At 50.3% G+C, this 114,783-nt stretch carries 112 protein-coding genes, 2 tRNA genes, 1 other RNA gene, 1 pseudogene and 1 other annotated feature (2 of these 117 cut by a window edge); of the genes and pseudogenes, 51 read left to right on the top strand and 65 right to left on the bottom strand.

Annotated elements, in window-relative coordinates; translation table 11 throughout:
- Window positions 1-479, top strand: partial view of a glutathione transferase GstA gene (gene gstA / locus HEN21_RS01180; RefSeq protein WP_000765735.1) — the 3' portion only. It extends 127 nt beyond the left edge of the window; the window shows 479 of its 606 coding nt (coding positions 128-606); its start codon lies off the left edge, out of view; the stop codon is at window positions 477-479.
- A 38-nt stretch (window positions 480-517) separates the two neighbouring features.
- Here gstA and pdxY read toward each other — a convergent pair whose 3' ends face one another.
- From pdxY to anmK, 5 genes are all read right to left on the bottom strand, one after another.
- The gene (pdxY, locus tag HEN21_RS01175) at window positions 518-1,378 is read right to left on the bottom strand and encodes a pyridoxal kinase PdxY (RefSeq protein ID WP_016158208.1); all 861 of its coding nucleotides are present in this window, start codon (window positions 1,376-1,378) and stop codon (window positions 518-520) included.
- Window positions 1,379-1,438: 60 nt separating this feature from the next.
- Window positions 1,439-2,713 carry a tyrosine--tRNA ligase gene (gene tyrS, locus HEN21_RS01170; RefSeq protein ID WP_001516333.1) on the bottom strand — a complete coding sequence of 425 codons (1,275 nt, stop codon included), beginning with the start codon at window positions 2,711-2,713 and terminating at the stop codon, window positions 1,439-1,441.
- Window positions 2,714-2,841: 128 nt separating this feature from the next.
- Window positions 2,842-3,498, bottom strand: a complete 657-nt coding sequence (gene pdxH / locus HEN21_RS01165; protein ID WP_001282324.1) for a pyridoxamine 5'-phosphate oxidase — start codon at window positions 3,496-3,498, stop codon at window positions 2,842-2,844.
- 58 nt (window positions 3,499-3,556) lie between these two features.
- A complete protein-coding gene (mliC, locus tag HEN21_RS01160; RefSeq protein ID WP_176252584.1) occupies window positions 3,557-3,880 on the bottom strand; it encodes a C-type lysozyme inhibitor in 324 nt (107 codons plus the stop codon).
- A gap of 90 nt (window positions 3,881-3,970) precedes the next feature.
- Window positions 3,971-5,092: an anhydro-N-acetylmuramic acid kinase gene (anmK, locus tag HEN21_RS01155; RefSeq protein WP_176252583.1), complete on the bottom strand. Its 1,122-nt coding sequence runs from the start codon at window positions 5,090-5,092 to the stop codon at window positions 3,971-3,973.
- A 274-nt stretch (window positions 5,093-5,366) separates the two neighbouring features.
- Here anmK and slyB point away from each other — a divergent pair, with 274 nt between their 5' ends.
- Window positions 5,367-5,834: an outer membrane lipoprotein SlyB gene (gene slyB / locus HEN21_RS01150; RefSeq protein WP_000597203.1), complete on the top strand. Its 468-nt coding sequence runs from the start codon at window positions 5,367-5,369 to the stop codon at window positions 5,832-5,834.
- A gap of 46 nt (window positions 5,835-5,880) precedes the next feature.
- On the opposite strand, the gene slyA is transcribed toward slyB, so the two are convergent.
- Window positions 5,881-6,315 carry a transcriptional regulator SlyA gene (gene slyA, locus HEN21_RS01145; RefSeq protein WP_016158207.1) on the bottom strand — a complete coding sequence of 145 codons (435 nt, stop codon included), beginning with the start codon at window positions 6,313-6,315 and terminating at the stop codon, window positions 5,881-5,883.
- A gap of 200 nt (window positions 6,316-6,515) precedes the next feature.
- Here slyA and HEN21_RS01140 point away from each other — a divergent pair, with 200 nt between their 5' ends.
- Genes HEN21_RS01140 through HEN21_RS01130 form a run of 3 tightly spaced genes read left to right on the top strand, consistent with a single transcriptional unit; the run spans window position 6,516 to window position 9,624 of the window.
- Window positions 6,516-6,752, top strand: coding sequence for a DUF1656 domain-containing protein (locus HEN21_RS01140; protein ID WP_021550723.1), 237 nt, complete (start codon window positions 6,516-6,518; stop codon window positions 6,750-6,752).
- 2 nt (window positions 6,753-6,754) lie between these two features.
- Window positions 6,755-7,612, top strand: a complete 858-nt coding sequence (locus tag HEN21_RS01135) for an efflux RND transporter periplasmic adaptor subunit (protein ID WP_010350818.1) — start codon at window positions 6,755-6,757, stop codon at window positions 7,610-7,612.
- The gene (locus HEN21_RS01130) at window positions 7,612-9,624 is read left to right on the top strand and encodes an FUSC family protein (protein WP_176252582.1); all 2,013 of its coding nucleotides are present in this window, start codon (window positions 7,612-7,614) and stop codon (window positions 9,622-9,624) included. The genes HEN21_RS01135 and HEN21_RS01130 overlap by 1 nt, the downstream gene beginning before the upstream one ends.
- Here the strand turns inward: HEN21_RS01130 and sodC are convergent, their stop codons facing one another.
- The 3 genes from sodC to HEN21_RS01115 form a co-directional block, all read right to left on the bottom strand.
- Window positions 9,625-10,146 (bottom strand): superoxide dismutase [Cu-Zn] SodC, encoded by a 522-nt coding sequence (gene sodC, locus HEN21_RS01125; RefSeq protein WP_000819797.1) that lies wholly within the window; start codon window positions 10,144-10,146, stop codon window positions 9,625-9,627. It lies immediately after the preceding gene.
- A gap of 79 nt (window positions 10,147-10,225) precedes the next feature.
- Window positions 10,226-11,122, bottom strand: coding sequence for an aldo/keto reductase (locus HEN21_RS01120; RefSeq protein WP_000250648.1), 897 nt, complete (start codon window positions 11,120-11,122; stop codon window positions 10,226-10,228).
- Between the two features lie 48 nt (window positions 11,123-11,170).
- Complete coding sequence (locus tag HEN21_RS01115) at window positions 11,171-11,410, bottom strand: DUF1289 domain-containing protein (RefSeq protein WP_000840481.1); 240 nt, start codon at window positions 11,408-11,410, stop codon at window positions 11,171-11,173.
- Between the two features lie 102 nt (window positions 11,411-11,512).
- On the opposite strand from HEN21_RS01115, the gene HEN21_RS01110 reads away from it, so the two are divergent.
- The 5 genes from HEN21_RS01110 to HEN21_RS01090 all read left to right on the top strand — a co-directional run bounded on the left by HEN21_RS01110 (window position 11,513) and on the right by HEN21_RS01090 (window position 19,191).
- Window positions 11,513-12,112, top strand: coding sequence for a TetR/AcrR family transcriptional regulator (locus tag HEN21_RS01110; protein WP_176252581.1), 600 nt, complete (start codon window positions 11,513-11,515; stop codon window positions 12,110-12,112).
- 37 nt (window positions 12,113-12,149) lie between these two features.
- Window positions 12,150-13,247, top strand: coding sequence for an N-ethylmaleimide reductase (gene nemA, locus HEN21_RS01105; RefSeq protein WP_176252580.1), 1,098 nt, complete (start codon window positions 12,150-12,152; stop codon window positions 13,245-13,247).
- Between the two features lie 80 nt (window positions 13,248-13,327).
- A complete protein-coding gene (gloA, locus tag HEN21_RS01100; protein WP_001237802.1) occupies window positions 13,328-13,735 on the top strand; it encodes a lactoylglutathione lyase in 408 nt (135 codons plus the stop codon).
- Window positions 13,736-13,837: 102 nt separating this feature from the next.
- A complete protein-coding gene (rnt, locus tag HEN21_RS01095) occupies window positions 13,838-14,485 on the top strand; it encodes a ribonuclease T (protein WP_001282285.1) in 648 nt (215 codons plus the stop codon).
- A 92-nt stretch (window positions 14,486-14,577) separates the two neighbouring features.
- Window positions 14,578-19,191, top strand: coding sequence for an ATP-dependent helicase (locus HEN21_RS01090; RefSeq protein ID WP_176252579.1), 4,614 nt, complete (start codon window positions 14,578-14,580; stop codon window positions 19,189-19,191).
- A gap of 49 nt (window positions 19,192-19,240) precedes the next feature.
- Here HEN21_RS01090 and grxD read toward each other — a convergent pair whose 3' ends face one another.
- Entirely contained in the window at window positions 19,241-19,588 is a 348-nt protein-coding gene (gene grxD, locus HEN21_RS01085; protein ID WP_000108172.1) for a monothiol glutaredoxin 4, read from the bottom strand.
- 334 nt (window positions 19,589-19,922) lie between these two features.
- On the opposite strand from grxD, the gene mepH reads away from it, so the two are divergent.
- A complete protein-coding gene (gene mepH / locus HEN21_RS01080) occupies window positions 19,923-20,750 on the top strand; it encodes a peptidoglycan DD-endopeptidase MepH (RefSeq protein WP_000101159.1) in 828 nt (275 codons plus the stop codon).
- A 127-nt stretch (window positions 20,751-20,877) separates the two neighbouring features.
- Window positions 20,878-21,459 carry a superoxide dismutase [Fe] gene (gene sodB, locus HEN21_RS01075; RefSeq protein WP_000007278.1) on the top strand — a complete coding sequence of 194 codons (582 nt, stop codon included), beginning with the start codon at window positions 20,878-20,880 and terminating at the stop codon, window positions 21,457-21,459.
- 237 nt (window positions 21,460-21,696) lie between these two features.
- Here sodB and HEN21_RS01070 read toward each other — a convergent pair whose 3' ends face one another.
- Together HEN21_RS01070 and cydH are read right to left on the bottom strand one after the other, a co-directional pair.
- Window positions 21,697-22,866 (bottom strand): MFS transporter, encoded by a 1,170-nt coding sequence (locus HEN21_RS01070; protein WP_000701067.1) that lies wholly within the window; start codon window positions 22,864-22,866, stop codon window positions 21,697-21,699.
- A gap of 165 nt (window positions 22,867-23,031) precedes the next feature.
- Window positions 23,032-23,121, bottom strand: a complete 90-nt coding sequence (gene cydH, locus HEN21_RS01065; protein ID WP_000102278.1) for a cytochrome bd-I accessory subunit CydH — start codon at window positions 23,119-23,121, stop codon at window positions 23,032-23,034.
- 297 nt (window positions 23,122-23,418) lie between these two features.
- Between cydH and purR the strand changes: the two genes are divergently transcribed.
- Window positions 23,419-24,444 (top strand): HTH-type transcriptional repressor PurR, encoded by a 1,026-nt coding sequence (gene purR / locus HEN21_RS01060; RefSeq protein WP_176252578.1) that lies wholly within the window; start codon window positions 23,419-23,421, stop codon window positions 24,442-24,444.
- Here purR and punR read toward each other — a convergent pair.
- Complete coding sequence (gene punR / locus HEN21_RS01055; protein ID WP_000269487.1) at window positions 24,441-25,373, bottom strand: DNA-binding transcriptional activator PunR; 933 nt, start codon at window positions 25,371-25,373, stop codon at window positions 24,441-24,443. The two genes, purR and punR, sit on opposite strands and share 4 nt — an antisense overlap.
- A 112-nt stretch (window positions 25,374-25,485) precedes the next feature.
- Here punR and punC point away from each other — a divergent pair, with 112 nt between their 5' ends.
- Both punC and cfa read left to right on the top strand, forming a co-directional pair.
- Window positions 25,486-26,697 carry a purine nucleoside transporter PunC gene (gene punC / locus HEN21_RS01050; RefSeq protein WP_001182342.1) on the top strand — a complete coding sequence of 404 codons (1,212 nt, stop codon included), beginning with the start codon at window positions 25,486-25,488 and terminating at the stop codon, window positions 26,695-26,697.
- A gap of 289 nt (window positions 26,698-26,986) precedes the next feature.
- Window positions 26,987-28,135 (top strand): cyclopropane fatty acyl phospholipid synthase, encoded by a 1,149-nt coding sequence (gene cfa, locus HEN21_RS01045; protein WP_000098915.1) that lies wholly within the window; start codon window positions 26,987-26,989, stop codon window positions 28,133-28,135.
- A 48-nt stretch (window positions 28,136-28,183) separates the two neighbouring features.
- Here cfa and HEN21_RS01040 read toward each other — a convergent pair whose 3' ends face one another.
- A complete protein-coding gene (locus tag HEN21_RS01040; RefSeq protein WP_000493960.1) occupies window positions 28,184-28,810 on the bottom strand; it encodes a riboflavin synthase in 627 nt (208 codons plus the stop codon).
- Window positions 28,811-29,025: 215 nt separating this feature from the next.
- Between HEN21_RS01040 and mdtK the strand changes: the two genes are divergently transcribed.
- The gene (gene mdtK / locus HEN21_RS01035; protein WP_001174971.1) at window positions 29,026-30,399 is read left to right on the top strand and encodes a multidrug efflux MATE transporter MdtK; all 1,374 of its coding nucleotides are present in this window, start codon (window positions 29,026-29,028) and stop codon (window positions 30,397-30,399) included.
- Between the two features lie 38 nt (window positions 30,400-30,437).
- Here the strand turns inward: mdtK and HEN21_RS01030 are convergent, their stop codons facing one another.
- On the bottom strand, window positions 30,438-31,694 hold the full coding sequence (locus tag HEN21_RS01030) for an AIDA repeat-containing protein (RefSeq protein ID WP_176252577.1): 1,257 nt from the start codon (window positions 31,692-31,694) through the stop codon (window positions 30,438-30,440).
- Between the two features lie 307 nt (window positions 31,695-32,001).
- On the opposite strand from HEN21_RS01030, the gene HEN21_RS01025 reads away from it, so the two are divergent.
- The 4 genes from HEN21_RS01025 (at window position 32,002) to HEN21_RS01010 (ending at window position 34,305) form a co-directional block, all read left to right on the top strand.
- Window positions 32,002-32,078 (top strand) — tRNA-Val (locus tag HEN21_RS01025).
- Between the two features lie 4 nt (window positions 32,079-32,082).
- A tRNA-Val gene (locus HEN21_RS01020) sits at window positions 32,083-32,159 on the top strand.
- Window positions 32,160-32,269: 110 nt separating this feature from the next.
- Window positions 32,270-32,575 (top strand): monooxygenase, encoded by a 306-nt coding sequence (locus HEN21_RS01015; protein WP_176252576.1) that lies wholly within the window; start codon window positions 32,270-32,272, stop codon window positions 32,573-32,575.
- Between the two features lie 125 nt (window positions 32,576-32,700).
- Window positions 32,701-34,305: an FAD-NAD(P)-binding protein gene (locus HEN21_RS01010; protein WP_176252603.1), complete on the top strand. Its 1,605-nt coding sequence runs from the start codon at window positions 32,701-32,703 to the stop codon at window positions 34,303-34,305.
- 11 nt (window positions 34,306-34,316) lie between these two features.
- Here HEN21_RS01010 and ydhT read toward each other — a convergent pair whose 3' ends face one another.
- The 7 genes from ydhT to fumD form a co-directional block, all read right to left on the bottom strand.
- Window positions 34,317-35,129, bottom strand: coding sequence for a protein YdhT (gene ydhT / locus HEN21_RS01005; protein ID WP_176252575.1), 813 nt, complete (start codon window positions 35,127-35,129; stop codon window positions 34,317-34,319).
- Window positions 35,130-35,132: 3 nt separating this feature from the next.
- Window positions 35,133-35,918 carry a thiosulfate reductase cytochrome B subunit gene (gene phsC, locus HEN21_RS01000; protein WP_021550708.1) on the bottom strand — a complete coding sequence of 262 codons (786 nt, stop codon included), beginning with the start codon at window positions 35,916-35,918 and terminating at the stop codon, window positions 35,133-35,135.
- Entirely contained in the window at window positions 35,915-36,583 is a 669-nt protein-coding gene (locus HEN21_RS00995) for a 4Fe-4S dicluster domain-containing protein (protein WP_001602609.1), read from the bottom strand. The genes phsC and HEN21_RS00995 overlap by 4 nt, the downstream gene beginning before the upstream one ends.
- A gap of 63 nt (window positions 36,584-36,646) precedes the next feature.
- Entirely contained in the window at window positions 36,647-37,297 is a 651-nt protein-coding gene (locus tag HEN21_RS00990) for a YdhW family putative oxidoreductase system protein (protein ID WP_010355674.1), read from the bottom strand.
- Between the two features lie 12 nt (window positions 37,298-37,309).
- Entirely contained in the window at window positions 37,310-39,412 is a 2,103-nt protein-coding gene (locus tag HEN21_RS00985; RefSeq protein WP_001273565.1) for an aldehyde ferredoxin oxidoreductase, read from the bottom strand.
- A 20-nt stretch (window positions 39,413-39,432) separates the two neighbouring features.
- The gene (locus tag HEN21_RS00980; RefSeq protein ID WP_176252574.1) at window positions 39,433-40,059 is read right to left on the bottom strand and encodes a ferredoxin-like protein; all 627 of its coding nucleotides are present in this window, start codon (window positions 40,057-40,059) and stop codon (window positions 39,433-39,435) included.
- Window positions 40,060-40,515: 456 nt separating this feature from the next.
- Window positions 40,516-40,725, bottom strand: a complete 210-nt coding sequence (gene fumD / locus HEN21_RS00975) for a fumarate hydratase FumD (RefSeq protein WP_000528337.1) — start codon at window positions 40,723-40,725, stop codon at window positions 40,516-40,518.
- 354 nt (window positions 40,726-41,079) lie between these two features.
- On the opposite strand from fumD, the gene ynhH reads away from it, so the two are divergent.
- The 3 genes from ynhH (at window position 41,080) to lpp (ending at window position 43,241) form a co-directional block, all read left to right on the top strand.
- Window positions 41,080-41,274: a protein YnhH gene (gene ynhH, locus HEN21_RS22935; RefSeq protein ID WP_242664678.1), complete on the top strand. Its 195-nt coding sequence runs from the start codon at window positions 41,080-41,082 to the stop codon at window positions 41,272-41,274.
- 7 nt (window positions 41,275-41,281) lie between these two features.
- The gene (gene pykF / locus HEN21_RS00970; RefSeq protein ID WP_010346010.1) at window positions 41,282-42,694 is read left to right on the top strand and encodes a pyruvate kinase PykF; all 1,413 of its coding nucleotides are present in this window, start codon (window positions 41,282-41,284) and stop codon (window positions 42,692-42,694) included.
- Window positions 42,695-43,004: 310 nt separating this feature from the next.
- Window positions 43,005-43,241, top strand: coding sequence for a murein lipoprotein Lpp (gene lpp / locus HEN21_RS00965; RefSeq protein WP_000648420.1), 237 nt, complete (start codon window positions 43,005-43,007; stop codon window positions 43,239-43,241).
- A gap of 63 nt (window positions 43,242-43,304) precedes the next feature.
- On the opposite strand, the gene ldtE is transcribed toward lpp, so the two are convergent.
- From ldtE to ydiJ, 10 genes are all read right to left on the bottom strand, one after another.
- Entirely contained in the window at window positions 43,305-44,306 is a 1,002-nt protein-coding gene (gene ldtE, locus HEN21_RS00960) for a L,D-transpeptidase LdtE (protein WP_176252686.1), read from the bottom strand.
- Window positions 44,307-44,454: 148 nt separating this feature from the next.
- Complete coding sequence (gene sufE / locus HEN21_RS00955) at window positions 44,455-44,871, bottom strand: cysteine desulfuration protein SufE (RefSeq protein WP_000279732.1); 417 nt, start codon at window positions 44,869-44,871, stop codon at window positions 44,455-44,457.
- 12 nt (window positions 44,872-44,883) lie between these two features.
- The gene (gene sufS, locus HEN21_RS00950) at window positions 44,884-46,104 is read right to left on the bottom strand and encodes a cysteine desulfurase SufS (protein ID WP_016158184.1); all 1,221 of its coding nucleotides are present in this window, start codon (window positions 46,102-46,104) and stop codon (window positions 44,884-44,886) included.
- Window positions 46,101-47,372 carry a Fe-S cluster assembly protein SufD gene (gene sufD, locus HEN21_RS00945; RefSeq protein ID WP_000908090.1) on the bottom strand — a complete coding sequence of 424 codons (1,272 nt, stop codon included), beginning with the start codon at window positions 47,370-47,372 and terminating at the stop codon, window positions 46,101-46,103. The genes sufS and sufD overlap by 4 nt, the downstream gene beginning before the upstream one ends.
- Complete coding sequence (gene sufC, locus HEN21_RS00940) at window positions 47,347-48,093, bottom strand: Fe-S cluster assembly ATPase SufC (protein WP_000948879.1); 747 nt, start codon at window positions 48,091-48,093, stop codon at window positions 47,347-47,349. Before sufC ends, sufD begins: the two co-directional genes overlap by 26 nt.
- A 9-nt stretch (window positions 48,094-48,102) precedes the next feature.
- Window positions 48,103-49,590 (bottom strand): Fe-S cluster assembly protein SufB, encoded by a 1,488-nt coding sequence (sufB, locus tag HEN21_RS00935; RefSeq protein WP_010354068.1) that lies wholly within the window; start codon window positions 49,588-49,590, stop codon window positions 48,103-48,105.
- An 8-nt stretch (window positions 49,591-49,598) separates the two neighbouring features.
- The gene (sufA, locus tag HEN21_RS00930) at window positions 49,599-49,967 is read right to left on the bottom strand and encodes a Fe-S cluster assembly scaffold SufA (protein WP_000367151.1); all 369 of its coding nucleotides are present in this window, start codon (window positions 49,965-49,967) and stop codon (window positions 49,599-49,601) included.
- A 552-nt stretch (window positions 49,968-50,519) separates the two neighbouring features.
- The gene (locus HEN21_RS00925; RefSeq protein ID WP_001296104.1) at window positions 50,520-50,708 is read right to left on the bottom strand and encodes a YdiH family protein; all 189 of its coding nucleotides are present in this window, start codon (window positions 50,706-50,708) and stop codon (window positions 50,520-50,522) included.
- A gap of 99 nt (window positions 50,709-50,807) precedes the next feature.
- Entirely contained in the window at window positions 50,808-51,218 is a 411-nt protein-coding gene (gene menI / locus HEN21_RS00920; protein WP_176252687.1) for a 1,4-dihydroxy-2-naphthoyl-CoA hydrolase, read from the bottom strand.
- A complete protein-coding gene (gene ydiJ, locus HEN21_RS00915; RefSeq protein ID WP_176252688.1) occupies window positions 51,215-54,271 on the bottom strand; it encodes a D-2-hydroxyglutarate dehydrogenase YdiJ in 3,057 nt (1,018 codons plus the stop codon). The genes menI and ydiJ overlap by 4 nt, the downstream gene beginning before the upstream one ends.
- A gap of 388 nt (window positions 54,272-54,659) precedes the next feature.
- Between ydiJ and ydiK the strand changes: the two genes are divergently transcribed.
- From ydiK to HEN21_RS00870, 9 genes and pseudogenes are all read left to right on the top strand, one after another.
- Window positions 54,660-55,772 (top strand): AI-2E family transporter YdiK, encoded by a 1,113-nt coding sequence (gene ydiK, locus HEN21_RS00910; protein WP_000248654.1) that lies wholly within the window; start codon window positions 54,660-54,662, stop codon window positions 55,770-55,772.
- 186 nt (window positions 55,773-55,958) lie between these two features.
- Window positions 55,959-56,066, top strand: an RNA gene (rprA, locus tag HEN21_RS00905) — antisense sRNA RprA.
- Window positions 56,067-56,200: 134 nt separating this feature from the next.
- Window positions 56,201-56,557, top strand: coding sequence for a YdiL family protein (locus HEN21_RS00900; protein ID WP_000995295.1), 357 nt, complete (start codon window positions 56,201-56,203; stop codon window positions 56,555-56,557).
- Window positions 56,558-56,656: 99 nt separating this feature from the next.
- Window positions 56,657-57,871, top strand: coding sequence for an MFS transporter (locus tag HEN21_RS00895; RefSeq protein WP_176252689.1), 1,215 nt, complete (start codon window positions 56,657-56,659; stop codon window positions 57,869-57,871).
- 225 nt (window positions 57,872-58,096) lie between these two features.
- Window positions 58,097-59,351 (top strand): annotated as a pseudogene (locus HEN21_RS00890) (MFS transporter).
- A gap of 11 nt (window positions 59,352-59,362) precedes the next feature.
- Window positions 59,363-60,229, top strand: a complete 867-nt coding sequence (gene ydiB / locus HEN21_RS00885) for a quinate/shikimate dehydrogenase (protein ID WP_000383454.1) — start codon at window positions 59,363-59,365, stop codon at window positions 60,227-60,229.
- 30 nt (window positions 60,230-60,259) lie between these two features.
- Complete coding sequence (gene aroD / locus HEN21_RS00880) at window positions 60,260-61,018, top strand: type I 3-dehydroquinate dehydratase (protein WP_000860205.1); 759 nt, start codon at window positions 60,260-60,262, stop codon at window positions 61,016-61,018.
- A gap of 144 nt (window positions 61,019-61,162) precedes the next feature.
- Window positions 61,163-62,758 carry an acyl CoA:acetate/3-ketoacid CoA transferase gene (locus HEN21_RS00875; RefSeq protein WP_176252691.1) on the top strand — a complete coding sequence of 532 codons (1,596 nt, stop codon included), beginning with the start codon at window positions 61,163-61,165 and terminating at the stop codon, window positions 62,756-62,758.
- Between the two features lie 13 nt (window positions 62,759-62,771).
- Entirely contained in the window at window positions 62,772-63,923 is a 1,152-nt protein-coding gene (locus tag HEN21_RS00870) for an acyl-CoA dehydrogenase (protein ID WP_176252692.1), read from the top strand.
- Between the two features lie 42 nt (window positions 63,924-63,965).
- Here HEN21_RS00870 and HEN21_RS00865 read toward each other — a convergent pair whose 3' ends face one another.
- Complete coding sequence (locus HEN21_RS00865) at window positions 63,966-64,877, bottom strand: AraC family transcriptional regulator (protein ID WP_000284822.1); 912 nt, start codon at window positions 64,875-64,877, stop codon at window positions 63,966-63,968.
- A 314-nt stretch (window positions 64,878-65,191) separates the two neighbouring features.
- Here HEN21_RS00865 and HEN21_RS00860 point away from each other — a divergent pair, with 314 nt between their 5' ends.
- From HEN21_RS00860 to fadK, 5 genes are read left to right on the top strand one after another with little or no spacing between them, the layout of a single operon-like run.
- On the top strand, window positions 65,192-65,956 hold the full coding sequence (locus tag HEN21_RS00860) for an electron transfer flavoprotein (protein WP_105284813.1): 765 nt from the start codon (window positions 65,192-65,194) through the stop codon (window positions 65,954-65,956).
- A 19-nt stretch (window positions 65,957-65,975) separates the two neighbouring features.
- The gene (locus HEN21_RS00855) at window positions 65,976-66,914 is read left to right on the top strand and encodes an electron transfer flavoprotein subunit alpha (protein WP_176252693.1); all 939 of its coding nucleotides are present in this window, start codon (window positions 65,976-65,978) and stop codon (window positions 66,912-66,914) included.
- 54 nt (window positions 66,915-66,968) lie between these two features.
- Window positions 66,969-68,258: an FAD-dependent oxidoreductase gene (locus tag HEN21_RS00850; protein ID WP_001278488.1), complete on the top strand. Its 1,290-nt coding sequence runs from the start codon at window positions 66,969-66,971 to the stop codon at window positions 68,256-68,258.
- Window positions 68,255-68,548, top strand: coding sequence for a ferredoxin family protein (locus HEN21_RS00845; RefSeq protein WP_000081089.1), 294 nt, complete (start codon window positions 68,255-68,257; stop codon window positions 68,546-68,548). The genes HEN21_RS00850 and HEN21_RS00845 overlap by 4 nt, the downstream gene beginning before the upstream one ends.
- A gap of 56 nt (window positions 68,549-68,604) precedes the next feature.
- A complete protein-coding gene (gene fadK / locus HEN21_RS00840; protein WP_176252694.1) occupies window positions 68,605-70,251 on the top strand; it encodes a medium-chain fatty-acid--CoA ligase in 1,647 nt (548 codons plus the stop codon).
- 55 nt (window positions 70,252-70,306) lie between these two features.
- Here the strand turns inward: fadK and ppsA are convergent, their stop codons facing one another.
- Window positions 70,307-72,685: a phosphoenolpyruvate synthase gene (gene ppsA / locus HEN21_RS00835; RefSeq protein ID WP_000069365.1), complete on the bottom strand. Its 2,379-nt coding sequence runs from the start codon at window positions 72,683-72,685 to the stop codon at window positions 70,307-70,309.
- A 331-nt stretch (window positions 72,686-73,016) separates the two neighbouring features.
- Between ppsA and ppsR the strand changes: the two genes are divergently transcribed.
- The 3 genes from ppsR (at window position 73,017) to hemP (ending at window position 75,376) form a co-directional block, all read left to right on the top strand.
- On the top strand, window positions 73,017-73,850 hold the full coding sequence (ppsR, locus tag HEN21_RS00830; protein ID WP_000368056.1) for a posphoenolpyruvate synthetase regulatory kinase/phosphorylase PpsR: 834 nt from the start codon (window positions 73,017-73,019) through the stop codon (window positions 73,848-73,850).
- 156 nt (window positions 73,851-74,006) lie between these two features.
- Entirely contained in the window at window positions 74,007-75,053 is a 1,047-nt protein-coding gene (gene aroH, locus HEN21_RS00825) for a 3-deoxy-7-phosphoheptulonate synthase AroH (protein WP_001082211.1), read from the top strand.
- Between the two features lie 131 nt (window positions 75,054-75,184).
- On the top strand, window positions 75,185-75,376 hold the full coding sequence (gene hemP, locus HEN21_RS00820; protein ID WP_010349995.1) for a hemin uptake protein HemP: 192 nt from the start codon (window positions 75,185-75,187) through the stop codon (window positions 75,374-75,376).
- A gap of 3 nt (window positions 75,377-75,379) precedes the next feature.
- On the opposite strand, the gene selO is transcribed toward hemP, so the two are convergent.
- The 14 genes from selO to thrS form a co-directional block, all read right to left on the bottom strand.
- Window positions 75,380-76,816, bottom strand: coding sequence for a protein adenylyltransferase SelO (gene selO / locus HEN21_RS00815; protein WP_000175584.1), 1,437 nt, complete (start codon window positions 76,814-76,816; stop codon window positions 75,380-75,382).
- Window positions 76,817-76,878: 62 nt separating this feature from the next.
- The gene (locus HEN21_RS00810; protein ID WP_016158169.1) at window positions 76,879-77,592 is read right to left on the bottom strand and encodes an EAL domain-containing protein; all 714 of its coding nucleotides are present in this window, start codon (window positions 77,590-77,592) and stop codon (window positions 76,879-76,881) included.
- A gap of 240 nt (window positions 77,593-77,832) precedes the next feature.
- Window positions 77,833-78,297, bottom strand: coding sequence for a C40 family peptidase (locus HEN21_RS00805; RefSeq protein ID WP_001209771.1), 465 nt, complete (start codon window positions 78,295-78,297; stop codon window positions 77,833-77,835).
- 77 nt (window positions 78,298-78,374) lie between these two features.
- On the bottom strand, window positions 78,375-79,124 hold the full coding sequence (gene btuD, locus HEN21_RS00800) for a vitamin B12 ABC transporter ATP-binding protein BtuD (RefSeq protein WP_105284809.1): 750 nt from the start codon (window positions 79,122-79,124) through the stop codon (window positions 78,375-78,377).
- Complete coding sequence (gene btuE, locus HEN21_RS00795) at window positions 79,124-79,675, bottom strand: bifunctional thioredoxin/glutathione peroxidase (RefSeq protein ID WP_001154179.1); 552 nt, start codon at window positions 79,673-79,675, stop codon at window positions 79,124-79,126. Before btuE ends, btuD begins: the two co-directional genes overlap by 1 nt.
- 62 nt (window positions 79,676-79,737) lie before the next feature.
- Window positions 79,738-80,718, bottom strand: coding sequence for a vitamin B12 ABC transporter permease BtuC (gene btuC / locus HEN21_RS00790; RefSeq protein WP_105284808.1), 981 nt, complete (start codon window positions 80,716-80,718; stop codon window positions 79,738-79,740).
- Window positions 80,719-80,818: 100 nt separating this feature from the next.
- Complete coding sequence (gene ihfA / locus HEN21_RS00785) at window positions 80,819-81,118, bottom strand: integration host factor subunit alpha (protein ID WP_001229265.1); 300 nt, start codon at window positions 81,116-81,118, stop codon at window positions 80,819-80,821.
- 4 nt (window positions 81,119-81,122) lie between these two features.
- Complete coding sequence (gene pheT / locus HEN21_RS00780) at window positions 81,123-83,510, bottom strand: phenylalanine--tRNA ligase subunit beta (protein ID WP_105282746.1); 2,388 nt, start codon at window positions 83,508-83,510, stop codon at window positions 81,123-81,125.
- 14 nt (window positions 83,511-83,524) lie between these two features.
- A complete protein-coding gene (gene pheS, locus HEN21_RS00775; protein ID WP_176252695.1) occupies window positions 83,525-84,508 on the bottom strand; it encodes a phenylalanine--tRNA ligase subunit alpha in 984 nt (327 codons plus the stop codon).
- A gap of 208 nt (window positions 84,509-84,716) precedes the next feature.
- Window positions 84,717-84,841, bottom strand: a sequence feature (Phe leader region).
- Complete coding sequence (gene pheM / locus HEN21_RS00770) at window positions 84,791-84,835, bottom strand: pheST operon leader peptide PheM (protein WP_001386830.1); 45 nt, start codon at window positions 84,833-84,835, stop codon at window positions 84,791-84,793. Its footprint overlaps the feature before it by 45 nt.
- A 116-nt stretch (window positions 84,842-84,957) precedes the next feature.
- Window positions 84,958-85,314: a 50S ribosomal protein L20 gene (gene rplT / locus HEN21_RS00765; RefSeq protein WP_000124850.1), complete on the bottom strand. Its 357-nt coding sequence runs from the start codon at window positions 85,312-85,314 to the stop codon at window positions 84,958-84,960.
- Window positions 85,315-85,366: 52 nt separating this feature from the next.
- Window positions 85,367-85,564, bottom strand: a complete 198-nt coding sequence (gene rpmI, locus HEN21_RS00760) for a 50S ribosomal protein L35 (protein WP_001124225.1) — start codon at window positions 85,562-85,564, stop codon at window positions 85,367-85,369.
- Between the two features lie 92 nt (window positions 85,565-85,656).
- Window positions 85,657-86,199, bottom strand: a complete 543-nt coding sequence (gene infC, locus HEN21_RS00755; RefSeq protein ID WP_001700733.1) for a translation initiation factor IF-3 — start codon at window positions 86,197-86,199, stop codon at window positions 85,657-85,659.
- Between the two features lie 3 nt (window positions 86,200-86,202).
- A complete protein-coding gene (gene thrS, locus HEN21_RS00750; RefSeq protein WP_001144184.1) occupies window positions 86,203-88,131 on the bottom strand; it encodes a threonine--tRNA ligase in 1,929 nt (642 codons plus the stop codon).
- A 300-nt stretch (window positions 88,132-88,431) separates the two neighbouring features.
- On the opposite strand from thrS, the gene yniD reads away from it, so the two are divergent.
- The gene (gene yniD, locus HEN21_RS00745; protein ID WP_001142445.1) at window positions 88,432-88,539 is read left to right on the top strand and encodes a small membrane protein YniD; all 108 of its coding nucleotides are present in this window, start codon (window positions 88,432-88,434) and stop codon (window positions 88,537-88,539) included.
- 59 nt (window positions 88,540-88,598) lie between these two features.
- On the opposite strand, the gene HEN21_RS00740 is transcribed toward yniD, so the two are convergent.
- Window positions 88,599-89,357: a DUF481 domain-containing protein gene (locus HEN21_RS00740; protein WP_176252696.1), complete on the bottom strand. Its 759-nt coding sequence runs from the start codon at window positions 89,355-89,357 to the stop codon at window positions 88,599-88,601.
- Between the two features lie 284 nt (window positions 89,358-89,641).
- On the opposite strand from HEN21_RS00740, the gene pfkB reads away from it, so the two are divergent.
- From pfkB to HEN21_RS00725, 3 genes are all read left to right on the top strand, one after another.
- Window positions 89,642-90,574: a 6-phosphofructokinase II gene (gene pfkB / locus HEN21_RS00735; RefSeq protein ID WP_000251750.1), complete on the top strand. Its 933-nt coding sequence runs from the start codon at window positions 89,642-89,644 to the stop codon at window positions 90,572-90,574.
- Between the two features lie 97 nt (window positions 90,575-90,671).
- Entirely contained in the window at window positions 90,672-90,962 is a 291-nt protein-coding gene (gene ghoS / locus HEN21_RS00730) for a type V toxin-antitoxin system endoribonuclease antitoxin GhoS (RefSeq protein WP_000896962.1), read from the top strand.
- Between the two features lie 105 nt (window positions 90,963-91,067).
- Window positions 91,068-91,928 carry a fructosamine kinase family protein gene (locus tag HEN21_RS00725; RefSeq protein WP_000267675.1) on the top strand — a complete coding sequence of 287 codons (861 nt, stop codon included), beginning with the start codon at window positions 91,068-91,070 and terminating at the stop codon, window positions 91,926-91,928.
- Between the two features lie 40 nt (window positions 91,929-91,968).
- Here HEN21_RS00725 and HEN21_RS00720 read toward each other — a convergent pair whose 3' ends face one another.
- Window positions 91,969-92,505, bottom strand: a complete 537-nt coding sequence (locus HEN21_RS00720; RefSeq protein ID WP_000222184.1) for a YniB family protein — start codon at window positions 92,503-92,505, stop codon at window positions 91,969-91,971.
- Between the two features lie 146 nt (window positions 92,506-92,651).
- Between HEN21_RS00720 and hxpB the strand changes: the two genes are divergently transcribed.
- The 3 genes from hxpB to tcyP all read left to right on the top strand — a co-directional run bounded on the left by hxpB (window position 92,652) and on the right by tcyP (window position 95,597).
- Window positions 92,652-93,320 (top strand): hexitol phosphatase HxpB, encoded by a 669-nt coding sequence (gene hxpB / locus HEN21_RS00715; protein WP_000106839.1) that lies wholly within the window; start codon window positions 92,652-92,654, stop codon window positions 93,318-93,320.
- 162 nt (window positions 93,321-93,482) lie between these two features.
- Window positions 93,483-94,073, top strand: a complete 591-nt coding sequence (locus tag HEN21_RS00710) for a metal-dependent hydrolase (RefSeq protein ID WP_010349983.1) — start codon at window positions 93,483-93,485, stop codon at window positions 94,071-94,073.
- 132 nt (window positions 94,074-94,205) lie between these two features.
- On the top strand, window positions 94,206-95,597 hold the full coding sequence (gene tcyP / locus HEN21_RS00705) for a cystine/sulfocysteine:cation symporter (RefSeq protein ID WP_001010734.1): 1,392 nt from the start codon (window positions 94,206-94,208) through the stop codon (window positions 95,595-95,597).
- Between the two features lie 45 nt (window positions 95,598-95,642).
- Here tcyP and cedA read toward each other — a convergent pair whose 3' ends face one another.
- Complete coding sequence (gene cedA, locus HEN21_RS00700) at window positions 95,643-95,906, bottom strand: cell division activator CedA (protein ID WP_001241546.1); 264 nt, start codon at window positions 95,904-95,906, stop codon at window positions 95,643-95,645.
- A gap of 182 nt (window positions 95,907-96,088) precedes the next feature.
- Between cedA and katE the strand changes: the two genes are divergently transcribed.
- Window positions 96,089-98,350: a catalase HPII gene (katE, locus tag HEN21_RS00695; RefSeq protein ID WP_176252697.1), complete on the top strand. Its 2,262-nt coding sequence runs from the start codon at window positions 96,089-96,091 to the stop codon at window positions 98,348-98,350.
- Window positions 98,351-98,396: 46 nt separating this feature from the next.
- Here the strand turns inward: katE and chbG are convergent, their stop codons facing one another.
- The 7 genes from chbG to osmE form a co-directional block, all read right to left on the bottom strand.
- Window positions 98,397-99,155 carry a chitin disaccharide deacetylase gene (gene chbG, locus HEN21_RS00690; RefSeq protein ID WP_176252698.1) on the bottom strand — a complete coding sequence of 253 codons (759 nt, stop codon included), beginning with the start codon at window positions 99,153-99,155 and terminating at the stop codon, window positions 98,397-98,399.
- Between the two features lie 12 nt (window positions 99,156-99,167).
- Entirely contained in the window at window positions 99,168-100,520 is a 1,353-nt protein-coding gene (gene celF / locus HEN21_RS00685) for a 6-phospho-beta-glucosidase (protein WP_105286862.1), read from the bottom strand.
- Between the two features lie 119 nt (window positions 100,521-100,639).
- Window positions 100,640-101,482, bottom strand: coding sequence for a transcriptional regulator ChbR (gene chbR, locus HEN21_RS00680; protein ID WP_000983663.1), 843 nt, complete (start codon window positions 101,480-101,482; stop codon window positions 100,640-100,642).
- Between the two features lie 7 nt (window positions 101,483-101,489).
- On the bottom strand, window positions 101,490-101,840 hold the full coding sequence (gene chbA, locus HEN21_RS00675; protein ID WP_000968919.1) for a PTS N,N'-diacetylchitobiose transporter subunit IIA: 351 nt from the start codon (window positions 101,838-101,840) through the stop codon (window positions 101,490-101,492).
- Between the two features lie 51 nt (window positions 101,841-101,891).
- Window positions 101,892-103,250, bottom strand: a complete 1,359-nt coding sequence (chbC, locus tag HEN21_RS00670; protein WP_000073031.1) for a PTS N,N'-diacetylchitobiose transporter subunit IIC — start codon at window positions 103,248-103,250, stop codon at window positions 101,892-101,894.
- 81 nt (window positions 103,251-103,331) lie between these two features.
- Entirely contained in the window at window positions 103,332-103,652 is a 321-nt protein-coding gene (gene chbB / locus HEN21_RS00665; RefSeq protein ID WP_000412169.1) for a PTS N,N'-diacetylchitobiose transporter subunit IIB, read from the bottom strand.
- Window positions 103,653-103,952: 300 nt separating this feature from the next.
- The gene (gene osmE / locus HEN21_RS00660; RefSeq protein WP_001039044.1) at window positions 103,953-104,291 is read right to left on the bottom strand and encodes an osmotically-inducible lipoprotein OsmE; all 339 of its coding nucleotides are present in this window, start codon (window positions 104,289-104,291) and stop codon (window positions 103,953-103,955) included.
- A gap of 200 nt (window positions 104,292-104,491) precedes the next feature.
- On the opposite strand from osmE, the gene nadE reads away from it, so the two are divergent.
- Window positions 104,492-105,319: an ammonia-dependent NAD(+) synthetase gene (nadE, locus tag HEN21_RS00655; protein ID WP_176241148.1), complete on the top strand. Its 828-nt coding sequence runs from the start codon at window positions 104,492-104,494 to the stop codon at window positions 105,317-105,319.
- Window positions 105,320-105,548: 229 nt separating this feature from the next.
- Window positions 105,549-106,436, top strand: coding sequence for an excinuclease Cho (gene cho / locus HEN21_RS00650; RefSeq protein WP_000252348.1), 888 nt, complete (start codon window positions 105,549-105,551; stop codon window positions 106,434-106,436).
- Here cho and ves read toward each other — a convergent pair.
- The 7 genes from ves to astC all read right to left on the bottom strand — a co-directional run bounded on the left by ves (window position 106,396) and on the right by astC (window position 114,016).
- On the bottom strand, window positions 106,396-106,971 hold the full coding sequence (ves, locus tag HEN21_RS00645; protein WP_010345878.1) for an environmental stress-induced protein Ves: 576 nt from the start codon (window positions 106,969-106,971) through the stop codon (window positions 106,396-106,398). The two genes, cho and ves, sit on opposite strands and share 41 nt — an antisense overlap.
- A 202-nt stretch (window positions 106,972-107,173) precedes the next feature.
- Window positions 107,174-107,659: an ATP-independent periplasmic protein-refolding chaperone Spy gene (gene spy, locus HEN21_RS00640; protein ID WP_001228965.1), complete on the bottom strand. Its 486-nt coding sequence runs from the start codon at window positions 107,657-107,659 to the stop codon at window positions 107,174-107,176.
- 329 nt (window positions 107,660-107,988) lie between these two features.
- Window positions 107,989-108,957 (bottom strand): succinylglutamate desuccinylase, encoded by a 969-nt coding sequence (gene astE / locus HEN21_RS00635; RefSeq protein WP_176252699.1) that lies wholly within the window; start codon window positions 108,955-108,957, stop codon window positions 107,989-107,991.
- On the bottom strand, window positions 108,950-110,293 hold the full coding sequence (gene astB / locus HEN21_RS00630; protein WP_105286864.1) for an N-succinylarginine dihydrolase: 1,344 nt from the start codon (window positions 110,291-110,293) through the stop codon (window positions 108,950-108,952). The genes astE and astB overlap by 8 nt, the downstream gene beginning before the upstream one ends.
- On the bottom strand, window positions 110,290-111,768 hold the full coding sequence (astD, locus tag HEN21_RS00625; RefSeq protein WP_176252700.1) for a succinylglutamate-semialdehyde dehydrogenase: 1,479 nt from the start codon (window positions 111,766-111,768) through the stop codon (window positions 110,290-110,292). Before astD ends, astB begins: the two co-directional genes overlap by 4 nt.
- Window positions 111,765-112,799 carry an arginine N-succinyltransferase gene (gene astA, locus HEN21_RS00620; RefSeq protein WP_176252701.1) on the bottom strand — a complete coding sequence of 345 codons (1,035 nt, stop codon included), beginning with the start codon at window positions 112,797-112,799 and terminating at the stop codon, window positions 111,765-111,767. Before astA ends, astD begins: the two co-directional genes overlap by 4 nt.
- Window positions 112,796-114,016 (bottom strand): succinylornithine/acetylornithine transaminase, encoded by a 1,221-nt coding sequence (astC, locus tag HEN21_RS00615; protein ID WP_176252702.1) that lies wholly within the window; start codon window positions 114,014-114,016, stop codon window positions 112,796-112,798. Before astC ends, astA begins: the two co-directional genes overlap by 4 nt.
- Before the next feature lie 444 nt (window positions 114,017-114,460).
- On the opposite strand from astC, the gene xthA reads away from it, so the two are divergent.
- A protein-coding gene (gene xthA, locus HEN21_RS00610; protein ID WP_000673948.1) for an exodeoxyribonuclease III crosses the window boundary here: on the top strand, window positions 114,461-114,783 show its beginning. It continues 484 nt past the right edge of the window; only the first 323 of its 807 coding nucleotides appear in the window; the start codon lies at window positions 114,461-114,463; the stop codon falls past the right edge of the window.

Below are 114,783 nucleotides of genomic sequence, written 5' to 3'. Positions count from 1 at the left end.
ACTTTGCCATTAACCCTAAGGGACAGGTTCCTGCGTTGCTGCTGGACGATGGTACTTTGCTGACGGAAGGCGTAGCAATTATGCAGTATCTTGCCGACAGTGTTCCCGACCGCCAGTTGCTGGCATCGGTAAACAGTATTTCTCGCTATAAAACCATCGAATGGCTGAACTATATCGCCACCGAATTGCATAAAGGGTTCACACCACTGTTCCGCCCGGATACCCCGGAAGAGTATAAACAGGCTGCCCGTGCACAACTGGAGAAAAAGCTACAGTATGTTAACGACGCGCTGAAAGATGAACACTGGATCTGCGGGCAACGTTTCACCATCGCTGATGCCTATCTGTTTACGGTTCTGCGCTGGGCATATGCGGTGAAACTGAATCTGGAGGGTTTAGAGCACATTGCAGCCTTTATGCAGCGTATGGCTGAAAGACCTGCGGTGAAAGCTGCGTTAACGGCGGAAGGATTGCAGTAATCGTCATCGGCCCACAGGAAGCTGTGGGCCGAGGTATTTCAGAGCTTCGTTGCGCTGAAATAGTGTTCCGGTTTGGCTATACGATCTTGCGCGGCAACCACCTGCAGCTCATATTCCTGCATTGCTTTGGTGGTCACCATAATTTCGTATACTGCGGCCGTCACGTGTTCCAGCGCCTCTTGCAGCGTTGCCCCCTGCAACAATTTCACCAGCAGTAAACCGCTCGTCACATCACCAACGCCTACCGGCTGGCGCGTACCGAAATCGACCAGCGGACGGCTGATATGCCAGGCTTCATCGGCAGTAACCAGCAGCATTTCAAAACGATCTGTGCTGTAGCCCGCACGCGCCAGGTGTTTAACCAACACGATTTGTGGCCCTTGCGTAATAAGCTCACGCGCAGCTTTAACGGCCTCTTCGACGTTATGTACTGGATGTTCACAAAGAATTTCCAGCTCGACCAGATTCGGCGCGATGATATCGCTGGCTGGCATACCGTGACGGACATGAAACTCCGCCACGCCCGGCGCAACGATACAGCCTTTTTCCGGGTGCCCCATTACTGGATCGCAAAAATATTTCGCTTGTGGATTCGCCGCTTTTACCTGACGGACAATACCGAGGATATGTTCACCCTGCTCCGCCGATCCCAGATAACCACTGAGTACGGCATCACAGGTGTGTAATTTATCAATGGCGGCAATGCCCTGAACAATTTCGGTTAAATGGCTGGGCGGCATCACACAGCCAGTCCATTTGCCGTATTGAGTGTGATTAGAAAATTGAACGGTATTCAGCGGCCAGACATTCGCGCCCAGGCGGCGCATCGGAAACTCTGCCGCACTGTTACCCGCATGACCATAAACAACGTGAGACTGGATAGCGAGAATATTTTTCATTGTGTTCCCTGTATAAAAATCAGGGGAGTGATTTCTCACTCCCCCTTTCCACTTAGTGCATTATTTCCAGCAAATCAGACAGTAATTCTTTTTGCCGCGACGCAGTAAGGTATAACGGCCAAACAGGCGATCTTCTTCTTTAAAGAAGTATTCAGGATCGGACTGTTTTTCACCGTTAATGGTGATGGCATTGGATGCGATAGTTTTACGCGCCTGACCACGGGATGGTTGCAGTTCAGAATCGACCAGCGCCTGCATCAGATCAGCGCCTTTTTCCATCTCAACCATCGGTACGCCGTCCTGCGCCAGCTGTTCAAAGTCCGCTTCGCTAAGCGCACTCAAGGAACCGCTGAACAGACATTCGGTAATACGTTTCGCGGCTTGCAAACCTTCTTCACCGTGAACCAGACGCGTCACCTGCTCCGCCAGCACATACTGGGCGCGCGGTGCTTTACCGCTGTTTTTATCTTCTTCTTCGAGGGCATTGATCTCTTCAATGCTCATGAAGGTGAAGAACTTCAGGAAGCGGTAAACGTCGGCATCAGCGGTGTTGATCCAGAACTGGTAGAACTTGTACGGACTGGTCTTCTTCGGATCCAGCCATACTGCGCCGCCTTCAGTTTTACCAAATTTGGTGCCGTCAGCCTTGGTGATCAGCGGAACGGTCAGGCCAAACACCTGATTCTGATGCAGGCGACGGGTCAGATCGATACCAGAGGTGATGTTACCCCACTGGTCAGAACCGCCAATCTGCAACGTAACACCATACTGTTTATTCAGACAGGCAAAGTCATAGCCCTGCAACAGGTTGTAAGAAAACTCGGTGAACGAAATACCCTGATCTTCACGGTTGAGACGCTGCTTAACCGCTTCTTTGTTGATCATCTGGTTAACGGAGAAGTGCTTACCGATATCGCGCAGGAAGGTCAGCACATTCATATTGCCGAACCAGTCATAGTTGTTCGCGGCGATAGCAGAATTTTCTCCACAGTCGAAATCGAGGAACGGGGCAACCTGCTTGCGGATTTTGTCCACCCACTCCTGAACAGTTTCTTCGGTGTTCAGCTTACGCTCGGCAGCTTTGAAGCTCGGGTCGCCAATCAGACCTGTCGCGCCGCCTACCAGCGCAACCGGCTTGTGGCCCGCCTGCTGGAAGCGTTTCAGGCATAACAATGGAACAAGATGCCCCAAATGCAAGCTGTCAGCGGTAGGATCGAAGCCGCAATAGAGCGCGATCGGGCCTTGCGCCAGTCGCTCTGCTAACGCTTCTTCGTCCGTCACCTGGGCCACCAGCCCCCGCTCTTGCAATTGTTTAATCAAGTTACTGCTTGCCATCAAAATCTCCATGTATATAACGACTGCACCTTTGCCGGTACACGACTTTTCGCCAGATGCGAAAGAGACATAGAATAAAGTGCCGGAATCAGGAGTGCCAGCGATTAAAGCAAGATTTTTGCATCTTTTCAGGGTGCGAGACGATCGATTTTCCACGCCTCATTTTCACGCTGGTACAAAAAGCGGTCATGCAGACGATGCTCACCGCCCTGCCAGAACTCAACCTGCTCAAGACTTACGCGGAAACCGCCCCAGAAACTCGGTAACGGGACGTCGCCCTGCTGAAACTTCTGCTTCAGCTCAAGGAATTTGCTCTCAAGGATCCCTCGCGCGGAAATACGGCTGGACTGCTTAGATACCCACGCGCCAATCTGGCTATCGCGCGGACGACTATGAAAATATTTCATCACTTCGAGAGTCGAAAGACGCTCCGCTTTACCGGTCACCATCACCTGGCGTTCAAGAGTATGCCACGGGAAAAGCAGGCTAACGCGCGGGTTATTTTCGATTTGATGCGCTTTGCGACTGCCGAGATTGGTGTAAAACACCATCCCTTTTTCGTCGTAATGTTTGAGTAACACGATGCGCTGATAAGGCTGACCATGTTCATCAACGGTTGCGACGACCATCGCAGTGGGGTCAACCAGTTTGGCTTCACAGGCCTGGGAGAGCCAGCGTTCAAAAAGGGTTAAAGGATCGGCGGGAAGATCGCGGCGGCGTAAACCGCCTTTGGTGTATTCACGGCGCAGATGCGCGATTTGCTGCAATTCGTCGTTATCAGACATGGTTTTCTTTACGGATTGTCAGTGGGTGACGCTATTGTGCGCCGCCCCTGGAAAAATCTCAACGCTGCGGATTTTGTAACTGACAGTTATTCAAGACGATGCGGTCACACTTATAGACCGTTGCCTCATCACCTTTTGACCAGAAAACATAAATGCCATCGGTATAACGTGCGCCAGAGGCTGAAATGCCCTGTTTAAGGTGAATTAATTGATTGTCGTAGACAAAACTGACTTCCTGACGCGGATTATTCAGTTTTACCGTCAACGGTTTTTCATCACACTGGTATTCCAGCGTATCAGTTTGCATACGTTCAACCAGTTGATTAAACGCGCCACAGCCAGTGAGAAGCACCGGCAAACAGATCAGTAACAGTTTTTTCATAAACACATCCCGAAGACTTTCCTGGTCCGGAGAGCAAAACGCTCTCCTCAACTTCCAAGTGTAACGGCAGACGCAGTAGGAAAAATTCAGTTAACTCTGATATCGCGGGTTTGCAGGGAAAATTGCGCCCAGCACCGTCGCCTTGCTTGCGCCGGTGACCGAAGGCAGGTTGCCTGGCAGCCCCGCCAGCGTCCGCCAGGCAAGCCACGCGAAGGCCAATGCTTCCATGTCATCACCACTAATGCCAACGGCGTCAGTGGTGGTCACTTCGGTTCCTGGCAGCAAAGCAGCAAGTCGCGTCATCACCAATGGATTACGGCTTCCGCCACCACAGACCATCAAACGATCGCAGCCGCCACTCAATAATACCTGTTCAGAAATGGTCACGGCGGTAAGTTCCGCCAGCGTTGCCTGGACATCGCGCGCATCAACACCCGGGAATTGACGCAGATGGCGCTCCAGCCAGCCATAGTTAAAGTATTCGCGCCCGGTGCTTTTTGGCGCGGATTGGGAAAAATACGCATCACTAAGCATATTCTGCAACAGCGGCAAAATGACTTTACCCGCCCGCGCCCACTCAGCATCTTTATCGTAAGGTTTACCGGCCTGACGCCAGATCCACGCATCCATCAACATGTTACCCGGCCCGGTATCGTACCCCCCCACCGGCTGCCCTGGAATCAACAACGACAAATTGGCGATACCACCAATGTTGAGAACCATTCGCCGCTCCGTCGGATGAGCCAATAATGCGTGATGAAACGCTGGCACCAGCGGTGCCCCCTGCCCACCTAAGGCAATATCGCGACGGCGAAAATCACCAACGACAGTAATTCCAGTGCGCGCCACAATTTGATTGTTATCACCAATCTGTAGAGTATGCGGTGCAACGCCAGTAGGTTCGTGCCAGACAGTCTGTCCGTGACACCCGATGGCGACGATATCTTTTGGCTGCAAATTTTCTTGCTTGAGCAGTGCGTTAACGGCATCGGCAAACAAGCGACCAAGTTGAGTATCCAGTTGACCGAACTGAGAAAGCGTAAGCTGCTGCCCCTGACAAATATCCAGTACTGCTTGTTTAAGTGATGGGGGAATCGGCCAGCTCAAACTTGCCAACTGCGCCACCCTGTGTTCATCGATAGTCGCCAGTACAACATCGACACCATCCAGACTAGTGCCTGACATTACGCCAATAAAGCGGCCTGATTTCATAGTTCATCCTTTTTCAACCTGTCGTTTGCGCTCCACTCAAACACAAACCTCTCACGAATTCCATGCATGAGCGCCGATTTTTACCATTACCAGGAAAACATTATATTCATATCAATAATTACTATGAATGTTTTGTTTATACTTGGTTAACCGTATTCTAATTATGATTCCATCATGTTTTAGTGGAACATGTAATCATAGTTATACCAATGCCATTTACTTTGGCCATGAGGGATGCTTGTGAGGCGTTTCATGGTAATCAGGAGATTTTTCAATGATTAAGCGCGTACTGGTTGTATCAATGGTAGGTCTGTCTCTTGTCGGTTGTGTTAATAACGATACCCTTTCTGGCGATGTCTATACCGCCTCTGAAGCGAAGCAAGTGCAGAATGTCAGCTATGGCACAATCGTTAATGTACGACAGGTACAAATTCAGGGCGGTGATGATTCCAACGTTATCGGCGCAATTGGCGGTGCGGTTCTCGGTGGCTTCCTTGGGAATACCGTTGGTGGCGGAACAGGGCGTTCTCTGGCAACTGCGGCAGGCGCTATCGCAGGTGGCGTAGCTGGTCAGGGCGTGCAGAGCGCAATGAACAAAACTCAGGGTGTGGAGTTGGAAATTCGTAAAGATGATGGCAACACCATTATGGTGGTACAGAAACAGGGCAATACCCACTTCTCTCCGGGACAACGTGTTATTCTGGCCAGCAACGGTAGCCAGGTGACGGTTTCCCCGCGCTAAACAAGTTGACGTGTGGTCAGGTCACTGACCACACGCCCCTTTCATTTCACCCTTTGGCCTGTAACTCAGTGATATTATGCTCAAGTTTTGCAATGAGTTTAATCAACTGTTCTACTTCCTCTGCGGAAATTCCATGCAATATTTCCGCCCGGGTTTTGTTAATAACCGCTTCCATTTCGCTAATCAGCGGCTCCGCTTTTTCCGTCAGTTTAATACGTTTAGCCCGACGATCGCTGGCGCAAGTTTGACGCGAAATTAACCCTTTTTCTTCCAGTTGGTCCAGCGTACGAACCAGTGAAGGCTGCTCAATGCCGATCGCTTTTGCCAGTTGAATTTGCGACTGGTCTGGAGGTAACTGATGAATATTGTGCAACGTTACCCAATGGGTTTGCGTTAACTCCAGCGGTTTCAGGCGATGGTCTATCAGAGCACGCCATATGCGCACCAACCGTGCCAGATCAGAACCTAGTGGCGATTCCAATTTCATCTCCTTATAATTAGCTTGCTAAGATATTATACAGCTTTTAGAATAGTGTGCAGCAATTGTATTGCTAAAACAAATGTATTGCTGCATTTGCTTACCGTCAGACATGCTTTTCAGAAATTGCGCGTAACTTTTTCGCACTTAAAGAATATTTATTAATCTAACGCAATATATTCGGTCGTAAAGGAATCTATTTTGTGAAGTTTATGCTCAATACAACGGGATTGCCCTTACAAGATCTGGTGTTCGGTGCGTCCGTCTATTTTCCTCCGTTTTTCAAAGCGTTCTCGCTTGGATTTGTCCTCTGGCTTGTCATACACCGCCTGCTTCGCGGCTGGATCTACGCCGGTGACATCTGGCATCCCTTGTTAATGGATTTATCGCTGTTTGCGATTTGCGTTTGCCTTGCTCTGGCAATACTGATTGCGTGGTAACTATGTCAATTAAAACAATTAAGTATTTCTCAACAATTATTGTAGCGGTTGTTGCGATTCTTGCCGGATGGTGGCTATGGAACTATTACATGCAGTCACCGTGGACACGCGATGGAAAAATACGTGCAGAACAGGTTTCTATCACGCCACAGGTGTCTGGACGTATTGTTGCGATGAATATAAAAGACAACCAGTTGGTTAATGCTGGTGATATTTTGCTCACCATCGATAAAACGCCCTTTCAGATAGCCGAACTGAACGCCCAGGCACAGTTAACGAAAGCGCAATCTGACCTCGCCAAAGCCAATAACGAAGCTAACCGTCGCCGTCACCTCTCACAAAACTTTATCTCTGCCGAAGAGCTGGATACCGCTAACCTCAATGTTAAAGCGATGCAGGCCAGTGTTGATGCCGCACAGGCGACGCTTAAACAGGCACAATGGCAACTGGCGCAAACGGAAATTCGCGCTCCGGTGAGTGGATGGGTAACTAATCTCACTACCCGCATCGGCGACTACGCCGACACCGGAAAACCCCTGTTTGCCCTGGTGGATAGCCATTCGTTTTACGTCATTGGTTATTTTGAAGAAACCAAATTGCGCCATATCCACGACGGTGCACCAGCACAAATTACGCTCTATAGCGACAACAAAACGTTACAGGGTCACGTTTCCAGTATCGGTCGGGCGATTTATGATCAGAGCGTTGAAAGTGATTCCAGCCTGATTCCTGATGTGAAACCTAACGTCCCCTGGGTACGTCTCGCCCAACGCGTTCCCGTCCGCTTTGCTCTGGATAAAGTCCCCAGCGATGTCACGCTGGTGTCGGGCACCACCTGTAGCATCGCCGTAGGTCAATAATGAGCGCATCGCCATGGTTCTTGCGCAATTTGCCCTGGTTCAGGGCCACGCTGGCGCAATGGCGTTATGCGTTACGCAATACCATTGCCATGTGCCTGGCGCTGACGGTTGCCTATTATTTAAATCTCGATGAACCCTACTGGGCGATGACCTCGGCTGCGGTGGTAAGCTTCCCCACCGTTGGTGGTGTCATCAGCAAAAGCCTCGGACGCATCGCTGGCAGTTTGCTGGGAGCCATTGCGGCACTGATTCTTGCCGGGCATACGCTTAACGAGCCGTGGTTTTTTCTATTGAGCATGTCGGCGTGGCTTGGTTTTTGTACCTGGGCTTGCGCGCACTTCACGAATAACGTGGCGTATGCCTTCCAACTGGCGGGCTACACTGCGGCCATTATCGCCTTTCCGATGGTCAATATCACGGAAGCAAGCCAGTTATGGGATATCGCTCAGGCGCGCGTTTGCGAAGTCATCGTCGGTATTCTTTGCGGCGGCATGATGATGATGATCCTGCCGAGTAGTTCCGACGCCACCGCGCTTTTAACCGCGTTAAAAAACATGCATGCCCGTTTACTGGAACATGCCAGCTCGCTCTGGCAGCCTGAAACAACCGATGCCATTCGCACAGCACACGAAGGAATTATTGGTCAAATATTAACCATGAATTTGCTGCGCATTCAGGCGTTCTGGAGTCACTATCGTTTCCGCCAGCAAAATGCACGCCTGAATGCGCTACTCCACCAGCAATTACGCATGACCAGCGTCATCTCCAGCCTGCGACGTATGTTGCTCAACTGGTCATCAACGCCCGCCGCCACTCGTGAAATTCTCGAACAGTTGCTGACGGCGCTTGCCAGTTCGCAAACTGATTTTTACACCGTCGCACGTATCATTGCCCCACTGCGCCCAACCAACGCCGCCGACTATCGGCACGTCGCCTTCTGGCAGCGACTACGCTATTTTTGCCGCCTTTATCTGCAAAGTAGTCAGGAACTACATCGTCTGGAAAGCGGTACAGATGATCGAGCCAGACTCCCACGAACAGCCGGCCTGGCACGTCATACCGATAACGCCGAAGCAATGTGGAGTGGACTGCGCACATTTTGTACGTTGATGATAATTGGCGCATGGAGTATTGCCTCGCAATGGGATGCCGGTGCCAATGCATTAACACTGGCAGCAATTAGCTGCGTACTCTACTCCGCCGTCGCGGCACCGTTTAAGTCACTGTCGCTACTTATGCGCACGCTGGTATTACTTTCGCTATTTAGCTTTGTGGTTAAGTTTGGTCTGATGGTTCAGATTAGCGATCTGTGGCAATTTTTGCTGTTTCTCTTCCCGCTACTGGCAACGATGCAACTTCTCAAATTACAGATGCCCAAATTTGCCGCGCTGTGGGGACAACTGATTGTATTTATGGGTTCGTTCATCGCTGTCACTAATCCACCGGTGTATGATTTTGCTGACTTTCTTAACGATAATCTGGCGAAAATTGTTGGCGTGGCGTTGGCGTGGTTAGCGTTCGCCATTCTGCGTCCAGGATCGGATGCCCGTAAAAGCCGTCGTCATATTCGCGCACTGCGCCGGGATTTTGTCGACCAACTAAGCCGCCATCCAATCCTGAGTGAAAGCGAATTTGAATCGCTTACTTATCACCACGTTAGTCAGTTGAGCAACAGCCAGGATGCACTGGCTCGCCGTTGGTTATTACGGTGGGGCGTGGTGCTGCTGAACTGTTCACATGTTGTCTGGCAATTGCGGGACTGGGAGTCGCGTTCCGATCCGTTATCGCGAGTGCGGGATAACTGTATTTTGCTGTTGCGGGGAGTAATGAGTGAGCGTGGCGTTCAGCAAAAATCACTGGCGGCCACACTAGAAGAATTACAGCGGATATGCGATAGCCTTGCCCACCATCATCAACCCGCTGCCCGTGAGCTGGCGGCGATTGTCTGGCGTCTGTACTGTTCGCTTTCGCAACTTGAGCAAGCGCCGCCACAAGGTACGCTGACCTCTTAATTACTTAATAACACCACAGGCATAGCGTTCACCGCCACCGCCCAGCGGTTTTGGTTGATCGGACATATTATCGCCGCCAACGTGGATCATCAGCGCCTTGTCTTTGATTTCATCAAGTGATTTCAGACGAGGCGCAATGACGGCATCGGTTGCTTTGCCGTCATTGTTAACCACTAATGCAGGCAGATCGCCTAAGTGTCCTGCACCTTCTGGCCCTTCATGCTTACCAGTATTTTGTGGATCAAGATGTCCGCCTGCGGATTCTGCGGCGCTGGCTTTACCATCTTTCGTTGCTGGCTGGCAGCTTCCTTTGGCATGAATATGGAAGCCATGCTCACCGGGTGGTAATGCTTTCAGATCGGGCGAAAACTCCAGACCTTTATCGGTTTCAGTAATCGTTACACTACCGATTGACTGCCCAACCCCTTGCGACGTGACGAGGTTCATCTCGACTTTTTCACTGGCAGCTTGTGCGCCGGTTGCAACAACCAGCGCCAGAATGGCCAGACTAAAACGTTTCATAGGACCTCCGTTCAATGTGCATACCCGTTAAGTGTAAACCAGTGACACATATTTGAACGGCGGCTATTCCTAAAAGTGTTTACGGTACGTCGTAACCCAGTGCCGCTTTACGGATACGGAACCATTGTTGGCGGGTCATTTTCAATGCTTCCGCTTCGACAGCAGCCCGCACACGCTCAATTTTACCGGAGCCGATAATCGGCAGCGGCTGCGATGGCAGACGCAATATCCAGGCATAAACCACCTGCTCGATAGAGCCCGCGTTTAATTCTTCCGCCACCACAGCAAGTTCATCACGTAGCGGCCTGAAATAATCATCATTAAACAGACGACCACCGCCAAGACAAGACCAGGCCATCGGGCGAATACGCAGTTGTTGCAGTTGATCAAGCGTGCCATCCAGCAATAACGGCTGATGCACCGGGGATATTTCCACCTGATTAGTGGCAAGGGTAAACGGCAGACGCGATTGCAACAGCGCAAATTGCGCAGGCGTGAAGTTGGATACGCCAAAATGGCGTACTTTTCCGCTCTGATGCAGATGTTTAAACGCATCTGCCACTTCATCGGCATCCATGAGCGGGTCGGGGCGATGGATCAGCAGCAGATCCAGATGATCGGTCGCAAGATTAATCAGCGACTGTTCGGCGCTCTTAATGATGTGATCGCGGTCAGTGATGTAATGACCAATGACGTTTTCTTCACGCGCGGTCGTCGCGATACCGCATTTGCTGACAATTTCCATTCGTTCACGCAAATGAGGTGCCAGTTTCAACGCCTCGCCAAACGCCGCTTCGCACTGATAACCGCCATAAATATCAGCGTGGTCCACGGTAGTCACGCCGAGATCCAGATGCTCTTCAATAAAACTGACTAACTGACGAGCGGACATATTCCAGTCCATCAGTCGCCAGTAGCCCATCACGAAACGTGAAAACTCCGGGCCTTGCGGCGCAATAGTAATACGCTGAACCATAATCGCTTCCTCTTATCAGATATGAGAGGAGTATACGCAAGATTATGCTCAAAAGAGTGATGGTTGCTCCGGTTCGTCTGATGACGCTGGCTTATTTGCACGTAATTTACGCATAAGTCGTTGCCGACAAAGGCGCAGCACCTCTTGTTTTTCGCCATCACTCATTTTATTCCAGTTAAAACGCTCATCCCGGCTACGAAAACAGCCGCGACAAAATCCGCGTTCATCAGACTGGCAAATTCCCCGGCACGGGCTCTGGACGGGAAAGAACTCTAATTGCTCCGCCATTTCGCCCTCCTGAGATGAGATTATTACCACTATTGAAGCTGTTAATGCCCAAAGTAGCAACTTTGCTTGCACTAGACCGACTGGTCTACTACACTCGAACGCATGAACAAACACACCGAACATGATACTCGCGAACACCTCCTGGCTACGGGTGAGCAACTTTGCCTGCAACGTGGATTCACCGGGATGGGGCTAAGCGAATTACTAAAAACCGCTGAAGTGCCGAAAGGGTCGTTCTATCACTACTTTCGCTCTAAAGAAGCGTTTGGCGTTGCCATGCTTGAGCGTCATTACGCGGCATATCACCTGCGACTGACGGAGTTACTGCATTCCGGTGAAGGTAACTACCGCGACCGCATTCTGGCTTATTACCAGCAGACGCTTAATCAGTTTTGCCAGCATGGAACCATCAGCGGATGCCTGACAGTAAAGCTCTCTGCCGAAGTGTGTGACCTGTCAGAAGATATGCGTAACGCAATGGATAAAGGTGCACGCCAGGTAATCGTCCTGCTCGCCCAGGCACTGGAAAATGGCCGTGCCAGCCACTGTTTAACCTTTTGTGGCGAACCGCTGCAACAGGCGCAAGTACTTTACGCGCTGTGGCTGGGCGCAAATCTGCAGGCCAAAATTTCGCGCAGTTCCGGGCCACTGGAAAACGCGCTGACACATGTAAAAACCATTATTGTGACGCCTGCCGTTTAGCAGGCATTTTTTCATCATCAGACGACCGGGAGCCTTTATGTCATCTGAAAAACTGTATTCTCCACTAAAAGTGGGCGCGATCACGGTGGCAAACCGTATTTTTATGGCCCCTCTGACGCGTCTGCGCAGCATTGAACCGGGTGATATCCCTACTCCGTTGATGGCGGAATACTATCGCCAACGTGCCAGTGCCGGTTTGATTATTAGCGAAGCCACTCAAGTTTCCGCTCAGGCAAAAGGGTATGCGGGCGCACCTGGCATTCATAGCCCAGAGCAAATCGCAGCATGGAAAAAAATCACCGCTGGTGTTCATGCTAAAAATGGTCATATCGCCGTACAGCTTTGGCATACGGGGCGCATTTCTCACGCCAGCCTGCAACCTGGCGGCCAGGCTCCGGTAGCACCTTCGGCACTTAGTGCGGGAACCCGTACTTCTCTGCGCGATGAAAATGGTCAGGCGATCCGCGTCGAGACATCTATGCCGCGTGCACTGGAACTGGAAGAGATTCCGGGTATCGTCAATGATTTCCGCCAGGCCATCGCTAACGCCCGTGAAGCCGGTTTTGATCTGGTGGAGCTTCACTCCGCTCACGGGTATTTACTGCATCAGTTCCTGTCGCCTTCTTCAAACCATCGTACCGATCAGTACGGCGGTAGCGTGGAAAATCGCGCACGCCTGGTACTGGAAGTCGTTGATGCCGGAATAAAAGAATGGGGTGCCGATCGCATTGGCATTCGCGTTTCGCCAATCGGTACTTTCCAGAATACCGATAACGGCCCGAATGAAGAAGCCGATGCGCTGTATCTGATTGAACAACTGGGCAAACGCGGCATTGCTTATCTGCATATGTCAGAACCAGACTGGGCAGGCGGCAAACCATATACCGAGGCTTTCCGCGAAAAAGTACGCGCCCGTTTCCACGGTCCAATTATCGGGGCTGGTGCATATACGGTAGAAAAAGCAGAAACGCTGATCGGCAAAGGGTTAATTGATGCGGTGGCATTTGGTCGTGACTGGATTGCAAACCCGGATCTGGTCGCCCGCTTGCAGCGCAAAGCTGAGCTTAACCCACAGCGTGCCGAAAGTTTCTACGGTGGCGGCGCGGAAGGCTATACCGATTACCCTACGCTGTAATCCAACATTGCGAGCGGCGCAAAGCCGCCGCTATACTAAAACAACATTTTGAATCTGTTAGCCATTTTGAGGATATAAAAATGCGTCTTCTTCACACCATGCTGCGCGTTGGCGATCTGCAACGCTCCATCGATTTTTATACCAACGTGCTGGGCATGAAACTGCTGCGTACCAGCGAAAACCCGGAATACAAATACTCACTGGCGTTTGTTGGCTACGGCCCGGAAACCGAAGAAGCGGTGATTGAACTGACCTACAACTGGGGCGTGGATAAATACGAACTCGGCACCGCTTATGGTCATATCGCCCTTAGCGTTGATAACGCCGCTGAAGCGTGCGAAAAAATCCGTCAGAACGGCGGTAACGTGACCCGTGAAGCCGGCCCGGTAAAAGGCGGCACTACGGTTATCGCATTTGTGGAAGATCCGGACGGTTATAAAATTGAATTGATCGAAGAGAAAGACGCCGGTCGCGGTCTGGGCAACTAATCTCCTGCCGGGCGTGCACTCATCACGCCCGCATCTTTACTGCATCAGCGGGTAATATTTGTCATAATGCGCGCTGCAATTTTTCCGTATTAAGAGAATCAGATGTCCGATAACGCTCAACTTACCGGTCTGTGCGACCGTTTTCGTGGTTTTTATCCTGTTGTGATCGATGTTGAAACAGCCGGATTTAACGCCAAAACCGATGCGCTGCTTGAGATTGCCGCCATCACCCTGAAAATGGATGAACAAGGCTGGCTGATGCCGGACACCACATTACATTTCCACGTCGAGCCGTTTGTCGGCGCTAATTTGCAACCAGAAGCCCTCGCCTTCAACGGCATTGACCCGAACGATCCCGATCGTGGCGCGGTCAGTGAATACGAGGCGCTGCATGAGATTTTCAAAGTTGTACGTAAAGGCATTAAAGCGAGCGGCTGTAACCGCGCCATTATGGTGGCGCACAACGCCAATTTTGATCATAGCTTTATGATGGCCGCCGCAGAACGCGCCTCGCTGAAACGTAACCCGTTCCACCCTTTCGCCACTTTTGACACTGCTGCACTGGCCGGGCTGGCGCTCGGACAAACCGTATTATCAAAAGCCTGCCAGACCGCTGGCATGGAGTTTGATAGCACTCAGGCTCATTCCGCGCTGTACGATACCGAGCGCACCGCCGTGCTGTTTTGTGAAATCGTCAACCGCTGGAAACGTCTGGGAGGCTGGCCGCTGCCTGCCGCCGAAGAGGTGTAATCGAGTCGATGCCTGATGACATGCAATGATTCAGGCATCTATAGTGAGGCTATTCCACGCATCATGCATGATATTCACGGGGAATAGCGTTAATGGCAGATAATCCAAACCTTTCATCGCCCCTGCCGGACGTGTTTTCACCAGCGACCCGCGACTGGTTTCTTCGCGCCTTTAAACAGCCGACCGCTGTCCAGTCGCAAACCTGGCATGTGGCGGCGCGAGGCAAACATGCGCTGGTGATTGCACCGACTGGCTCCGGGAAAACGCTGGCAGCATTTCTCTACGCCCTCGATCGGCTCTTCCGCGAAGGCGGATACAACGCCAGCGAGGCGCATAAGCGTAAAACCTCGCGCATCCTCTATATTTCACCGATTAAAGCCTTAGGCACCGACGTTCAGCGCAATTTACAGATCCCGTTACAGGGCATTGCGGATGAGCGGCGGCGGCGTGGCGAAACGGAAGTCAACATTCGTGTGGGTATCCGCACTGGCGATACGCCCGCACAGGAACGCAGCAAACTGACCCGTAATCCGCCGGATATTCTGATCACCACGCCCGAATCACTCTATCTGATGCTGACCTCCCGCGCGCGCGAAACACTACGCGGCGTCGAAACGGTAATTATTGATGAAGTTCACGCGGTAGCGGGCAGTAAACGTGGTGCGCATCTGGCGTTAAGTCTGGAGCGGCTCGATGCGCTGCTCCACACCTCAGCACAGCGAATTGGCCTTTCTGCCACTGTGCGCTCAGCCAGCGATGTGGCAGCATTTCTTGGTGGCGATCGCCCGGTTACGGTAGTCAACCCGCCCGCAATGCGCCATCCGCAGATACGGATTGTCGTACCGGTCGCCAATATGGATGATGTCTCATCGGTCGCCAGCGGCACCGGCGAAAACAGCCATGCCGGCCGGGAAGGCTCCATCTGGCCATATATTGAAACGGGTATCCTTGATGAAGTGTTGCGCCATCGTTCGACCATTGTCTTTACTAATTCACGCGGGCTGGCGGAAAAACTGACGGCACGATTAAATGAGCTTTACGCCGCACGCATACAGCGTTCCCCTTCTCTCGCCGTTGATGTGGCCCATTTCGAGTCGACCTCCGGCGCAACCTCTAACCGTGTACAAAGTAGCGACGTTTATATTGCCCGCTCACACCACGGCTCCGTCTCTAAAGAACAACGAGCAATCACCGAACAGGCGCTGAAATCGGGTGAATTACGCTGCGTGGTCGCAACCTCCAGTCTCGAACTGGGGATTGATATGGGCGCGGTGGATCTGGTGATTCAGGTGGCGACGCCGCTCTCTGTCGCCAGCGGGTTACAACGCATTGGGCGCGCCGGACACCAGGTTGGAGGCATCTCCAAAGGGCTTTTTTTCCCCCGTACCCGGCGTGACTTAGTCGATTCCGCAGTTATTGTGGAGTGTATGTTCGCTGGCAAGCTGGAAAGCCTGACACCACCGCATAATCCACTCGACGTTCTGGCGCAGCAAACTGTTGCCGCTGCGGCGATGGACGCCTTACAGGTTGATGAGTGGTACGCCCGCGTGCGCCGTGCCGCACCGTGGAAAGATCTGCCGAGGCGCGTTTTTGACGCCACGCTGGATATGCTTTCCGGGCGCTATCCTTCTGGTGATTTTTCCACTTTTCGCCCAAAACTTATCTGGAATCGAGAAAGTGGAATATTAACTGCGCGTCCTGGCGCCCAACTTTTGGCGGTGACCAGCGGTGGCACCATTCCGGATCGTGGCATGTACAGCGTGTTATTGCCGGCAGGTGAAGAACAGGCAGGATCTCGTCGGGTAGGAGAACTGGATGAAGAGATGGTGTATGAATCGCGGGTGAATGACATTATCACCCTCGGGGCTACCTCCTGGCGGATCCAGCAAATCACCCGCGATCAGGTGATTGTGACGCCTGCGCCCGGACGCTCCGCCAGACTTCCCTTCTGGCGCGGTGAAGGTAGCGGACGTCCCGCTGAATTAGGCGAGATGATCGGCGATTTTCTCCATTTGCTGGCGGATGGCGCGTTCTTTTCCGCGAATATCCCTCCGTGGCTGGCGGAAGAAAATACGCTCGCCAATATTAAGGGGCTGATTGACGAGCAGCGAAACGCAACGGGCGTTGTCCCCGGAAGCCGTCACCTGGTTCTCGAACGCTGCCGTGATGAAATTGGCGACTGGCGTATTATTTTGCACTCTCCCTATGGGAGACGCGTGCATGAACCCTGGGCGCTGGCGATTGCCGGGCGAATACATGCGCTATGGGGCGCAGACGCCTCAGTCGTTGCCAGTGATGACGGCATTGTTGCGCGCATTCCTGACACCGATGGCAAATTGCCTGATGCTGCCATTTTCTTGTTTGAGCCGGAAAAGTTGCTGCAAATTGTCCGTGAAGCGGTGGGCAGCTCGGCGCTTTTTGCTGCCCGTTTTCGTGAATGCGCCGCGCGGGCATTGCTGATGCCTGGTCGCACGCCGGGGCATCGCACGCCACTGTGGCAACAACGACTACGGGCCAGCCAGTTGCTGGAAATCGCCCAGGGTTATCCTGATTTTCCAGTCATTCTCGAAACCCTGCGCGAATGCCTGCAAGATGTTTATGATCTTCCCGCGCTGGAACGTTTGATGCGTCGCCTGAACGGTGGCGAAATACAAATCTCCGATGTAACGACCGCTACGCCCTCGCCTTTCGCCGCCAGTTTATTGTTCGGCTATGTCGCGGAGTTTATGTACCAGAGCGACGCCCCGCTGGCAGAGCGCCGGGCGTCCGTAATGTCGCTGGACAGCGAGCTGTTGCGCAATCTACTCGGTCAGGTCGATCCGGGTGAATTACTCGACCCGCAGGTCATTCGCCAGGTGGAAGAAGAGTTACAGCGACTAGCGGCTGGCAGAAAAGCGAAAGGTGAAGAAGGTTTGTTTGACCTGCTACGCGAACTGGGGCCAATGACGTTTGAAGATCTGGTACAACGGCATACAGGCAGCGGTGAAGAGATTGAGACGTATGTGGAAAATCTTCTCGCGGAAAAACGAATCTTCCTGGCAATGATTGCAGGTCAGAAGCACCTGGCCTGCATGGATGACGCCGCCAGGCTACGGGACGCCCTCGGTGTACAGCTGCCACACTCACTACCGGAAATCTACCTGCACCGCGTAAATTCCCCGCTTCGCGATCTCTTTCTACGCTATCTGCGGACTCATGCCCTGGTCACGGCTGAACAACTTGCCCGTGATTTTGGCCTCGGTATTGCCATTGTCGAAGAGCAACTTCAGCAACTGCGCGAGCAAGGGTTGATGATGAATCTGCAACAAGACGTCTGGGTGAGTGACGAAGTTTTCCGTCGTCTGCGCTTACGCTCGCTGCAGGCTGCCAGAGAAGCGACGCGTCCAGTTCCGTCTACAGTCTATGCGCGATTGCTGCTGGAACGTCAGGGCGTGTTACCCGCCACCGATGGCAGCCCGGCGCTCTTTGCCACAACGTCTACAGGCGTTTATGAGGGTGTGGATGGCGTTATGCGGGTTATCGAACAACTTGCCGGTGTTGGTTTACCCGCCTCACTCTGGGAAAGCCAGATCCTGCCAGCCCGCGTGCGCGACTATTCGCCAGAAATGCTTGATGAACTGCTGGCAACCGGCGCAGTTATCTGGTCGGGGCAAAAAAAACTGGGGGATGATGACGGTCTGGTGGCTCTGCATTTGCAGGAATATGCCGCAGAATCGTTAACACCAGTAGAAAATGATCACGCGAAACGTTCAGCGATTCAGCAAGCAATTATCGCGGTTCTGGCTGATGGCGGTGCCTGGTTTGCGCAACAAATCGGTCAACGGGTAGGCGAGAAAATCGGTCAACCGGTAGATGCGTCGCCCCTGCAAGAAGCGTTATGGGAGCTGGTCTGGCAAGGCGTCATTACCAGCGATATTTGGGCACCGTTACGCGCCCTCACCCGCAGCAGTACCAACGCGCGCGCCTCAGCTCGCCGCAGTCACCGGGCTCGCCGTGGACGTCCTGCCTATACGTTGCCCATCTCGCCGCTGGTATCTTACAACACGCCGAAGCTGGCTGGACGCTGGTCGTTATTACAGGTGGAGCCACTGAACGATACCGAAAGGATGCTGGCGCTGGCGGAAAATATGCTCGACCGCTACGGCATCGTCAGTCGTCAGGCGGTGATAGCCGAAAATATCCCTGGCGGGTTTCCATCAATGCAAACGCTTTGTCGCAGCATGGAAGATTCGGGGCGAATTATGCGTGGTCGTTTTGTTGAAGGTCTGGGCGGCGCGCAATTTGCTGATCGCCTGACTATTGACCGATTGCGCGATCTCGCCGCCGCCAGCCAACCGCAGCAATTCACGCCAGTGGCGCTCTCTGCCAACGATCCGGCTAATGTGTGGGGAAATATCCTGCCCTGGCCTGCACATCCGGCAACGCTGGTGCCAACGCGTCGGGCAGGTGCGCTGGTGGTCATTTCCGGCGGCAAATTGTTGCTCTATCTGGCGCAAGGTGGCAAAAAAATGCTGGTCTGGCAGGAAAAAGAGGAATTACTCGCGTCAGAGGTTTTACAGGCGCTGACCACCGCGCTGCGTCGCGAACCACGGCTGCGCTTTACGCTGACAGAAGTAAATGATCAACCCGTCCGGCAAACGCCGATGTTTACGCTGCTGCGTGATGCGGGATTTTCAAGTTCACCACAAGGGCTGGATTGGGGATAGAAAAGGACTGACGGATGCTTGTTTGCATCCGTCAGTATTGCAGGACGGATTACTCCGCGTCCGGCTCTTCAGACTTGTATTTAGCGGCAGTTTCTTTGATCAGCTGCTGCAGTTCGCCACGCTGATACATTTCGATCACGATATCACAGCCGCCTACCAGTTCGCCGTCAACCCACAGTTGCGGGAAAGTCGGCCAGTTAGCGTATTTCGGCAGTTCCGCACGAATGTCCGGATTCTGCAGGATATCAACATAGGCAAAACGTTCGCCACATGCGGCAAGCGCCTGGACTGCCTGGGCAGAGAAACCGCAGCTCGGCAGTTTCGGTGAACCTTTCATGTACAGCAGGATCGGGTTTTCAGCAATCTGGCGTTGGATTTTTTCGATAGTGGTGCTCATTGTCTTGCTTCCTCAAACTTCTTTACGGCAGTAATCTGACATTGTAGCGGGTCAGTGCGGCAACGGAAAATAACATTTTCATCACGCTTTTGCTATTTTATCCCTTTGCTCTAAATGTTGCATTTCAAATATTCTTTTCTTCTCTGGCACGCAACAACGTGGTGTTTTTATAACCATTTTTAGCTTTGCCTGCTGCATTTTTTTGCGTTCGCCGACGAAACGTATTTTTTAACAATAAAAGCTATTAACTTTCTCTTCTTCTATGCATTAGAATCATCAAGTTTTGTAAATCAGACGCAGGCATGATAGACCTGCCTTAACAGAGGGACGCTCAGTGGCGCGGATAAACCGTATTTCGATCACGCTCTGTGCTTTACTTTTTACTACCCTGCCTTTTACGCCTATGGCACATGCTTCAAAGCAAGCCAGGGAGAGTTCTGCTACCACTCACATCACCAAAAAAGCAGATAAAAAGAAAAGCACGGCAACCACCAAAAAGGCCAATAAAGCCAGCCAGAAAACAGCGAAAAAAGCCGCCAGTAAAAGTACTACTAAAAATAAAACTGCTTCTTCCGTTAAAAAATCCTCCATTACTGCTTCTAAAAACGCCAAAACTCGCAGCAAACAAGCCGTCAATAAAACGGCGTCAGCCAGCTTTACGGAAAAGTGCACCAAACGTAAAGGCTATAAGTCACGTTGCGTGAAAGTCAAAAATGCCACACAGGGAACCATCGCCGACGCGCATAAAGCCAAAGTACAGAAAGCCACAAAAGTGGCTATGAATAAGCTGATGCAGCAAATTGGCAAACCATATCGCTGGGGCGGCAGCTCACCGCGTACCGGTTTTGATTGCAGCGGGCTGGTTTATTATGCGTATAAAGATCTGGTGAAGATCCGTATTCCACGTACGGCTAACGAAATGTATCACTTACGTGATGCCGCGCCGATCGATCGCAGCGAACTGAAAAACGGCGACCTGGTTTTCTTCCGCACTCAGGGGCGCGGAACCGCCGATCACGTTGGCGTGTATGTCGGCAACGGCAAATTTATTCAGTCACCACGCAGTGGTCAGGAAATTAAAATCACTTCGTTAAGTGAAGATTACTGGCAACGCCACTATGTTGGTGCTCGTCGGGTGATGACCCCAAAAACACTTCGCTAAAACTTTACCCTGTTGTTACGGCAACAGGGTAAGTTCATCTTTTGTATCACCTTTTAATTTGCTACCCTATCCATACGCACAATAAGGCTATTGTACGTATGCCAATTAATAATAAAGGAGAGTAGCAATGTCATTTGAATTACCTGCACTACCATATGCTAAAGATGCTCTGGCACCGCACATTTCTGCGGAAACTATCGAGTATCACTACGGCAAACATCATCAGACTTATGTCACTAACCTGAACAACCTGATCAAAGGTACTGCGTTTGAAGGTAAATCACTGGAAGAGATTATTCGCAGCTCTGAAGGTGGTGTATTCAATAACGCCGCTCAGGTCTGGAACCACACTTTCTACTGGAACTGCCTGGCGCCGAACGCGGGTGGCGAACCTACTGGTGAACTGGCTGAAGCTATCGCCGCTTCTTTTGGCAGCTTTGCTGATTTCAAAGCTCAGTTTACTGATGCTGCGATCAAAAACTTTGGTTCTGGCTGGACCTGGCTGGTGAAAAACAGCGATGGCAAACTGGCTATCGTTTCCACCTCTAACGCGGGTACTCCGCTGACCACCGATGCAACTCCACTGCTGACCGTTGATGTCTGGGAACACGCTTATTACATCGACTATCGCAATGCACGTCCGGGTTATCTGGAGCACTTCTGGGCGCTGGTAAACTGGGAATTCGTAGCGAAAAATCTCGCCGCATAATCACTGATGGCAAATGCAGCATTGCCTGATGCGCTACGCTTATCAGGCCTACGTGGTTCATCAATCCAGGTCGGATAAGGTGCTTGCGCCGCATCCGATAAGCGATGCCTGATGCGACGCTTAACGCGTCTTTTCATGCAAACGCGGATGAGGCGTTAACACCACATCCGGCAAGATAAATCGCACTTTGCCTGCAAACTGTAACGCAGAAGGTTAGCCTTCTGCGTTTTTGTTTTATTAGCTGTTGGCAACGCAAACTGCTTCAGGTTGTTTTCTGGCTGACATAAACACCAGCAACAATGCCAGTCCCGCGACAATCGCCCCCATCACCGGCACAAAACTGTATCCCAGACCACCGGAAATCACTGCACCACCGGCTGCGGCACCCAGCGCATTTCCAAGGTTAAAGGCACCAATATTTACTGATGAAGACAAACCCGGAGCTTCGCTGGCGACACGCATCACACGCATCTGCAACGGCGGTACGACCGCAAAGGTTGCCGCGCCCCACACCACCATGCTGATTGCCGCGCCAAACTCATTTCGTGCCAGGAACGGGATCGCCAGCATAATCACCATCAACAGCAGCAAAAAGCCTTTCAGCGTACCATTGACCGAACGATCTGCCAGTTTACCGCCGAGATAGTTACCGATAGAGAACCCAACGCCAATCAGCACCAGCATTGCCGTCACGAACACCGGCGTTGCGTGAGTGATACTTTGCAGTACCGGAGAAATATAGGTGTAGAGGGTGAACATTGCACCAGCGCCCAGCACCGTCGTCAGCAATGCAGACAGCACCTGCGGACGCATCAGTACCGCCAGCTCTTTTTTCACTTCAGGCCGCGCTCCTGCGCCACCTTTTGGTAACGAGAAGAACAGGCTCACCATTGAAATCACGCCGAGTCCCGCCGTTGCCAGAAATGACATACGCCAGCCAATAGTTTCCCCAAGCCAGGTTGCCGCCGGAACGCCACCGATATTCGCCAGGGTTAAGCCCATAAACATAGTGGCAACTGCGCTGGCCTGTTTATGTTTTGGCACCACGCTTGCTGCCACGACAGACCCCAGGCCAAAAAACGCCCCGTGATTCAGACTGGTTAAAATGCGTGAAAGCATCAGCGTCATATAATCCGGTGCGATGGCAGAAAGTACGTTACCGAGGGTGAAAATCGCCATCAGGAAAATCAGCGCACTGCGGCGGGCACGATGAGAAAGCAGAAGCGTCATCAATGGCGCGCCAACCATCACGCCAACCGCATAGGCGCTGATTAACATTCCGGCAACTGGAATCGAGACATCCACACCACGCGCAATAACGGGCAACAAGCCCATTGGCGAGAATTCCGTTGTCCCGATACCAAACGCGCCAATTGCCAGCGCCAGCAACGGATAGTTAATTTTCATGCCTAATCTCCACCTCTTCGCGTCATCACGCGATGTTCATCAAAGTGGCGAAAGCATGACATCAATCACAAAAGAATGAAAATAACAAAAAGAGAAAACACTTTTGCCAATTTGCTAACAAAGAGGAAGGAGATGTGAGGGAGAACGCGCTCCCTCGAGGGGAAATCAGTGCAGCGCGGCAGTCAAACCCACGGCCACGATCAAACCAAGAACGATAATGGTTGTTACCAGTGAAAATTTAAGGTCGGTGCTCATCAAGTTTTCTCCTTTTTATTACCCCACAAAAAGTGATATTACGCATTTTTACATACTGTGATGAAAAAATCTCCCGCCATTTATAATGATAAGTGTTTTTACTACTTCCCCTTTTCATCAAGATCGGCCAAAATTCCACGCTTACATTATTTGCGTACTGGCCATTGACCCCTTCCTGACGCTCTGTGTCATTTTCCCGGCGTACCGCAACACTTTTGTTGTGCGTAAGGTGTGTAAAGGCAAACGTTTACCTTGCGATTTTGCAGGAGCTGAAGTTAGGGTCTGGAGTGAAATGGAATGGCAACAATAAAAGATGTAGCGAAGCGAGCAAACGTTTCCACTACAACTGTGTCACACGTAATCAACAAAACACGTTTTGTCGCTGAAGAAACGCGCAATGCCGTGTGGGCAGCGATCAAAGAATTACACTACTCCCCTAGCGCGGTGGCGCGTAGCCTGAAGGTCAACCACACCAAGTCTATCGGTTTGCTGGCGACCAGCAGCGAAGCGGCCTATTTCGCCGAGATCATTGAAGCGGTAGAAAAAAATTGCTTCCAGAAAGGCTACACGCTGATTCTGGGCAATGCGTGGAACAATCTTGAGAAACAGCGGGCTTATCTGTCGATGATGGCGCAAAAACGCGTCGATGGCCTGCTGGTGATGTGTTCTGAGTATCCGGAACCGTTGCTGGCGATGCTGGAAGAGTATCGCCATATCCCGATGGTGGTGATGGACTGGGGTGAAGCAAAAGCAGACTTTACCGATGCGGTTATCGATAACGCTTTTGAAGGCGGTTACATGGCCGGGCGCTATTTGATTGAACGCGGTCACCGCGAAATCGGCGTTATTCCTGGTTCTCTGGAGCGTAACACCGGTGCTGGCCGTCTGGCGGGCTTTATGAAAGCGATGGAAGAAGCCATGATCAAGGTGCCGGAAAACTGGATTGTGCAAGGTGACTTTGAGCCTGAATCAGGTTATCGCGCCATGCAGCAAATCCTGTCGCAACCGCACAGACCTACCGCAGTCTTCTGTGGCGGCGATATTATGGCGATGGGCGCGCTCTGTGCCGCTGATGAAATGGGTCTGCGCGTCCCGCAGGATGTTTCTCTGATCGGTTATGATAACGTGCGCAATGCTCGCTACTTTACCCCGGCACTGACCACTATCCATCAGCCAAAAGATTCGCTGGGTGAAACGGCGTTCAATATGCTGCTGGATCGTATCGTCAACAAACGCGAAGAACCGCAGTCAATTGAAGTTCATCCACGGTTGATTGAACGTCGCTCCGTGGCCGATGGCCCGTTCCGCGACTATCGTCGTTAATCATCCGTTGCGGGAGTCTCTTCAGGCTCCCGCAGCCACTCCTTATTCAGCGTCTCACTATCGCCAAGATACTCAAGCAACCAGGTTAAAGCAGGCGACATATCATTCTGCTGCCAGGTCAGACAACATGCTGAATCAGGGAATGGATTTTCCAGTTCTAGTGCTACCCACTTCCCCTCATTAAGCCACGGTTTGGCGAAATGTGTCGGCACCATACCGATGCATAACCCAGCCGAAATACACGTTGCCGATGATTCCCAGTCCGGTACAACCAGGCGCTTTTGATTATCCAGCAGCCAGGTAATACGTTTGGGTAGCGTCCGCGAGGTGTCTTCGCGCACCAGTGACGGCCAGTTGCGCAACGTATCATCGCTGAATGGTCCATTCATTGACGCAAGCGGATGATGACGGGCAACAACACAGCTCCAGCTCAGCATCCCCATATCACGGAAGGCATAACGACCGCCCACCGGAATCGCTCGTGTCGCGCCAATCGCCAGTTCCACGCGCCCATCAGAAAGCGCATCCCAGACACCGTTGAATACTTCCTGAAATACCAGAAGTTCAACGTCATCAAAATGGCGATAGAAATCAACGATCATCTGCCGTGTACGTTCTGGCCTGACGATATTATCCACCGCAATGGCTAACTGACCGCGCCAGCCGTTCGCAATCTGCTGACATTGCTGGCGCGTGATCTGCATTTTTTTGACAACAGAGCGCCCTTCTTTGAGAAACCACGCCCCGGCAGCGGTCAGTTCCACATCACGATGACGCCGTTCAAAAAGCGGCACCGCCAGCCACTCTTCCAGCTGACGCACGGTATAGCTGACCGCTGAAGGAACGCGATGCAACTCCTGAGCCGCAGCACTAAAACTGCCATTACGCGCCACCGCATCAACCACTTCGAGAGAATACTCAGACCACATAGTTTGCCTGCAAAATTTTTGAAACCAGTCATCAAATATTACCGTTTCACAACAGGAATTTCACTCCCTACACTTTGCGACGGTGTTTAATTGAGAAATTTAGAGAATATACATGCAACCTGGGAAAAGATTTTTAGTCTGGCTGGCGGGTTTGAGCGTACTCGGTTTTCTGGCAACCGATATGTATCTGCCCGCTTTCGCCGCCATTCAGGCCGATTTGCAAACGCCTGCGTCTGCTGTCAGTGCCAGCCTTAGTCTGTTCCTTGCCGGTTTTGCCGCAGCCCAACTTCTGTGGGGGCCGCTCTCCGACCGTTATGGTCGTAAACCGGTGTTATTAATCGGCCTGACAATTTTTGCGTTAGGTAGTCTGGGGATGTTATGGGTGGATAACGCCATCACTCTGCTGGTATTACGGTTTGTGCAAGCGGTTGGTGTCTGTGCCGCCGCAGTTATCTGGCAGGCGTTGGTGACGGATTACTATCCTTCACAAAAAGTGAATCGTATTTTCGCCACTATCATGCCATTAGTGGGACTCTCTCCTGCCCTTGCTCCTCTTTTAGGTAGCTGGCTGCTGGTTCATTTTTCCTGGCAGGCGATTTTCGCGACCTTGTTTGCCATTACCGTGGTGCTGATTCTGCCCATTTTCTGGCTTAAACCCACGACTAAAGCACGTAACGACAGTCAGGATGGACTGACCTTTACCGATCTGCTGCGTTCAAAAACCTATCGCGGCAACGTGCTGATTTATGCGGCCTGTTCAGCCAGTTTCTTTGCCTGGCTGACCGGTTCACCGTTCATCCTTAGCGAGATGGGCTACAGCCCGGCAGTCATTGGTTTAAGTTATGTACCACAAACCATCGCGTTTCTGATTGGTGGTTATGGCTGTCGCGCAGCATTGCAGAAATGGCAAGGCAAACAATTATTACCGTGGCTGCTGGCGCTGTTTGCTGTCAGCGTCGTGGCGACCTGGGCTGCTGGCTTCATTAGCCATGTTTCGCTGGTCGAAATTCTGATCCCATTCTGTGTGATGGCTATTGCCAACGGCGCAATCTACCCGATTGTTGTCGCCCAGGCGCTGCGCCCCTTCCCACATGCGACCGGCCGCGCCGCAGCATTGCAGAACACACTGCAACTGGGACTGTGCTTCCTCGCAAGCCTTGTGGTTTCCTGGCTCATCAGCGTTAGCACACCACTGCTCACCACCACCTGCGTGATGTTATCGACCGTGGTACTGGCTTCTCTGGGTTACATGATGCAACGTTGTGAGGAACCTGGTTGCCAGAATCATGGCAATGCCGAAGTCGCTCATAGCGAATCACATTGATCTATATCGACATCTTTATACTTAGGCTGCTAACAAAATTTTGTTGTATGATTGAAATTAGCGGCCTATACTAATTTCCAGTTGTTAAGATTACGATAAATATTATGTTTTTACGGGGACAGGAGCGTTCCCGGATTGCTATGGATGGTCATTTCGGCAAGGGTTCCTCCTTTCCCTCTGTTCTACGTCGGATTATAGACTCGCGGATTTTCTGCGAGATTTCTCACAAAGCCCAAAAAGCGTCTACGCTGTTTTAAGGTTCTGATCACCGACCAGTGATGGAGAAACTATGAGTTCATCGTGTATAGAAGAAGTCAGCGTACCGGATGACAACTGGTACAGAATCGCCAACGAATTACTTAGCCGCGCCGGTATAGCCATCAACGGTTCTGCCCCGGCGGATATTCGTGTTAAAAACCCCGATTTTTTTAAACGCGTTCTACAGGAAGGTTCGTTGGGGTTAGGCGAAAGTTATATGGATGGCTGGTGGGAATGTGAACGACTGGATATGTTTTTTAGCAAAGTCTTACGCGCAGGTCTCGAAAACCAACTCCCCCATCATTTCAAAGACACTCTGCGCATCGCAGGCGCTCGTCTCTTCAATCTGCAGAGTAAAAAACGTGCCTGGATAGTTGGCAAAGAGCATTACGATCTGGGTAATGACCTGTTCAGCCGTATGCTTGATCCCTTCATGCAATATTCCTGCGCTTACTGGAAAGATGCCGATAATCTGGAGTCTGCCCAACAAGCGAAGCTTAAAATGATCTGCGAAAAATTGCAGTTGAAGCCAGGGATGCGTGTACTGGATATTGGCTGCGGCTGGGGCGGACTGGCGCACTACATGGCGTCTAACTATGACGTAAGCGTGGTAGGTGTCACCATTTCTGCTGAACAGCAGAAAATGGCTCAGGATCGCTGTGAAGGTCTGGATGTCACCATTTTGCTGCAAGATTACCGTGACCTGAACGATCAATTTGACCGCATTGTTTCAGTGGGAATGTTCGAACACGTCGGGCCGAAAAATTACAACACCTATTTTGAGGTGGTGGATCGCAATCTGAAACCGGAAGGTATTTTCCTGTTACATACTATCGGCTCGAAAAAAACCGATCTGAATGTTGATCCATGGATTAATAAATATATTTTCCCGAACGGTTGTCTGCCCTCTGTACGCCAGATCGCTCAATCCAGCGAACCACACTTTGTGATGGAAGACTGGCATAACTTTGGCGCCGATTACGATACCACGCTGATGGCCTGGTATGAGCGATTCCTCGCCGCATGGCCGGAAATTGCGGATAATTACAGTGAACGCTTTAAACGGATGTTTACCTATTATCTGAATGCTTGCGCTGGTGCTTTCCGCGCCCGTGATATTCAGCTCTGGCAAGTGGTGTTCTCTCGAGGAGTCGAAAACGGCCTTCGGGTTGCACGCTAAATGTTATTCTATCGCCCCCGTTTGGGGGCGATATCATATTTCAGTCCGTTATTGATTCTGCGCCTTTTCCCGCATCGCCAGCACACGTTCTACCGTATCTACCACTGCCTGAGTTTGTGGATCGATTTCAATATTGACGCGAGCTCCGAGTTTTTTCTTACCGAGAGTGGTACGTTCCAGCGTTTCTGGAATTAAATGTACGCAGAAACGTGTTGACGTTACTTCGCCCACGGTCAGGCTAATACCGTCGATTCCGATAAATCCTTTGTACAGGATATATTTCATCAACTGACTATCCTGCACTTTAAACCAGATCTGGCGATTATTTTCAGAGGTTAATATTTTCGCTACTTCAGCGGTGGTCATAATATGACCCGACATTAAATGTCCGCCAATTTCATCACTGAATTTAGCCGCACGCTCTACGTTTACCCAATCCCCAACCTGTAAATCACCAAGATTAGTAATGCGTAACGTCTCTTTCATCAGATCAAAACTGATATGGTTACCGTTGATTTCCGTCACGGTCAGGCAACAACCGTTGTGTGCCACAGACGCACCGGTCTCCAGACCATCCAGCATATAGTCAGGTAACTCAACCACATGAGTACGAAAATTTGGTTTCTCGTCAATCGACACCAGTTTTGCAGTGCCCTGCACTATCCCCGTAAACATACTTACAACTCCTGAAATCAGTTAAGGCATTCTGTTCAGCACAATAGCAGGTGGGAAACACCCTTACCAGTAAAGGGGGCTGAATGGTTATTTTTTCACTGGAGAATTAATAAATCCTCGCTACAATAGACTGAATTTCCCCTGCTTCTTCTTTTTGCTGCCCATTCAGGCGGCTTTTTAGTCTCTCATATAACAACAATATAAAAGGTGTTCACGTGCAGAAGTATATCAGTGAAGCGCGTCTGTTATTAGCATTAGCAATCCCGGTGATTCTCGCGCAAATCGCCCAAACAGCGATGGGTTTTGTCGATACTGTCATGGCGGGCGGCTATAGCGCCACCGACATGGCGGCGGTCGCCATTGGTACATCTATCTGGCTCCCGGCTATTCTTTTCGGTCACGGACTGCTGCTTGCGTTGACGCCAGTGATTGCGCAATTGAATGGTTCTGGTCGCCGTGAACGCATAGCGCATCAGGTACGACAAGGTTTCTGGCTAGCCGGCTTTGTCTCAGTGCTCATTATGGTGGTTCTGTGGAATGCGGGTTATATCATCCGCTCCATGCAAAATATCGATCCGGCACTCGCCGATAAAGCGGTAGGTTACCTGCGTGCACTGCTGTGGGGTGCTCCGGGCTATCTGTTCTTCCAGGTCGCGCGTAACCAGTGTGAAGGTCTGGCAAAAACCAAACCTGGGATGGTGATGGGTTTTATTGGCCTGCTGGTGAACATTCCGGTTAACTATATCTTTATTTATGGTCATTTCGGAATGCCTGAACTCGGTGGCGTCGGTTGTGGTGTAGCGACGGCGGCTGTGTATTGGGTGATGTTCCTCGCCATGGTTTCTTATATTAAACATGCCCGTTCCATGCGCGATATCCGCAACGAAAAAGGCACCGCTAAACCCGATCCTGCCGCATTGAAACGGCTGGTGCAGCTTGGTCTACCTATCGCGCTGGCGTTGTTCTTTGAAGTGACACTGTTTGCTGTAGTGGCGCTGTTGGTATCTCCACTCGGTATTATCGATGTGGCAGGCCACCAGATTGCACTGAACTTCAGTTCGTTGATGTTCGTTCTTCCAATGTCGCTGGCCGCAGCGGTAACCATCCGTGTTGGTTATCGTCTGGGTCAGGGCTCAACGCTGGATGCACAAACAGCCGCGCGAACAGGGCTTATGGTTGGCGTTTGTATGGCGACTCTGACCGCAATTTTCACGGTTTCACTACGGGAGCAGATTGCCCTGCTGTATAACGATAATCCTGAGGTCGTAACGCTGGCGGCACATTTGATGTTGCTGGCGGCGGTGTATCAGATTTCTGACTCCATACAGGTTATCGGCAGTGGGATTTTGCGTGGTTATAAAGATACGCGGTCGATTTTTTATATTACCTTTACGGCGTACTGGGTATTAGGCTTGCCGAGCGGCTACATTCTGGCGCTGACCGATCTGGTGGTTGAGCCAATGGGGCCAGCAGGTTTCTGGATCGGCTTTATTATTGGCCTGACTTCTGCCGCTATTATGATGATGCTGCGTATGCGTTTCCTGCAACGTCTGCCATCAGCCATCATTCTGCAACGAGCAGCTCGCTAAAAAACAAGGCGCAACCTTCACAGATTGCGCCTTAGTTTTTATTCGGGCTGGAGCGTTGCGCCAATCCTGTCTTCGTCAGGTTGCAGTTTAAGCACACTGCAAATTGGTAGCCGACTGGCATCCGTTATCTCAACGAGAATACTGCCACTAACTTCCCCTTTCACACTGATGAAGTCAGGCGAAATTTCTTTCGCGCTGGTTTGCAGGCAAATCGTTCCCTCTCCGCGCAGTCGTTTCACTTTCAGTTGCACATGTGTGGCTGCTGCCGTGATCAGCCAAACTTTTCCGCCATCAAGGTTTAATTCACCAACACGAAAAGTGACATTGTCACCTTTTACCGTACTGCCATCGAGGATCATCACGCCTCCCGGCTGTACCGTAACCGTTGACTGTTGTAAATCAGCACCGTAACCAATAATCAAAGAGCTACCTTCTTGTACGGCAACGTTCCCCATCAGTTCAACTGGCGCACAATCCTCTTCCACGACAAATTTATCGTCCGCGCTGGTGGGAGACATGACAATCATCGTGCCACCTTTCAGCAGTGCATTTTCCAGCGTACCAGCATGAATTTCAGCACGGCCTCCGGCATTAACCGCCAAATCCTTTGTCTTACCGGAGCTATAGAGCTGTAGACCGTCTGTCCCAAGGCGATAAACGGCTTCGTTCTCAACGAGGGTATGAATATCTTCTCCGCCTATGTTATTCATGGCCCCGCCCGCAAGCGTCGTATCACTGGCTTTCCCCGCCAGCATAAAAACGCCGCCCTGATTAATCTCACAATTGCTGGCTTCCCCACCCGGATACACCAACAATTCACCGCCATCATCCACTATTGCAGATGAAGTCGTCCCGTTGACCAATAAACCACCAGCCTGATCGAGAATAATTTTTTCTGCCCGATGGCCTTCCAGTACGCGCAGGTTACCGCCATTCTCCAGTAACAAACCGCAGGCGTAGCCCTGATCAACGCTAAATTCTCCTTCTGGATGGCGGCCATTAACAGTAGCGAGCGTTGAGAGGCTAATTGCTCCACCGTCGGACTGAATGATGTCTGTGGCAATTGCACCGTCACCGACTGATAACGTGCCATTGTTGCCGTACTGTGTGCCTCTGACGATCCCACCAGTTTCCACTTTCAGCCAGCCCGCATCTGTCACTACGGTGTTTTCAGCTCTTCCGCCTGTCTCAACGAGCAACTCACCGTCAGTGAGTTGAGTCGCGCTAATGACCTCGCCGGTCTTAACAATTTGCACTTTCCCGTCGCTCATCAAGTTTTTTGCATCAGATCCCATGATTTATTCCTTTGCTGCATCTGTGTGCCCTTATCGCTACCTAAGTGTAAAGGCTACGGAGGATTTATCCACGATAGAATTGATTTGCTGGGAAACGACTGGGTTTATATCCTGATGCGCGAGATAGTGGGTTGTGTCAGATGTGAAAATGACTCTGACCAAAAATCACCCTTGCAAATCAACAAAATATAGCCAATTTGCTTAAAAGCTCTGCAAACGGTCGAAATACCGCAGAAAATTACGCTTTGCCTCTTGCCACCTTCCCACTCTGCCGCTAATATTCGTCCCCGTTGTCACCTACAACGTTGCGTTCATAGCTCAGTTGGTTAGAGCACCACCTTGACATGGTGGGGGTCGTTGGTTCGAGTCCAATTGAACGCACCATCCTGCGTCCGTAGCTCAGTTGGTTAGAGCACCACCTTGACATGGTGGGGGTCGGTGGTTCGAGTCCACTCGGACGCACCAGATTTTTTAGTCTGGTCTCCTCTCTCCTTGTATTCCCTTGTTTCTTCTCTGTATCCAACACATTAAAAAATTTATACTATTTTGTATGTGTTATCAGAAGGAGAATCGCTATGGCGACTTTGTTACAGCTTCACTTTGCATTTAATGGCCCCTTTGGCGATGAAATGGCCGAACAGCTTAAACCGCTTGCCGAGTCGATTAATCAGGAACCTGGTTTTCTGTGGAAAGTGTGGACAGAAAGTGAAAAGAACCGCGAAGCTGGTGGCATCTATCTTTTTACTGATGAAAAAAGTGCCCTTGCCTATCTGGATAAACATACTGCCCGTTTGAAGAACCTCGGCGTTGCAGAAGTTATCGCCAAAGTTTTCGATGTCAATGAACCATTAAGTAAAATCAATCAGGCAAAACTCGCCTGACAAGTCTCCATGAAGGGCGGTTGGCGCCCTTTTCATCCCTGTCTGAAATTTCTCATTTTCTAAAGATTTCAACCAAACTTATCTGATAACACTAAATTCAAAAGAATACATACAGGTAAGTAATGATGAAAAAAATCGCCATTGTGGGTGCCGGGCCAACAGGGATCTACACTCTCTTCTCGCTTTTACAGCAACCAACGCCGCTTTCTATTTCCATCTTCGAACAGGCTGACGAGGCCGGTGTCGGGATGCCGTACAACGACGAAGAAAACTCTAAATTAATGCTGGCAAATATTGCCAGCATTGAAATACCAACGATTTATTGTACTTATCTGGAATGGTTACAAAAACAAGATGCTAGCCATCTACAACGTTACGGCGTTAAAAAGGAAACACTGCACGATCGTCAGTTTTTACCGCGAATTCTGTTGGGAGAATATTTCCGCGATCGATTTTTACGATTAGTAGATCAGGCGCGACAGCAAAAATTTGAAGTGGCTGTTTATGAATCATGCCAGGTTACCGATCTGCAAATTACAAATGCTGGCGTGATGCTTGCTACAAATCAGGATTTACCCACAGAGACGTTTGATTTAGCGGTAATAGCCACCGGTCACGTCTGGCCTGATGAAGAAGAAGCAACCCGAACGTATTTTCCCAGCCCGTGGTCGGGTCTGATGGAAGCAAAGGTCGATGCCTGTAACGTGGGCATTATGGGAACATCCTTGAGCGGACTGGATGCGGCAATGGCAGTGGCCATTCAGCATGGTTCGTTTATTGAAGAAGATAAACAACGAGTTAGCTTTCAACGTGATAGCAACAGTGAAAATCTGCACATTACGTTGATGTCGCGCACGGGCATTTTACCGGAAGCCGATTTCTATTGCCCCATCCCCTACGAACCGTTACGCATCGTCACAGAACAGGCCTTAAATACAGAAATAGAAAAAGGTGCGGAAGGCCTGTTGGATCGGGTATTCAAATTGATACAGCAAGAAATTAATTCTGTCGATCCAGGCTGGAGCCAACGCATAGCGTTAGAACGCCTCAATGTCGATACCTTTGCGCAAACCTGGTTTGCCGAGCGTAAACAGCATGACCCTTTTGGCTGGGCGGAAGAAAACTTAGCCGAAGTCGAGCAAAATAAACGGCAAAAACATACCGTCCCCTGGCGTTATGTCATTCTGCGTTTGCATGAAGCTGTACAGGAAATTGTGCCGCATCTGAATGAACACGACCATAAGCGATTCAGTAAAGGTCTTGCCAGAGTCTTTATCGATAATTATGCGGCAATCCCTTCAGAATCTATAAGACGATTACTGGCCTTACGCGAAGCGGGGATCATTCATATTCTCGCCCTCGGTGAGGACTACGAGATGGAAAACAACGAAACACGCACAATTCTGAAAACAGCGGATAACAGCTACTCGTTTGATGTTTTTATTGATGCCCGAGGTCAACGTCCACTCAAAGTGAAAGATATTCCTTTCCCTGGGCTACGCGAACAATTGCAGAAAACAGGCGAGGAAATCCCTGATGTTGGTGAAGATTATACGCTACAGCAACCTGAAGAAGTTCGTGGTCGCGTGGCGTTCGGTGCTTTACCCTGGCTGATGCACAACCGGCCTTTCGTCCAGGGACTTACGGCTTGTGCAGAAATTGGCGAGGCTATGGCGCAGGCCATAGTAAAACCTGCATCCCGTGCACGTCGGCGTCTTTCGGTTGATTAAAGATAAAGCTATCAGCACTCAACAAACTGATGCTGTTCATTGAGACGATAGCGGACTCCGGCACGGATATTGTTTTCACCTTCAATGGCGACGGCGAAGCGCACTCTTTCGCCGTCATGATATGCCAGTGCGGCGCTGCCACCAGGCCCGAGGACAATCGAGTCAACCACGCCCGTACTGACTACTGTTGAGTTAGCACCGCTGGCAATGATGTGAACATTATCACCACTGTTAGCAATTTTCGCGTGCGCGCCAAAGCTGGCAATTTGTACCAGATCGCCATTACTGGCAACATGACACCTTTCACCTGGAGTACAGACGCGTACTCGCATCCCGGCATTCGCAATACGGCTACCCTCTCCGGCACTGCTGATTCGAGTCGAGTTACCCGCCACTGCCACGCGGGCACGCTCGCCTGAGCTGCCAATATGGCTGTTAAAACCCACACTAGCCATCCGTACGCTGTAGCCCGTGCTGGCAATTTGCGCCGCATAACCTGCTGTAACTATTCTGGCGTTATCGTCGCAACATCCGACGCGTGCGTTATCCTCGGCACTGGAGAGCTGGCGGCAAAATGTTGGTTCCACCGGTTCTGTGACCAGCTTTTGCATAGAGGAAACTTCCTGGCGGGCAAAGTTTTCGTCTGTCAGCCATTTGTTCCATGCATACTCAACCAGACTATCTGCCCAGTCCGTATACCCTTCGTCGATCAGCGCATGGTGAACATCGACATAGCTGCCGTCCTGCGGAAAATGGCGCAAAAACCAGCGGTACATTACCGCTCCTACACGCCACTCTCGCAGGTTCTCTCGCGTAATGATCATACGTTAATGTCGGTGATAGCCATCGATCATACATTTAAAGGTTTCGTGCGGAGTACGCCCCGTAGTGCAAAGATAGAGATGACCGAAGATGAAAAAGAGGCTAATAAATGCCAGAGCAAAATGCGCCTGTAATAACCAGTATCTTACGCCAGGAAACACAGTTCCCACGACTTGCGGATAGAGACACAGCAGCCCCGTCACCAGTAACAACGGCAGTAATCCATACATCACCCCGACATAGGCTACCTGCTGTAAGGGATTAAATTTAGACTGCATTGTCGCCGGAAAAGGATGCGCTTCCCCCTGCATAATGCCAGACAGATAAAATCGCGTTTGTTTCGCCGCTCGCCCCAGCCACCCTTGACGACGAATGCGATAGTGGTGACCATTACCCCCAACGGCATTAATCAGAACAAAGCCAAGCCAGCATACCAGTAACAAGAATCCACAAACTTCATGCACAGCAACCAGACTTTTGACCGCAGCTGCGCCCACCAGCGCAAAGTGATTAATTAGCCCACTTGCCAGCAACAATACGAAGAGTAATGCGTTCGACCAGTGCCATAATCTGACCGCCTTGCTGTAAAGATAAACCTTCTCGCCATGATCGGTGGCTGATTTCTTCACACCACGAGCACGAAGCAAAGCATGCAGCCCCAGGACTAACCACATTCCAACCAGCAATAGCCCGGCAATGACCAGCCACACCGGCCAAAATTCAGGGGTGAACTGTGGTACATAGTTCGCCAACTGGCTCTGAAACTGTTCAGCATTTTGCGACGGGTTCATACATTTTCCTTCTTAATCAAATGTTGACCGAACCGGCGATACAAATGCGGTTTCCCGGCACCAGGTAGCTGATATTGATAGTATTTATTTTCCTGTAACCACGCCTGAATTTCTGGGCTATCTTCGCGACCAAAGATCAATGCGTGTTCCGGGCAGGCGCTGACGCAAATGGGCGGAAAACCTTTTGCCAGCCGGGACTCGGCGCAGAAATCACATTTATCCGCCACTTTAGTCACAGGGTTAAGGTAACGAACCTGATACGGGCAAGCGCCAATGCAATAACTGCAGCCGATACACTGCGATTTTTCTACCCGTACGATCCCCTGCTCATCACGCCACGACGCCCCTGTTGGGCAAACGTCGATGCAAGGAGCATCTTCACAGTGCTGGCATGACTGGCGAAAAAAGTGATATTGCGTTTCGTTGTCGTTATCGGTAACTGGAATGTGTGCTATCGATAAACGGCTTCCCTGGGCCGGAACGTGATTGGTCTTGCGACATGCTCGGGCGCAAATATTACAACCATTGCACCGTGACTCATCGTGAATCATGGCATACCGAACTTCCTTTTCTTGCCTGGTGTTCGCTAACAGAGAAGACGCAGAGCCAGTAAAAAAGATTACTGTTCCCATCCCCAGAACAAATTTGCGTCGAGTGAAGGACATCTGATTATCCCCTAATGCAGTGGCTGCAACTGTCCACCCTGTCCATGACATTTCCCTGAAATTTCAGGGATTCTGAAACTGCTCAACCTCAAACCATTCGCATAAACCATAAGCCTTGCCATAGCTCATATACCGCTCGCTAAACAGGTACAGCACCGCCGTCGATGACTCCACCTGGCGTATATCGGCATATTCAGGGGCAACATCCATCGCGGCGATCGCGGCTTCAATCTGCGCTTCCTGGAAGTAATATGGCGCTTGCCTCAGCATGGCGACTTTGTAGGGTCGCGGGTACGTCTGGCACTCAAAGCGAACGACGTGAGCAATGGCGCGACAAATGTCCTGCTCCACAACTTGCAAAGACATCGCCGCGTAGTTTTCGCTCATGGCCTGCGTTGAGTAATAGTAATCATCGTGAGTTCCCGTGATACAGGCGATATCCGCGTAGTCTCCGTTCTGTTTTATGCCTTCCAGCAAAAAAGACAGATCCTCTTCAGCAACCGAATATGGCGGCGAGAGAAACACGGCACGCGCCACCAGTTGACCCGCAGCCGAATGCTGGCGGATAAACTCTGCCAGAACTTCCGTCGGTTCTGGTTCTGCGACGTCTTCACTGACCGTATCTCCGGTGTGACGCATACCCTGCAACCATTGACGCTTCGCCTCGTCAACGTCGCTGACTCCGGATAGCGGCAACTCATCCTGATGGTTCATCTCACCCATTCCTTATGCTGGAAGCAGATTGTGTGCAGCCAGATCGGTGGCAATATCTTCCAGCCCCAGACGTTGCAACGTTTCACGTGTCGGGCAACCGAGCTGTGGATCCCAGCCCATTTCCTTGTAGAACATCGTGAGAGACGCGTACATATCGTCGCGATCCATTTTGTCAGTTCCTTCAGTAAAGACCGGGATCTGCGGATCTTTGTCGAATACCCAGGAGCAAATAAGATCGTGCTCGTTACGCATATCTTTGGTTTGCATCAGTTTTACCGTGTAAGCGCGATGCAGTGTAAATATACGTTCAGCGGCTAAATCTAATTTTTCCTGGGTCATCTCTTCACCGGTGATCGCTTTGAAGAATTTGGCTTCTAAAGCAAGGTCACCACGGTAATTACGGCTCTTCAGCGGCGAAACGGTCATTGGCCAGACCCAGTTGCACAGGGTGACGGCGTTATGCAAACAGACCCGCAACAGCGACCATTTGGCATATTTAATTTTTGCGTCATTGATCGGCGTGTAGTTTTTGGTTTCGTCGTAAGCATCTTCAGAGCCAAAAAGCTCTTTCGCCACTTCACGCTGCAATTTCAACGGCAGACCGGAGCCAATAAAGTTAATGTGGGTGTGCGTCATGCAATCGCGGTTGAACATGCAGTTAACAATGGAACCAACTTGCGCCGAGGCTTCATTAGCATGATGAACCGGATAGCCAAACGGCGACCAGAGTTTATTTTTCGCGTAGCCCCAATACTCTTCGCCCAAATTCCAGCGTTCCGCAATGGCATATGAGCCATCAGCCAGGTGGCTCAACTCACCCACGCGATGCGCCAGACGGTAGTAAAAATCTTTAATGAAGTTAACGTCGCCCGCTTCCAGCTGATCCCAGCGAATTTCCGCATACTCATCAGCAGGCAGAACGCGTTTGAACACGCCTTTGCTGTAGCAATACGTAAAATCTCGATGTAGCTGTCCGTAGTTACACCACAGACCGTAGTCATCGAACAGATTCAGACCAACCAGATTGCCAATGACGCGACCATCGTCTTTATCTTCAAAATCTTTCGGCCCGTTCGGGAAGATGGTGGTATGGACAAAGTTTGCTACACAAGTATTACCGCCGGTGCTGGGCACGCCGAACTCTTTGACCCGAGGAATGTTCATCTGGGTCATACAACGAATCGGGCAAGAGTGGCAGCCGCTCATTTTTACCGTGTATTTCTCTGCTGCCGGACCTAAGTCAAAAACGGATTTATAGGTGCGAAAACCCACGGTATTTTGATTGCCTGGCGGGATCTCGCCCGTTTCAATCGGGCCACCTTCCGCCGCTCCCCAGAACAGACCTTTACGCGCCGTCCAGCGAGACTTGGGATCGGAGTACTCCGCCCACGATTGCGGCGTACTTGGCACCACATGGTTGTTATTCGCACCGATAAGTTCGGTCATCATGTAGTCATTGAGACGTTTCATCTCCTGACGATCGGCAATGTTGACCCCTTTAGTCCCTTCAACTGCAATCGCTTTGAGGTTTTTCGAACCCATTATTGCGCCAGTTCCCGCGCCGCCGCTGTGATTACGGCTATTCAACATGCCAGAGAGCGGCACAAGGTTTTCACCTGCCTGACCAATAGCTGCCACACAGGTTTCCGGGCTGGTCAAGCGACAAATCTCTTCCGTCGTGGCTCGCGTCCCTTTACCCCATAGGAAATCTGCTTTTTCGAGGGTAACTTTGTCATCTTTAATATTCAGCCAAACCGGTGATTTCGCTTTCCCTTCGATAATAATAACGTCGTATCCAGCGAATTTCATTTGCGCGGCAAAAAAGCCTCCCATATGGGCATCAACAACTAAATTCCCTTTGGTAAAGGTGGAAAGCGAAGTGATATTTACGCGAGAACTACAGGGAGCACCAGAGCCAGTTAATGGCCCGGTGGCAAAGACTAATTTATTTGCTTCATCGAAAGGTTTAGTGCCTGGCGGTACTTCGTCATACATAATTTTGTAGCCGAATCCCATGCCACCAACAAAACTTTTAAACTTACTGGAATCTTCGAGGGTAATATTTCCTGTCGTGAGATTAACTCTTAATATATTACCTGTCCAACCGTTAGCCATGATTTTTTCCTTTGCAAGATTCACACAGTAATATCTTTCCACTCGATAATTTTTAACGCCCCTGTTGGGCAGGCGTTTGCACATTCACCACATAACACACATTTCGAGGATTTTTTACTTTCGGTATTTACGGTAGCCATCATCCACGGACATGCAGTGGTACAGGCGCTACAACCAATACAACGTTTATGATCGACGACAACACAGCCTTCTTCCTGCTGCCAGGCAATCGCGCCAATCGGGCAAACGTTCATGCATTGCGGATCTTTGCATTGACGACAGGTGTCAGCGGTATAGTTCAGATCGCCATACAGACCACCGCCTGATCCTATCCCATTGTCGCCAAAGAAATAATTACGATGGATTTTGATGCGGGAGAAAAAAGTGCCCACTGAGCCATCATTGAAGTTAGTACAAGAGATTTCACAGCGATGGCAGCCTGTGCATCGCGCTCGCTGGGTAACCAGCACGCCTTTGGGCGTATTTATCAACCCTACCGTACCGCTATCAATATCTTCCTGCTTGCAACCCAAAAGTGACAGTAACGCAGGGGCTATCGTTAAACCAGCAAGACCCTTTCCTGATATACGCAAGAATTCTAATCGCGTTAAGCCAATATCTAATAGTGGACGACCAACCGGGTTCATTTATTTCGCATCCTCTTCGCAAACACAGTGCTGACAATTCAACAGCCTGATATTAAGCATTCAACTAATACGCTGCTGACTCTGTCCCCAACACCAGATATTTTCCCTAACCTGATAGTGCATGAGAAAAGAATTAACGCCAATAAACTAATCCTTTATGGTTAGGAGAAAAAATAATGTGATTATTCTGAGGGCTTAACATTGATCATTATCAATTAAATTCACAAAGTGAGAAATTAAAAGTGAACTGATATTTATTATCATCTGAAATTAATTTCATTTAAGTGACAATTATTTGTGATATTCATTCCAGAAAATAAAAATAACATTCCCGTTATGCACTTTAATACATATCGAAACTCATATAATTTCATCAGTTGCTATTTATGAAAATTAGCTGTGGCTGCGATTGAAATAAACATATCAGGATGAAGTGTTGCACTTCATCCTGAATGGTCATTTTACCAGCGCGTTAATGACGGTTTCCATCGCCTGTTTTTCCAGTTCGCTGCGTTGAATACGTTTATTGGCTAAAGCCGTGCGTAATACGCCAGCGATGACAATATGTTTTGGTTCCTGCCCCAAATCGCGCATTTCCAGCACAACTTTACCGACTACCCTGCACATCTCGCGGTACAGTTCGTCATCTTTTGTCCGATTTCCCATTCTTTGTACCTATTTATCATGCCAACTATCAGCATATATCAATCTAATCAATTAAACAAAAATCAAACAAAATCATATAAATAACGTTATAAACTATTTTGACTGTAGTGATTGAGCGATGGTGTATTTATACACCTGATGAACATTCACTACTCCCCAGGCTGGCGACCTTACCTCGTGACGTTGCGCAAACACCGAAGTTTTTGCGTAATCTTTTCCCTGTAACATTAAATCTTTGATAACAATTTATTGTCTGGAGACTTGTATATTTTTTGAAACGCTGTTTTTGTTTTCCTTTTGGATTAATTTCAGCGTATAATGCGCGCCAATTGACTCTTGAATGGTTTCAGCACTTTGGACTGTAGAACTCAACGACTCAAAAACAGGCACTCACGTTGGGCTGAGACACAAGCACACATTCCTCTGCACGCTTTTTCGATGTCACCTATCCTTAGAGCGAGGCACCATCACTTTCGTAATACCGGATTCGCTTTCCGGCAGTGCGCCCAGAAAGCAAGTTTCTCCTATCCTTCTCAACTTAAAGACTAAGACTGTCATGAAAAAGACCAAAATTGTTTGCACCATCGGACCAAAAACCGAATCTGAAGAGATGTTAGCTAAAATGCTGGACGCGGGCATGAACGTCATGCGTCTGAACTTCTCTCATGGTGACTATGCAGAACACGGTCAGCGCATTCAGAATCTGCGCAACGTGATGAGCAAAACCGGCAAAACTGCCGCTATCCTGCTCGATACCAAAGGTCCGGAAATCCGCACCATGAAACTGGAAGGCGGTAATGACGTTTCTCTGAAAGCAGGCCAGACCTTTACTTTCACCACTGACAAATCTGTTATCGGCAACAGCGAAATGGTTGCGGTAACTTATGAAGGTTTCACTTCTGACCTGTCCGTCGGCAACACCGTACTGGTTGACGATGGTCTGATCGGTATGGAAGTTACCGCCATTGAAGGTAACAAAGTTATCTGTAAGGTACTGAACAACGGTGACCTGGGCGAAAACAAAGGTGTGAACCTGCCTGGCGTTTCTATTGCCCTGCCGGCACTGGCTGAAAAAGACAAACAGGATCTCATCTTTGGTTGCGAACAAGGCGTAGACTTTGTTGCTGCTTCCTTTATCCGTAAGCGTTCTGACGTTATCGAAATCCGTGAACACCTGAAAGCGCACGGCGGCGAAAACATCCAAATCATCTCCAAAATCGAAAACCAGGAAGGCCTCAACAACTTCGACGAAATCCTCGAAGCCTCTGACGGCATCATGGTTGCTCGTGGCGACCTGGGTGTAGAAATCCCGGTTGAAGAAGTTATCTTCGCCCAGAAGATGATGATCGAAAAATGTATCCGCGCACGAAAAGTCGTTATCACTGCGACCCAGATGCTGGATTCCATGATCAAAAACCCACGTCCGACCCGCGCAGAAGCCGGTGACGTCGCGAACGCCATCCTCGACGGTACTGACGCAGTAATGCTGTCTGGTGAATCCGCAAAAGGTAAATACCCACTGGAAGCTGTTTCTATCATGGCAACCATTTGCGAACGTACCGACCGCGTGATGAACAGCCGTCTCGAGTTCAACAACGACAACCGTAAACTGCGCATTACCGAAGCAGTTTGCCGTGGTGCGGTTGAAACTGCTGAAAAACTGGATGCTCCGCTGATCGTTGTAGCAACCCAGGGCGGTAAATCTGCTCGTGCAGTGCGTAAATACTTCCCGGATGCAACCATCCTGGCACTGACCACGAACGAAAAAACTGCACATCAGCTGGTACTGAGCAAAGGCGTTGTGCCGCAGCTGGTAAAAGAGATCACTTCTACTGATGATTTCTACCGTCTGGGTAAAGAACTGGCTCTGCAGAGCGGTCTGGCGCACAAAGGTGACGTAGTAGTAATGGTTTCCGGTGCACTTGTACCGAGCGGCACTACCAACACCGCATCTGTTCACGTCCTGTAATATTGCTTTTGTGAATTAATTTGTATATCCAAGCGCCCTGATGGGCGCTTTTTTTATTTAATCGATAACCAGAAGCAATAAAAAATCAAATCGGATTTCACTATATAATCTCACTTTATCTAAGATGAATCCGATGGAAGCATCCTGTTTTCTCTCAATTTTTTTATCTAAAACCCAGCGTTCGATGTTTCTTTGAGCGAACGATCAAAAATAAGTGCCTTCCCATCAAAAAAATATTCTCAACATAAAAAACTTTGTGTAATACTTGTAACGCTACATGGAGATTAACTCAATCTAGAGGGTATTAATAATGAAAGCTACTAAACTGGTACTGGGCGCGGTAATCCTGGGTTCTACTCTGCTGGCAGGTTGCTCCAGCAACGCTAAAATCGATCAGCTGTCTTCTGACGTTCAGACTCTGAACGCTAAAGTTGACCAGCTGAGCAACGACGTGAACGCAATGCGTTCCGACGTTCAGGCTGCTAAAGATGACGCAGCTCGTGCTAACCAGCGTCTGGACAACATGGCTACTAAATACCGCAAGTAATAGTACCTGTGAAGTGAAAAATGGCGCACATTGTGCGCCATTTTTTTTGCCTGCTAATTACTGTTATTGCGTAGCGCGTAACATATTGCCCTGCTCAGGTTCGCCATTTTGAGCTGACTCAACTGCGGGCGCGTTGCTGGCATGTGTCGTTCCATTGCCTACCGCGACCGGATATCCCGCCCGACGATATAAGGCTTTATCCACCAGCTTCTGATCAACAGCCTGATTATCTTTGAATTGCGTAAAACCAATGGGCAGTTTATACGGCATCGTCTGAACGTTCTGCTGTTCCTCTGCCGATAGTGGTCGATGCACTTCCACATAACGCATTCCGTTCGGTTCTACAGAGTATTTCACCGGTTCATTGATCACTTTTACCGGCGTCCCCGTCCGCACGCTGGAGAACAAAGCTTTAATATCCGGTGCGTTCATACGAATACAGCCGGAACTGACGCGCAAACCGACGCTGTCCGGCGCACTGGTGCCATGAATGAGATATTCGCCATTGCCGTGCGCCAGGCGCATTGCGTAGCGTCCTAGTGGGTTATTAGGCCCTGCTGGAACGACTGGCGGTAATTTTATGCCACGCTCCAGCGAACGCTGCCGAATACCAGCGGTCGGTGTCCAAGTAGGGTTAGGGATTTTCTGCCCAACCCGCGTATCCATCACTGGCGTTTCCAGTCCCTGCAAGCCAATGCCTATCGGGTAGACCTGCACGATATTTTCTCCTGGCGGATAATAATAAAGACGCAGCTCGGCAAGGTTAACAATAATCCCCTGACGCGGCGCATCAGGTAATAACAGTTGCGAAGGAATGGTTATTGTCGTACCTGGTTTTGGCACCGGAGCGATGGTGTTATTGGATTCCAGAATCAACATTGCCGCAGTATCAAAACGTCGGGCGATGGCCTGGAGGTTTTTATCCCCCTCTTGCACCGTATACGTTTGATTTTGCCCAACCAGTCGGCTTCCGGTTGGTGGGAGCGGGTAATCTACCGCCCAGGCAGCGTGTATGGCGCTAAAAGCGCCGATAAGAGTCAGTGTAAGCAGAGACGCGCGTTTCATTGTAAACCTCCTGTATTTGCCGGAGACTCACGCTAAGACGTCGGATGGCGCTTTTGCTTACCTGAAGCCGAAACACTCCTGTGCTGGTCAGAGTAAACATCGACCATCCGGCAATGTGAGTCATCCGGATGAAAGCTGTTCCTTTAGTTTAGCTAAGTGCAGCGGCTTTGGCGCGGATTGCACGAATCATCGCTTCCAGACCTTGTGAACGAGATGGGGTGAGATGCTGAGCGAGCGCCATTTTTTCAAACCACGGGCGCACGTCAAAATTAACAATATCCTGCGGCGTCATCTGGTCGTAGAGAATAAAAACAACCGCAATAAGCCCTTTCACAATGGCGGCATCGCTGTCGCCCTGCAATTCAATAATTCCCTGCGCATTCTGGCGCATTACAATCCATACCTGACTCTGACAGCCCTGAATACTATTTTGCGGGTTTCTGTCTTCATCGCGTAATTCCGGCAGACGCTGCCCCAGTTCAATAATGTAGAGATATTTCTCTTCCCAGTTGGCGCAGCGTAAAAAATTACGCAGCAATTTTTCTTTATCCGGCAATACAGCCATAGAGCCTCCCTGTTATCCCAGCAGACGATGAATGCGTTGCAATCCTGTCACCAGACGATCCACTTCTTCATGGGTGTTATACATAGCCAACGACGCCCGACACATAGCCGGAACGTTATAAAACGCCATCAACGGCATCGCGCAGTGATGGCCGGTACGCACAGCGATACCGTAGTTATCAAGAAAACTGCCAACATCATAGGCATGATGTTTACCGAGATTAAAGGCGATAACGCCAAGTCTGTCCGGTGGCCCATACAGAGTAAGATCCGGCACCGCTGTCAGTTGTGACAGCGCGTAATGCATCAGATTCTGTTCGTACTCAGCAATGTTGTTAAGCCCCAGAGCTGACACATACTCCAGCGCCGCACCAAGACCAATAATCCCCCCCGTATTGGGCGTGCCGGCCTCAAACCGCCACGGCGCTTTGGTCCAGGTAGTACCTTCGCTAAGGCTGACGGTGGCAATCATAGATCCGCCCCCTTCCCACGGCGGCATCTCCTGCAACAAGGCTTCTTTAACATAAAGAATTCCAATGCCGGTGGGGCCATACAGTTTATGCCCGGAAAAAACGTAGAAGTCGCAGTCCAGCGCCTGCACATCCACCGGATGATGCATCACTGCCTGAGCGCCATCCACCAGCACTTTTGCGCCATGCTGGTGCGCAAGTGTGATCATTTCCGGCAGCGGATTTTCCGTCCCCAGCACATTAGACACGTGAGTAATCGCCAGCAGGCGGGTTTTCTCATCAAACAGATTAGGCAGTGTCTCCAGTTGCAGCGTGCCGTCTGGGTTAAGCGGGATCACCCGCAACTCTGCGCCAACGCGCGCGCAAAGCATCTGCCAGGGAACAATGTTAGCGTGGTGTTCCATCTGACTGATGATGATGTTATCGCCCGCACGTACGTTGCTGTTGCCCCAGCTATTGGCGACCAGATTGATCCCTTCCGTAGTGCCACGGACGAACACCAGCTCTTCCGCCGAACGGGCATTGATAAACAGCGATGCACGCTTACGCACGTTCTCCATTTTCTCGGTCGCCTGGGCGCTTAACGTATGAATACCGCGATGCACCGCCGCGTAGCCGTGACGATAAAATTCAGCCTCGGCGTCAATCACCTGGCTCGGTTTCTGCGCACTGGCGGCGCTGTCGAGATAAGCCAGCGGCAAACCGTTTACCTCACGCGAGAGCACCGGAAAATCGGCACGCACCTTCTCAACGGAAAAAGTCATCTTGCACCTCCCGGCAGCCGTTGGCCGATTCGAGCCAGCACCTGCTGTTTAAGACCATCATCGCGCAAGGCTTCCGTCAGTTCTGCGGCAAAGGCATAGATGATCATCTGCTGGGCATCCTGCTGATTGATCCCGCGAGAACGCAGATAGAACATTTGCTCATCATCAATACGCCCGACCGTTGCGCCGTGGCTGCATTTCACATCATCGGCATAAATTTCCAGTTGCGGTTTGGTATCCACTTCCGCCAGCTTGCCCATCAGCAGATTATTATTGGTCATCTGGCCGTCAGTCTTGATGGCATACTGCGCGACGTTAATCAAACCATTAAATACCGCGCGCCCTTTGTCGCTGACGATAGTTTTGTGCAACTGGCGGCTGTTACAAAAACCTTTATTGTGTTCCAGCCAGGTGCGGGTATCGCACACTTCATTTTTCACCGGCATCGCCAGGCTATTAATCCGCAGCGTACTGTTTTCGCCATTAAGTTGCGTACTGGTGTTGTGCCGTAACACAGCGCCACCAAGCAGAAAACTGTGGCTAGATGCGGTGGCATCGTCTGCCAGCAGCAAATCGTTATGGGCAAAGTGGTGGCTGACCGGGTTTTCAAACGCCAGCTTGATATGCTGCAAGTGGGCGTTCGCTGCGACGTTGATAGTAAAGCGCGCGCCGGTAAAATGGCGGGCATCATTAAGGCTGACAAAATGTTCAATCACTGTCGCTTCCGCGCCTTCCGCCAGATCCAGATGATGGCGGTAATGGGCTGTGTTCACCTCTTCACCTGCCACGCCCTGGGTAATATGCATTAACAGCAATGGCTTTGCAGGCCGTTGACCGCGCTTCACAGCAATATGCGTAACGCTTTGCGCCAGGCTTTCCGTCAGATGCAGAAACACTTCTGGCTGAATGGCATCGGGCAGCCCCTGGCGTTCGTCGTTTATGCTCACGTCATATCCGCTGCCTTCAGTTGCATCGCTAAGTGCTGGCATGTAACGTCCATCGACAAACACCAGCCGCACGGCGTCTAACGTTAAGGCTAAGGCATCACGCTGCTCTTGAGATATATCCCCCGCAATGCTGACAAACTGGCTATTAGTCAGCCCTTCCAGCGGCGTATATTTCCAGTGCTCATGTTTACGCGTCGGCAGGCCGGTACGCAGCAATTGTTGTAAATGCTGCTGAGCTTGCGGGGAGCGTTTTGCCCCTTCAGCCTCAAACAAGTGATGCCACTGTTGCAGCACGTTACTGCTGTTCACTAAGCCAGCCATAACCCTGCTCCTCCAGTTGTTTGACCAACGTGAAATCGCCGGATTTCACAATTCGCCCCTGATACAGCACGTGGACGTAATCAGGCTTGATGTAGTCAAGAATGCGTTGGTAGTGCGTAACAATGATGAATGAACGCTTGCCGTCACGCAGCGAGTTCACGCCATCGGCAACCACTTTTAATGCATCGATATCCAGCCCGGAGTCCGACTCATCAAGAATGCATAACTCCGGCTCCAGCACTGCCATTTGCAAAATATCGTTGCGCTTTTTCTCGCCGCCGGAAAAACCGACGTTAACCGAACGGGTTAATAAATCTTCTGGCATCTTCAGGAGAGCGATTTTCTCTTCCATCAAATCCTGAAAATCAAACCGGTCGAGCGTTTCCTGACCGCGATAACTACGCACCGCATTGAGCGCCGTTTGCAGGAAAAACTGGTTACTGACGCCAGGGATTTCCACCGGATACTGGAAAGCCATAAAGATGCCTTCGCCTGCACGATCTTCCGGCGACAGTTCAAGCAAATCTTTGCCTTTAAACTCCACCGTGCCGCCCGTCACTTCATAATCTTCGCGCCCGGCAAGGGTTGCCGATAAGGTACTTTTGCCCGAACCGTTTGGTCCCATAATGGCGTGAACTTCGCCAGGACGAACGTCGAGACTTAATCCGCGCAGGATAGCTTTATCTTCCACGCTGACGTGTAAATCTTTAATACTTAACATGTTTATTCCTTATCCGACGCTGTGTTCAAGACTGATGGCGAGGAGTTTTTGTGCTTCAACGGCAAATTCCAGCGGCAGTTCCGAGAACACGTCTTTGCAGAAACCGTTAACAATCATCGAGATGGCGTCTTCTTCGCTGATCCCGCGTTGCAGGCAGTAAAACAGCTGATCTTCACCAATACGCGATGTCGTTGCCTCGTGCTCCAGTTGTGCGCTGTTATTGCGACATTCGACATACGGGAAGGTATGCGCCCCGCAATTAGCGCCAATCAGCATTGAGTCGCACTGAGTGAAGTTGCGCGCATTGGTTGCCGTCGGCATGATTTTTACCAGCCCGCGATAACTGTTCTGGCTGTGTCCGGCAGAGATCCCTTTCGAGATAATGGTCGATTTGGTGTTCTTACCGATGTGGATCATCTTGGTGCCGGTATCAGCTTGCTGATGACCGCTGGTCAGCGCCACCGAGTAGAACTCACCGATGGAGTTATCGCCGCGCAAAATGCAGCTTGGGTATTTCCAGGTAATGGCTGAACCGGTTTCCGATTGTGTCCACGACATTTTGCTGTTTTCGCCTTCGCACAGAGCACGCTTGGTGACGAAGTTGAGAATACCGCCGGTGTTGTTATCGCCAGGGAACCAGTTTTGCACCGTGGAATATTTCACCTCGGCGTTTTTATGGATGATGACTTCCACCACCGCCGCGTGTAGCTGGTAGCTATCACGCACTGGTGCGGAGCAGCCTTCAATGTAGCTGACGTAGCTGTCTTCGTCGGCTACCAGAATGGTGCGCTCAAACTGCCCGGTTTTTTCTGCGTTAATGCGGAAATAGGTGGAAAGCTCCATCGGACAGCGTACGCCTTTAGGCACATAAATAAACGTACCGTCAGAGGCTACCGCCGCATTAAGTGCGGCAAAGAAGTTGTCATTCCCCGGCACCACGGTGCCGAGATATTTCTTCACCAGTTCCGGGTGATCGTGAATTGCTTCACCAAAGGAACAGAAAATGATCCCCTGCTCCGCCAGTTTTTCGCGATAAGTGGTGGCAACCGAAACAGAATCGAAAATGGCATCCACCGCCACCTCTTTGCCTTCCCGCACCGGTACGCCCAACTGCTCAAATGCCGCTTCAACCTCTTTACTTAAAAAGGCGTTTGCGCCGGTTTGTTGCACCGCGCCCGGTTCAGAAACACAGGTGTCATCGCAGTTACCACATGAAGGCGCGGAGTAATAGCTGTAATCCTGATAATTCAGCTTGTCGTAGTGCGCCTTCAGCCAGTGCGGTTCTTCCATCTCCAGCCATGCGCGATAGGCGTTGAGACGAAACTCCAGCATCCACTCCGGCTCATTACGCTTCGCCGAGATTGCGCGCACTACCTCTTCGTTTATGCCCTTAGCCAGTTCATCAGTCGCTAATTGGGTGAAGAATCCTTCTTTATAATTCAGCGGGCCGCCGGTCCAGGTTTTGACATCGTCAGTTGCTTCAGTATTACGAGACATAGTACCGCCTATACCCCAAAGCTTTCGCCACAGCCACATTCATTCTGGGCTTTCGGGTTGTGAAATTTAAATATCTGATTGAGTCCTTCGCGAACGAAATCAACTTCCGTGCCATCAATAAACGGCATTGCTTGTAGGGGGACGAACAGCTTCGCGCCGTCGTGTTCAAACAGCAGATCGTCTTTGTCCGGCTCGCTAACACTGTCGAGTACATAGCCAAAGCCCGCGCAGCCCGTTTGCTTCACACCTAAGCGCACACCGACCATGCCTGGTTGCTTCGCCACTAGCTCACGGATGTGTACCGCCGCTGCGGGGGTTAGCGTTAAGCCTTGCCAGGTGAAATCCTCTGGGTTAAAGGTTCCTGAATGCATGTCCATCGATTTACCTCACTTCATCGCTTTCAGCGTATAACAGCATGTTAGTGATAATGATTATCAGTTCAACCCGGCAAACACAGGGGCTTTACCGTAAAACATGCTTTTTGCCTGCATTTAATAAGCATAGACCCTGATGTGCGGCTTAACAGGCACGCTAAGAATTAGGTATCTCATTGTTAGTTAATGATTATTACCGGAGGACATTTAAGACTGTGATGGAAAAGAAAAAGTTGTATTGAAAATGACTATTTAAGAGATAGGTAAAAAAGTGGCTCGTTCAGAAATAAGAAAACCCTTAAGTCTGTTCAACACAGACTTAAGGGTTTCTACCCCATCCGGCGCTTATCTCCGGCACTCACAGTGGCTTAGCTCTTGAAGGGGCGATAAGAATAATCTCATAAGACTAAGCCGGCGTTTTAACACAACCTGCGATTTGTATTCTTTTTAAACAAGATCAAGCGGGTAAAAATGGGAGAAGTCAGAAGAAAGTCGTCAGACCTGGACTGGAATTAATCCAGGTCGATGGGGCACACTAACTGCGTTCAGTCAGAATCAATGCACGCCCAAACGCCAGGCAAAGTAGATTTCTTCTTTTAATTCAGCAGAAGAGAGAGTAAGCAGATCAGCGAATTCAAGTTCTAGTTGTTTCAGACGTTTGAGGTATTGGGCAGGTGAAAGATTGCTCTGGTCACGGCGTAAAAATTCAATGGCCAGTTGGGTGGGATCAAGTTGAGTAGACATAGCATCCTCGCTTTTAGACAAGACCTGCACAGTATACCACCGTTTACTGTGCAGATAATGACCAAAAGCAATATGCGTCACACTTTTCTGGTGACAACGTCACAAAATGGCGGTCGTCAATCGTGATGAACAGCACAAACGACCTTTCTCGTCGAAGATTTCAATCTGCCAGACCTGATGACGTGAACCAAGATGCAGCGGCTTGCAAACGCCGCGAACTCGCCCTTCTCGTGCCGAGCGAACATGGTTAGCATTGATTTCCAGACCAACGACTTTTTGCTCACCTTCGGTACATAAATAACCGGCAACGGAACCAATACTTTCGGCCAGCACCACGGACGCCCCGCCATGCAGCAGCCCGAAAGGCTGCTTTGTCCGCGAGTCTACCGGCATTGTCGCTTCCAGGGTGTCATCACTAATATGTTCAAAACGAATATCCAGCAACCCCACCATGTTTCCGTCACCCATGGCGTTCAGCGCCTCAAGAGTGATTTTACGTTTCCATATCATTTAATAATCTCCAGTAATGCCTGCACAGGATGGCGTACCCCCGTGCCTTCAACCCGTTTTACCTGACTACGGCAGGAATATCCGGTCGCCAGACAGCGATTTCGCGGCAGACGCTGCATCGCCTGATGCCAGGATAACTCATAGATCCCAAGCGAGTTTTTATGATTTTTCGCTTCATGTCCGTAAGTCCCCGCCATACCGCAGCAACCCACACTGACATTTTCCAGCTTCGCGCCAAAACGGGCAAATATCGCGACCCACTGTGCTGGTGCCCCCGGCAAGGCGGTGACTTCGGTACAGTGACCAAAGAAATACCATGGTTCACCGCTGACCGCAGCCACTGGCTGTGACTCAAGTGCGCTTGCCAGCCATTCATTCGCCAGCAGAACGTTAAACTCGCCGCGTTCCTTGCCGAGAGTGAGTTTGTATTCGTCGCGATAACAAAGAACCAGGGCTGGATCGACCCCCACCATTGGCATTCCCAGCTTCGCCATACGGTTGAGGAAATCCGCCGTCTTTTTCGCCGTCTTCGCAAAACGATTGAGGAATCCTTTGATGTGCTGGGCTTTACCATTCGGCGAGAATGGCAGTAACACAGGCTGGAAACCTAATTTTTCGATCAGACGGACAAAATCTGCCACCACTTGCGCATCGTAATAGCTGGTGAAAGGGTCTTGCACCACCAACACCGTGCGCGCTTTCTGCTCAGCATTGAGAGCTTCAAGCTGTTCCAGCGTCATATTTGCCGAGCGATGCCCCACCATTTGTTGTTGCAGCGAGGGAACTGACAACAGCGGCAAATCAACCATGCCGATATGTTTTTTCGACAGTTTGCGCACCAGCGGCTGGTTAATGAAGAAGTTAAACGTCTTCGGCGCTCGCGCCATCAGCGGCGCATAACTTTCGACCGTCGCCACAAGATGGTCGCGCAGCGGGCGTAAATAACGGGTGTGATAGAGTTGCAGGAAGCGAGAGCGGAACTCCGGCACGTCAATTTTGATGGGGCACTGGGTCGAACAGGCTTTACAGGCCAGACAGCCTGACATCGCCTCTTTCACTTCGTGGGAGAAGTCATATTCGCCTTTATTTGCGTGCCAGCTATTGCGCGTGCGGGCAATTAATGTCCGCAAACTGGCTCGCGATTCCGGCAGTTCTTGTTCCAGTTTTAGAGGATCAACACCACGGTCAGCCAGCAAACGTAGCCATTCACGCACCAGTGTTGCGCGCCCTTTCGGTGAATGAATCCGGTTCTGGGTGATCTTCATCGACGGACACATGGGGCTGCGGGCATCAAAGTTGAAGCATAAACCGTTGCCGTTACATTCCATTGCTCCGCGCCACTGCTGACGTACCGCGATGGGGATCTGCCGGTCAAATGTACCGCGCTTCACCGCGTCCACTTTCATCATCGGTGCATCGAGACCTTCTGGCGGACAAATTTTCCCTGGGTTTAGTCGATTATGCGGGTCAAATGCCGCTTTAACTTTGCGCAGTTCTGCGAAAAGTTCCTCACCGAAAAACGCCGGGCTGTATTCGGCGCGAAAACCTTTACCGTGCTCGCCCCACAACAATCCACCATATTTCGCAGTCAACGCCACCACGTCATCAGAGATTTGCTTCATCAAAATCTCTTGTTGCGGATCGCACATATCCAGCGCCGGACGAACGTGCAAAACACCCGCATCGACGTGACCGAACATACCGTAGCTTAAGCCGTGGCTGTCGAGCAGCGCGCGAAATTCGGCTATATAATCCGCCAGATGTTCCGGCGGTACGCAGGTATCTTCGGCAAACGGAATGGGCTTGGCGGCGCCTTTTGCATTGCCAAGCAGGCCTACGGCTTTTTTACGCATCGCATAGATACGTTCAACGCCTGCCAGCTCGCGGCACACCTGCCAGCCAATGACGCCGGCTTGCTGATTAGCGATAAGTTCGTCCAGCCGCGCACAGAGTGCATTTACCCGCTCGTCAATCAGCTCCTCATCATCACCAGCAAATTCCACAATGTTCAGCCCGAGCATCTCTTTCTCGGGCACGTCAGTAATCAACTCGCTGACGGAATGCCAGACAATATCTTCCCGCGCCAGATTCAGCACTTTTGAGTCCACCGTCTCTACCGAAAGCGCCCGCGCCTCAACCATAAACGGCGCGTTACGCAGCGCGGAGTCAAAAGAGTCATATTTGACGTTCACCAGACGGCGCACTTTCGGCAAGCGAGTAATATCCAGTCGCGCTTCGGTAATAAAGGCCAGCGTCCCTTCTGAACCCGTCAGAATTCGCGTCAGGTCGAACTCAGTCATCTCATCGTTAAAGACATGACGCAGATCGTAACCGGTAAGAAAGCGGTTAAGTTTGGGGAATTTGTCGATGATTAACTGGCGTTGCTGACGGCAGCGTTGATAAACCGTTTTATAGATACGCCCGATAGCGGTATTGGTTTTACCCAGCGTTTCTGCCAGTTCGACGGGTAAAGGTTGCGTATCGAGAATATCGCCCCCCAACAACACCGCCCGCACGCCGAGCACGTGATCTGACGTTTTGCCATAGACCAGCGAGCCCTGACCGGAAGCATCGGTATTGATCATCCCGCCGAGCGTTGCCCGGTTGCTGGTTGAAAGTTCCGGCGCAAAAAAGTAACCGCACGGTTTCAGGTACTGGTTAAGCTGATCTTTAATTACCCCCGCTTCAACACGCACCCAGCCCTCTTCAGGGTTAATTTCGATGATGCGGTTCATATGGCGGGACATATCAACAATAATCCCCTGGTTGAGCGCCTGACCGTTTGTGCCAGTACCGCCACCGCGCGGGGTGAAGATCAGCGATGAATAGCGTTCCTGCGCAGCCAGACGGGCGATTAATGCCACATCTGCGGTCGAACGTGGAAATACCACTGCATCGGGGAGAAGTTGGTAAATACTGTTGTCGGTCGACATTGTCAGACGATCGGCATAACTTGTCGCCGTATCGCCGGTAAAACCCTGTTGCTCCAGCTCTTGCAAAAAATTAAGCACCAGTTGAACGACGCCGGGTGCCTGGGAAATCTGTGGAATCATTATATTGACCCTTTCCTGCGGTCTGTGATGTAGGTCGATACACAGTTCTTTCAGGCTGCTGCAATAGCGCACTGAAAGGTGATGTGTGTTTACTCTATGGATTTCGAGTTGCGGGAAGGCGGCAAGCGAGTGAACGCCAGGAGCTTACAAAAGTAAGTGACTGGGGTGAACGAACGTAGCCGCAGCACATGCAACTTGAAATACGACGAGTAAACCGTTTGCGTGTTGCCTGAATTGTTGTACCACATTTTTTTCTTACACGCCCATCAGAATTAAGGGCAGAATCGGCCTGTTAAAAAACGCTGAAATTGCTCATCATTATGCAGGTGAGTTTCGCGTGTTCACGTCGCGTCGACGATTTGACGCACAAAAAAGGTGAAAAGTAGTTATGGTAAATGTTCGTCAGCCCAGGGATGTCGCACAAATTCTGCTTTCGGTGCTGTTTTTAGCCATCATGATTGTGGCATGTCTGTGGATTGTTCAACCCTTCGTTCTCGGCTTTGCGTGGGCCGGTACGGTGGTGATCGCTACCTGGCCGGTATTGTTACGCTTGCAAAAGATCATGTTTGGTCGCCGCTCTCTCGCCGTTCTGGTGATGACGCTGTTATTAGTGATGGTGTTTATCATCCCTATTGCCTTGTTGGTTAACAGTATCGTCGATGGCAGTGGGCCGTTGATTAAAGCCATTTCCAGCGGCGACATGACGTTACCCGATCTGGCGTGGCTTAATACCATTCCGGTGATTGGCGCGAAGCTGTATGCAGGCTGGCACAATTTGCTGGATATGGGGGGGACGGCGATCATGGCGAAAGTCCGTCCTTATATTGGCACCACCACCACCTGGTTTGTTGGGCAGGCGGCGCATATCGGGCGATTTATGGTGCATTGTGCGCTCATGCTTCTCTTCAGCGCCCTGCTGTACTGGCGCGGTGAACAGGTAGCGCAAGGCATTCGCCATTTTGCAACTCGTCTGGCAGGCGTTCGCGGTGATGCCGCAGTCCTGCTGGCGGCGCAGGCTATCCGTGCGGTGGCGCTGGGCGTGGTAGTAACGGCGTTGGTGCAGGCGGTTCTTGGCGGTATCGGTCTGGCGGTATCCGGCGTTCCTTACGCAACGCTGCTGACGGTGTTAATGATCCTCTCCTGCCTTGTCCAGCTTGGCCCGCTGCCGGTGTTGATTCCGGCGATTATCTGGCTCTACTGGACCGGTGATACCACCTGGGGCACGGTATTGCTGGTGTGGAGTGGTGTGGTTGGCACACTGGATAACGTGATTCGCCCGATGTTAATTCGCATGGGTGCCGATTTACCGCTGATCCTGATCCTCTCCGGTGTTATCGGTGGTTTGATTGCCTTCGGGATGATCGGTCTGTTTATTGGTCCGGTTCTGTTAGCCGTTTCCTGGCGTCTGTTTGCCGCGTGGGTGGAAGAAGTCCCGCCACCGACTGACCAGCCGGAAGAAATTCTCGAAGAACTGGGCGAAATTGAAAAGCCGAATAAGTAACTCTCTCATCAGGCGGCTCTGCCGCCTGATTGTTAACCATCGCTAATTGATATTTCATTTCTCAACCTCGTATTTCCCTGCTTACCCCCATTCAGCTGGTAGTACCTGTCGCAAATTCTTTACAGTTTTTAAACTAATGAGACGAATCTGATCGACGCAAAAAGTCCGTATGCCTACTATTAGCTCACGGTTATAAATCAACATATTGATTTATAAGTATGGAAATCCCCTGAGTGAAACAACGAATTGCTGTGTGTAGTCTTTGCCCATCTCCCACGATGGGCTTTTTTTTAACATTTTTCCGTTTACTTATCTCGCCATTCATTCTTTCCAATAATGTTGCACAAGATACTGTGACTCTCTTCAAGCCGTTAGCAGGCTGATAATGTTATTTATATTTTATTCTATTTTTGATGCAGCGATTACCTATGAACGCTTATGAACTCCAGGCACTACGCCATATTTTTGCCATGACTGTTGATGAATGCGCGACCTGGATTGCCCAGACAGGTGACAGCGAAAGCTGGCGGCACTGGGAAAATGGCAAAAGCGCCATTCCTGATAGCGTCGTTGAAAAATTGCTGGCTATGCGTCAGCAAAGAAAAAAACATCTTCACGCCATCATAGAGAAAATAAATAACCGCATCGGCAATAACACCATGCGCTTCTTCCCTGATTTAACCGCGTTTCAACGTGTCTACCCTGACGGCGATTTTATTGACTGGAAGATTTATCAATCAGTAGCCGCTGAGTTATATGCGCACAACCTTGAGCGTCTTTGTTGACATTTTAACGGGAATCAATAGCCATTATTACAAGAATAATGACCGGATATTGACGCAATATCGCCACATTTTTTAAAGCAAAGTTGCTAAGTGGATCTTATGAAAAGTCCCTATCTCCCTACCGCGCTGGGGTTGTATTTCAATTACCTGGTACATGGTATGGGCGTCATTTTGATGACTCTGAATATGGCCTCGCTGGAGACGCTTTGGCATACCAATGCGGCAGGTGTCTCGATTGTTATCTCATCATTAGGCATTGGCCGATTAAGCGTTCTGTTTCTTTCTGGCTTATTATCCGATCGCTTCGGTCGACGACCGTTTATCATTCTCGGTATGTGCTGCTATATCGCCTTCTTTTTTGGCATCCTGCACACCAATAACATTATTATCGCTTATGTTTTTGGTTTTCTGGCCGGAATGGCAAACAGTTTTCTCGATGCAGGCACTTATCCCAGCCTGATGGAAGCCTTTCCTCATTCGCCGGGTACAGCCAATATTTTAATTAAAGCCTTTGTTTCCAGCGGGCAATTTTTATTGCCGCTAATCATCAGCCTGTTAGTGTGGGCCGAACTGTGGTTTGGTTGGTCTTTTATGATTGCCGCAGGCTTTATGATTATTAACGGTCTGTTTTTATACCGCTGTACATTTCCACCGCATCCGGGTCGTTGCTTACCGGCAGTAAATAAAACAACCACTTCTGCGGGGCATCGCTGCTCAATAATCGATTTAGCCAGTTATACCTTATATGGCTATATCTCAATGGCAACGTTTTATCTGGTCAGCCAGTGGCTGGCACAATACGGGCAATTTGTCGCTGGCATGTCATACACAATGTCGATCAAATTACTCAGCATCTACACCGTGGGATCGCTGCTTTGCGTATTTATTAGTGCGCCGCTCATTCGTAAAGCGATTCACCCGACAACATTGTTGATGCTGTACACTTTTATCTCATTTATTGCCCTGCTCACCGTTTGCCTGTATCCCATATTTTATGTGGTAATAACATTCGCTTTCGTTATTGGTTTTACCTCTGCTGGAGGCGTTGTACAAATTGGCCTGACGTTAATGGCTGAACGTTTTCCCTACGCTAAAGGTAAAGCAACCGGGATTTATTACAGTGCGGGAAGTATTGCAACCTTTACCATTCCGTTGATTACGGCTCATCTATCACAAAGAAGTATTGCCGATATTATGTGGTTCGATACCGCCATCGCTGCCGTTGGATTTTTACTGGCGCTGTTTATTGGCTTACGCAGTCACAAGGAAACACAACATCCATCGCTAAAAGAAAATGTCGCCACGGGTGGGTAATGCAATATTCTTTTCAGGACATGCAAGATCTTACGGATAAATTAATCTTTCTGCGCTAATTAGGGGAAATCACGATCCAAAAAAACTATTACATGCAATATTCCTGGAAACATAAACTTTATGCCATGTACCCAGGGAAAATCATCTTCAGTATAGTGATTATGAAAACCGTCGAAGAACAATACGTACGGTAACAAAATTATCTTTCAGCAAGGAGCTGTGAAAATGTCTCAAAATAAGGCTTTCAGCACGCCATTTATCCTGGCTGTTCTTTGTATTTACTTCAGCTATTTTCTGCACGGCATTAGTGTTATTACACTTGCACAGAACATGTCATCTCTGGCAGAAAAATTTTCGACTGACAACGCGGGTATTGCTTATTTAATTTCCGGTATTGGCCTGGGTCGCCTGATCAGTATTTTATTCTTCGGTGTGATCTCCGACAAATTTGGTCGGCGAGCGGTAATATTAATGGCAGTCGCCATGTATCTGTTGTTCTTCTTTGGTATTCCCGCTTGCCCGAATTTAACTCTCGCTTACTGTCTGGCAGTGTGCGTAGGTATCGCTAACTCGGCGCTGGATACCGGTGGTTACCCGGCGTTAATGGAATGCTTTCCGAAAGCCTCCGGGTCGGCGGTAATACTGGTTAAAGCAATGGTGTCATTCGGGCAAATGTTCTATCCAATGCTGGTGAGTTATATGCTGCTGAATAACATCTGGTACGGCTATGGGCTGATTATTCCGGGCATCCTGTTTGTACTGATCACGCTAATGCTGTTGAAAAGCAAATTCCCCAGCCAATTGGTGGACGCCAGCGTTGCTAATGAATTACCGCAAATGAACAGTAAACCGTTAGTCTGGCTGGAAGGTGTTTCATCGGTACTGTTCGGTGTCGCCGCATTCTCGACCTTTTATGTGATTGTGGTGTGGATGCCCAAATATGCAATGGCATTTTCCGGTATGTCGGAAGCCGAGGCATTAAAAACCATCTCTTATTACAGTATGGGTTCGCTGGTCTGTGTCTTTATTTTTGCCGCGCTACTGAAAAAAATAGTACGCCCCATCTGGGCTAACGTATTTAACTCTGCACTGGCAACGGTAACTGCTGCTATTATCTATCTCTACCCTTCTCCGCTAGTGTGTAATGCCGGAGCCTTTGTTATCGGTTTCTCAGCGGCTGGCGGCATTTTACAACTCGGCGTTTCGGTCATGTCGGAGTTTTTCCCCAAAAGCAAAGCCAAAGTCACCAGTATTTATATGATGATGGGAGGTCTGGCAAACTTTGTTATTCCACTGATTACCGGTTATCTGTCAAATATCGGCCTGCAATATATCATCGTTCTCGATTTTACTTTCGCGCTGCTGGCTCTGATTACCGCGATTATTGTTTTCATTCGCTATTACCGCGTATTCATTATTCCCCAAAATGATATCCGGTTAGGCGAACGTTATTTTAAACACAATTAAGCACAGAGGTTAAAGGAGTTAATTATGGATGTTACTGCTAAATACGAATTGATTGGGCTGATGGCCTATCCTATCCGCCACAGTTTATCGCCTGAAATGCAAAATAAAGCCTTAGAAAAAGCAGGATTACCATTTACCTATATGGCCTTTGAGGTGGATAACGATAGCTTTGCCGGAGCAATTGAAGGATTAAAAGCCCTCAAAATGCGCGGCACCGGTGTGTCGATGCCGAACAAACAACTGGCGTGTGAATATGTTGATGAATTAACGCCTGCGGCGAAACTGGTGGGTGCCATCAATACCATCGTAAATGATAACGGCTACCTGCGCGGTTATAACACCGACGGCACAGGCCATATTCGCGCCATTAAAGAGAGCGGTTTTGATATCAAAGGCAAAACGATGGTGCTGTTAGGTGCTGGTGGCGCCTCAACGGCGATTGGCGCGCAGGGGGCGATTGAAGGGTTAAAAGAAATTAAACTCTTTAACCGTCGGGATGAGTTTTTTGATAAAGCCCTCGCCTTCGCGCAACGGGTCAACGAAAACACCGATTGCGTCGTCACAGTTACGGATCTCGCCGATCAACAGGCCTTTGCCGAGGCGCTGGCTTCTGCTGACATTTTAACCAACGGCACCAAAGTGGGTATGAAACCCCTTGAGAATGAATCATTAGTTAATGATATCAGCTTGTTACATCCAGGACTTCTGGTCACTGAATGCGTATATAACCCGCATATGACGAAGTTATTGCAGCAGGCGCAACAAGCGGGTTGCAAAACGATTGATGGATACGGCATGTTGTTGTGGCAAGGGGCTGAACAGTTCACGTTATGGACTGGCAAAGATTTCCCTCTGGAATATGTTAAACAGGTCATGGGGTTCGGCGCCTGACAGGCTGACCGCGTGCAGAAAGGGTAAGAAATGAAAACCGTAACTGTAAAAGATCTCGTCATTGGCACGGGCGCACCAAAAATCATCGTCTCGCTGATGGCGAAAGATATCGCCAGCGTGAAGTCTGAAGCTCTCGTCTATCGTGAAGCAGACTTTGATATTCTGGAGTGGCGCGTGGACCACTTTGCCGACCTCTCCTGCGTAGAGTCGGTCATGGCAGCGGCAAAAGCTATCCGCGAGGTAATGCCGGAAAAACCACTGCTGTTTACCTTCCGCAGTGCCAAAGAAGGCGGCGAGCAGGCGATTTCCACCGAGGCTTATATTGCACTCAATCGCGCAGCCATCGACAGCGGTCTGGTCGATATGATCGATCTGGAGTTATTTACCGGCGATGATCAGGTTAAAGAAACCGTCGCCTACGCCCATGCGCATGATGTGAAAGTTGTCATGTCCAACCATGACTTTCATAAAACACCGGAGGCCGAAGAAATCATCGCCCGTCTGCGCAAAATGCAGTCCTTCGATGCCGATATTCCCAAAATTGCGCTGATGCCGCAAAGCACCAGCGATGTGCTGACGTTACTTGCCGCGACTCTGGAGATGCAGGAACAGTATGCCGATCGTCCAATCATTACCATGTCGATGGCAAAAACTGGCGTAATTTCCCGTCTGGCTGGTGAAGTTTTCGGTTCGGCGGCAACCTTTGGCGCAGTAAAAAAAGCCTCTGCCCCCGGGCAAATATCGGTGAATGATTTGCGCACAGTATTAACTATTTTGCATCAGGCATAATCAATAACATTCCGGCGGGAACACCCTCTCCCGCCGAAATAAAAACAAGTGTTTTAAGAGTATTTAATAAAATATTCCGTGAGTATCTGCGCGCTATTTTTCTGGTTGGCGTGGGGAAATTCACACCTGAATCTGGAAAAAATAATGAAACCTGTAAAACCACCTCGTATTAATGGACGAGTGCCGGTCCTGTCGGCACAGGAAGCGGTGAATTATATTCCCGATGAAGCAACGCTTTGTATATTAGGCGCTGGCGGCGGTATTCTGGAAGCCACCACGTTAATTACTGCTCTTGCTGATAAATATAAACAGACTCAAATGCCACGTAATTTATCGATTATTAGTCCAACAGGGCTTGGCGATCGCGCCGACCGTGGTATTAGTCCTCTGGCGCAAGAAGGTCTGGTGAAATGGGCATTATGTGGTCACTGGGGACAATCGCCGCGTATTTCTGATCTCGCAGAACAAAATAAAATTGTTGCCTATAACTATCCACAAGGTGTACTCACCCAAACATTGCGCGCCGCCGCTGCCCACCAGCCGGGAATTATTAGCGATATTGGTATCGGTACATTTGTTGACCCTCGCCAACAAGGCGGCAAACTGAATGAAGTAACCAAAGAAGACCTGATTAAACTTGTCGAGTTTGATAATAAAGAATATCTCTATTACAAAGCGATTGCGCCGGATATCGCCTTTATTCGCGCCACCACCTGCGACAGCGAAGGTTACGCCACCTTTGAAGATGAAGTGATGTATCTCGACGCGCTGGTCATTGCTCAGGCGGTGCATAATAACGGCGGTATCGTAATGATGCAGGTGCAGAAAATGGTTAAGAAAGCCACGCTGCATCCGAAGGCGGTGCGTATTCCGGGCTACCTGGTAGATATTGTCGTTGTCGATCCGGATCAAACCCAGTTGTATGGCGGCGCACCAGTTAACCGTTTTATTTCTGGCGACTTCACCCTTGATGACAGTACCAAACTTAGTCTGCCGCTTAATCAGCGTAAATTAGTTGCACGGCGCGCACTATACGAAATGCGTAAAGGTGCGGTCGGTAATGTCGGCGTCGGTATTGCCGATGGCATTGGTCTGGTCGCCCGGGAAGAAGGATGTGCTGATGACTTTATTCTGACGGTGGAAACGGGTCCGATTGGCGGTATTACCTCGCAAGGTATCGCCTTTGGCGCAAATGTTAATACCCGCGCCATTCTGGATATGACGTCCCAGTTCGATTTTTACCACGGCGGTGGTCTGGATGTTTGTTATTTGAGTTTTGCCGAAGTCGACCAGCACGGTAACGTCGGCGTACATAAATTCAATGGCAAAATCATGGGCACTGGCGGATTTATTGATATCAGCGCCACCTCGAAGAAAATTATTTTCTGTGGCACGTTAACCGCAGGAAGTTTAAAAACAGAAATTTCCGACGGTAAATTAAATATCGTTCAGGAAGGACGGGTGAAGAAATTTATCCGTGAACTACCGGAAATCACGTTTAGTGGAAAAATTGCTCTTGAACGGGGACTGGATGTTCGTTATATCACTGAACGCGCCGTATTCACGCTGAAAGAAGATGGTCTGCATTTAATCGAAATCGCTCCCGGTGTCGATTTACAAAAAGATATTCTCGACAAAATGGATTTCACCCCGGTTATTTCGCCAGAACTCAAACTAATGGACGAAAGATTATTTATCGATGCGGCGATGGGTTTTGTCCTGCCTGAAGCGGCTCATTAACAGGAGTATAACGATGGATTTTTCTTTAACTGAAGAACAAGAACTGCTACTGGCCAGTATTCGCGAGTTGATTACGACTAACTTCCCGGAAGAGTATTTCCGCACCTGCGATCAAAACGGCACATACCCGCGTGAGTTTATGCGGGCGCTGGCGGATAACGGTATTTCCATGCTTGGCGTGCCGGAAGAATTTGGCGGTATCCCTGCGGATTACGTCACCCAAATGCTGGCGCTGATGGAAGTGTCAAAATGCGGTGCTCCAGCGTTTTTGATTACCAACGGTCAATGTATTCACAGTATGCGCCGCTTCGGTTCTGCAGAGCAGCTACGTAAAACGGCAGAAAGCACCCTGGAAACGGGTGATCCCGCCTATGCCCTGGCATTGACGGAACCGGGCGCTGGCTCAGACAACAACAGCGCCACCACCACTTACACGCGTAAAAATGGCAAGGTTTATATCAACGGACAGAAAACCTTTATTACCGGCGCGAAAGAGTATCCGTACATGCTGGTGCTGGCGCGCGATCCGCAACCGAAAGATCCGAAAAAAGCCTTCACCCTGTGGTGGGTCGACTCCGGTAAGCCTGGTATTAAGATCAACCCACTGCATAAAATCGGCTGGCATATGCTCAGCACCTGCGAAGTTTATCTCGACAACGTAGAGGTTGAAGAGAGCGACATGGTGGGCGAAGAAGGAATGGGCTTCCTCAATGTGATGTACAACTTTGAGATGGAGCGCCTGATCAACGCCGCACGCAGCACCGGCTTTGCCGAATGCGCCTTCGAAGATGCAGCCCGCTATGCCAACCAGCGTGTCGCTTTTGGTAAGCCGATTGGGCATAACCAGATGATCCAGGAAAAACTGGCGCTGATGGCGATTAAGATCGACAACATGCGCAACATGGTGCTGAAAGTGGCATGGCAAGCTGACCAGCATCAGTCACTGCGCACCAGCGCGGCGCTGGCAAAACTGTACTGCGCACGTACCGCGATGGAAGTTATTGATGATGCGATTCAAATCATGGGCGGTCTGGGCTATACCGATGAAGCGCGCGTTTCCCGCTTCTGGCGTGATGTCCGCTGTGAACGTATCGGCGGCGGTACAGACGAAATTATGATTTACGTGGCAGGTCGGCAGATCCTGAAAGATTATCAGAACAAATAATCTGCAGGCGGCGCAGCTTCTTGCAAAACTGCGCCGCCAGATTTATCCGGCAAGACTTACGGGTTGAGGAAATTCAGAAAAGGTCTCTTGTTCCGCAAAACAGTTTTTAAATTGCCTGCGGTAATCACTGGGCGAACAGCCGACATGGCGCAAAAACAGTTTGGCGAAGTGATCGACATTTTCATAACCCACACGCCAGGAGATCTCTGCCTGTGATAAATCAGTATTAGTCAGCAGCCATTTTGCTTCCGTCATACGCCGTTGAATAACATAATTAATAGGGGAAATTCGATATTCTTTAGTAAATTCATGACAAATATAGCTGACGCTGGCACGAAACTTTTTCGATAACTGTTCCAGGGTGATTTTTTCGCGATAGTTATTATTCAGGTAGAAGAGAATATCTTTTATCAGAACATCTTTTTTAATATACCCCTGCTCCGAACGATACGCATTTTTAAAATTTTCGTAGTAAAGAATTGCTAATGTATAGGCAAATGCGTCCCATAACGAAGATATCTGACTATTTTTACTTTGCGGCAAAATCACGCTTAACTCATTAAATAAGGTTTTAATGACCTCTTTTCCCTGCCCTGCGGCAATTACCGGACATGAATGCGGTTGCAGAAGCTGGTTTTCCTCTGCCCCCTGAAACTGAAAACCGTACAGCGCACAGGTACAGGTCGTTGCTGGATCGTTGACATCAGAAGCCACCGCATGAAGTCTGCCGCGTTCTATCACCACAATGTCATCGGCATGGGCTACATATAACGAGGAGTCAATGGTAAACCTTGCCACCCCTTTCTTGACATAAATCAGCTCAGTTTCATTGTCATGAACGTGATGTCCAGACTCCCATTTGGGATCATCGCTAAATGCAAAACGTGAAAGCCGTGGCGTTTTTCCAGAGACAAACAGCGTTTCGCTGGCATTATCAAAACAGCGTTGATACATGACAACCTCCCTATCCATGAGCAAGCAAAAGCAATATATGCCGGATAAAATACGGCGTGTATTGCGGTTATACAACCGCGTTTAGCGAGAGCTAAACAAGATTATTTAAACCGAATGCAAGATTGTACGGTCATGGCATAACAATATTGCCGCTAACTGCACTTTTGTTTTAGCGATCGCATTTTTTTTGCAAGATTGTTGACAAGGAAAACAGCTTGCTCCGTCGAAAACCCCGCACCGCTATCGCACACTATTTTCAGGCCATTTTTACCTTCCATCGGAGATGGTTCCGTATGCGACCCACAGGAGAAATCATGAAAATAATAACCTGCTTTAAGCTGGTGCCTGAAGAACAGGACATTGTTGTCACTCCCGAATACACCCTTAATTTCGACAATGCCGACGCCAAAATCAGCCAGTTCGATCTCAATGCCATTGAAGCTGCAAGCCAGCTCGCAACGGATGACGACGAGATAGCCGCGCTGACGGTTGGCGGTTCGTTGTTGCAGAACTCAAAAGTGCGCAAAGACGTGTTATCACGCGGGCCACATAGTCTTTATATGGTGCAGGATGCCCAACTTGAACACGCGCTGCCCGTCGATACCGCAAAGGCGCTGGCAACCGCAGCAGAAAAAATAGGCTTTGATGTACTGATCTTTGGTGAAGGTTCCGGCGATCTCTATGCCCAGCAGGTCGGTCTGCTGGTGGGGGAAATATTGCAACTTCCGGTGATTAATGCGGTGAGTGCCATTGCGCGTCAGGGCGATACACTGGTGGCTGAACGCACACTCGAAGAGGAAGTTGAGGTTATTGCACTCTCGCTTCCCGCCGTACTTTGCGTCACGTCTGATATCAACGTTCCACGTATCCCCTCCATGAAAGCCATTCTCGGTGCAGGCAAAAAACCGGTGAACCAGTGGCAGGCGAGTGATATCGGCTGGAGCCAGAGCGCGCCACTTGCTGAACTGACCGGCATTCGCGTACCGCCACAAACAGAACGTAAACACATCATTCTCGATAACGATTCGCCGGAAGCGATTGCCGAGCTGGCGGAACACCTGAAGAAAGCCCTGAACTAAAGCCTACGGAGAAGAAACGATGAGTCAATTAAACAACGTCTGGGTCTTTAGCGATAATCCTGAACGTTATGCCGAACTGTTTGGCGGCGCGCAGCAATGGGGACAACAGGTGTATGCCATTGTGCAAAATGCCGACCAGGCGCAGGCGGTTATGCCTTATGGCCCAAAATGTATTTATGTTCTTGAGCAAAACGCTGCGCTGCAACGCACTGAAAATTACGCTGAAAGCATTGCTGCCCTGCTTAAAGATAAACACCCCGCTATGTTGCTAATGGCCGCGACAAAACGCGGTAAAGCTCTGGCAGCACGGTTAAGTGTGCAACTGAATGCAGCGCTCGTAAACGATGCCACAGCAGTGGATGTTGTCGATGGTCACATTTACGCCGAGCACCGTATGTATGGCGGGTTAGCGTTCGCTCAGGAAAAAATCACCAGCCCGCTGGCGATAATTACCCTTGCGCCCGGTGTTCAGGAACCGTGCACGAGCAATGCTTCTCATCAATGCCCGATTGAAACGGTGCCTTACGTTGCCCCGCGTCATGAAATTCTCTGTCGCGAACGCCGCGCTAAAGCGGCAAGCAGTGTGGATCTGAGTAAAGCGAAACGCGTGGTCGGCGTCGGGCGTGGTCTGGCGGCTCAGGATGATCTGAAAATGGTTCACGAACTGGCGGTGGCGCTGAATGCTGAAGTCGGCTGCTCACGCCCGATTGCCGAAGGCGAGAACTGGATGGAACGTGAACGTTATATCGGCGTCTCCGGCGTGTTGCTGAAATCCGATCTCTACCTGACGCTGGGGATTTCCGGGCAGATCCAGCATATGGTCGGCGGCAACGGCGCAAAAGTGATTGTCGCCATCAATAAAGATAAAAACGCGCCAATCTTTAACTATGCCGACTACGGTCTGGTGGGCGATATCTACAACGTCGTCCCTGCCCTGATTAACCATTTGAATCGCTAATTCCTTTTCAACCACATCTCCCGCTGTTAACGCAGCGGGAAGGGAGCATAACGCATGTCGGATGACAAATTTGATGCCATTGTGGTCGGTGCGGGCGTTGCCGGTAGCGTCGCCGCACTGGTGATGGCGCGAGCCGGACTGGATGTCCTGGTGATAGAACGCGGTGACAGCGCCGGATGCAAGAATATGACTGGCGGGCGTCTTTATGCCCACACGCTTGAGGCTATTATTCCCGGCTTTGCTGCATCTGCGCCGGTTGAACGCAAGGTCACACGCGAGAAAATCTCCTTCTTAACCGAAGAGAGCGCCGTTACCCTCGATTTTCACCGTGAGCAACCGGATGCCCCGCAGCAAGCGTCTTATACCGTATTGCGCAACCGCCTCGATCCGTGGCTGATGGAACAAGCAGAACAGGCAGGTGCACAGTTTATCCCGGGCGTGCGCGTCGATGCGCTGGTTCGCGAAGGAAACAAGGTCACTGGCGTCCAGGCCGGGGATGATATTCTCGAAGCGAATGTGGTGATTCTGGCTGATGGCGTTAACTCAATTCTTGGTCGTTCGCTGGGAATGGTTCCCGCCTCCGATCCGCATCATTACGCTGTTGGTGTTAAAGAGGTCATTGGCCTCACGCCAGAACAAATCAACGATCGCTTTAACGTTACCGACAATGAAGGCGCCGCCTGGCTGTTTGCCGGTTCTCCTTCTGACGGATTAATGGGCGGCGGATTCCTTTATACCAATCACGACTCCGTATCGTTGGGTCTGGTCTGCGGATTGGGTGATATCGCCCATGCGCAAAAAAGCGTGCCGCAAATGCTGGAAGATTTTAAACAGCACCCCGCCATACGCCGGCTAATTAGCGGTGGCAAACTGCTTGAATATTCCGCGCATATGGTGCCGGAAGGTGGTCTGGCGATGGTGCCGCAACTGGTTAACGATGGTGTGATGATCGTCGGTGACGCCGCCGGTTTCTGCCTCAATCTGGGCTTTACGGTTCGCGGAATGGATTTAGCCATCGCGTCGGCACAGGCTGCAGCCACAACGGTGATTGCCGCCAAAGAACGCGCGGATTTCTCCACCAGCAGTCTGGCGCAATACAAACGTGAGCTGGAACAGAGTTGCGTCATGCGCGATATGCAGCATTTTCGCAAAATCCCGGCGCTGATGGAAAACCCGCGCCTGTTTAGCCAATACCCGCGCATGGTCGCCGACATCATGAACGATATGTTCACCATCGACGGCAAACCTAACCAGCCGGTGCGCAAGATGATCATGGGACATGCGAAGAAAATCGGGCTGATCAACTTGCTCAAAGATGGCATTAAGGGAGCAACCGCGCTATGAGCCAGAATGCTACGGTTAATGTTGAGGTCAAATTAGGCGTCAATAAATTCCATGTTGATGAAGGACATCCGCACATCATTCTGGCGGCAAACCCTGATATCAATGAATTTCGTAAATTAATGAAAGCCTGCCCGGCAGGACTTTATAAACAGGATGAAGCGGGAAATATTCATTTTGATTCTGCCGGTTGTCTCGAATGCGGAACCTGTCGGGTGCTTTGCGGCAACACTATCCTCGAACAATGGCAATACCCTGCTGGCACTTTCGGTATTGATTTCCGCTACGGTTAATCACGCATCCCACAGGCCCGCACATCGGGCCTGACGTTTTGTTTCGAGAGTCCAAAATGAAAGTGACATTAACGTTTAACGCGCAGCGTCGTGCAGCCTATCGGCAGCAAGGGTTATGGGGTGATGCTTCGCTGGCCGATTACTGGCAGCAGACCGCTCGTGCGATGCCAGACAAAATTGCCGTGGTCGATAATCATGGCGCAGCGTACACCTATAGCGCGCTCGATCAGGCCGCGAGCTGTCTGGCAAACTGGATGCTGGCGAACGGTATTGAAGCCGGCGATCGCGTCGCATTTCAACTGCCCGGCTGGTGTGAATTTACCGTTATCTATCTCGCCTGCCTGAAAACCGGCGCAGTTTCCGTGCCGTTGTTGCCTTCCTGGCGAGAAGCGGAACTGGTGTGGGTGCTCAATAAGTGCCAGGCCAAAATGTTTTTTGCCCCGACGTTGTTTAAACAAACGCGTCCGGTAGATTTAATCCTGCCGCTGCAAAATCAGCTTCCACATCTGCAACAAATTGTCGGCGTGGACAAACTAGCTCCCGCCACATCGTCTCTCTCGTTAAGCCAGATTATTACCGATAATACCCCGCTGATGACGGCGATATCGGTTCACGGCGATGAATTAGCGGCGGTGCTGTTTACCTCCGGAACTGAAGGTATGCCAAAGGGCGTGATGCTGACACATAATAATATTCTCGCCAGCGAACGGGCATATTGTGCGCGGCTGAATCTGACCTGGCTGGATGTTTTTATGATGCCGGCACCGCTGGGTCATGCGACAGGTTTTCTGCATGGCGTAACGGCGCCGTTTTTGGTAGGCGCACGGAGCGTCTTGTTAGATATTTTCACCCCTGAAACCTGTCTCTCGTTGCTTGAGCAACAACGTTGCACCTGTATGCTCGGCGCAACGCCGTTTGTCTATGACCTTTTGAATTTACTGGAAAAACAGCCCGCAGATCTTTCTGCGCTGCGTTTCTTTCTTTGCGGTGGCACCACGATCCCCAAAAAAGTGGCGCGAGAATGCCAACAACGCGGCATTAAATTGTTAAGTGTTTATGGCTCCACAGAAAGCTCGCCGCACGCGGTGGTGAATCTCGACGATCCGTTGTCGCGCTTTATGCATACCGATGGTTACGCTGCCGCTGGCGTGGAAATCAAAGTCGTCGATGACGCACGCAAGACCTTACCGGCCGGTTGTGAAGGTGAAGAGGCCTCGCGCGGCCCCAATGTGTTTATGGGTTATTTTGATGAACCTGAATTAACCGCCCGTGCGCTGGATGATGAAGGCTGGTATTACAGTGGCGATCTCTGTTGTATGGATGAGGCGGGTTATATAAAAATAACCGGACGCAAGAAAGATATTATTGTCCGTGGCGGAGAAAATATTAGCAGCCGTGAAGTGGAGGATATATTGTTGCAGCATCCCAAAATTCATGATGCCTGCGTAGTTGCGATGCCCGATGAACGCTTAGGCGAACGCTCTTGTGCTTATATTGTATTAAAATCGCCACATCATTCATTATCGCTGGAAGATGTGGTGGCATTTTTTAGTCGTAAACAGGTAGCGAAATATAAATACCCTGAACATATTGTGATAACTGAAAAGTTACCCCGCACTGCATCCGGTAAAATACAAAAATTTTTGCTCAGAAAAGATATTATTCAGCGATTAACCGAGGGTTATTGCGGAATTACTGAATAAGACCCGTTTCCGCAAATAGCTAACCCCAGCGACATATTGTCGCCGGGGTTATATTTTATTTCTTCAGTTCAGCCAGACTTAACCAGGTTTGCACCACGGTGTCCGGGTTCAGAGACAGGCTATCGATCCCCTCTTCCATCAACCATGCGGCAAAGTCTTCGTGGTCAGACGGCCCCTGACCGCAAATCCCGACGTATTTGCCCTGTTTCTTCGCGGCACGGATCGCCATCGACAACAGTGCTTTCACGGCATCGTTGCGCTCATCAAACAGTTCAGACACCACGCCGGAGTCACGATCCAGGCCAAGAGCCAGCTGCGTCATGTCGTTTGAGCCGATAGAGAAGCCGTCGAAATATTCGAGGAACTGTTCTGCCAGCAAGGCGTTGGACGGAATTTCACACATCATGATGATCTTCAGCCCGTTCTCACCACGTTTCAGCCCCTGACGCGCCAGTTCTTCAACCACCGCTTTCGCCTGGTCAACGGTACGCACGAACGGGATCATGATCTCAACGTTGGTTAACCCCATGTCGTTGCGCACACGTTTCACCGCTTCACACTCCAGCGCGAAGCAGTCGCGGAAGCTATCAGAAACGTAGCGACCGGCGCCACGGAAGCCCAGCATCGGGTTCTCTTCATGCGGCTCGTAACGCTCGCCACCGACCAGGTTTGCATATTCGTTGGATTTAAAATCAGAGAGACGGACAATGACGCGCTTCGGATAAAACGCAGCGCCCAGCGTCGCGATCCCTTCAGTCAGACGACCAACGTAAAATTCACGCGGAGAATCAAAACCTTTCATCATCTCGCGGATTTCGTTTTGCAACTGCGGTTCCTGGTCGTCAAACTCAAGCAGTGCGCGCGGGTGAACGCCAATCATGCGGTTGATGATAAATTCCAGACGCGCCAGACCTACGCCTTCATTTGGCAGACAGGCAAAGTCAAACGCACGATCCGGGTTACCGACGTTCATCATCACTTTCAGCGGTAGATCCGGCATGGTTTCCACGCTGGAGCTTTTCACGCTAAATTCCAGCAACTCAGCATAAACGTAACCGGTATCGCCTTCAGCGCAGGAAACGGTGACCTTCTCACCGTCTTTCATCCGTTCAGTCGCATCGCCACACCCTACCACCGCCGGAATACCCAGTTCACGGGCGATGATCGCCGCGTGACAGGTACGTCCGCCACGGTTGGTGACGATGGCAGAGGCTTTCTTCATGATCGGTTCCCAGTCCGGGTCGGTCATGTCAGTGACCAGCACGTCGCCAGGTTCGATGCGGTTCATTTCGCTAATGTCATGGATGACTTTCACCGGCCCCGCGCCAATGCGATGACCGATAGCGCGGCCTTCGGCGATAATCTTGCCCTGTGAATGCAGCGTATAACGTTCCATGACCTGACCGCGTGAACGCACGGTTTCCGGACGTGCCTGCACAATAAACAGTTTGCCGGTGTGGCCATCTTTCGCCCACTCAATGTCCATCGGGCGGCCGTAGTGTTTCTCAATTTGTACGGCCTGTTTTGCCAGTTCCTGCACTTCTTCGTTGGTCAGCGAGAAGATGTCACGTTGTTCCTGTGGCACATCTTCAATTTTAACCTGCTTGCCGTGCTCCTGAGTCGGCGCGTAGACCATGCGGATTTTTTTCGACCCCATGGTACGGCGCACGATAGCCGGGCGATTCGCCGCCAGCGTCGGTTTATGCACGTAAAACTCATCCGGGTTAACCGCGCCCTGCACAACCATCTCACCGAGACCCCATGCGGAAGTGATAAACACCACCTGGTCGAAACCGGATTCGGTATCAATGGAGAACATCACGCCAGAGGACGCGAGGTCGGAACGCACCATCCGCTGAACACCGGCTGAGAGCGCCACGCCACGGTGATCATACCCCTGGTGAACGCGATAAGAGATGGCGCGATCGTTAAACAGGGAAGCAAAGACATGCTTCACTGCCACCAGTACGGCGTCAAAACCCTGAACGTTGAGGAAGGTCTCCTGCTGACCGGCGAAGGAGGCGTCCGGCATGTCTTCTGCGGTGGCGGAGGAACGCACCGCAAAAGAGGCGTTTTCGTCATCGGCGGAAAGCTGTGCATAGGCTTCGCGGATGGCGTTTTCCAGCTCAGGCTGGAAGGGAGTGTCGATAATCCACTGGCGGATTTGCGCGCCTGCTTTTGCAAGCTGAGTAACATCGTCAATATCCGTTTTATCCAGCAGTTCATAAATGCGCTGGTTTACGCCGCTTTGATCCAGAAACTGGTTAAACGCATCGGCGGTGGTGGCGAAACCATTCGGAACGGAAACGCCCATTCCGGAAAGGTTAGTAATCATTTCACCCAGGGAGGCATTTTTGCCCCCAACCCTGTCTACATCATTCATGCCGAGTTGGTTATACCAAAGCACCAGCGGTGACGAGCCATTGTTGGACATCGAACAATCCTTTTGTGATAAATGAACGGTTTGAGAAACACATTTCTGCGCATTTATCTTTGCATATTTAACCGGATGAAAAAAACGGTGAATCGTTCAAGCAAATATATTTTTTTACTTTTTAAGACTGATCCCAGCGTTGCGCAAATCTGTTATCTTCGATAATTCCCACATAAACCATCGGTATAAACGAAACCGGAAAATGAAATGCCGTTTTCATAAAAAATAAAATTGAAGGTTCATTTTATAAACCAGGCATAACGTTCTACGCTTCTGTACATTTTTAATTTATGCTTTCATAGAATTATGTCTGCATCACGGGAAGAACAAAATGGATAATGCTGTTGATCGCCACGTTTTTTATATTTCTGATGGTACGGCAATAACTGCGGAGGTATTAGGACACGCAGTGATGTCGCAATTTCCCGTTACTATCAGCAGCATTACGCTGCCGTTTGTCGAAAATGAGAGCCGGGCGCGGGCGGTGAAAGACCAAATAGACGCGATTTATCAGCAAACAGGTGTGCGCCCGCTGGTCTTCTACTCCATCGTGTTACCGGAAATTCGCGCCATCATCTTGCAAAGTGAAGGTTTTTGTCAGGATATCGTTCAGGCGCTGGTTGCCCCGCTACAACAAGAAATGAAGCTGGACCCGACGCCGATTGCCCATCGAACCCATGGTCTGAATCCCAACAACCTTAATAAATATGATGCGCGCATTGCGGCGATTGATTACACCCTCGCTCATGATGACGGCATTTCGTTGCGAAATCTGGATCAGGCACAGGTGATCCTGCTCGGCGTTTCTCGTTGCGGTAAAACTCCCACCAGTCTGTATCTGGCGATGCAGTTTGGTATCCGCGCGGCAAACTACCCCTTTATTGCCGATGACATGGATAATCTGGTGCTTCCCGCGTCCCTTAAACCGCTACAGCATAAACTGTTCGGGCTAACCATCGACCCTGAGCGTCTGGCGGCTATTCGCGAAGAGCGTCGGGAAAACAGTCGCTATGCCTCGCTTCGTCAGTGTCGGATGGAAGTCGCGGAAGTAGAAGCGTTGTACCGTAAAAATCAGATCCCGTGGATCAACAGTACCAATTATTCGGTAGAAGAGATTGCCACCAAGATCCTCGATATCATGGGTCTTAGCCGGAGAATGTACTAGAAAACTAGTATAAGAGTTCGCTTTTTTGTTATTATGCCGTCAATTGAGCGAGGCGTAACCTGCCTCGCACTTGAAATCAGCAGGGATTGGTTTATCGTGATGCGCATCACTTCCCGGTAGTCCTGCCGTTGAAGCAACAAATTTCTGAGACTTGTAATGAACAGAACTGACGAACTCCGTACTGCGCGTATCGAGAGTCTGGTAACGCCCGCCGAACTCGCGCTACGGTATCCCGTAACGCCTGGCGTCGCCAGCCATGTCACCGATTCCCGCCGCAGAATTGAAAAAATACTGAATGGTGAAGACAAGCGACTGTTGGTCATTATTGGCCCCTGCTCGATCCACGATCTCACCGCTGCAATGGAGTACGCCACCCGTCTGCAGGCGCTGCGCAACCAGTACCAGTCACGGCTGGAAATCGTAATGCGCACCTATTTTGAAAAACCACGAACCGTTGTCGGCTGGAAAGGATTAATTTCCGATCCGGATTTAAACGGCAGCTATCGGGTAAATCACGGCCTCGAACTGGCGCGTAAGTTACTGTTGCAGGTAAATGAGCTGGGCGTTCCCACCGCGACCGAGTTTCTCGATATGGTGACCGGTCAGTTTATTGCTGACTTAATTAGCTGGGGCGCGATTGGCGCACGCACTACCGAAAGCCAGATCCACCGCGAAATGGCTTCCGCGCTCTCATGCCCGGTAGGCTTTAAAAATGGTACTGATGGCAACACGCGTATTGCCGTGGACGCGATTCGTGCGGCGCGCGCCAGCCATATGTTCCTCTCACCAGACAAAAACGGTCAGATGACCATCTATCAGACCAGCGGCAACCCGTATGGTCACATTATTATGCGCGGCGGCAAAAAGCCGAATTACCATGCCGATGATATCGCCGCCGCCTGCGATACGCTGCACGAGTTTGATTTACCTGAACATCTGGTAGTGGATTTCAGCCACGGCAATTGCCAGAAGCAGCATCGTCGCCAGTTAGAGGTTTGTGAGGATATTTGCCAGCAAATCCGCAATGGCTCTACCGCGATTGCCGGAATTATGGCGGAAAGTTTCCTGCGCGAAGGAACGCAAAAAATCGTCGGTGGTCAGCCGCTTACTTACGGTCAGTCAATTACCGATCCGTGTTTAGGCTGGGAAGATACCGAACACCTGGTCGAAAAACTCGCCTCTGCGGTGGATACCCGCTTCTGAATGCATGCCCGTTCCGTCTGGAATGGGCATTTCTGCTCAATAGCTTGTCTTATCAATGAATTATTACTTGCCCTGGTGCAAGATTGTATTGATAATAAGAATCATTGTTATATCAATTATTATTAGTTTTTATGAGCTATACGGATAGCAGCAGACTCACGCCTAAAACGGATGCAAGTCAGAAGGCCTCTTCCCCGCAGCCTGTTCGACGCATTGCCAGCCAGACACTGTTAGGTCCGGATGGCAAACTGATCATTGATCATGACGGACAAGAATATTTGCTCCGTAAAACCCAGGCTGGCAAACTGCTACTGACAAAGTAGCGTTTAACTTGAGCAGCTGACTTCCAGCCGTTTGCCCCAGTCCGGTGGACGGCTGACATAATCATCATCTCTGTCGCTGAAAGGATTTCGCAACGCCTCATGCAGGCGGTGTAATTCCGTCATATCGCCCTGTTCCGCCGCCTCAATGGCTCGTTGTGCCAGCCAGTTGCGCAACACCAACGCCGGATTGACGCTTTGCATAAGTTGCTGACGTTCGCTGTCGGTGACGTTATCTTGCTGCAAACGCGCCCGATAACGGGCAAACCAGTCATCAAATGCCGCACGATCAATAAACTCATCACGCAGTGGCGATGCCGGACTGCGCTGTTCAACCAGGCTAAGGATGCGAAATGTACGGGTATAGTCGCTGCGCTCTCGCGCCATCAAACTGAATAATTCATTCAGCAGCGCGTTATCTTCTTTTTGTTCCGTCATAAAGCCCAGTTTCTGCCGCATTCGTTGCCCATAATGTGTCAACAAAACCTGTTGATAGCTATCCAGCGCCGCATTGAGCGCATCCACAGCAATAAATGGCGACAATGTCTGTGCCAGACGCTGTAAATTCCACAACGCGACGGCAGGCTGATTATCAAAACTATAACGCCCCTGATGGTCAGAGTGATTACAGATAAAACCAGGCTCGTAATCATCGAGGAAGCCGAACGGCCCATAATCGAGCGTCAGTCCGAGAATCGACATGTTGTCAGTGTTCATAACACCATGAGCAAAACCGACTGTCTGCCAGTGAGCAATTAACGACGCGGTACGTGCGACAACATCGGTAAACCAGAGACGGTATTTATCCTCATCATCCTGAAGATGTGACCAGTAATGACGGATGGCGAAGTCAGCCAACTGGCGAACCTTTTCCGGCTCGCGGCGATAGTAAAAGTGTTCGAAGTGACCAAATCGCAGATGGCTTTGCGCCACGCGCATTAGCATCGCGCCTGATTCTACCGTTTCCCGGTAAACTGGCGTATCGCTGGTAACGATGCTTAAAGCGCGCGTCGTCGGAATGCCCAGATAATGCATCGCCTCACTGGCGAGACTTTCACGAATCGTAGAGCGTAATACCGCCCGTCCATCGCCCATTCGCGAATAAGGCGTCAGCCCCGCTCCTTTCAGATGCCAGTCCATTGTTGTGCCATCGGCAAGTTGTTGCTCACCGAGAAGAATGCCACGCCCGTCACCCAACTGGCCCGCCCAGACGCCAAACTGATGACCGCTGTAGACCTGCGCCAGTGGCGACATGCCAGGCAGTAATGTTTCTCCCCCCCAGACGCCAGCACCACGTTCAAACAGCGACGATGGAATACCCAGCGTGTTAGCCAGTTCAGCATTATGCCAAATCAGCCGGGCATTATTTAAAGGCGTGGGGGAAAGTGCTGTATAAGTTGCTGGCAATTCATCGCGCCAGCGGGTAATAAAAGACAGGGTCATAGATCCTCCTGTCTGATAGTGTAGACGGTTACCCTCATCTTAAACACCAGCAAACAAAAGGGTTATCGCTGAACCAGCGTTGTTACCTGACTGACGGGAACAGCAGGCCATAAGCATCCTTGTAGGGCATGAAAACCATACGGTGTGATTCGCGCCAACATTTCTGAGGTATCGATACCTGCCGCAATGATATAGCTGCAACAAGGCGAAATTTGCGTATGAATAGCACGAATAAATGGCGCGAAGGATGTATTAGCTATTTGTTGCTTAACAAAGCCTTTATCCAACATAACTCGAGTGAAAAGACCATCAAATATTGCTTTCATGTTGCTGTTGCCCGCACCTAAATTCCCCAACACCAACGGAGAAATTTGTGATAAGCGCAAGAGATTGCAATTGTCTTTTCCTTCATTAAGTTGTGGATAATTTTCATTAATCCGCAATTCAATGAAAGGGAATTTTAATAGTTGGTCTGCGTAATTATTAGCACCTAATAATAATCTTGCTACTTGTGGCGTCAAATTAATCCATGCGAAAAATTTGTGTTGAATAAAAAAATGTTGACATGATTTAAGTAATTCTAGCTGCTCGGCAAATAGCTGCCAATGCTGTTCCTCGGAAAGCTGCGCCATAACCCGCGTGGTCGGGATGCGAACCATACCGTCTTCACTGGAGAAATGGGTTATTAATTCAACCCCAACAAGATTTTGCCGGCTATCTCTTATCGGCAGGAAATAGCAATCAGAATGATAAACATTATCCAGTAAAATCTTCATGGTAATCGCCCTTCTCCAGAAATATTTTTACAAATCCGGCTAAAAAGGATGAGACCATAAAACATAAAAAAAACAGAAAGGATAACTTTCATTTGTTCCTTGTCAACCACTTTTTCATGGGTCCTTTTTTAGATTATTCTAATTATAAACGAATATTCCATTTACGGAATTTTTGTCTGAAAAATACTACGGTATTCAGAAGTAAAAGGACGATGATACATCACCGTCCTTTTCGACATACTAGATTCGTCTCGCTTGCCAGAAATTTTTCTGCCAGTAAACATTATCAAGGGAAGAGCGCATCACCCCTTTGCTGGTAGAGGCGTGAATAAATTGGTTATTGGTATCATAAATACCCACATGTAAACCATTTTGCCCAGAGCCGGTTTTGAAGAAAACCAGATCGCCTGGCAGCAACTCGTCTTTATCAATTTGAGTACCGATAGAGGCCTGTTGCTTTGTTTCACGCGGCAACTGCAAATCGAAACGATCGCGCATCGTTACGACCACAAAGCCTGAGCAGTCAACCCCGCGACGACTCATACCACCATAACGATAAGGTGTGCCATGCCAGCTTTGTAGTTGATCGTTCAAACCGGCAATCACGGTAATAGAATCAGAAAGTCTGGCGTTTGGTGGCGGCGCTTTATGATGGCTACACCCGGCCAGAAACAGTGCTGTGATTAAAATAAGGCAGAAACGCATTCCGTACGAATCCTCTGTTTTTTATTCTTGCATTAATTTAGCGTCGAAATTACCCGATTTTCAAGATGCTATTGTTATCAGGCAGTCGAAATCAGCATTCTGTGACCTTCAATGTCCAGACGGCGGAAATTCATCCCATAGGCCTGCGCCAGATTAGGCGGTGTCAGAACTTCCTCCCGGCGTCCACTGGCCAGCAATTTCCCGCCTTTTAGCAGCCACGCACGATGCGCGTGACGCAATGTGTGATTAAGGTCGTGACTGCTCATCACAATCGCCAGTCCTTGCTGGCACAGCTCGCTCAGAATTTTGTCTAACGCACTTTGTTGGGCAACGTCAAGGCTGTTCATGGGTTCATCGAGAAGCAGCAATTGCCCTACAGGATTGGCTTGCGGCGTGATTTGCAGCACCACCGCAGCAAGACGTACGCGTTGCCATTCACCACCGGAAAGTTGATTGGTGCTACGTCCGAGCTTGTCATCAAGAGCCAGCGCCCCAGCGACATCATTTAGCAGATCGCTACGCGTTTTATCATGCTGATGCAGGGTCAGGTAATGCCAGACCGGCATAGCAAATGGCGGTGTTTGTTGTTGCGAAAGATAGGCGCGATGCAGCGCGAGTTTTGTTGCGGACCATGCTTCCAGTGGTTGCCCCGCGAACTGAATGCTTCCCTTACCGCTGGTCATTCCGGCCATTCGCGCCAGCAAGGTACTCTTACCCGCGCCGTTTGGCCCCACCAGATGCAGGATCTCCCCTGCCCGAACTTCACCCGAAAGCGGCCCCAGGCGGGTTGATTCCGCTACATCCTGCAACTGCATCACAATAGACATTATTTTGCCAACGCCAGTTTAATACTTTCCATTACAATGGGATCTTCCGGCGTCATATCCGGGGAAAAACGCTGGATGACCTTGCCGTCCCTGCCTACCAGGAATTTCTCAAAATTCCATAAAATATCATCAGGATACAGTGGCGCACGCCCCTTACTGGCCATGCGCGCATAGAATCCGCTTTCTTCCGGCGCGACTGCGGTCGGCGCTGCGGCAATCAGTTTTTGATACAGCGGATGGCGACCTTCACCATTGACCTCAATCTTACTGAACATCGGGAACGTTACTCCCCAGGTGGTTGTACAGTAAGTTTTAATCTCTTCATCACTGCCCGGCTCTTGCTCAAGAAACTGGTTGCACGGAAATCCCAGCACGACAAAACCACGATCGGCCCAGGCTTTCTGAATATTCTCCAGCTGCTCATATTGCGGCGTTAAGCCACACTTTGAGGCAACATTGACAATCAACAGTACATTACCGGCATATTTCTCCAGCGTGGTCACTTCACCGTCGATATCCTTCACTACGGTCGTCAGAATGGAATCTTGCATCGTGTCTCCTGGATGTGGTCAGTAAAAATCTTAGCTTTTAATCATAGACCTTCTTTTTACGGCTAACGTCCTGCTTTTAACAATAGCCAGATAAACACCGGTGCGCCCAACGTAGCGGTGACTACACCAATTGGCAGCTCGGCGGAAACCAGTGCCAGACGAGCGACGACATCAGCGAGTAGCAATGCCGTAGCGCCTGCCAGAGCACAGCCAGGAAGTAAAACACGGTGATCGGTTAACCCGCACAGCCGCAGAATATGCGGGATCACCAGACCAATAAATCCAATAGCACCAGCAAGCGCCACACTGACGCCGACCATCCAGCCGGTTGCTGCTACCAGTACATTGCGCCAGAACCAAAGAGGCAGCCCCAGCTGTCGCGCCGAGACCTCGCCAAGAGCTAACATATTCATCGGTCTGGACTGACAGCAAATCCACAACAATACCGGGATCAACGCCACCATCAGCCAGCTTTGCCGCCAGTCAACACCGCCAAAGCCGCCCATCATCCAGTACATTAACTGGCGCAAATCAACCGATGTGGAAAAGTAGATGGCCCACGTCATTAATGCGCTACAGATAATCCCTAATGCAACTCCCGCCAGCAATAATCGGCTGGTCGAAAGATGACGGCGGGCAAAACGCAGGAGAATTAAAGTGATAATGAGTGCACCAGCAATGGCACAAAGTCCCAGCGCCCACTCAGGTAATTGCCCGTGCCCCAGCAATACAGCAGCGATAAGGCCTACACCAGCGCCATTAGAAACGCCGAGTAACCCGGGTTCTGCAAGCGGGTTTTCAAATAACGCCTGCATTACTGCGCCGGATAACGCCAGCGCCGCACCAACCAGCAATACAGCCAGCGTACGTGGAAGACGTATTTGCCAGACAAAAAGCTCGCCTCGGGGGGTAAACCAGTCAGTTGGCGAGATCCATTGTTCACCAGCACAGAGGCTTAAAAGAAGCGCCAGCAGCATTAATACTGACAGGCTAAATAACCAGCGTACATTTTGTCGCTGTTGTTGGCGGGCAAGTGTCAGCATGGTATCCGTTCAGCTGCAGAGTAATGCTGTTGATTTTACGGTGACTCGCCGGGAGTGAAAAGAAAAAAGGCCGCAGAGCGGCCTTTTTAGTTAGATCAGATTACTCGTCTTTGGGCGAAGCGTTTTCGACACGGCTCTTTAACTTCTGTCCGGGTCTGAAGGTCACCACGCGCCGTGCTGTAATGGGAATATCTTCGCCCGTTTTCGGGTTACGTCCCGGGCGTTGATTCTTATCACGCAGATCGAAGTTACCAAAACCAGAGAGTTTCACCTGTTCGCCGTTTTCCAGAGCGCGACGGATCTCTTCGAAAAACAGTTCAACCAGTTCTTTGGCATCCCGCTTGCTAAGCCCAAGCTTATCAAACAGATATTCTGACATTTCAGCTTTTGTAAGCGCCATAGGTTCAATCCCTCAATGATGCCTGGAATCGCTCTTTTAATGCCTCTACACATTTGGCGACGGTAGCGGCAATCTCCTCTTCTTCAAGTGTACGGCTGGTATCTTGCAGGATCAGGCTAATGGCGAGGCTCTTATACCCCTCCGCAACACCCTTACCACGGTACACGTCAAATAAGTTTACGCCAACTACCTGATTTACGCCAACTTTCTTACATTCGGATAAAATATCCGCAGCAGGAACGTTTTCTGCGACCACAACAGCGATGTCACGACGGTTCGCCGGGAAGCGAGAAATCTCGCGCGCCTGAGGCACCACGCGGTCTGCGAGCTTGTTCCACTCCAGTTCAAACACCAGAGTGCGACCGTTAAGATCCAGTTTACGTTCCAGTTCAGGATGAACAACCCCAACAAAACCAATGCGTTCACCTTTCAGATAAATCGCTGCGGATTGTCCCGGATGCAGTGCCGGATTCGCTTCTGCACGGAACTCAACGTCAGCCAGTTTACCGGTCAGGTCGAGAACGGATTCAAGATCGCCTTTCAAATCATAGAAATCAACGGTCTCTTTTGCCAGGTTCCAGTGCTCTTCGTAGCGGTTACCGCAAATCACACCAGCTAACATCAGATCCTGACGAATGCCCAACGGTGCCTGAGTATCCGGCACGAAACGCAGACCGCTTTCGAAAATACGCACACGGTTTTGCTGACGGTTCTGGTTGTACACCACGGTTGCCAGCAGGCCAGTCCACAGAGAAAGACGCATTGCCGACATTTCAACGGAAATCGGGCTTGGCAGCAGTAAGGCTTCAACGCCCGGATGGATCATCTGTTGAACTTTCGGATCAACGAAGCTGTAAGTGATCACTTCCTGATAGCCTTTGTCGTTGAGCAGCGTTTTCACGCGCTTGAGTGACAGGTCAGCTTCACGATGAGTGCCCATAATCAGGCTCGCCTGTACTGGCTCATCCGGGATGTTGTTGTAGCCGTAAACACGCGCCACTTCTTCGACCAGATCTTCTTCAATCTCCATGTCGAAACGCCAGCTTGGCGCAACAGCCTGCCACTCGTCCTTGCCTTCGGTCACTTCACAGCCGAGACGACGCAGAATGTCAGTCACCTGTTCATCAGCAATATGATGGCCGATCAGGCGATCCAGTTTGCTACGACGAAGAGTGATGGTCGCACGCTTCGGCAGCGTTGCTTCGTTAGTGATATCGATAATCGGGCCAGCTTCACCGCCGCAGATGTCAATCAGCAGACGGGTCGCACGTTCCATCGCTTTGTGCTGCAGTGCCGGATCAACACCACGCTCGTAACGATGAGACGCATCGGTATGCAGACCATGACGACGAGCACGACCGGTGATAGACAGCGGGCTGAAGAAAGCACATTCCAGCAGGACGTTCTGCGTTTCTTCATTTACGCCAGAGTGTTCGCCACCGAAAATGCCGCCCATCGCCAGCGCCTTGTTGTGGTCGGCAATGACCAGGGTGTCAGCATTCAGCTTCGCTTCAGTACCGTCGAGCAGCACCAGCGTTTCACCCTCTTTCGCCATCCGCACTACAATGCCGCCTTCAATACGATCTTTATCGAAAGCGTGCATTGGCTGGCCCAGTTCGAGCAGCACATAGTTGGTCACGTCAACTACCGCATCAATAGAACGAATACCGCAGCGACGCAGTTTTTCTTTCATCCACAGCGGGGTTGGCGCTTTAACATTAATGCCTTTAACCACACGACCAAGATAACGCGGGCAGGCTTCCGGCGCTTCTACTGCAATCGGCAGCGTGTCGTCGATGGTCGCACCAACCGGAACGATTTCCGGTTCAATCAGCGGTAGCTGATTCAGCACAGCCACGTCACGCGCAACACCAATGATGCCTAAGCAGTCGGCACGGTTTGGCGTAACGCTGATTTCGATAGTGTTGTCATCAAGTTTCAGGTATTCGCGGATGTCGGTGCCAATTGGCGCATCCGCTGGCAGTTCGATAATGCCGTTGTGATCGTCAGAAATACCCAGCTCAGAGAAGGAGCACAGCATCCCTTCAGACGGTTCGCCACGCAGTTTCGCCGCTTTAATTTTGAAATCACCTGGCAGAACAGCACCAATAGTCGCTACCGCCACACGCAGCCCCTGACGGCAGTTTGGCGCACCGCAGACGATATCCAGCAGGCGATCGCCGCCGACATTGACTTTCGTCACACGCAGTTTGTCCGCGTTCGGATGCTGGGCACACTCAACCACTTCACCGACAACCACGCCGTGGAAGCTACCTGCAACGGGTTCTACACCGTCAACTTCCAGACCCGCCATGGTGATTTGATTCGCCAGCGCGTCGCTATCAATCGCTGGGTTCACCCATTCGCGTAACCACAGTTCACTGAATTTCATAATCTATTCCTGCCTTATTTAAACTGTTTGAGGAAACGCAGATCGTTTTCGAAGAATGAACGCAGGTCGGTGACGCCATAACGCAACATGGTCAGACGCTCCATTCCCATCCCGAAGGCGAAACCAGAGTAAACTTCCGGGTCGATACCAACGTTACGCAGCACGTTCGGATGCACCATCCCACAACCCAGCACTTCCAGCCATTTGCCGTTTTTACCCATGACGTCGACTTCTGCAGACGGTTCGGTGAACGGGAAATAGGAAGGACGGAAACGAATTTGCAAATCGTCTTCAAAGAAGTTACGCAGGAAGTCGTGCAACGTGCCTTTCAGGTTGGTAAAGCTGATGTTGGTATCAACAATCAGACCTTCCATCTGATGGAACATCGGCGTGTGGGTCTGGTCGTAGTCGTTACGATAAACACGTCCAGGCGCGATGATACGAATCGGCGGCTGCTGAGCTTTCATGGTACGGATCTGTACGCCAGACGTCTGAGTACGTAGCAGGCGGGTTGCATCAAACCAGAAAGTGTCGTGGTCAGCGCGCGCCGGGTGGTGACCAGGAATGTTCAGAGCATCGAAGTTATGATAATCATCTTCGATTTCCGGCCCGGTCGCCACGGTAAAGCCAAGCTCACCGAAGAAACTTTCGATACGGTCGATGGTACGGGTCACCGGATGCAGACCGCCATTTTCAATACGGCGACCAGGCAGGGAGACATCAATAGTTTCTGCCGCCAGACGCGCATTCAGCGCCGCGCTTTCCAGTTCAGCTTTACGCGCATTCAACGCCTGCTGCACCTGCTCTTTCGCTTCGTTGATAACCGCACCGGCTGCCGGGCGTTCTTCTGGCGGCAGTTCACGCAGGGTCGTCATCTGAAGGGTTAAGTGCCCTTTTTTACCCAAATATTCGACGCGCACATTGTCTAACGCGGCAACATCTGACGCCTGGCTAATGGCCGCCTTCGCACTGGCAACCAGTTCTGCGAGATGTGACATGGTTTTCCTCATTGTGTCAGTGGTGACACTGGTTCGTTGGACTTAGAGCCTATCCCATCAGACTATTTTACTTGCCATTTTGTCCTGGGCAGTGCTCGAAATCCTCACGTACTTAAGTACGCTCCGGTTTCTCCGCGCTGGCCGTGTCCAAACTGGCTGCGACAATTACGCCTGATGAGACAGGCTTTTTATTTCTCAAAACGCGCATACAAAAAAAGCCTCCACTGGGAGGCTTTCAGGCGCTGTTTTCCGTTTCTCTTCTCACGCGCTAGCCTCCTGGAGTCAGGTGCTAAAGTAAAAAAAGAAGCGGAAAATAGCAGCATTCATTGCTTGCGTTACCTTTTGGTACTATTCAAAAGACCTTTATTGAAAAGGCTACGGCGATAAAAGTCAATGTTCTGATAGTGTTGAAACGAAAAGAGGGAGACTAGCTCCCTCTTCCAACTGGCTTATGCCAGAGCTGCTTTCGCTTTTTCAACCAGAGCGGTGAACGCTACTTTGTCGAATACTGCGATATCAGCCAGGATCTTACGGTCGATTTCAACAGAGGCTTTTTTCAGGCCATTGATGAATTTGCTGTAAGAAATACCGTTCTGACGTGCTGCTGCGTTGATACGCGCAATCCACAGTTGACGGAACTGACGCTTACGTTGACGACGGTCACGGTAAGCATACTGACCAGCTTTGATAACAGCCTGGAAGGCAACGCGGTATACGCGAGAACGCGCACCGTAGTAACCTTTAGCTTGTTTCAAAATTTTCTTGTGACGTGCGCGTGCAATAACACCACGTTTTACGCGAGCCATATGTGCTCTCCTGTATCTATATTCTAATTAAAAAGTTAAAAACGTTAACGGCTTATGCGTACGGCAGGCACGCGATTACCAGACCCAGATCGCCTTTGGAAACCATGGCTTTCGGACGCAGGTGACGTTTACGTTTGGTCGCTTTTTTGGTCAGAATGTGACGCAGGTTAGCGTGCTTGTGCTTAAAACCACCTTTACCGGTTTTTTTGAAGCGCTTAGCAGCACCGCGTACGGTCTTAATTTTTGGCATTTTAATAACTTCCACTTCGCATTGTTGATAAACAGAAACAAAGGCGAATCACCCTGTGAGCCGAAGCCCACAGGAATGATTACTTGATGGCCTTACTGTTTCTTCTTAGGAGCGAGCACCATGATCATCTGGCGGCCTTCGATCTTCGTTGGGAAGGATTCGACCACTGCCAGTTCTTGCAAATCGTCTTTCACGCGATTAAGCACTTCCATACCGATTTGCTGGTGCGCCATCTCACGACCACGGAAACGCAGTGTGATTTTGGCTTTGTCACCCTCTTCCAGAAAGCGAATCAGGCTGCGGAGTTTTACCTGATAGTCGCCTTCATCTGTACCAGGACGGAATTTGATTTCCTTAACCTGGATAACTTTTTGCTTTTTCTTCTGTTCCTTAGAAGACTTGCTCTTTTCATAGAGGAATTTGCCGTAATCCATGATACGACAAACCGGCGGCTCGGCGTTAGGGCTGATCTCGACTAAGTCTACTCCGGCTTCTTCTGCTTTCTCCAGAGCTTCTCTCAGACTCACAATACCAAGCTGCTCGCCTTCCAGACCTGTTAAGCGAACTTCCTGGGCGCGAATTTCGCCATTGATACGGTTAGGGCGCGCCGTTTGAACTCGTTTTCCGCCTTTAATACCTTATTCCTCCAATTGTTTAAGACTGCGGCTGCGAATCTCTTGTTGCAGCTTCTCGATCACTTCATTTACGTCCATGCTTCCCAGGTCTTTACCACGGCGGGTGCGAACGGCAACTTTGCCTGATTCCACCTCTTTATCACCACAGACCAGCATATATGGGACGCGACGCAAAGTGTGCTCGCGGATTTTAAAGCCAATCTTCTCATTTCTCAAGTCTGCTTTAACACGAATGCCCGCATTTGATAGTTTTTGCGTCAATTCGTTAACGTATTCAGACTGAGAATCGGTAATGTTCATGATAACAACCTGCACTGGCGCAAGCCAGGTCGGGAAGAAACCAGCGAACTCTTCGGTCAGGATACCAATGAAACGTTCCATTGACCCCAGAATTGCGCGGTGAATCATTACCGGAACCTTACGCTCGTTGTCTTCGCCTACATAAGAGGCGCTCAGACGAGACGGCAAGGAGAAGTCCAGCTGTACTGTACCGCACTGCCATGCACGATCGAGGCAGTCATACAGGGTAAATTCAATTTTCGGACCGTAGAAAGCGCCTTCACCCAGTTGATATTCAAACGGGATGTTGTTTTCTTCCAGCGCAACCGCCAGATCCGCCTCAGCACGATCCCACATTTCGTCGCTGCCAATACGTTTTTCAGGACGAGTGGAAAGTTTGACCACGATTTTTTCGAAGCCAAAAGTGCTGTACATATCATAGACTAAACGGATACATCCGTTAACTTCATCGCGAATTTGTTCTTCAGTACAGAAGATATGCGCGTCATCCTGGGTAAAACCACGTACACGCATCAGGCCATGCAGAGAACCTGACGGCTCGTTACGGTGGCAGCTACCGAACTCGGCCATACGCAGCGGCAGATCGCGATACGACTTCAGCCCCTGGTTGAAAATTTGTACGTGACCCGGGCAGTTCATCGGCTTAATGCAGTATTCACGGTTCTCTGAAGAGGTGGTGAACATTGCATCTTTGTAGTTGTCCCAGTGACCGGTTTTTTCCCACAGGACGCGGTCCATCATGAACGGACCTTTTACTTCCTGATACTGGTACTCTTTCAGTTTAGAACGAACGAATACTTCCAGTTCACGGAAGATTGTCCAGCCGTCGTTGTGCCAGAATACCATACCCGGCGCTTCTTCCTGCATATGATACAGGTCAAGCTGTTTGCCGATTTTACGGTGATCGCGTTTAGCGGCTTCTTCCAGGCGCTGCAGGTAAGCGTTGAGGGCTTTTTTGTCTGCCCACGCAGTACCGTAAATACGCTGCAACATTTTGTTGTTGCTGTCGCCGCGCCAGTAAGCGCCTGCCGTTTTCATCAGTTTGAAATGATGGCAGAAACGCATATTCGGTACGTGCGGACCACGGCACATATCGACATATTCTTCATGGAAATAGAGGCCAGGCTGGTCATCATGGGCAATATTTTCGTCCAGGATGGAGACTTTATAGCTCTCGCCGCGTTTAACAAACGTTTCACGCGCTTCGTGCCAGCTGACTTTCTTCTTAATGACGTCGTAGTTTTTCTCAGCAAGCTCATGCATCCGCTTCTCGAGTGCTTCGACATCTTCCTGGGTTAACGTGCGGTCAAGATCAACGTCGTAATAGAAACCGTTGTCAATAACCGGGCCGATTGCCATTTTGGTATGCGGCCAAAGTTGTTTAATCGCGTGCCCTAACAGGTGCGCGCAGGAGTGACGAATGATCTCCAGACCTTCTTCGTCTTTTGCGGTAATGATCGACAGTTGTGCGTCGTCTTCAATCAGATCGCAAGCATCAACCAGCTCGCCATTTACGCGCCCTGCGATACAGGCTTTCGCCAGACCTGGACCAATGTCCAGCGCAACATCCATGGGACTTACAGCGTGGTCGTAATGGCGTTGGCTGCCATCAGGAAGAGTAATAACAGGCATGTTATATCCTTATTTGCAGTGGTGACCCATACGCAAGATCACATACAAAGATTCATATGAAATTTACCAAAAAGGTTTGGGCTGATTCCCGCTTCACTCTGCGAAATATGTCATAACATGCTGATTAGCGATGCCAGACCTACACCCACTTTCTGATAATACCGTCTGGCAGTTTACACGGTATTTGTTATCGGGCAAAGCGGCAATCATCATGATCGAAATGATATAAATCAATACAGGCAACGCCTGCCCATTTTGTTACACTCGGATATTGACCACTCGAAATACGCAGGAAAACACATGCCGACAAAACGTTTTGACAAAAAACACTGGAAGATGGTGGTGGTGTTGCTGGCTATTTGTGGCGCAATGCTGTTACTGCGTTGGGCGGCAATGATTTGGGGTTGAATGGTAAAATGCGATTAGCTAACGAAAAAGCCAGACCGCTCGTCGCGGCCCGGCAGTAATTACATTTTATATCCCAGCGATAACGTTGTTCGGCGATCGGTATGTTCTGGAGCCGATTCAGGCGGTTCAGAGTTCCATGTAACGTTGTACGCCACCTTTAGACCGAAATGTTCATTAATAGCCACATTTAACGCGCTTTCCGAGTTCAGCGTCGTATCTTCCGCGCCAAAGACGGAAACGCCCTGGGTAATTTTCGCGTTGTCGGTCAACTGCCACGCGTAAGCCCCGGAAGCATAACCCAGCGGCTGGGTTTTACTAGCATTGTCGGTATATTTGTCGTAACGCACGCCAGGACCGAATTCAAAGCGGAAGCTATGTACCGGGCCATTCAAAAACTGGCGACCATAACCCGCAGTCAACACATCGCGTTCGCGATAACCGTTATAGCGGTCTGTCAGCCAGCTTGCCTGACCAAATAAATAGTCATAGTCAGTTAAATTAAAACGGCTACGCCCGCCCGCCGCATATTTTTCCGAAGAACGCTCATCGTTAGAAGAAGTATTACTGGCATTCCCCCACAGCGACCAGGCAGTAGAATGCCCATACCAGGTCATAGTGGTATCAGCCGTTAGTGAAGAACTTTTCGTGTTACCTGATTGTGCAAGGTAGCCTGCATTCAGATTACCTTCAAAAGGTTTTTTGGCGCTGGCAGGATCGTCCATGACAGTAAAAACGGAATCATCGGCAGCTGCATTCAGAGACGCAAACATACCCCCCACCAGCATAACGATGGCAGGAACTGTCTTCAAAAGCTTCATTTATTAAAAGTCCGTACAACAAAAAAAGAGACCATCGCGGTCCCGGAAACTTTCTTAAGGATCAAAGAGTAGCGTCCCTGGAAAGGTGACAAATTATAAAAAGGAGTGAAAAACTTAGCAACGACTTCTTATTTCATTTTTTGAATAAGCACATTACGAAAACAAATATTTATTTATATCTTCATCTTATTATTTTCATATAAATATCCAATAAATCATATTGTTAATTTCTTCACTTTCCACTGATTCAGTGCCAGACTGAAATCAGCCTATAGGAGGAAATGATGGTACGTATCTATACGTTGACACTTGCGCCCTCTCTCGATAGCGCAACAATTACCCCGCAAATTTATCCCGAAGGAAAACTGCGTTGTACCGCCCCGGTGTTCGAGCCTGGTGGCGGCGGTATTAACGTCGCCCGCGCCATTGCTCACCTTGGTGGGAGCGCCACGGCAATCTTCCCGGCTGGCGGAGCGACTGGCGAACATCTGGTTTCACTGCTGGTTGATGAAAATGTCCCGGTTGCGACCGTCGAAGCAAAAGACTGGACCCGCCAGAATCTGCACGTACATGTGGAGTCTACAGGTGAGCAGTACCGATTTGTCATGCCTGGCGCGACATTAAGTGACGATGAATTTCGTCAACTTGAAGAGCAAGTTCTGGAAATTGAATCTGGAGCCATCCTGGTCATCAGCGGAAGCCTGCCCCCAGGAGTGAAGCTGGAAAAATTAACTCAGCTTATTTCCGCTGCGCAAAGGCAAGGGATTCGCTGCATCGTCGACAGTTCTGGCGAGGCTTTAAGTGCAGCCCTGGCCATTGGCAATATTGAACTGGTTAAGCCTAACCAGAAAGAGCTCAGTGCACTGGTTAACCGCGAACTCACCCAACCTGATGATGTGCGCAAAGCCGCGCAGGAAATCGTTAATAGCGGTAAGGCCAGGCGGGTTGTCGTTTCCCTTGGTCCGCAGGGCGCGCTGGGAGTGGACAGCGAAAACTGTATTCAGGTCGTGCCACCACCGGTGAAAAGCCAGAGTACCGTCGGTGCAGGCGACAGCATGGTCGGCGCGATGACGCTGAAACTGGCGGAAAATGCCTCTCTTGCAGAGATGGTCCGTTTTGGGGTCGCTGCGGGCAGCGCCGCCACGCTCAATCAGGGAACCCGCCTGTGCTCCCATGATGATACGCAAAAAATTTACGCTTACCTTTCCCATTCATAGAGATATTCCCCCAATATTGGGGGAATCACCATAAACCTGTCGACAACGCGTTTCTCCGACTATGCTAAAAAATCACGTGATAACAAAGAGGTGAATTATGGCTGGTGGCGATCTTGTCCGTTATGTCATTACTGTCATGTTGCATGAAGACACATTAACTGAAATTAATGAGTTAAATAACTTTCTGACACGCGACGGTTTTTTACTGACCATGACGGATGATGACGGAAATATCCATGAGCTGGGAACGAACACCTTTGGGCTTATCAGTACTCAAAGTGAAGATGAAATAAGAGAGCTGGTTGCCGCACTCACCCAAAGCGCCACAGGCAAAGACCCAGAGATCATAATCACCACCTGGGAGGACTGGCATAGCAACAGAAAATAAATGGTTTTTGGGCAATAATCAGTCTGTGGTGTGCGTTAGCTCGTGTTTTTGCACCGCATTCCTGCGCTAACCTTATGATCTGGCAGACAACATGGGAGAGACATCATGTGGCAGGCAATCAGTCGTCTTTTGAGCGAGCAGTTAGGTGAAGGCGAAATCGAACTGCGTAATGAACTGCCTGGCGGAGAAGTCCATGCCGCATGGCATTTACGCTATGCAGGACGTGACTTTTTCGTCAAATGTGATGAAAGGGAACTGCTTTCCGGTTTTACCGCCGAAGCCGACCAACTGGAATTACTGTCGCGCAGTAAAACCGTCACCGTGCCTAAAGTCTGGGCTGTTGGCGCTGACCGCGACTACAGTTTTTTGGTGATGGACTATCTCCCGCCTCGCCCGTTGGATGCACATAACGCATTTATTTTAGGACAGCAAATTGCGCACCTGCATCAATGGAGTGACCAGCCGCAATTTGGCCTCGATTTTGACAACGCACTTTCCACTACTCCACAACCCAACACCTGGCAACGTCGCTGGTCAACGTTCTTTGCTGAACAACGTATTGGCTGGCAACTGGAACTGGCGGCAGAAAAAGGGATCGCCTTCGGCAATATCGACGCCATCGTCGAGCATATTCAGCAGCGTCTGAGTTCACATCAGCCACAGCCTTCACTGTTACACGGTGATTTATGGTCCGGCAACTGCGCTCTGGGCCCGGAGGGACCGTATATATTCGACCCTGCCTGTTACTGGGGCGACAGAGAGTGCGATCTGGCGATGTTACCGCTGCATACCGAACAGCCGCCACAAATCTATGACGGCTATCAGTCCGTTTCACCGCTACCGGCAGATTTCCTCGAACGTCAGCCGATTTACCAACTCTACACGTTACTTAACCGTGCAAGGTTGTTTGGCGGCCAGCATTTGGTTATTGCCCAGCAGTCACTGGATAGATTGTTAGCTGCGTGATGTGGATTGATGATAATGGCCGCTCCATGCGGCCTTTTACTTAAATAAATCCAAGCAAAGAAAAGAACACATACCCCGCAGCAATACAAATTACCGGCAGGATATAGAGTGAGAAAATCTGTAAGAAAATAGTATGGTGTGGCACCACAATGCGTGACTCAATCTGCTCACGCGTTAACCCCTCTTCCCCTTTAGCCTTCTCCAGAATGAGTTGATCCTCAACACCTTCGCGCAAAAAGCGCGCCTGGCGGCTCATACGGGCACCAGAGTCTTGCAACGCAAGACCCACAAATATCAGGATGAAAATCACCCAAAACATAACGTTCACGCCACCATTAAAATTGGGCGTCGGTGAGTTGTACCAGAACAGATTCAGAAAAGGCGTATTCGCCTGCATCATATCGATCATGACATGCGCAAAATCGAGCATTACAGCATTGATACCTTCCTGGGATTCTTGCCGAACATTCATAAACTTCAGCAAGGAAATTAACGTGGAAACAAGTGTCGGTATAAAAATCACCCAACCCAAAATCCTTTTCAAAACAGCAATGCGTCCAGCTTGTTGATACGTCATGAGTTCTCCTTGATTAAGACGCGTCGTTTCAATTAGTTTACCTGTAGATATCTGTTTTCGCCCATTCTTTAAAGGCGATATGATAGGCGCTTAATCATAAGCACTGCTTAATACCTTACACATAATGCTCTAAAGGAGAGGTTGTAATGTCAACCCCGCGTCAGATTCTTGCTGCAATTTTCGATATGGATGGATTACTTATCGACTCAGAACCTTTATGGGATCGAGCCGAACTGGATGTGATGGCAAGCCTGGGGGTAGATATCTCCCGTCGTAACGAGCTACCGGACACCTTAGGTTTACGCATCGATATGGTGGTTGATCTGTGGTATGCCCGGCAACCGTGGAATGGGCCGAGTCGTCAGGAGGTAGTTGAACGGGTTATTGCCCGTGCCATTTCACTGGTTGAAGAGACGCGACCATTACTGCCTGGTGTGCGTGAGGCCGTTGCGCTATGCAAAGAACAAGGATTATTGGTAGGTCTGGCCTCCGCGTCACCTTTGCATATGCTGGAAAAAGTGCTGACCATGTTTAACTTACGTGACAGTTTCGATGCCCTCGCCTCCGCCGAAAAGCTGCCTTACAGCAAGCCGCATCCACAAGTGTATCTCGACTGTGCAGCAAAACTGGGGGTTGATCCTCTCGCCTGCGTGGCGCTGGAAGACTCTGTAAATGGCATGATCGCCTCTAAAGCGGCACGTATGCGTTCTATCGTCGTCCCCGCGCCCGAAGCGCAAAATGATCCACGTTTTGTGTTGGCGAACGTAAAACTTTCATCTCTCACCGAATTGACCGCGACCGACCTCCTCGGCTAATAAAATCGGGCAGTGTCATAACTGCCCCTGGCTTTTTATCTGAATTTTTATTCAACTGGCGGATTTATCATCATTTTGTGATAAAGAGTTACACCGTCACCACTTCCGCGCACTGTATAAAAATCCTATACTGTACGTATCGACAGTTTAGTGAGTTTTATCATGACGGCGGAAGGTCACCTTCTCTTTTCTATTGCTTGTGCGGTATTTGCCAAAAATGCCGAGCTGACGCCCGTGCTGGCACAGGGTGACTGGTGGCATATTGTCCCTTCCGCGATCTTAACGTGTCTGTTACCGGACATCGACCACCCAAAATCGTTTCTTGGGCAGCGATTAAAGTGGATTTCAAAACCCATTGCCCGCGCATTTGGACACCGTGGATTTACCCACAGTTTGCTGGCTGTATTTGCCCTGCTGGCAACCTTTTACCTCAAAGTGCCGGAAAGCTGGTTTATTCCGGCTGATGCACTGCAAGGTATGGTGCTGGGTTATTTGAGTCATATTATTGCCGATATGCTGACACCGGCTGGTGTTCCCCTGCTCTGGCCGTGTCGCTGGCGCTTTCGCCTGCCAATTCTGGTGCCACAAAAGGGCAATCAGCTGGAACGTTTTCTCTGCATGGCATTATTTGTCTGGTCGGTGTGGATGCCCCATTCTCTGCCTGAAAACAGCGCGGTTCGTTGGTCATCGCAAATGATCAATACCTTGCAGATCCAGTTTCATCGCCTTATTAAGCACCAGGTTGAATACTAAAAAAGCAAAAATCACCTTTCTGGAATAAGCAATTCCATTTGAATATAAGAGCCAGCTCACAGTTCTGTTAATCTTGCGCCAACACTATGACTGTTACACAGTGATAGAAATAATAAGATCAGGAGAACGGGGATGAACTTTCCATTAATTGCGAACATCGTGGTGTTCGTTGTTCTACTGTTTGTGCTGGCTCAGGCCCGCCACAAACAGTGGAGTCTGGCAAAAAAAGTACTGGTGGGTCTGGTGATGGGCGTGGTCTTTGGCCTTGCTCTGCATACCATTTATGGTTCTGACAGCCAGGTACTTAAAGATTCTGTACAGTGGTTTAACATTGTCGGTAACGGCTATGTTCAGCTACTGCAAATGATCGTTATGCCGTTAGTATTCGCCTCTATTCTGAGCGCGGTTGCTCGCCTGCATAACGCATCTCAGCTAGGAAAAATCAGTTTTCTGACCATCGGTACGCTGCTGTTTACCACGCTGATTGCGGCGCTGGTCGGTGTGCTGGTGACTAACCTGTTTGGTCTGACTGCTGAAGGTCTGGTTCAGGGTGGCGCTGAGACTGCCCGTCTGAACGCTATCGAAAGCAACTATGTCGGTAAAGTCGCGGATTTAAGTGTTCCGCAACTCATTCTGTCTTTTATCCCGAAAAACCCGTTTGCCGATCTGACCGGTGCGAATCCGACATCAATTATCAGCGTGGTAATTTTTGCCGCATTCCTCGGCGTCGCGGCGCTGAAACTGCTGAAAGATGATGCGCCGAAAGGTGAACGCGTTTTAACAGCTATCGACACACTGCAAAGCTGGGTGATGAAACTGGTTCGCCTGGTCATGCAACTAACCCCTTACGGCGTGCTTGCGCTGATGACCAAAGTGGTTGCCGGTTCCAACCTGCAAGACATCATTAAGCTGGGTAGCTTCGTTGTCGCGTCCTATCTGGGTCTTATCATTATGTTTGCGGTGCATGGCATTCTGCTGGGTATTAATGGCGTGAGTCCGCTGAAATACTTCCGTAAAGTGTGGCCGGTGCTGACGTTTGCTTTCACCAGTCGCTCCAGTGCAGCGTCTATTCCACTGAACGTTGAAGCACAAACGCGTCGTCTGGGTGTTCCTGAATCTATCGCCAGTTTCGCCGCCTCTTTTGGGGCGACCATTGGTCAGAACGGCTGTGCCGGTTTGTATCCGGCAATGCTGGCGGTGATGGTTGCGCCAACGGTGGGCATTAACCCGCTGGACCCGATGTGGATTGCAACACTCGTCGGTATCGTCACAGTGAGTTCAGCAGGTGTTGCAGGTGTTGGTGGCGGTGCAACATTCGCCGCGTTAATTGTTCTGCCGGCGATGGGCCTGCCGGTAACGCTAGTGGCTCTGTTAATCTCCGTTGAACCGCTTATCGATATGGGTCGAACTGCATTGAACGTGAGCGGCTCAATGACCGCAGGTACGCTGACCAGCCAGTGGCTGAAGCAAACCGATAAGTCCATTCTGGACAGCGAAGACGACGCCGAACTGGCACACCGTTAATCCTGGTTCATAACGCAAAACGCCTGTCATTCGACAGGCGTTTTTTTATTCTTCGATCTCATTTTCCTGGCGCACTTGGTTAGCCCAACGCTGGGCGGACTCCGGCACGCTAAATGCTGGTGAGCGCAGGAATGACTCCCCCGTCAGAACAAACGCAACATATTTGCCACGCAGCATCCAGACATCGCGAAACGAATCCATCTTAATCGCATGTTCTGGCGGCGCAGGTTCCGTGCGAGGAACATAGCTAATAATCGGGCGGTTTTGCTGACGTAGCGGTTTCTTCATTACTGGCTTCACTAAACGCATATTAAAAATCAGAAAAATTGTAGTTTAGCTGATTTACCCCCCGTCCGTCCTGCTTTGCGTATATTCCCGAATACCTTCTCTGGCACCACTTCCAGAGCGGGATCACCCTGATGGTCTATAGTTAGAGGGTTTTTTGACCAAAACAGCGGCCCTTTCAGTAATGAATTAAGGAGACGAGTTCAATGTCGCAACATAACGAAAAGAACCCACATCAGCACCAGTCACCACTACACGACTCCAGCGAAGCGAAACCGGGAATGGACTCACTGGCACCTGAAGACGGATCTTATCGTCCAGCGGCTGAACCAACACCGCCAGGCGCACAACCTACCGCCCCAGGGAGTCTGAAAGCCCCTGATACGCGTAACGAAAAACTAAAATCTCTGGAAGACGTACGCAAAGGCAGTGAAAATTATGCGCTGACCACTAATCAGGGCGTGCGCATCGCCGACGATCAAAACTCACTGCGTGCCGGTAGCCGTGGTCCAACGCTGCTGGAAGATTTTATTCTGCGCGAGAAAATCACCCACTTCGACCATGAACGTATTCCGGAACGTATCGTTCACGCGCGTGGGTCAGCCGCTCACGGTTATTTCCAGCCGTATAAAAACTTAAGCGATATCACCAAAGCCGACTTCCTGTCAGATCCGAACAAAATCACCCCGGTGTTCGTGCGTTTCTCTACCGTTCAGGGTGGCGCAGGTTCGGCAGATACGGTGCGTGATATCCGTGGTTTTGCCACCAAGTTCTATACCGAAGAGGGTATTTTTGACCTTGTTGGTAATAACACACCAATCTTCTTTATTCAGGATGCGCATAAATTCCCCGATTTTGTTCATGCGGTAAAACCGGAACCGCACTGGGCAATTCCGCAAGGGCAAAGCGCCCACGACACCTTCTGGGATTATGTATCCCTGCAACCAGAAACGCTCCACAACGTGATGTGGGCGATGTCAGATCGCGGAATACCACGCAGTTACCGCACCATGGAAGGCTTCGGCATTCACACCTTCCGCCTGATTAACGCCGAAGGTAAAGCGACCTTTGTACGTTTCCACTGGAAACCACTGGCAGGTAAAGCCTCACTGGTGTGGGATGAAGCGCAGAAACTCACCGGACGTGATCCAGACTTCCACCGCCGCGAACTGTGGGAAGCCATTGAAGCAGGCGATTTCCCGGAATACGAACTGGGCTTCCAGTTGATCCCCGAAGAAGATGAATTCAAATTCGACTTCGACCTGCTTGACCCAACGAAACTCATCCCGGAAGAGTTAGTACCCGTTCAGCGCGTCGGCAAAATGGTGCTTAACCGTAACCCGGATAACTTCTTTGCCGAAAACGAACAGGCAGCTTTCCATCCTGGTCATATTGTCCCTGGTCTGGATTTCACCAACGATCCGCTGTTGCAGGGACGTTTGTTCTCTTATACCGATACACAAATCAGCCGTCTTGGCGGGCCGAATTTTCATGAAATTCCGATTAATCGCCCTACCTGCCCGTACCACAATTTCCAGCGTGACGGTATGCATCGGATGGGAATCGACACTAACCCGGCGAATTACGAACCGAACTCGATCAACGATAACTGGCCGCGCGAAACGCCGCCGGGGCCAAAACGCGGCGGTTTTGAATCATATCAGGAGCGCGTGGAAGGCAATAAAGTGCGGGAACGCAGCCCATCATTTGGCGAATACTACTCGCATCCGCGCCTGTTCTGGCTAAGTCAAACGCCGTTCGAGCAGCGCCATATAGTCGATGGTTTCAGCTTTGAGTTAAGCAAAGTTGTACGACCTTATATTCGTGAACGCGTCGTTGACCAGTTAGCGCATATCGATCTTAACCTGGCGCAGGCGGTAGCAAAAAATCTCGGTATCGAACTGACTGACGACCAGCTGAATATCACCCCGCCACCGGACGTAAACGGGCTTAAAAAAGATCCTGCGTTAAGTTTGTATGCCATTCCTGACGGTGATGTGAAAGGCCGTGTGGTAGCTATTTTGCTTAATGATGAAGTGAAATCCGCAGACCTTCTGGCAATTCTGAAGGCGCTGAAAGCCAAAGGCGTTCATGCCAAACTGCTTTACTCACGGATGGGCGAAGTCACTACCGATGACGGTACGGTGTTGCCGATAGCAGCAACCTTTGCCGGGGCGCCATCGCTGACGGTTGATGCGGTCATTGTCCCTTGCGGTAATATCGCCGATATCGCAGACAACGGCGATGCAAACTATTACCTGATGGAAGCCTATAAGCACCTTAAACCGATTGCGCTGGCGGGCGATGCGCGCAAGTTTAAGGCGACAATCAAGGTTGATGACCAGGGTGAAGAAGGGATTGTGGAAGCCGACAGCGCAGACGGTAGTTTTATGGATGAACTGTTAACGCTAATGGCAGCGCACCGCGTATGGTCACGAATTCCTAAGATTGATAAAATTCCGGCGTAAATATGAATAAAGTCACTCCCCCAGGGGAGTGACTTTACAAACTACCTTACACATCAAGATAACTACCCAACCGATAACCTCGCTCGGCAATGGCATACTTCAGCGATGCTGATGTCAACACTTCCAGCTCCGTTAACCGTGGAAAGCAATAAGCACTCTGGCGAATTGTATTATCGACAAACGCCGGATGGCACATCACTTCCAGCGAACGTTCACCGCGATGGCAGGAATCATCCAGCACTTGCAGAAACAGTGACTCGCTAATCTCTTCACCATAGAACGCGCTACTGAATCCCTGCGAGCTGCGCAGATTAGCCGGTAAATCACCATCATAAGATAGCGGCTGACGGTCGATGCGCAACGCAATCCCCTCTTCAGCCGCAAACTTCGCCACAATCGGGAAAATCTGCGGGAACATATGCACATGATGATGGCTATCAAGGTGCGTTGGTTTGCGCCCAAATAGCTCAATGAAACGCAGATACTGACTGGCAAGTTCCTGAGCAATTTCCTCCAGCGGTAAAGCATCTTCTTCCGCCAGTTGCCAGATCCACTTCCCCAACACACCTTCGCGGGTTAAACCCGGCATTGCAGTCAGCGGCTTGCCCAGGGTGAGAACAAAGTGCATTCCAACTGCCAGACTCGGTTCATCGCGACTCAACTGCACCGCATGGTCGATAGCTTCACCATTCACCAGCGCCGTCGTCGACGTGACAATACCGTTTCGGCAGGCCTCTATAATGCCGTAGTTCTGGCCTTTACTTAGGCCAAAGTCATCGGCATTAACAATCAGTAAGCGTTCCATAATCAGCCCCGGTTAATGTGCTTTTTTAAGTTCTGCTATGCAGTCGGCAAAGTTTGGCAGCCATTTCTCGTGCGCCAGAATCATCTCGCGTGCCAGCAGCTCAGCATCACGATCGGAGTGCACCAACGGGCTAAGGTTTAGCGCCAGTAACACATCGTTAAATTCCCCGCTAAGTGCTGCGTTGCTGGCCGCAATCTCGAAGCCTTTGATGGTGTGAATCAGCCCCATCACTTTGTCATCGAAATGCGTAATGCGCGGATGTGGCGTCGCGCCATCGCGCCCCAGCGTGCAGGTCATTTCTACCGCCCAGTCTGCCGGAATATTATCAATATGCCCATGATGCGGGATATTAACGTAATGTTCCGTTTGCTTGTCGTTGTAGATAGCGTTAATGACTTCGCACGCTGCATCAGAGTAATAAGCTCCACCGCGCTGCTCCAGCTCTTTCGGTTTCACTTTCAGATCCGGGTTTTTATACAGCTCAAAGAGTTGCTTCTCGACTTTCTGTACCACCTGCGCACGCGCGCCGCCTTTGTAGTATTCACCCATTTCAATCGCCAGCATCTCTTTTTGCTTGAAGTAATAAAGCAAATAGGAACACGGCAACAGGTTCAGTGCCCGAATTAAACCTTCGCTAAACGGCAGATCGAAAATATTTTTAACACCAGATGCTTTTAACTGCCCGGATGCCACACCATCAAGCAATTCGGCGAAACGTGATTTGCCATTTACCAACACATCCTTAATAAACACCATGTGGTTCAGGCCGAACAGATCGATAGATAAATCATCGTTCTCATTCAAGGCTAAAACATCGCCGATAAACATTTTCATACCAATCGGAATATTACACACGCCGATAAAGCGTTTAAATCCGGTATGACGATAAACCGCTTCAGTGACCATTCCCGCCGGGTTAGTGAAGTTGATCACCCATGCATTCGGACAAAGTTCTTCGACATCTTTTACGATGTCAAAAATCACCGGAATGGTGCGCAGACCTTTAAACAGTCCACCCGCACCATTAGTTTCCTGGCCAAGATAACCATGACTTAACGGAATACGTTCATCCAGTTCGCGTGCTGGTAATTGACCTACGCGCAGTTGGGTAGTGACAAAATCTGCCCCTTTCAGCGCCTCACGACGATCAAGCGTTTTATAAAGTTTAATCGGTACACCAGCGTTATCGATCATTCGCTGGCAGAGATCAAAGATAATATCCAGTTTTGCTTTACCACCTTCGACATCCACCAGCCATAATTCAGTCACCGGTAATTCGTGATAACGCTTAATAAACCCTTCCAGCAGTTCCGGGGTATAACTACTCCCGCCACCAATAGTGACGACTTTTAATTTCTGGCTCATAATTTCTCCCTTCATCAGGAAATACTAATATTATTCATACCTGCCTCTACGTCAGGAATATCCCGGTCTCCCCAGGATAAATAAGGCACGCATGTAAATTTAATGATCAGTGACAATAGCTACTGATTAAATTCAGTCAATTTCTTACGATAACTATTTGGTGTAAAAGATGTTAGTTTCTTAAACGTTTTAATAAACAGGCTTGGGCTACTATAACCCGCTTCAAATGCAATATCAGTCACAGAATAGTTGGTCATTTCCAGTTGTTTTTTGGCAAAGTTAATGCGGATTTCATTAATAATCTGCATCGGCGTTTTGCCATAATATCGCTGAGTCGCACGCGTCAAATACTCCTGCGATTTAGCCGATAACATCACCATATTTTCCAGCGCATTCTCACTGAACTGCGCTTTATCATGCATCTTTTCAACCGTACTTTTTAACCACTGTGGCACATCATCAATCACCTGTTCTTCGCGGTAATGACGTAAACGGTTAATGACATAAAAAGTGACTATCTCAACAAATTCTTCCAGACCGGTTTCGCTGAAATTCAATGAAGAAATCACCGTTTCCACATAGGTAAGAAAAGTATTATTTGTTCGGTAAACCTGTGAAGCAACAAAGCAATAAGGCAACAACGGCAAATAATGCTGTTCAAAAAAACGTTTACTGATCCCAACGTTCAATATGCGCGTGGCACCAAACTCATAAAAACTTTGATGGTGTGATCCTAACGGAATAAAAACAAAATCGCCCCGTTCCAGCAACACGCGCTTACCGTTAATCTCCTGGAAATAACGACCAGTTAAAACCAGGGTAAATTCATAATAGTCATGCTGATGCAATCCAGTAATACTTTCCGTTTTATTGTAGATAAATACATGGAAATTTTTGCCATTAAACAACTGCTGTTCACGGGCAGTGGCAATTTCCGGCGCATTAATCACTGGCTGCATCATCGACTCCTTATGCCTTCAGTTTTTCATGAAGCTCAATTAATTCGGTAATCAGTTCACGTGCAAGCATGGAAGTCATTAAATGATCCTGGGCGTGAACCAGCACCAGACTCACTTTCATCTTGCCTTCGCCCGCATCGCCTTCAATCAGTTTCGTCTGTACCAGATGCGCTTCATTCAAGGCCATCCGCGACTGATCCATCATGGCTTTTGCCGCTGCAAAATCGCCCTGCTTCGCCTGCTTCAGCGCCGCATACGCCAGGCTGCGCGCTTGTCCGGAGTTGATGATAAGCCCCATCACCACTTCTTCCAGTTCCTCAGCTTCCGTTTGCGTATCAGGAATATTATCGAGATCCATCATACATCGTTCCTCTCTATTCTTACTGGCACGAGTTGCCCGTGCCAGCGTCGATTAAAATTTCAGGGCGTTAGCAATATCTTCTTCGCTCTCTTCTTTATCAATCACGTTCTGCGCTTTGTTTGCCACCACGACAAATGGCAGATATATCAGCGTTGCGATGCCAAGGTTGAAGAGTGCGACCAGCAATGCGGCGACGCTACCGTTAGTATTAAAGAAGGCTCCCAGACCGGTTGGCATGGTCCACGGTGCAATGTTAGTCACCGGTGGGATGATGCCCATGTAGTACGCCGCCAGAGTAATTGCCGCCAGAATCGGTTGCACCAGAACAAACGGAATAAACATCACCGGGTTCATGATAATCGGCAAGCCAAACAGAATCGGTTCGTTAATCTGGAAGATGCCCGACGGCAGCGCCAGTTTTGCCACCTGACGATAGTCAGCACGGCGAGAAGCGATAAAGATAGCCAGAATCAGCCCCAGGGTCGCACCGCTGCCCCCGAGGAAAATAAAGGAGTCCAGCATCGGCTTGGCCCAGATATGGAAGGTCTTACCGGCTGCCAGCGCCGCTTCGACGGAGCCATATTGTTGATAGGTGGCGATGTTTTCCAGCGCCCACGGCGTCATAATGCCGTTGTCCAGCGCGGTCAGCGCCAGCGCGCCGTGAATACCGAAGAACCACAGCAGCGGAACAAAGATCACATACGCCCAGCCGACCACGCTACCCAACGATGCCAGCGGCGTCGAGATGGTATCCATAATAATCTGATGGAAGTTAGTGCCCCAGGTATTCAGCGCCCAGGCAATAATCCCCATCACAGAAAGAATAATAAAGCCGGGAATTAATGCTGAGAAAGAACGTGAGACCGATGTCGGCACACTGTCGGGTAATTTAATCACCCAGTTACGGTGGACAATAAAGGTAAACATTTCTGCCACCACCAGGCCGATAATAATCCCGGAGATGATATTCGCGCCACCTAACCAGTTTGCGCCGACCGCGTAAGCTTCACCGACACTATAAGGCGTGACGGTCATAAATGCCGCAACGGATAACAACCCTGCCGCGAGCGCATCGACTTTACGCTCTTCTGCCAGCGCCATACCGATAAAAAACGGCGCCATTAAAGACATAATCCCTAATGTTCCGTTGTATACGTTTCCGCCAATACCTTTCAGGCCATTGAGTGTTTCAATGGTTGAGGCATCGAGGCGAATACCTAAGGAGTAAAAAAACGACCCCTCCCCAAAGCTCAGAAAAACGTTATTGATTAATACAAACATGGCCCCCGCAAGGGTTAACGGCATTAAACGAATAAAGCCGTTTTTGATTGCATTAACGTGTGGCTGTTTTCCTATTTTGACTGCAAAAGGGAGGAGTACCTTTTCAAGCGATGCAATAACATTACTCATAGAAAAATACCCTTAAAAACCGCAATTAAAGTATTGCGGTATAGATTTATGAAATAACTCTTTGACGGAAAAATTTAAAAATTAATTTGCTGCGGCTTTTTTAATTGCTGCAACTGCAGCCTTAAGCACGCCTAAACCATCGACTTTGCCATATAACAGTGAATCAATGACTTCAACGGGTTTGTTGGGTAACAAACGCTGGATTTCGGGCAACATATAAGCAATCTGCGGCCCTAATAACACGACATCGGCATTCTGACCTTTTTCACCCGCCAGTGTTTCCGGAAATGCTTCAATAATGACCGGAACTTCATATTTTTCTGCCTGTGCGCGCATTTTTGATACCAGTAAAGAGGTAGACATGCCCGCAGAACAAAACAGATAAATGTGTTTCTTTTCCATAAAACTGCCCTCATCAACGATTATCTGTCAGCCAGACACTCCGCAAGCCTTCACCTGCTTCCATGCTCTGGGTAACTTGCGAAACCAACATGACTTTTTTTGGTGGCTGAAAAGAGTATACGGTATTGACCTGAACGATAGTATTTCTTTGACCATACAAATTGTCTCTCCTTGACCTGTTGTTATGACCTTCTTCACATTTCGGTTAAATAATTCGCGACAATAAATAAGAACACGGGGCAAAAAAAAACCGGCGCAATGGCCGGTTTCCGTTGTAACTCAAGCTTTCAGGCGAAGAAATTACTTCGCCGCTTGTGGATCGGTGTCGTATTCGGCACAGGTCTGATAGCCGGAGTTGATGACATGTCCGGTATCATCTAACGCGACAAAATAGGTTTCTGCTTTACCATCACGTTGACCCAGGATATAGGTCTGGCAAGTACCACGAGCATGGATCATGCTCACTTCAGACGAAGGTTTACCCGCAATTTGTGCAACCTGCGCCCGGCTCATGCCTTTTTTGACGTCTTTCACCACAGGCTGTACAAACTGGTCTTTGGTACGATCATACGCCGTACAACCTGCCAGCATGGTTAATACCGCCGCTGCACTCAGAATTCCTGCCATATTCTTGTTCATATTCCGTCCTCTTGTTTATCAGCGTGTTAGATAAGCCTGGAACACATCGGGGGCTTTTTCAAGCTTGTGAACGAAACGGCTCCGCTTTCAGAGGATTCCTGTATGACGTTTTAACCGCCATTCAACCTGCTGTCGCTTGTCGTTTCAGTAGCAACGGGTTAGCTTTAAGGAAGTTTTATTTTTCTGTCTGGAGGGGTTCAATGACATTGCAACAACAAATAATAAAGGCGCTGGGCGCAAAACCGCAGATTAATGCCGAAGAGGAAATTCGCCGCAGCATCGATTTTCTGAAAAGCTATCTGCAAACCTATCCGTTCATTAAATCACTCGTACTTGGTATTAGTGGTGGTCAGGACTCCACTCTTGCCGGGAAACTGTGTCAAATGGCAATTAACGAGCTTCGTCAGGAAACGGGCAACGAGGCACTGCAATTCATTGCCGTGCGCCTGCCCTACGGTGTTCAGGCTGATGAACAGGATTGTCAGGACGCCATTGCTTTTATTCAACCGGATCGCGTATTAACCGTGAATATCAAGGGCGCGGTATTGGCCAGCGAACAGGCGCTGCGCGAGGCGGGTATTGAATTAAGTGATTTCGTTCGCGGCAATGAAAAAGCGCGTGAGCGGATGAAAGCGCAATACAGCATTGCAGGCATGACCAACGGTGTCGTGGTTGGCACCGATCATGCGGCAGAAGCCATTACCGGATTCTTCACTAAATACGGTGACGGTGGTACTGATATTAATCCGCTATACCGTCTGAACAAGCGTCAGGGCAAACAGTTACTGGCGGCATTAGGTTGCCCGGAACATCTCTATAAGAAGGCGCCAACAGCCGACCTGGAAGATGACCGCCCTTCCCTGCCAGATGAGGTGGCGCTCGGCGTGAGCTATGACAATATCGATGACTATCTGGAAGGGAAAACCGTACCCGAACAGGTCGCCAGAACAATAGAAAACTGGTATCTGAAAACCGAACATAAACGCCGTCCGCCAATTACGGTTTTCGATGATTTCTGGAAAAAGTAATCATTTGCACATAATGGCTTGTGCAAAAAAGAGTGCTTTGTTCATGCCAGATGCGGCGTGAACGCCTTATTCGGCCTACAAAACTTTGCAAATTCAGTACATTGCAGGAGTCGAGTAGGCCTGATAAGCGTAGCGCATCAGGCGGTGTTACTTTTGTCATCGACCCGCCTCTTTTTTAATCGTTCTCCGCCTGTTAAACTGGATAGATAACCAGTATTTGGAGTCAACAGTGGTACGGCGTTTAACTTCCCTGCGGCCAGAATTTGAAGCGGCGGCAATCTACGAATATCCCGAACATTTACGTTCATTCCTTAATGACTTACCCACCCGACCAGGGGTCTATCTGTTTCATGGCGAAAGTGACACCATGCCGCTCTATATTGGCAAAAGCGTTAATATCCGCAGCCGGGTGCTTTCTCATTTACGCACTCAGGATGAAGCCGCCATGCTGCGGCAATCAAGGCGAATTAGTTGGATCTGCACCGCAGGTGAAATCGGCGCTCTACTCCTTGAAGCGCGATTAATTAAAGAACAACAGCCACTGTTTAATAAACGCTTGCGCCGTAATCGCCAGCTCTGTGCCCTGCAACTGAATGAAAAGCGTGTCGATGTGGTGTATGCCAAAGACGTGGATTTTTCTACCGCAGCAAACTTATTCGGCCTGTTTGCCAACCGTCGTGCGGCTTTACAAGCATTACAGACCATCGCCGATGAACAAAAACTTTGTTATGGCCTGCTCGGGCTGGAACCGTTAAGTCGCGGGCGCGCTTGTTTTCGTTCGGCGCTAAAACGTTGCGCCGGGGCGTGCTGCGGTAAAGAGAGCCATGACGCTCATGCGCTACGTTTGCGCCAGTCTCTGGAGCGTTTGCGGGTTGTTTGTTGGCCGTGGCGAGGTGCGGTGGCGCTGAAAGAACAGCATCCGGAAATGACCCAATATCATATTATTCATAACTGGCTGTGGCTGGGCGCGGTTAATTCGTTAGAAGAAGCTGCAACGTTAATCCGTACACCCGCCGGGTTTGATCACGACGGTTATAAAATCCTCTGTAAACCGCTGCTTTCCGGCAACTATGAAATCACTGAACTTGATCCGGTGAATAGCCTGCCAGCCAGTTAATTTCACTGAACAGCAGTTTGCCTTGCGGTTGCAAAAGCCGCAGGGTGTGCCTGCCATCGTACCAGCACGCGCCCTGGTCGGTAGTCAACAGCTTGTCGCCCAGTTGCCACGCTCCGCTAATCACAAACACCACCCCACCGCGTGAGCCAAAAGTGGTGAACGTGCGATCGGCAATTCTGACTTTCGCTTTACAGGCATCAAGGCGCGTCATAATGTTAAAATCCATTGACATCTGACCTTCAGTCAGTTTCGCTTTTACCACCTGATCCGCCGCGAAAGCAAAAGGCTGTAGCGGCTTTAAGGTATGGCTAAAACGGTTAGTGCTTTCAAGGAGCATCTCACCGCCTTCCAGCAGCGTCACGCTCCTTTCCATTCCCGGAAACAACGAAAACTCACCATTTGCCGCAATGGAAGCAATGCTGGCACGCCAGTAAAAATCACGTTTTGCCGGAGGAAAGCTACAGATTTCCCGAGTTTCACCGGCAGCGTTTCGCCACAGGTTCACCGACATTTTACGCATATCAAAGTATTCCATACTCGCTCCCGGCATACTCTTTTCATTGTTATCGTTCAGGCAACCATGGATTGTTATCGGCAACTCGGGTGATTTACCTTAGTGGTGATTAGGTTTTTTTTGCAAAAGTTGTAGAACAGAAAAGAAAACCGCCGATCCTGTCCACCGCATTGCTGCAAGGTAGTGGACAAGACCGGCGGTCTTAAGTTGTCAGGCTGAAATTTTATTCAGCAGTTGCAGGCATTTTACCTTTTGCCGCAGGGCGTTCTGTCAGACGCTTCTCAAAATTAGCATTAAATTGCTTTTTCTGCTCCGGCGTCAGGATGTTGTAAATCTTGTTCTGGGTTTCCAGGTGCGCCAGCATGTTAGCTTTGCGCTGTTCTTCCATTTTTGCGATCTGCGCTTCAGCTTTCGCTTTGTCGAAGGTATCGCTGGCAATAATGTCATGCATTGCGCGGCGTTCTTCCAGCGGCGGGCGTTTCATCTGGTCACGCTGGCCTTTCATTATTTCGCGAATCTGCTGTTTCTGCGCGTCGGTCAGGTTCAGGTCTTTAAACATCATGTCGTGATGCGGACCGAATTTACCTTTATGGTGCATCATCGGCTTCGCGTCAGCCGGTGCTGCGGTAGTGGTATCGGCGGCATGGGCCAGGTTAGCCGCGCCAAAAGCCAGGGTAGAGGCAACAAACAGTGCAGTTAATTTACGCATATTCTATATCCTTCCTTTCAGTTATTTATTACGGCTTTCTTAAGTAACGTGCCGTGTTGACGAGATTAACTTTACTGACTTTAGCGTCAATTAATCAGAGCAACGGTAAAACAATGAAAGTGTAAAAAACACTTTTGCGCCAATTATGGAGAAAAAAAGAAAATTTGATGGAGAGTGATGATGAAATATTACAACACACTGATTTTACAGAAATTATGAAGAACTATACCTGATGACTGGTGATAAATAAAGCAAATAACCAGGATTAATCCGCATTATTTCATTAAAAAGCCAGTAAATACCCGCAGAATGATTTCTGCGGGCAAGTATTAGGTTATTTTTTCCAGCATTAATCCCGCACGTAATCCCGTCGCCACCAATGGATTAGGGAATAACACATACTCAACATCATGAGTCACAGTAAAATGTTCCTCACCATCCTGCGCCAACAACGTTCCTTTCTTAAACGGCGTGAAGTTCAGCGTCTCGCTTGCCATATGCAGTTCGAAGGACGATGAGTGGCGGGTAATTTGCGAAACGACCCGATAGCGTAGCGGCGACGTTCTCTCAGTACCGACACTCACGCCAGATAACAGCGCAGCAATCGCGCTGGCGGTGGGTGAAAGCTGGCGAAGATCGTTTTTGCCAAATGGCAATGCTTTACCAAGTTCCAGCGTACACGCCAGTGCACCGAAATGTTCGGCACTACAATGGGTAAACGTGCCCCCCGGCGCCTGGTGAAACACCAATGCCTCCAGCCCTGCCGCACCCAGCCATGTCAGAAAGTTTTCATCCCAGGGAATATTACGTTGCGGTAAAACACCAAACCGTGGGTGATACGAACCACGAATCGCGGTATGCAGATCAAGGTGCCAGCGAACAGACTCTTTACCCTGTTCATAAAAATCTTCCAGACACTGTTCCAGTTCGCGCGCACGGCACGTTTCGCCGCTTTCGGCAAATCGCTGCCAGCGTCCGCCAAACATTCGATTCATATCGCTATGGCAATAACGTGCCCCTTGCTTCAGCGCCGGGGGATTTCCAAGGATCGCCAGCAGCCGCCAGCGTAGAGGGATCTCGCCGTGGAGAATCGCGCCAAGCAAAGCATCGAGCATTTCTACCGGCGCGGTTTCATTACCGTGTATTCCCACAGAAATCACCAGCGCACCCTGCGGTGGCGTTAACGGCGTCAGTTCCAGCAGCCCGTCGCCCAGCCAGCGCCAGCGGACACCGTTGTTTTCCCGCTCTGTTATGGCTGGCTTTTTGCCCGTTAAAGTCAGGGCAAGAAAATTATCCATTACCCCCTCCCTCCCGCTGAAACGGGTAAACCGAACCGAGATTCAGTAAACGAGTCAGTGCATCCAGAGCTTCCCTTCCTTCACGCAGCAATTGCGGGTCAGCAAGATCGGCGGCAGTAAGACGATCGCGATAGTAGCGATCCACCCAGCCATTGAGCGTATTAAACAAGGTATCGTTCATCATCACTGCCGGATTTACCGCCTGATATTCTTCTGCCGTCAGCACCACGCGTAACCGCAGGCACGCAGGGCCGCCGCCGTTTGCCATGCTTTCGCGCAAATCAAAAACTTTCAGTTCGCTTATCGGGTTATCGGCAGCAAGCAATTCATTGAGATAACGCCATACCCCAGCGTGTTCCCGACACTCCTGCGGCAGCACCAACACCATCGAACCATCATCACGGCTCAGTAACTGGCTGTTAAACAGATAAGTCGAGACAGCATCCGCTACGGAAACCTGTGCCGCCGGAACTTCTATCGCCATAAAACCGTTCACCCGCGCGCGCAGGTTTGCCAGTAATTGCGCCTGGCGGGCGAACGCCTGCTGATGGCAAAACAGCACCTGGCGGTTACTCACCGCAATGACATCATTATGAAAAACACCCTGGTCGATAACGTCCGGGTTTTGCTGGGCAAAAACCACCTGCTGTGGATTCACCTGATTCAACCTGGCGACCGCCTCACTGGCTTCACGGGTTTGCCGCGCCGGATAACGGGAAGGTCGCGTGCCATTGCCCTCTTCTCGCCCGTACACAAAAAGCTGAATACCGGGATCGCCATAGTTACCACCGAGCCGATTGTGGTTTGCCGCCCCCTCATCCCCCAGCATCGCCACCTGCGGCAAAGCAGAATGAACGGTGAACTTCTCTTCATCGTTAAAAATCGCTTTTAACAGCGATTCGGTGACGGGCGCTTCCAGCGAACGGTGAAATTTATTGTTCAGGTTGGCGACGGTCAGATGCACTTTGCCATCCAGCGTATCAGCGGATGGCGCTACCGTAGCTGCATTCGCTACCCACATTGGCGAAGCGGAACTGACGCTGGAAAGCCAGTGCGGAGCCTGACGGGCAACCTTTTCCAGCACGTGTTCATCGCTGCCGTTGAATCCCAGTTGACGCAAAACCGGGATAAACGGTCGCTCGTGCGGAGGGATCACCGCCTGGGGGAATCCCGCATCAGCAAGGGCTTTCATTTTCAGTAAACCCTGTTTTGCCGCCAGTCGCGGATTAGAGACCTGAAAACGGTGACGGGTAGAGGCTTCATTACCAAACGACAGGCCCGCGTAATGATGTGTCAGCCCCACCAACCCGTCGAAATTCACTTCCCGGGCGTTCATGGCACCACCTCATCGGAGAAATCCAGACCGGGGTTAAGCGTCGCAGGCAACGTTAACGTGTCTGACTCCAGGCTAGCCATCGGCCAGGCACAATAATCTGCGGCATACCAGGCGCTGGGGCGATGGTTGCCGGAAGCGCCAACGCCGCCGAATGGTGCAGTACTGGCAGCGCCGGTAAGCGGTTTGTTCCAGTTGACGATCCCCGCACGTGCTTCCAGTAACAGTCGATCGAACTTTTCCCGCTCCGGTGACACCAGCCCGCAAGAGAGGCCAAAGCGAGTGTTATTCGCCATCTTAATCGCCTCATCAAAGGTGTCATAACGCCAGATGCGCAATAGCGGCCCAAACACTTCTTCATCCGGCACGCCGACAACGCCTGACATTTCAATGATCCCCGGCGTCAGCAATGATGTTCCTGCGCGCAGCAAACGTGGCGCAAGCAGGGTTCGCCCGCCCATCGCTTCCAGTTCCTGCCAGGCGGTAACAACCTGCTGCGCGGCCTGTTCAGAAATCAGTCCGCCAATAAACGGCTGTGGTTCGTCATCCCAGTTACCCGGCGTTAACCGCTGGCTGACGGCAACCAGGCGAGCAAGGAACGCATCGCCCTGCGCCCCGCGTTTAAGCATTAAACGGCGGGCGCAAGTGCAGCGTTGCCCGGCAGTGACAAATGCTGACTGAATAGTCAGGTGGACAGCGGCGTCGATATCCGCCACGTCATCAATAATCAGCGGGTTATTGCCGCCCATTTCGAGGGCGAGGATTTTTTCCGGCTGACCGGAGAGCTGACGATGCAACTGATAGCCCGTGTTGGCGCTGCCGGTAAACAGTAAACCGTCGAGATCTTCCAGCGCACTCAGCGCCTGACCCGTTTCGCGCCCCCCCTGCACCAGATTCAGCACACCTGGCGGCAACCCAGCCTGCTGCCATAAACGCATTACCGCTTCGCCACTCCACGGTGTCAGTTCGCTGGGTTTAAAGATAATTGTGTTACCTGCCAGCAATGCCGGAACGATATGTCCGTTCGGCAAATGACCAGGGAAATTATACGGCCCAAATACTGCCAGTACGCCGTGTGGGCGATGGCGCAAGCTCGCCGCCCCATCTGGCATTTCGCTGCGCTGCTCGCCCGTGCGCACGTGATACGCCTTGATTGATATCGCGATTTTATTGATCATCGCCGTCACTTCGGTTGCCGCTTCCCAGCGCGGCTTACCCGTTTCTCTGGCAATAATCGCAGTTAATTCGGCTTTATTGCTTTCCAGCAGTCCGGCAAAGCGTTCAACTCTTACCTGACGATCGCCAAAGGAGAGCCGCGCCCAGCGCGGAAACGCCGCACGGGCTGCCCGACAAGCCTGCTCTACCTGAGCGGCATCGGCATCATTGCCCTGCCATAACACCTCGCCCGATACCGGATTACGCTTCACACGCAATGCGCCCTGGCCCGTTACCCAGTCACCGTTGATCCATAAAGTCATGCTGTTTTCTCCTCTGCGCACAGGCGCACCAGACGAACGCGATCCCCTGCGTGGCATTTCAGGGCATCCAGTTGTGCGGCGGTTAAAATCAAACGCTCGGTTGCCGGATCGGTACGCACCAGCACCACGCGGAAATGGTGATAATTTTCATTGGCGACCAGGCAGGCCGGGAAATCGCCCTGCGCAGGCTGCCCTTCTGCCACTTCCACCAGCCGACTTTTACGGATGGCGCGCACGCGGTCGATGTCACACTCAAGCGTCGGCCCGCCGTCAAAGATGTCGATATAGTTACGGTAGCGAAAACCTTCTTTCTCCAGCACTGCGCGGGCAGGCGCGGTTTGCGGATGTACCTGGCCGATGACGTCCTGGGCTTCCTGGGATAAAAAGTGGGTATAGATCGGATGTTTCGGCATCAGTTCCGCAATAAATGCCTTTTGCCCGGTGCCGCAGAGAAAATCGGCGCGGCTAAAATCCATCGAAAAGAAGCGTTTACCGAGGCTTTGCCAGAACGGTGAATAGCCGTGTTCGTCAATCACCCCGCGCATTTCGGCGACCACTTTGTCATTAAACTTGTCGCGAAAAGCCGCCATAAACATAAAGCGCGATTTCGACAGCAAATAGCCGTTGCCCTCTTTGCGCCAGTCCGGGTCGAGAAACAGCGTGCACAGCTCGCTGCTGCCGGTGTGATCGTTACTGAGAAACAGCGTCGGCAATGCGTTATAGACATTCAGCTCTTTTGAGGCGTGAACCAACGTGCCGACGCGATAGTTGTACCAGGGATCGTTCAGCCCAACTGCCACCTCAATGGCACAAATCCCCGCCACGGTGCCTGTCTCGCTATCTTCCAGCACGAACACATAGCCCTGCTCACTTTCGGGTAATTCGCCCTGCCAGGTTTTAATGGATCTGTCGATACGCGCCGAAAGCGTGGCTTCATTGGCAGGGAGCGACGTCAGGCCGCCGCCCGTTTCACCTGCAAGCTGCATTAAGGCTGCGACATCGGTGCGCTCAACGGGACGGATGACCATCATGATGAACCCCGGCTAACAAAGCGTTCGCAAGTAGCGGCAAAGCGATCCAGTCCGGTCGTCACCTCTTCTTCGCTGACGTTGAGCGCCGGCGCAAAACGCACCACGTTGCCACCCGCAATCAGCACCATCACGCCTGCTTTCGCCGCCTCCTGAGAGATCTGTTTCGCTTGTCCGGCGTAATCCGCATTCAGCACGCAGCCAATCAACAGACCTAATCCGCGAATTTCACTGAACAAACCGCAGCGATGATTAATGATATTAAGACGCTCAACAAACCAGTCGTGACGCTGTTTGACACCATTAAGCATCTCTGGCGTGTTGATGAGATCAAGCACTTTACCCGCCACCGCCGAGGCCAGCGGATTACCACCATAGGTGGTGCCGTGAGTGCCAACGGTCATCACCCGACCGCACTCTTCGGTTGCCAACAACGCACCGACCGGGAAACCTCCGCCCAGAGCTTTAGCGGTGGTCAGCAGATCGGGCGTCACCCCGTAGTGCATATAGGCATAAAGTTCACCGGTACGCCCGACGCCGGTTTGTACCTCATCGAAAATCAGCAATGCATTGTGGCGATCGCATAACTCACGCAATCCCTGCAAAAATGCCTTACTGGCTGGCACCACGCCGCCTTCGCCCTGTACTGGCTCGACAATCACCGCGCAGGTGGAGTCGTCAATCAGCGCACTGGCAGAATTAATATCGTTATACGCGGCATGGCGGATATCCGGCGGCAGTGGCGCGAAATCCTGTGAATAGGCTGGCTGCCCGCCGGCACTAACGGTAAACAGCGTGCGCCCGTGGAAAGCATTTTTAAACGCCACGATGCCGCTCTTATGGCTACCGTAGCGGTCGTGAGCGTATTTGCGCGCCAGTTTCAACGCCGCTTCGTTGGCTTCCGCGCCGGAGTTACAGAAGAACACGCGATCGGCAAACGTCGCGTCAATGAGCTTTTTCGCCAGCCGTAATACCGGCTCGTTGGTGTAACCATTACCGGTATGCCAGAACTTACTCGCCTGCTCGTTCAGCGTCTCCCGCAGTTCCGGATGCGCATGACCCAGTGCGTTCACTGCAATGCCACCCGCGAAGTCGATATACTCTTTCCCCTGCTGATCCCACAAGCGCGAACCTTCGCCACGTACCGGAATAAACGGTGCCGGAGCGTAAACAGGTATCATCCATTCATCAAAATTTTCACGCGTAATTGGCTGAGACATAGCGACCCCTACAGTAAATAAATAGTTATTTATATGTTAATAATAAGTAGCGTTTACGCTGTAAATGTAGATTGCAGGGTTCGTGCCAGCCAGTAGTAAAAGTGCATAAACGGCGGCAGTTAACTGGAAATCAAGGCGTTACAACCCAGCGACATGCACCTGAAGTGCATATAAAGTGAATACGTTTGCGATACTGATGAATAAAAAGAATAAAAAACGAAATGTTATGCAGAAGTAAAATATAATTCTGGAATTGTGATCGTTGACGAAATTTACTGGAAATTACTGCGCCATGCTGACGCAACTGCACCAAAAACGGGCATTTTTTGCGCCATCGTTGGCATCATTAACAACCATCGATCAAATCACTTAACAACAGGCAGTAAGCACGGCGAATTTCTGCTAACATCCACGCACTCTTTATCTGAATAAATGGCAGCGACTATGAAATTTGTCTCTTTTAATATCAACGGTCTGCGCGCCAGACCACACCAGCTTGAAGCCATCGTCGAAAAGCACCAACCGGATGTGATTGGTTTGCAGGAGACAAAAGTTCATGATGATATGTTTCCGCTCGAACAAGTAGCAAAGCTTGGCTACAACGTCTTTTATCACGGGCAGAAAGGCCATTATGGCGTGGCGCTGCTGACCAAAGAGACGCCGATTGCTGTGCGTCGCGGCTTCCCCGGCGACGGCGAAGAGGCTCAACGACGAATTATTATGGCGGAAATTCCCTCGCCGCTGGGCAATGTCACCGTGATCAACGG

The organism is Escherichia sp. 93.1518 (genome assembly GCF_013368915.2).
Lineage (GTDB): Bacteria > Pseudomonadota > Gammaproteobacteria > Enterobacterales > Enterobacteriaceae > Escherichia > Escherichia ruysiae.
Note: the sequence above shows the minus strand (reverse complement) of the source record. Positions and strands in the feature narration are given on the sequence as shown.

What these genes read in the sequence shown, in the direction of transcription:
- slyB (WP_000597203.1), top strand. Translation starts at nt 5,367, where the DNA reads ATGATTAAGCGCGTACTGGTTGTATCAATGGTAGGTCTGTCTCTTGTC.
- HEN21_RS00875 (WP_176252691.1), top strand. Translation starts at nt 61,163, where the DNA reads ATGAAACCTGTAAAACCACCTCGTATTAATGGACGAGTGCCGGTCCTG.
- HEN21_RS00870 (WP_176252692.1), top strand. Translation starts at nt 62,772, where the DNA reads ATGGATTTTTCTTTAACTGAAGAACAAGAACTGCTACTGGCCAGTATT.
- rplT (WP_000124850.1), bottom strand. Translation starts at nt 85,314, where the DNA reads ATGGCTCGCGTAAAACGTGGTGTTATTGCACGCGCACGTCACAAGAAA.
- nadE (WP_176241148.1), top strand. Translation starts at nt 104,492, where the DNA reads ATGACATTGCAACAACAAATAATAAAGGCGCTGGGCGCAAAACCGCAG.
- mliC (WP_176252584.1), bottom strand. Translation starts at nt 3,880, where the DNA reads ATGAAAAAACTGTTACTGATCTGTTTGCCGGTGCTTCTCACTGGCTGT.
- yniD (WP_001142445.1), top strand. Translation starts at nt 88,432, where the DNA reads ATGCCGACAAAACGTTTTGACAAAAAACACTGGAAGATGGTGGTGGTG.
- chbB (WP_000412169.1), bottom strand. Translation starts at nt 103,652, where the DNA reads ATGGAAAAGAAACACATTTATCTGTTTTGTTCTGCGGGCATGTCTACC.
- HEN21_RS00810 (WP_016158169.1), bottom strand. Translation starts at nt 77,592, where the DNA reads ATGAAGATTTTACTGGATAATGTTTATCATTCTGATTGCTATTTCCTG.
- punC (WP_001182342.1), top strand. Translation starts at nt 25,486, where the DNA reads ATGCAACCTGGGAAAAGATTTTTAGTCTGGCTGGCGGGTTTGAGCGTA.
- rnt (WP_001282285.1), top strand. Translation starts at nt 13,838, where the DNA reads ATGTCCGATAACGCTCAACTTACCGGTCTGTGCGACCGTTTTCGTGGT.
- HEN21_RS00990 (WP_010355674.1), bottom strand. Translation starts at nt 37,297, where the DNA reads ATGAACCATCAGGATGAGTTGCCGCTATCCGGAGTCAGCGACGTTGAC.
- HEN21_RS01040 (WP_000493960.1), bottom strand. Translation starts at nt 28,810, where the DNA reads ATGTTTACGGGGATAGTGCAGGGCACTGCAAAACTGGTGTCGATTGAC.
- HEN21_RS00900 (WP_000995295.1), top strand. Translation starts at nt 56,201, where the DNA reads ATGAACGCTTATGAACTCCAGGCACTACGCCATATTTTTGCCATGACT.
- sufE (WP_000279732.1), bottom strand. Translation starts at nt 44,871, where the DNA reads ATGGCTGTATTGCCGGATAAAGAAAAATTGCTGCGTAATTTTTTACGC.
- pykF (WP_010346010.1), top strand. Translation starts at nt 41,282, where the DNA reads ATGAAAAAGACCAAAATTGTTTGCACCATCGGACCAAAAACCGAATCT.
- ydiJ (WP_176252688.1), bottom strand. Translation starts at nt 54,271, where the DNA reads ATGATTCCACAGATTTCCCAGGCACCCGGCGTCGTTCAACTGGTGCTT.
- HEN21_RS00740 (WP_176252696.1), bottom strand. Translation starts at nt 89,357, where the DNA reads ATGAAGCTTTTGAAGACAGTTCCTGCCATCGTTATGCTGGTGGGGGGT.
- HEN21_RS01135 (WP_010350818.1), top strand. Translation starts at nt 6,755, where the DNA reads ATGTCAATTAAAACAATTAAGTATTTCTCAACAATTATTGTAGCGGTT.
- btuC (WP_105284808.1), bottom strand. Translation starts at nt 80,718, where the DNA reads ATGCTGACACTTGCCCGCCAACAACAGCGACAAAATGTACGCTGGTTA.
- sufD (WP_000908090.1), bottom strand. Translation starts at nt 47,372, where the DNA reads ATGGCTGGCTTAGTGAACAGCAGTAACGTGCTGCAACAGTGGCATCAC.
- sufA (WP_000367151.1), bottom strand. Translation starts at nt 49,967, where the DNA reads ATGGACATGCATTCAGGAACCTTTAACCCAGAGGATTTCACCTGGCAA.
- ghoS (WP_000896962.1), top strand. Translation starts at nt 90,672, where the DNA reads ATGGCTGGTGGCGATCTTGTCCGTTATGTCATTACTGTCATGTTGCAT.
- sodB (WP_000007278.1), top strand. Translation starts at nt 20,878, where the DNA reads ATGTCATTTGAATTACCTGCACTACCATATGCTAAAGATGCTCTGGCA.
- ppsR (WP_000368056.1), top strand. Translation starts at nt 73,017, where the DNA reads ATGGATAATGCTGTTGATCGCCACGTTTTTTATATTTCTGATGGTACG.
- ydiB (WP_000383454.1), top strand. Translation starts at nt 59,363, where the DNA reads ATGGATGTTACTGCTAAATACGAATTGATTGGGCTGATGGCCTATCCT.
- cedA (WP_001241546.1), bottom strand. Translation starts at nt 95,906, where the DNA reads ATGCGTTTAGTGAAGCCAGTAATGAAGAAACCGCTACGTCAGCAAAAC.
- HEN21_RS00985 (WP_001273565.1), bottom strand. Translation starts at nt 39,412, where the DNA reads ATGGCTAACGGTTGGACAGGTAATATATTAAGAGTTAATCTCACGACA.
- punR (WP_000269487.1), bottom strand. Translation starts at nt 25,373, where the DNA reads ATGTGGTCTGAGTATTCTCTCGAAGTGGTTGATGCGGTGGCGCGTAAT.
- hxpB (WP_000106839.1), top strand. Translation starts at nt 92,652, where the DNA reads ATGTCAACCCCGCGTCAGATTCTTGCTGCAATTTTCGATATGGATGGA.
- HEN21_RS00925 (WP_001296104.1), bottom strand. Translation starts at nt 50,708, where the DNA reads ATGTCTACTCAACTTGATCCCACCCAACTGGCCATTGAATTTTTACGC.
- chbG (WP_176252698.1), bottom strand. Translation starts at nt 99,155, where the DNA reads ATGGAACGCTTACTGATTGTTAATGCCGATGACTTTGGCCTAAGTAAA.
- btuD (WP_105284809.1), bottom strand. Translation starts at nt 79,124, where the DNA reads ATGTCTATTGTGATGCAGTTGCAGGATGTAGCGGAATCAACCCGCCTG.
- spy (WP_001228965.1), bottom strand. Translation starts at nt 107,659, where the DNA reads ATGCGTAAATTAACTGCACTGTTTGTTGCCTCTACCCTGGCTTTTGGC.
- HEN21_RS00720 (WP_000222184.1), bottom strand. Translation starts at nt 92,505, where the DNA reads ATGACGTATCAACAAGCTGGACGCATTGCTGTTTTGAAAAGGATTTTG.
- HEN21_RS01015 (WP_176252576.1), top strand. Translation starts at nt 32,270, where the DNA reads ATGGCGACTTTGTTACAGCTTCACTTTGCATTTAATGGCCCCTTTGGC.
- HEN21_RS00860 (WP_105284813.1), top strand. Translation starts at nt 65,192, where the DNA reads ATGAAAATAATAACCTGCTTTAAGCTGGTGCCTGAAGAACAGGACATT.
- tcyP (WP_001010734.1), top strand. Translation starts at nt 94,206, where the DNA reads ATGAACTTTCCATTAATTGCGAACATCGTGGTGTTCGTTGTTCTACTG.
- HEN21_RS00805 (WP_001209771.1), bottom strand. Translation starts at nt 78,297, where the DNA reads ATGCGTTTCTGCCTTATTTTAATCACAGCACTGTTTCTGGCCGGGTGT.
- HEN21_RS01110 (WP_176252581.1), top strand. Translation starts at nt 11,513, where the DNA reads ATGAACAAACACACCGAACATGATACTCGCGAACACCTCCTGGCTACG.
- ves (WP_010345878.1), bottom strand. Translation starts at nt 106,971, where the DNA reads ATGGAATACTTTGATATGCGTAAAATGTCGGTGAACCTGTGGCGAAAC.
- sufB (WP_010354068.1), bottom strand. Translation starts at nt 49,590, where the DNA reads ATGTCTCGTAATACTGAAGCAACTGACGATGTCAAAACCTGGACCGGC.
- HEN21_RS00725 (WP_000267675.1), top strand. Translation starts at nt 91,068, where the DNA reads ATGTGGCAGGCAATCAGTCGTCTTTTGAGCGAGCAGTTAGGTGAAGGC.
- selO (WP_000175584.1), bottom strand. Translation starts at nt 76,816, where the DNA reads ATGACCCTGTCTTTTATTACCCGCTGGCGCGATGAATTGCCAGCAACT.
- HEN21_RS01030 (WP_176252577.1), bottom strand. Translation starts at nt 31,694, where the DNA reads ATGGGATCTGATGCAAAAAACTTGATGAGCGACGGGAAAGTGCAAATT.
- hemP (WP_010349995.1), top strand. Translation starts at nt 75,185, where the DNA reads ATGAGCTATACGGATAGCAGCAGACTCACGCCTAAAACGGATGCAAGT.
- rpmI (WP_001124225.1), bottom strand. Translation starts at nt 85,564, where the DNA reads ATGCCAAAAATTAAGACCGTACGCGGTGCTGCTAAGCGCTTCAAAAAA.
- chbR (WP_000983663.1), bottom strand. Translation starts at nt 101,482, where the DNA reads ATGATGCAGCCAGTGATTAATGCGCCGGAAATTGCCACTGCCCGTGAA.
- HEN21_RS01120 (WP_000250648.1), bottom strand. Translation starts at nt 11,122, where the DNA reads ATGGTTCAGCGTATTACTATTGCGCCGCAAGGCCCGGAGTTTTCACGT.
- pheT (WP_105282746.1), bottom strand. Translation starts at nt 83,510, where the DNA reads ATGAAATTCAGTGAACTGTGGTTACGCGAATGGGTGAACCCAGCGATT.
- astE (WP_176252699.1), bottom strand. Translation starts at nt 108,957, where the DNA reads ATGGATAATTTTCTTGCCCTGACTTTAACGGGCAAAAAGCCAGCCATA.
- HEN21_RS00850 (WP_001278488.1), top strand. Translation starts at nt 66,969, where the DNA reads ATGTCGGATGACAAATTTGATGCCATTGTGGTCGGTGCGGGCGTTGCC.
- btuE (WP_001154179.1), bottom strand. Translation starts at nt 79,675, where the DNA reads ATGCAAGATTCCATTCTGACGACCGTAGTGAAGGATATCGACGGTGAA.
- HEN21_RS01130 (WP_176252582.1), top strand. Translation starts at nt 7,612, where the DNA reads ATGAGCGCATCGCCATGGTTCTTGCGCAATTTGCCCTGGTTCAGGGCC.
- HEN21_RS00895 (WP_176252689.1), top strand. Translation starts at nt 56,657, where the DNA reads ATGAAAAGTCCCTATCTCCCTACCGCGCTGGGGTTGTATTTCAATTAC.
- HEN21_RS00865 (WP_000284822.1), bottom strand. Translation starts at nt 64,877, where the DNA reads ATGTATCAACGCTGTTTTGATAATGCCAGCGAAACGCTGTTTGTCTCT.
- grxD (WP_000108172.1), bottom strand. Translation starts at nt 19,588, where the DNA reads ATGAGCACCACTATCGAAAAAATCCAACGCCAGATTGCTGAAAACCCG.
- HEN21_RS01090 (WP_176252579.1), top strand. Translation starts at nt 14,578, where the DNA reads ATGGCAGATAATCCAAACCTTTCATCGCCCCTGCCGGACGTGTTTTCA.
- fumD (WP_000528337.1), bottom strand. Translation starts at nt 40,725, where the DNA reads ATGGGAAATCGGACAAAAGATGACGAACTGTACCGCGAGATGTGCAGG.
- HEN21_RS00710 (WP_010349983.1), top strand. Translation starts at nt 93,483, where the DNA reads ATGACGGCGGAAGGTCACCTTCTCTTTTCTATTGCTTGTGCGGTATTT.
- sufC (WP_000948879.1), bottom strand. Translation starts at nt 48,093, where the DNA reads ATGTTAAGTATTAAAGATTTACACGTCAGCGTGGAAGATAAAGCTATC.
- nemA (WP_176252580.1), top strand. Translation starts at nt 12,150, where the DNA reads ATGTCATCTGAAAAACTGTATTCTCCACTAAAAGTGGGCGCGATCACG.
- katE (WP_176252697.1), top strand. Translation starts at nt 96,089, where the DNA reads ATGTCGCAACATAACGAAAAGAACCCACATCAGCACCAGTCACCACTA.
- purR (WP_176252578.1), top strand. Translation starts at nt 23,419, where the DNA reads ATGGCAACAATAAAAGATGTAGCGAAGCGAGCAAACGTTTCCACTACA.
- chbA (WP_000968919.1), bottom strand. Translation starts at nt 101,840, where the DNA reads ATGATGGATCTCGATAATATTCCTGATACGCAAACGGAAGCTGAGGAA.
- ldtE (WP_176252686.1), bottom strand. Translation starts at nt 44,306, where the DNA reads ATGAAACGCGCGTCTCTGCTTACACTGACTCTTATCGGCGCTTTTAGC.
- ppsA (WP_000069365.1), bottom strand. Translation starts at nt 72,685, where the DNA reads ATGTCCAACAATGGCTCGTCACCGCTGGTGCTTTGGTATAACCAACTC.
- HEN21_RS00995 (WP_001602609.1), bottom strand. Translation starts at nt 36,583, where the DNA reads ATGTCCTTCACTCGACGCAAATTTGTTCTGGGGATGGGAACAGTAATC.
- pdxH (WP_001282324.1), bottom strand. Translation starts at nt 3,498, where the DNA reads ATGTCTGATAACGACGAATTGCAGCAAATCGCGCATCTGCGCCGTGAA.
- HEN21_RS01070 (WP_000701067.1), bottom strand. Translation starts at nt 22,866, where the DNA reads ATGAAAATTAACTATCCGTTGCTGGCGCTGGCAATTGGCGCGTTTGGT.
- pdxY (WP_016158208.1), bottom strand. Translation starts at nt 1,378, where the DNA reads ATGAAAAATATTCTCGCTATCCAGTCTCACGTTGTTTATGGTCATGCG.
- ydhT (WP_176252575.1), bottom strand. Translation starts at nt 35,129, where the DNA reads ATGATCATTACGCGAGAGAACCTGCGAGAGTGGCGTGTAGGAGCGGTA.
- HEN21_RS00855 (WP_176252693.1), top strand. Translation starts at nt 65,976, where the DNA reads ATGAGTCAATTAAACAACGTCTGGGTCTTTAGCGATAATCCTGAACGT.
- pheS (WP_176252695.1), bottom strand. Translation starts at nt 84,508, where the DNA reads ATGTCACATCTCGCAGAACTGGTTGCCAGTGCGAAGGCGGCCATTAGC.
- HEN21_RS00845 (WP_000081089.1), top strand. Translation starts at nt 68,255, where the DNA reads ATGAGCCAGAATGCTACGGTTAATGTTGAGGTCAAATTAGGCGTCAAT.
- celF (WP_105286862.1), bottom strand. Translation starts at nt 100,520, where the DNA reads ATGAGCCAGAAATTAAAAGTCGTCACTATTGGTGGCGGGAGTAGTTAT.
- astA (WP_176252701.1), bottom strand. Translation starts at nt 112,799, where the DNA reads ATGATGGTCATCCGTCCCGTTGAGCGCACCGATGTCGCAGCCTTAATG.
- osmE (WP_001039044.1), bottom strand. Translation starts at nt 104,291, where the DNA reads ATGAACAAGAATATGGCAGGAATTCTGAGTGCAGCGGCGGTATTAACC.
- phsC (WP_021550708.1), bottom strand. Translation starts at nt 35,918, where the DNA reads ATGAACCCGTCGCAAAATGCTGAACAGTTTCAGAGCCAGTTGGCGAAC.
- fadK (WP_176252694.1), top strand. Translation starts at nt 68,605, where the DNA reads ATGAAAGTGACATTAACGTTTAACGCGCAGCGTCGTGCAGCCTATCGG.
- cydH (WP_000102278.1), bottom strand. Translation starts at nt 23,121, where the DNA reads ATGAGCACCGACCTTAAATTTTCACTGGTAACAACCATTATCGTTCTT.
- gloA (WP_001237802.1), top strand. Translation starts at nt 13,328, where the DNA reads ATGCGTCTTCTTCACACCATGCTGCGCGTTGGCGATCTGCAACGCTCC.
- ydiK (WP_000248654.1), top strand. Translation starts at nt 54,660, where the DNA reads ATGGTAAATGTTCGTCAGCCCAGGGATGTCGCACAAATTCTGCTTTCG.
- ihfA (WP_001229265.1), bottom strand. Translation starts at nt 81,118, where the DNA reads ATGGCGCTTACAAAAGCTGAAATGTCAGAATATCTGTTTGATAAGCTT.
- anmK (WP_176252583.1), bottom strand. Translation starts at nt 5,092, where the DNA reads ATGAAATCAGGCCGCTTTATTGGCGTAATGTCAGGCACTAGTCTGGAT.
- aroH (WP_001082211.1), top strand. Translation starts at nt 74,007, where the DNA reads ATGAACAGAACTGACGAACTCCGTACTGCGCGTATCGAGAGTCTGGTA.
- astB (WP_105286864.1), bottom strand. Translation starts at nt 110,293, where the DNA reads ATGAACGCCCGGGAAGTGAATTTCGACGGGTTGGTGGGGCTGACACAT.
- menI (WP_176252687.1), bottom strand. Translation starts at nt 51,218, where the DNA reads ATGATATGGAAACGTAAAATCACTCTTGAGGCGCTGAACGCCATGGGT.
- HEN21_RS01010 (WP_176252603.1), top strand. Translation starts at nt 32,701, where the DNA reads ATGAAAAAAATCGCCATTGTGGGTGCCGGGCCAACAGGGATCTACACT.
- lpp (WP_000648420.1), top strand. Translation starts at nt 43,005, where the DNA reads ATGAAAGCTACTAAACTGGTACTGGGCGCGGTAATCCTGGGTTCTACT.
- thrS (WP_001144184.1), bottom strand. Translation starts at nt 88,131, where the DNA reads ATGCCTGTTATTACTCTTCCTGATGGCAGCCAACGCCATTACGACCAC.
- sodC (WP_000819797.1), bottom strand. Translation starts at nt 10,146, where the DNA reads ATGAAACGTTTTAGTCTGGCCATTCTGGCGCTGGTTGTTGCAACCGGC.
- tyrS (WP_001516333.1), bottom strand. Translation starts at nt 2,713, where the DNA reads ATGGCAAGCAGTAACTTGATTAAACAATTGCAAGAGCGGGGGCTGGTG.
- aroD (WP_000860205.1), top strand. Translation starts at nt 60,260, where the DNA reads ATGAAAACCGTAACTGTAAAAGATCTCGTCATTGGCACGGGCGCACCA.
- astD (WP_176252700.1), bottom strand. Translation starts at nt 111,768, where the DNA reads ATGACTTTATGGATCAACGGTGACTGGGTAACGGGCCAGGGCGCATTG.
- sufS (WP_016158184.1), bottom strand. Translation starts at nt 46,104, where the DNA reads ATGACTTTTTCCGTTGAGAAGGTGCGTGCCGATTTTCCGGTGCTCTCG.
- chbC (WP_000073031.1), bottom strand. Translation starts at nt 103,250, where the DNA reads ATGAGTAATGTTATTGCATCGCTTGAAAAGGTACTCCTCCCTTTTGCA.
- astC (WP_176252702.1), bottom strand. Translation starts at nt 114,016, where the DNA reads ATGTCTCAGCCAATTACGCGTGAAAATTTTGATGAATGGATGATACCT.
- HEN21_RS00980 (WP_176252574.1), bottom strand. Translation starts at nt 40,059, where the DNA reads ATGAACCCGGTTGGTCGTCCACTATTAGATATTGGCTTAACGCGATTA.
- cfa (WP_000098915.1), top strand. Translation starts at nt 26,987, where the DNA reads ATGAGTTCATCGTGTATAGAAGAAGTCAGCGTACCGGATGACAACTGG.
- pfkB (WP_000251750.1), top strand. Translation starts at nt 89,642, where the DNA reads ATGGTACGTATCTATACGTTGACACTTGCGCCCTCTCTCGATAGCGCA.
- HEN21_RS01115 (WP_000840481.1), bottom strand. Translation starts at nt 11,410, where the DNA reads ATGGCGGAGCAATTAGAGTTCTTTCCCGTCCAGAGCCCGTGCCGGGGA.